The 111307-nt window shown below is 71.7% G+C and carries 115 protein-coding genes, 2 tRNA genes and 3 pseudogenes (1 of these 120 only partly in view); 71 read left to right on the top strand and 49 right to left on the bottom strand.

Going from position 1 to position 111307, the window contains the following annotated elements; all coding sequences use genetic code 11:
* Together O3438_RS19475 and O3438_RS19470 are read right to left on the bottom strand one after the other, a co-directional pair.
* Positions 1-445: the 5' portion of a ClpP family protease gene (locus O3438_RS19475; protein WP_269681281.1), read on the bottom strand. Its footprint begins 155 nt before the window's first position; only the first 445 of its 600 coding nucleotides appear in the window; it begins with the start codon at positions 443-445; its stop codon lies beyond the left edge, outside the window.
* 135 nt (positions 446-580) lie between these two features.
* Positions 581-1168 carry a helix-turn-helix domain-containing protein gene (locus O3438_RS19470; protein ID WP_269681280.1) on the bottom strand — a complete coding sequence of 196 codons (588 nt, stop codon included), beginning with the start codon at positions 1166-1168 and terminating at the stop codon, positions 581-583.
* 176 nt (positions 1169-1344) lie between these two features.
* Between O3438_RS19470 and O3438_RS19465 the strand changes: the two genes are divergently transcribed.
* Complete coding sequence (locus O3438_RS19465; RefSeq protein ID WP_145786147.1) at positions 1345-2358, top strand: potassium channel family protein; 1014 nt, start codon at positions 1345-1347, stop codon at positions 2356-2358.
* Positions 2359-2404: 46 nt separating this feature from the next.
* On the opposite strand, the gene O3438_RS19460 is transcribed toward O3438_RS19465, so the two are convergent.
* A complete protein-coding gene (locus O3438_RS19460; RefSeq protein WP_088986513.1) occupies positions 2405-2884 on the bottom strand; it encodes a MarR family winged helix-turn-helix transcriptional regulator in 480 nt (159 codons plus the stop codon).
* An 82-nt stretch (positions 2885-2966) separates the two neighbouring features.
* Here O3438_RS19460 and O3438_RS19455 point away from each other — a divergent pair, with 82 nt between their 5' ends.
* A complete protein-coding gene (locus O3438_RS19455; RefSeq protein ID WP_269681279.1) occupies positions 2967-3611 on the top strand; it encodes an FMN-dependent NADH-azoreductase in 645 nt (214 codons plus the stop codon).
* A 69-nt stretch (positions 3612-3680) separates the two neighbouring features.
* Here the strand turns inward: O3438_RS19455 and O3438_RS19450 are convergent, their stop codons facing one another.
* From O3438_RS19450 to O3438_RS19440, 3 genes are all read right to left on the bottom strand, one after another.
* A complete protein-coding gene (locus O3438_RS19450; RefSeq protein ID WP_269681278.1) occupies positions 3681-4715 on the bottom strand; it encodes a 2-oxoacid:ferredoxin oxidoreductase subunit beta in 1035 nt (344 codons plus the stop codon).
* The gene (locus tag O3438_RS19445; protein WP_269681277.1) at positions 4708-6555 is read right to left on the bottom strand and encodes a 2-oxoacid:acceptor oxidoreductase subunit alpha; all 1848 of its coding nucleotides are present in this window, start codon (positions 6553-6555) and stop codon (positions 4708-4710) included. The genes O3438_RS19450 and O3438_RS19445 overlap by 8 nt, the downstream gene beginning before the upstream one ends.
* A gap of 286 nt (positions 6556-6841) precedes the next feature.
* Positions 6842-8251 (bottom strand): hypothetical protein, encoded by a 1410-nt coding sequence (locus tag O3438_RS19440; protein ID WP_269681276.1) that lies wholly within the window; start codon positions 8249-8251, stop codon positions 6842-6844.
* Between the two features lie 130 nt (positions 8252-8381).
* On the opposite strand from O3438_RS19440, the gene ndhC reads away from it, so the two are divergent.
* A complete protein-coding gene (gene ndhC, locus O3438_RS19435; RefSeq protein WP_088986508.1) occupies positions 8382-8759 on the top strand; it encodes an NADH-quinone oxidoreductase subunit A in 378 nt (125 codons plus the stop codon).
* Between the two features lie 67 nt (positions 8760-8826).
* Here ndhC and folP read toward each other — a convergent pair whose 3' ends face one another.
* Positions 8827-9696: a dihydropteroate synthase gene (folP, locus tag O3438_RS19430; RefSeq protein WP_269681275.1), complete on the bottom strand. Its 870-nt coding sequence runs from the start codon at positions 9694-9696 to the stop codon at positions 8827-8829.
* A gap of 153 nt (positions 9697-9849) precedes the next feature.
* Between folP and O3438_RS19425 the strand changes: the two genes are divergently transcribed.
* Both O3438_RS19425 and O3438_RS19420 read left to right on the top strand, forming a co-directional pair.
* Entirely contained in the window at positions 9850-10455 is a 606-nt protein-coding gene (locus O3438_RS19425; protein WP_269681274.1) for a DivIVA domain-containing protein, read from the top strand.
* Positions 10452-10949, top strand: coding sequence for an SRPBCC family protein (locus O3438_RS19420; RefSeq protein WP_269681273.1), 498 nt, complete (start codon positions 10452-10454; stop codon positions 10947-10949). Before O3438_RS19425 ends, O3438_RS19420 begins: the two co-directional genes overlap by 4 nt.
* Here O3438_RS19420 and O3438_RS19415 read toward each other — a convergent pair.
* Positions 10894-11787 (bottom strand): sterol desaturase family protein, encoded by an 894-nt coding sequence (locus O3438_RS19415; RefSeq protein WP_269681272.1) that lies wholly within the window; start codon positions 11785-11787, stop codon positions 10894-10896. The two genes, O3438_RS19420 and O3438_RS19415, sit on opposite strands and share 56 nt — an antisense overlap.
* Positions 11788-11924: 137 nt before the next feature.
* Between O3438_RS19415 and O3438_RS19410 the strand changes: the two genes are divergently transcribed.
* Together O3438_RS19410 and O3438_RS19405 are read left to right on the top strand one after the other, a co-directional pair.
* On the top strand, positions 11925-12506 hold the full coding sequence (locus tag O3438_RS19410; RefSeq protein WP_269681271.1) for a DNA-3-methyladenine glycosylase I: 582 nt from the start codon (positions 11925-11927) through the stop codon (positions 12504-12506).
* A 13-nt stretch (positions 12507-12519) separates the two neighbouring features.
* A complete protein-coding gene (locus tag O3438_RS19405) occupies positions 12520-13143 on the top strand; it encodes a hypothetical protein (protein ID WP_269681270.1) in 624 nt (207 codons plus the stop codon).
* Here the strand turns inward: O3438_RS19405 and O3438_RS19400 are convergent.
* Genes O3438_RS19400 through O3438_RS19385 form a run of 4 tightly spaced genes read right to left on the bottom strand, consistent with a single transcriptional unit; the run spans position 13140 to position 17368 of the window.
* On the bottom strand, positions 13140-14381 hold the full coding sequence (locus tag O3438_RS19400; RefSeq protein WP_269681269.1) for a DUF1501 domain-containing protein: 1242 nt from the start codon (positions 14379-14381) through the stop codon (positions 13140-13142). The genes O3438_RS19405 and O3438_RS19400 overlap by 4 nt on opposite strands.
* Positions 14382-14395: 14 nt before the next feature.
* Positions 14396-15694 carry a DUF1800 domain-containing protein gene (locus tag O3438_RS19395; protein ID WP_269681268.1) on the bottom strand — a complete coding sequence of 433 codons (1299 nt, stop codon included), beginning with the start codon at positions 15692-15694 and terminating at the stop codon, positions 14396-14398.
* Between the two features lie 59 nt (positions 15695-15753).
* On the bottom strand, positions 15754-16545 hold the full coding sequence (locus O3438_RS19390; RefSeq protein ID WP_269681267.1) for an enoyl-CoA hydratase-related protein: 792 nt from the start codon (positions 16543-16545) through the stop codon (positions 15754-15756).
* A gap of 4 nt (positions 16546-16549) precedes the next feature.
* Positions 16550-17368 carry a PaaX family transcriptional regulator gene (locus O3438_RS19385; protein WP_269681266.1) on the bottom strand — a complete coding sequence of 273 codons (819 nt, stop codon included), beginning with the start codon at positions 17366-17368 and terminating at the stop codon, positions 16550-16552.
* A gap of 190 nt (positions 17369-17558) precedes the next feature.
* Here O3438_RS19385 and O3438_RS19380 point away from each other — a divergent pair, with 190 nt between their 5' ends.
* Together O3438_RS19380 and O3438_RS19375 are read left to right on the top strand one after the other, a co-directional pair.
* The gene (locus O3438_RS19380; RefSeq protein WP_007455245.1) at positions 17559-17726 is read left to right on the top strand and encodes a DUF3117 domain-containing protein; all 168 of its coding nucleotides are present in this window, start codon (positions 17559-17561) and stop codon (positions 17724-17726) included.
* 148 nt (positions 17727-17874) lie between these two features.
* On the top strand, positions 17875-19329 hold the full coding sequence (locus O3438_RS19375) for a leucyl aminopeptidase family protein (RefSeq protein WP_269681265.1): 1455 nt from the start codon (positions 17875-17877) through the stop codon (positions 19327-19329).
* 11 nt (positions 19330-19340) lie between these two features.
* Here the strand turns inward: O3438_RS19375 and O3438_RS19370 are convergent, their stop codons facing one another.
* Positions 19341-19910, bottom strand: a complete 570-nt coding sequence (locus O3438_RS19370; RefSeq protein ID WP_145786483.1) for an O-methyltransferase — start codon at positions 19908-19910, stop codon at positions 19341-19343.
* A 314-nt stretch (positions 19911-20224) separates the two neighbouring features.
* Here O3438_RS19370 and O3438_RS19365 point away from each other — a divergent pair, with 314 nt between their 5' ends.
* Both O3438_RS19365 and O3438_RS19360 read left to right on the top strand, forming a co-directional pair.
* On the top strand, positions 20225-21700 hold the full coding sequence (locus tag O3438_RS19365; protein WP_442929624.1) for a trypsin-like peptidase domain-containing protein: 1476 nt from the start codon (positions 20225-20227) through the stop codon (positions 21698-21700).
* A 76-nt stretch (positions 21701-21776) separates the two neighbouring features.
* On the top strand, positions 21777-22199 hold the full coding sequence (locus O3438_RS19360) for a preprotein translocase subunit TatB (protein WP_088986499.1): 423 nt from the start codon (positions 21777-21779) through the stop codon (positions 22197-22199).
* A gap of 173 nt (positions 22200-22372) precedes the next feature.
* Here the strand turns inward: O3438_RS19360 and O3438_RS19355 are convergent, their stop codons facing one another.
* The 3 genes from O3438_RS19355 to O3438_RS19345 all read right to left on the bottom strand — a co-directional run bounded on the left by O3438_RS19355 (position 22373) and on the right by O3438_RS19345 (position 25509).
* Positions 22373-23521: an Mrp/NBP35 family ATP-binding protein gene (locus O3438_RS19355; RefSeq protein ID WP_269681264.1), complete on the bottom strand. Its 1149-nt coding sequence runs from the start codon at positions 23519-23521 to the stop codon at positions 22373-22375.
* A gap of 76 nt (positions 23522-23597) precedes the next feature.
* Positions 23598-24230 (bottom strand): DUF1003 domain-containing protein, encoded by a 633-nt coding sequence (locus tag O3438_RS19350; RefSeq protein WP_269681263.1) that lies wholly within the window; start codon positions 24228-24230, stop codon positions 23598-23600.
* The gene (locus tag O3438_RS19345) at positions 24223-25509 is read right to left on the bottom strand and encodes a magnesium transporter MgtE N-terminal domain-containing protein (RefSeq protein WP_269681262.1); all 1287 of its coding nucleotides are present in this window, start codon (positions 25507-25509) and stop codon (positions 24223-24225) included. The genes O3438_RS19350 and O3438_RS19345 overlap by 8 nt, the downstream gene beginning before the upstream one ends.
* 33 nt (positions 25510-25542) lie before the next feature.
* On the opposite strand from O3438_RS19345, the gene O3438_RS19340 reads away from it, so the two are divergent.
* Positions 25543-26412, top strand: coding sequence for a PhzF family phenazine biosynthesis protein (locus O3438_RS19340; protein WP_269681261.1), 870 nt, complete (start codon positions 25543-25545; stop codon positions 26410-26412).
* A gap of 12 nt (positions 26413-26424) precedes the next feature.
* Complete coding sequence (locus O3438_RS19335; RefSeq protein ID WP_269681260.1) at positions 26425-26952, top strand: hypothetical protein; 528 nt, start codon at positions 26425-26427, stop codon at positions 26950-26952.
* A gap of 8 nt (positions 26953-26960) precedes the next feature.
* On the opposite strand, the gene O3438_RS19330 is transcribed toward O3438_RS19335, so the two are convergent.
* Complete coding sequence (locus O3438_RS19330; protein ID WP_269681259.1) at positions 26961-27680, bottom strand: HAD family hydrolase; 720 nt, start codon at positions 27678-27680, stop codon at positions 26961-26963.
* Positions 27681-27786: 106 nt separating this feature from the next.
* Between O3438_RS19330 and O3438_RS19325 the strand changes: the two genes are divergently transcribed.
* From O3438_RS19325 to O3438_RS19315, 3 genes are all read left to right on the top strand, one after another.
* Positions 27787-28731: a DMT family transporter gene (locus O3438_RS19325; protein ID WP_269681258.1), complete on the top strand. Its 945-nt coding sequence runs from the start codon at positions 27787-27789 to the stop codon at positions 28729-28731.
* A gap of 63 nt (positions 28732-28794) precedes the next feature.
* Complete coding sequence (locus tag O3438_RS19320; protein ID WP_269681257.1) at positions 28795-29322, top strand: SigE family RNA polymerase sigma factor; 528 nt, start codon at positions 28795-28797, stop codon at positions 29320-29322.
* Positions 29319-30701 (top strand): hypothetical protein, encoded by a 1383-nt coding sequence (locus tag O3438_RS19315; protein WP_269681256.1) that lies wholly within the window; start codon positions 29319-29321, stop codon positions 30699-30701. Before O3438_RS19320 ends, O3438_RS19315 begins: the two co-directional genes overlap by 4 nt.
* Here the strand turns inward: O3438_RS19315 and O3438_RS19310 are convergent.
* The gene (locus O3438_RS19310) at positions 30616-30969 is read right to left on the bottom strand and encodes a hypothetical protein (protein WP_269681255.1); all 354 of its coding nucleotides are present in this window, start codon (positions 30967-30969) and stop codon (positions 30616-30618) included. The genes O3438_RS19315 and O3438_RS19310 overlap by 86 nt on opposite strands.
* The gene (locus O3438_RS19305; RefSeq protein ID WP_269683690.1) at positions 30962-31786 is read right to left on the bottom strand and encodes an SDR family NAD(P)-dependent oxidoreductase; all 825 of its coding nucleotides are present in this window, start codon (positions 31784-31786) and stop codon (positions 30962-30964) included. Before O3438_RS19305 ends, O3438_RS19310 begins: the two co-directional genes overlap by 8 nt.
* Positions 31787-31914: 128 nt before the next feature.
* Here O3438_RS19305 and O3438_RS19300 point away from each other — a divergent pair, with 128 nt between their 5' ends.
* Positions 31915-32871 carry an HpcH/HpaI aldolase/citrate lyase family protein gene (locus tag O3438_RS19300; RefSeq protein ID WP_269681254.1) on the top strand — a complete coding sequence of 319 codons (957 nt, stop codon included), beginning with the start codon at positions 31915-31917 and terminating at the stop codon, positions 32869-32871.
* 73 nt (positions 32872-32944) lie between these two features.
* Here the strand turns inward: O3438_RS19300 and O3438_RS19295 are convergent, their stop codons facing one another.
* On the bottom strand, positions 32945-33496 hold the full coding sequence (locus tag O3438_RS19295; RefSeq protein ID WP_269681253.1) for a DUF4190 domain-containing protein: 552 nt from the start codon (positions 33494-33496) through the stop codon (positions 32945-32947).
* Between the two features lie 116 nt (positions 33497-33612).
* Here O3438_RS19295 and O3438_RS19290 point away from each other — a divergent pair, with 116 nt between their 5' ends.
* Positions 33613-34518 (top strand): SDR family NAD(P)-dependent oxidoreductase, encoded by a 906-nt coding sequence (locus O3438_RS19290; RefSeq protein WP_269681252.1) that lies wholly within the window; start codon positions 33613-33615, stop codon positions 34516-34518.
* A 27-nt stretch (positions 34519-34545) separates the two neighbouring features.
* On the opposite strand, the gene O3438_RS19285 is transcribed toward O3438_RS19290, so the two are convergent.
* A complete protein-coding gene (locus O3438_RS19285) occupies positions 34546-35073 on the bottom strand; it encodes a DUF4190 domain-containing protein (RefSeq protein ID WP_269681251.1) in 528 nt (175 codons plus the stop codon).
* Positions 35074-35250: 177 nt separating this feature from the next.
* Between O3438_RS19285 and O3438_RS19280 the strand changes: the two genes are divergently transcribed.
* The gene (locus tag O3438_RS19280; protein WP_269681250.1) at positions 35251-36447 is read left to right on the top strand and encodes an acyl-CoA dehydrogenase family protein; all 1197 of its coding nucleotides are present in this window, start codon (positions 35251-35253) and stop codon (positions 36445-36447) included.
* Between the two features lie 24 nt (positions 36448-36471).
* On the opposite strand, the gene O3438_RS19275 is transcribed toward O3438_RS19280, so the two are convergent.
* Together O3438_RS19275 and O3438_RS19270 are read right to left on the bottom strand one after the other, a co-directional pair.
* On the bottom strand, positions 36472-36879 hold the full coding sequence (locus tag O3438_RS19275; RefSeq protein WP_088986484.1) for a CoA-binding protein: 408 nt from the start codon (positions 36877-36879) through the stop codon (positions 36472-36474).
* A 270-nt stretch (positions 36880-37149) separates the two neighbouring features.
* A complete protein-coding gene (locus tag O3438_RS19270) occupies positions 37150-38196 on the bottom strand; it encodes an Rv2578c family radical SAM protein (protein ID WP_269681249.1) in 1047 nt (348 codons plus the stop codon).
* Between the two features lie 92 nt (positions 38197-38288).
* Between O3438_RS19270 and O3438_RS19265 the strand changes: the two genes are divergently transcribed.
* Positions 38289-38708: a thiol-disulfide oxidoreductase DCC family protein gene (locus tag O3438_RS19265; protein ID WP_269681248.1), complete on the top strand. Its 420-nt coding sequence runs from the start codon at positions 38289-38291 to the stop codon at positions 38706-38708.
* Here the strand turns inward: O3438_RS19265 and O3438_RS19260 are convergent.
* The 3 genes from O3438_RS19260 to trxA form a co-directional block, all read right to left on the bottom strand.
* Positions 38672-39628 carry an HTTM domain-containing protein gene (locus O3438_RS19260; protein WP_269681247.1) on the bottom strand — a complete coding sequence of 319 codons (957 nt, stop codon included), beginning with the start codon at positions 39626-39628 and terminating at the stop codon, positions 38672-38674. The genes O3438_RS19265 and O3438_RS19260 overlap by 37 nt on opposite strands.
* Positions 39625-40065, bottom strand: a complete 441-nt coding sequence (locus tag O3438_RS19255; protein WP_269681246.1) for a hypothetical protein — start codon at positions 40063-40065, stop codon at positions 39625-39627. The genes O3438_RS19260 and O3438_RS19255 overlap by 4 nt, the downstream gene beginning before the upstream one ends.
* 151 nt (positions 40066-40216) lie before the next feature.
* On the bottom strand, positions 40217-40579 hold the full coding sequence (gene trxA, locus O3438_RS19250; RefSeq protein ID WP_030329190.1) for a thioredoxin: 363 nt from the start codon (positions 40577-40579) through the stop codon (positions 40217-40219).
* 549 nt (positions 40580-41128) lie between these two features.
* On the opposite strand from trxA, the gene O3438_RS19245 reads away from it, so the two are divergent.
* The 11 genes from O3438_RS19245 to O3438_RS19195 all read left to right on the top strand — a co-directional run bounded on the left by O3438_RS19245 (position 41129) and on the right by O3438_RS19195 (position 49536).
* Complete coding sequence (locus O3438_RS19245) at positions 41129-41644, top strand: MaoC family dehydratase (RefSeq protein WP_145786186.1); 516 nt, start codon at positions 41129-41131, stop codon at positions 41642-41644.
* 111 nt (positions 41645-41755) lie between these two features.
* The gene (locus tag O3438_RS19240) at positions 41756-42271 is read left to right on the top strand and encodes a hypothetical protein (protein ID WP_145786187.1); all 516 of its coding nucleotides are present in this window, start codon (positions 41756-41758) and stop codon (positions 42269-42271) included.
* 52 nt (positions 42272-42323) lie between these two features.
* Positions 42324-42947, top strand: coding sequence for a TrmH family RNA methyltransferase (locus tag O3438_RS19235; RefSeq protein ID WP_088991227.1), 624 nt, complete (start codon positions 42324-42326; stop codon positions 42945-42947).
* Between the two features lie 38 nt (positions 42948-42985).
* A complete protein-coding gene (locus O3438_RS19230; RefSeq protein ID WP_332367465.1) occupies positions 42986-43705 on the top strand; it encodes a DUF6758 family protein in 720 nt (239 codons plus the stop codon).
* A gap of 116 nt (positions 43706-43821) precedes the next feature.
* Positions 43822-43980 (top strand): hypothetical protein, encoded by a 159-nt coding sequence (locus O3438_RS19225; protein WP_007455302.1) that lies wholly within the window; start codon positions 43822-43824, stop codon positions 43978-43980.
* A gap of 6 nt (positions 43981-43986) precedes the next feature.
* Positions 43987-44862 carry a PH domain-containing protein gene (locus tag O3438_RS19220; protein WP_269681244.1) on the top strand — a complete coding sequence of 292 codons (876 nt, stop codon included), beginning with the start codon at positions 43987-43989 and terminating at the stop codon, positions 44860-44862.
* 103 nt (positions 44863-44965) lie between these two features.
* Positions 44966-45706, top strand: a complete 741-nt coding sequence (locus O3438_RS19215; protein ID WP_269681243.1) for a SigE family RNA polymerase sigma factor — start codon at positions 44966-44968, stop codon at positions 45704-45706.
* A complete protein-coding gene (locus O3438_RS19210; RefSeq protein WP_269681242.1) occupies positions 45706-46968 on the top strand; it encodes a hypothetical protein in 1263 nt (420 codons plus the stop codon). The genes O3438_RS19215 and O3438_RS19210 overlap by 1 nt, the downstream gene beginning before the upstream one ends.
* Positions 46969-47047: 79 nt before the next feature.
* Positions 47048-47917, top strand: a complete 870-nt coding sequence (locus O3438_RS19205) for a PHP domain-containing protein (protein ID WP_269681241.1) — start codon at positions 47048-47050, stop codon at positions 47915-47917.
* Positions 47918-47957: 40 nt separating this feature from the next.
* The gene (locus tag O3438_RS19200; protein WP_088986470.1) at positions 47958-48572 is read left to right on the top strand and encodes a MarC family protein; all 615 of its coding nucleotides are present in this window, start codon (positions 47958-47960) and stop codon (positions 48570-48572) included.
* A gap of 136 nt (positions 48573-48708) precedes the next feature.
* On the top strand, positions 48709-49536 hold the full coding sequence (locus O3438_RS19195; protein ID WP_269683689.1) for a RecB family exonuclease: 828 nt from the start codon (positions 48709-48711) through the stop codon (positions 49534-49536).
* Positions 49537-49557: 21 nt separating this feature from the next.
* On the opposite strand, the gene O3438_RS19190 is transcribed toward O3438_RS19195, so the two are convergent.
* Together O3438_RS19190 and O3438_RS19185 are read right to left on the bottom strand one after the other, a co-directional pair.
* Positions 49558-50421 carry an oxygenase MpaB family protein gene (locus O3438_RS19190; protein WP_269681240.1) on the bottom strand — a complete coding sequence of 288 codons (864 nt, stop codon included), beginning with the start codon at positions 50419-50421 and terminating at the stop codon, positions 49558-49560.
* A 49-nt stretch (positions 50422-50470) separates the two neighbouring features.
* Positions 50471-50899 (bottom strand): Fur family transcriptional regulator, encoded by a 429-nt coding sequence (locus O3438_RS19185; protein ID WP_269681239.1) that lies wholly within the window; start codon positions 50897-50899, stop codon positions 50471-50473.
* A 205-nt stretch (positions 50900-51104) separates the two neighbouring features.
* Here O3438_RS19185 and O3438_RS19180 point away from each other — a divergent pair, with 205 nt between their 5' ends.
* Positions 51105-51587 carry a DUF2231 domain-containing protein gene (locus O3438_RS19180; protein ID WP_269681238.1) on the top strand — a complete coding sequence of 161 codons (483 nt, stop codon included), beginning with the start codon at positions 51105-51107 and terminating at the stop codon, positions 51585-51587.
* A gap of 17 nt (positions 51588-51604) precedes the next feature.
* Here the strand turns inward: O3438_RS19180 and O3438_RS19175 are convergent, their stop codons facing one another.
* On the bottom strand, positions 51605-51940 hold the full coding sequence (locus O3438_RS19175) for a hypothetical protein (RefSeq protein ID WP_269681237.1): 336 nt from the start codon (positions 51938-51940) through the stop codon (positions 51605-51607).
* Positions 51941-52114: 174 nt separating this feature from the next.
* On the opposite strand from O3438_RS19175, the gene O3438_RS19170 reads away from it, so the two are divergent.
* Positions 52115-52297 (top strand): hypothetical protein, encoded by a 183-nt coding sequence (locus tag O3438_RS19170; RefSeq protein WP_269681236.1) that lies wholly within the window; start codon positions 52115-52117, stop codon positions 52295-52297.
* Between the two features lie 25 nt (positions 52298-52322).
* Here O3438_RS19170 and O3438_RS19165 read toward each other — a convergent pair whose 3' ends face one another.
* Complete coding sequence (locus O3438_RS19165) at positions 52323-52916, bottom strand: flagellar biosynthesis protein FlgA (RefSeq protein ID WP_269681235.1); 594 nt, start codon at positions 52914-52916, stop codon at positions 52323-52325.
* Positions 52917-53225: 309 nt separating this feature from the next.
* Between O3438_RS19165 and O3438_RS19160 the strand changes: the two genes are divergently transcribed.
* Positions 53226-53480 carry a hypothetical protein gene (locus tag O3438_RS19160; RefSeq protein ID WP_269683855.1) on the top strand — a complete coding sequence of 85 codons (255 nt, stop codon included), beginning with the start codon at positions 53226-53228 and terminating at the stop codon, positions 53478-53480.
* Between the two features lie 14 nt (positions 53481-53494).
* On the opposite strand, the pseudogene O3438_RS19155 reads toward O3438_RS19160, so the two are convergent.
* Positions 53495-53701, bottom strand: a pseudogene (locus tag O3438_RS19155) (FmdB family zinc ribbon protein); the annotation flags it as partial.
* Positions 53698-54375 (bottom strand): 5-formyltetrahydrofolate cyclo-ligase, encoded by a 678-nt coding sequence (locus O3438_RS19150; protein WP_269681234.1) that lies wholly within the window; start codon positions 54373-54375, stop codon positions 53698-53700. The gene O3438_RS19150 and the pseudogene O3438_RS19155, both read right to left, overlap by 4 nt.
* Positions 54376-54460: 85 nt before the next feature.
* Between O3438_RS19150 and O3438_RS19145 the strand changes: the two genes are divergently transcribed.
* From O3438_RS19145 to O3438_RS19120, 6 genes are all read left to right on the top strand, one after another.
* Positions 54461-56911, top strand: coding sequence for a diguanylate cyclase (locus O3438_RS19145; RefSeq protein ID WP_269681233.1), 2451 nt, complete (start codon positions 54461-54463; stop codon positions 56909-56911).
* 9 nt (positions 56912-56920) lie between these two features.
* Positions 56921-57883 (top strand): UTP--glucose-1-phosphate uridylyltransferase, encoded by a 963-nt coding sequence (locus O3438_RS19140; RefSeq protein WP_269681232.1) that lies wholly within the window; start codon positions 56921-56923, stop codon positions 57881-57883.
* The gene (locus O3438_RS19135) at positions 57880-59193 is read left to right on the top strand and encodes a molybdopterin molybdotransferase MoeA (RefSeq protein ID WP_269681231.1); all 1314 of its coding nucleotides are present in this window, start codon (positions 57880-57882) and stop codon (positions 59191-59193) included. Before O3438_RS19140 ends, O3438_RS19135 begins: the two co-directional genes overlap by 4 nt.
* A 145-nt stretch (positions 59194-59338) precedes the next feature.
* Complete coding sequence (locus O3438_RS19130) at positions 59339-59989, top strand: GNAT family N-acetyltransferase (RefSeq protein WP_269681230.1); 651 nt, start codon at positions 59339-59341, stop codon at positions 59987-59989.
* Between the two features lie 226 nt (positions 59990-60215).
* Entirely contained in the window at positions 60216-60998 is a 783-nt protein-coding gene (gene sepX, locus O3438_RS19125) for a divisome protein SepX/GlpR (RefSeq protein ID WP_269681229.1), read from the top strand.
* Between the two features lie 457 nt (positions 60999-61455).
* Positions 61456-61529, top strand: a tRNA-Ala gene (locus O3438_RS19120).
* Between the two features lie 211 nt (positions 61530-61740).
* On the opposite strand, the gene O3438_RS19115 is transcribed toward O3438_RS19120, so the two are convergent.
* The 3 genes from O3438_RS19115 to O3438_RS19105 all read right to left on the bottom strand — a co-directional run bounded on the left by O3438_RS19115 (position 61741) and on the right by O3438_RS19105 (position 63825).
* Complete coding sequence (locus O3438_RS19115; protein WP_088986448.1) at positions 61741-62166, bottom strand: nucleoside deaminase; 426 nt, start codon at positions 62164-62166, stop codon at positions 61741-61743.
* Positions 62163-63014 (bottom strand): LLM class flavin-dependent oxidoreductase, encoded by an 852-nt coding sequence (locus tag O3438_RS19110; protein ID WP_269681228.1) that lies wholly within the window; start codon positions 63012-63014, stop codon positions 62163-62165. The genes O3438_RS19115 and O3438_RS19110 overlap by 4 nt, the downstream gene beginning before the upstream one ends.
* Before the next feature lie 64 nt (positions 63015-63078).
* Entirely contained in the window at positions 63079-63825 is a 747-nt protein-coding gene (locus tag O3438_RS19105; protein ID WP_269681227.1) for a hypothetical protein, read from the bottom strand.
* A gap of 70 nt (positions 63826-63895) precedes the next feature.
* Here O3438_RS19105 and O3438_RS19100 point away from each other — a divergent pair, with 70 nt between their 5' ends.
* Both O3438_RS19100 and O3438_RS19095 read left to right on the top strand, forming a co-directional pair.
* A complete protein-coding gene (locus tag O3438_RS19100) occupies positions 63896-64981 on the top strand; it encodes a Gfo/Idh/MocA family protein (protein ID WP_269681226.1) in 1086 nt (361 codons plus the stop codon).
* A 107-nt stretch (positions 64982-65088) separates the two neighbouring features.
* Positions 65089-66108, top strand: coding sequence for a hypothetical protein (locus O3438_RS19095; protein WP_269681225.1), 1020 nt, complete (start codon positions 65089-65091; stop codon positions 66106-66108).
* 66 nt (positions 66109-66174) lie between these two features.
* Here the strand turns inward: O3438_RS19095 and O3438_RS19090 are convergent, their stop codons facing one another.
* Complete coding sequence (locus O3438_RS19090; RefSeq protein ID WP_269681224.1) at positions 66175-67044, bottom strand: hypothetical protein; 870 nt, start codon at positions 67042-67044, stop codon at positions 66175-66177.
* Positions 67045-67216: 172 nt separating this feature from the next.
* Entirely contained in the window at positions 67217-67873 is a 657-nt protein-coding gene (locus O3438_RS19085; RefSeq protein ID WP_269681223.1) for a 4'-phosphopantetheinyl transferase family protein, read from the bottom strand.
* A gap of 201 nt (positions 67874-68074) precedes the next feature.
* Here O3438_RS19085 and O3438_RS19080 point away from each other — a divergent pair, with 201 nt between their 5' ends.
* Positions 68075-68344 carry a hypothetical protein gene (locus O3438_RS19080; RefSeq protein WP_269681222.1) on the top strand — a complete coding sequence of 90 codons (270 nt, stop codon included), beginning with the start codon at positions 68075-68077 and terminating at the stop codon, positions 68342-68344.
* Positions 68345-68393: 49 nt separating this feature from the next.
* Here the strand turns inward: O3438_RS19080 and O3438_RS19075 are convergent, their stop codons facing one another.
* From O3438_RS19075 to O3438_RS19065, 3 genes are all read right to left on the bottom strand, one after another.
* Positions 68394-69173: a peptidase gene (locus O3438_RS19075; RefSeq protein ID WP_269681221.1), complete on the bottom strand. Its 780-nt coding sequence runs from the start codon at positions 69171-69173 to the stop codon at positions 68394-68396.
* Positions 69173-70456: a VWA domain-containing protein gene (locus tag O3438_RS19070; protein ID WP_269681220.1), complete on the bottom strand. Its 1284-nt coding sequence runs from the start codon at positions 70454-70456 to the stop codon at positions 69173-69175. The genes O3438_RS19075 and O3438_RS19070 overlap by 1 nt, the downstream gene beginning before the upstream one ends.
* Before the next feature lie 363 nt (positions 70457-70819).
* A complete protein-coding gene (locus O3438_RS19065) occupies positions 70820-72487 on the bottom strand; it encodes a dolichyl-phosphate-mannose--protein mannosyltransferase (RefSeq protein ID WP_269683688.1) in 1668 nt (555 codons plus the stop codon).
* 141 nt (positions 72488-72628) lie between these two features.
* Between O3438_RS19065 and rsmI the strand changes: the two genes are divergently transcribed.
* The gene (gene rsmI, locus O3438_RS19060) at positions 72629-73468 is read left to right on the top strand and encodes a 16S rRNA (cytidine(1402)-2'-O)-methyltransferase (RefSeq protein WP_442929623.1); all 840 of its coding nucleotides are present in this window, start codon (positions 72629-72631) and stop codon (positions 73466-73468) included.
* 26 nt (positions 73469-73494) lie between these two features.
* On the opposite strand, the gene O3438_RS19055 is transcribed toward rsmI, so the two are convergent.
* The gene (locus tag O3438_RS19055) at positions 73495-74616 is read right to left on the bottom strand and encodes a hypothetical protein (protein ID WP_442929622.1); all 1122 of its coding nucleotides are present in this window, start codon (positions 74614-74616) and stop codon (positions 73495-73497) included.
* Between the two features lie 149 nt (positions 74617-74765).
* Between O3438_RS19055 and metG the strand changes: the two genes are divergently transcribed.
* A complete protein-coding gene (gene metG / locus O3438_RS19050; RefSeq protein ID WP_269681217.1) occupies positions 74766-76568 on the top strand; it encodes a methionine--tRNA ligase in 1803 nt (600 codons plus the stop codon).
* Between the two features lie 42 nt (positions 76569-76610).
* Here metG and O3438_RS19045 read toward each other — a convergent pair whose 3' ends face one another.
* Positions 76611-77858, bottom strand: a complete 1248-nt coding sequence (locus tag O3438_RS19045) for a hypothetical protein (protein ID WP_269681216.1) — start codon at positions 77856-77858, stop codon at positions 76611-76613.
* 131 nt (positions 77859-77989) lie between these two features.
* On the opposite strand from O3438_RS19045, the gene O3438_RS19040 reads away from it, so the two are divergent.
* The 6 genes from O3438_RS19040 to O3438_RS19015 all read left to right on the top strand — a co-directional run bounded on the left by O3438_RS19040 (position 77990) and on the right by O3438_RS19015 (position 84011).
* Positions 77990-78889 (top strand): TatD family hydrolase, encoded by a 900-nt coding sequence (locus O3438_RS19040; protein ID WP_269681215.1) that lies wholly within the window; start codon positions 77990-77992, stop codon positions 78887-78889.
* 46 nt (positions 78890-78935) lie between these two features.
* Positions 78936-79805: a 16S rRNA (adenine(1518)-N(6)/adenine(1519)-N(6))-dimethyltransferase RsmA gene (gene rsmA / locus O3438_RS19035; protein ID WP_269681214.1), complete on the top strand. Its 870-nt coding sequence runs from the start codon at positions 78936-78938 to the stop codon at positions 79803-79805.
* Positions 79806-79892: 87 nt separating this feature from the next.
* Complete coding sequence (locus tag O3438_RS19030) at positions 79893-80843, top strand: 4-(cytidine 5'-diphospho)-2-C-methyl-D-erythritol kinase (protein ID WP_269681213.1); 951 nt, start codon at positions 79893-79895, stop codon at positions 80841-80843.
* 120 nt (positions 80844-80963) lie between these two features.
* A complete protein-coding gene (locus tag O3438_RS19025; protein ID WP_269681212.1) occupies positions 80964-82769 on the top strand; it encodes an ABC-F family ATP-binding cassette domain-containing protein in 1806 nt (601 codons plus the stop codon).
* Between the two features lie 101 nt (positions 82770-82870).
* Positions 82871-83326, top strand: a complete 456-nt coding sequence (locus O3438_RS19020; protein ID WP_269681211.1) for a DUF4383 domain-containing protein — start codon at positions 82871-82873, stop codon at positions 83324-83326.
* Positions 83327-83534: 208 nt separating this feature from the next.
* On the top strand, positions 83535-84011 hold the full coding sequence (locus O3438_RS19015) for a DUF4383 domain-containing protein (RefSeq protein WP_269681210.1): 477 nt from the start codon (positions 83535-83537) through the stop codon (positions 84009-84011).
* A 33-nt stretch (positions 84012-84044) separates the two neighbouring features.
* Here O3438_RS19015 and O3438_RS19010 read toward each other — a convergent pair whose 3' ends face one another.
* Positions 84045-84746 carry a TetR/AcrR family transcriptional regulator gene (locus O3438_RS19010; protein ID WP_269683687.1) on the bottom strand — a complete coding sequence of 234 codons (702 nt, stop codon included), beginning with the start codon at positions 84744-84746 and terminating at the stop codon, positions 84045-84047.
* 222 nt (positions 84747-84968) lie between these two features.
* Complete coding sequence (locus O3438_RS19005) at positions 84969-85934, bottom strand: acyl-CoA desaturase (RefSeq protein WP_269681209.1); 966 nt, start codon at positions 85932-85934, stop codon at positions 84969-84971.
* A gap of 318 nt (positions 85935-86252) precedes the next feature.
* On the opposite strand from O3438_RS19005, the gene O3438_RS19000 reads away from it, so the two are divergent.
* The 8 genes from O3438_RS19000 to O3438_RS18965 all read left to right on the top strand — a co-directional run bounded on the left by O3438_RS19000 (position 86253) and on the right by O3438_RS18965 (position 94067).
* A tRNA-Gln gene (locus O3438_RS19000) sits at positions 86253-86324 on the top strand.
* 110 nt (positions 86325-86434) lie between these two features.
* Positions 86435-87994 carry a bifunctional UDP-N-acetylglucosamine diphosphorylase/glucosamine-1-phosphate N-acetyltransferase GlmU gene (gene glmU, locus O3438_RS18995; RefSeq protein WP_332367464.1) on the top strand — a complete coding sequence of 520 codons (1560 nt, stop codon included), beginning with the start codon at positions 86435-86437 and terminating at the stop codon, positions 87992-87994.
* Between the two features lie 58 nt (positions 87995-88052).
* On the top strand, positions 88053-89033 hold the full coding sequence (locus tag O3438_RS18990; protein WP_145786228.1) for a ribose-phosphate diphosphokinase: 981 nt from the start codon (positions 88053-88055) through the stop codon (positions 89031-89033).
* Between the two features lie 334 nt (positions 89034-89367).
* A complete protein-coding gene (locus O3438_RS18985) occupies positions 89368-90063 on the top strand; it encodes a 50S ribosomal protein L25/general stress protein Ctc (RefSeq protein ID WP_269681208.1) in 696 nt (231 codons plus the stop codon).
* A gap of 93 nt (positions 90064-90156) precedes the next feature.
* Positions 90157-90747, top strand: a complete 591-nt coding sequence (pth, locus tag O3438_RS18980) for an aminoacyl-tRNA hydrolase (protein ID WP_269681207.1) — start codon at positions 90157-90159, stop codon at positions 90745-90747.
* A gap of 180 nt (positions 90748-90927) precedes the next feature.
* Complete coding sequence (locus tag O3438_RS18975; RefSeq protein WP_088986426.1) at positions 90928-91758, top strand: inositol monophosphatase family protein; 831 nt, start codon at positions 90928-90930, stop codon at positions 91756-91758.
* A 75-nt stretch (positions 91759-91833) separates the two neighbouring features.
* Complete coding sequence (cysD, locus tag O3438_RS18970; protein ID WP_269681206.1) at positions 91834-92745, top strand: sulfate adenylyltransferase subunit CysD; 912 nt, start codon at positions 91834-91836, stop codon at positions 92743-92745.
* Positions 92745-94067 carry a sulfate adenylyltransferase subunit 1 gene (locus O3438_RS18965; protein ID WP_442929621.1) on the top strand — a complete coding sequence of 441 codons (1323 nt, stop codon included), beginning with the start codon at positions 92745-92747 and terminating at the stop codon, positions 94065-94067. The genes cysD and O3438_RS18965 overlap by 1 nt, the downstream gene beginning before the upstream one ends.
* Positions 94068-94335: 268 nt before the next feature.
* On the opposite strand, the gene galK is transcribed toward O3438_RS18965, so the two are convergent.
* Positions 94336-95505, bottom strand: coding sequence for a galactokinase (gene galK / locus O3438_RS18960; RefSeq protein WP_269681205.1), 1170 nt, complete (start codon positions 95503-95505; stop codon positions 94336-94338).
* Positions 95502-96485, bottom strand: a complete 984-nt coding sequence (gene galE / locus O3438_RS18955; protein ID WP_269681204.1) for a UDP-glucose 4-epimerase GalE — start codon at positions 96483-96485, stop codon at positions 95502-95504. The genes galK and galE overlap by 4 nt, the downstream gene beginning before the upstream one ends.
* 196 nt (positions 96486-96681) lie before the next feature.
* Between galE and O3438_RS18950 the strand changes: the two are divergent.
* From O3438_RS18950 to O3438_RS18925, 6 genes and pseudogenes are all read left to right on the top strand, one after another.
* A pseudogene (locus tag O3438_RS18950) lies at positions 96682-97701 on the top strand (hemolysin family protein); the annotation flags it as partial.
* A 171-nt stretch (positions 97702-97872) separates the two neighbouring features.
* Positions 97873-98898, top strand: coding sequence for a tryptophan--tRNA ligase (gene trpS / locus O3438_RS18945; RefSeq protein ID WP_088986421.1), 1026 nt, complete (start codon positions 97873-97875; stop codon positions 98896-98898).
* Positions 98899-98922: 24 nt separating this feature from the next.
* On the top strand, positions 98923-99492 hold the full coding sequence (locus O3438_RS18940; RefSeq protein ID WP_269681203.1) for a 2'-5' RNA ligase family protein: 570 nt from the start codon (positions 98923-98925) through the stop codon (positions 99490-99492).
* 81 nt (positions 99493-99573) lie between these two features.
* The gene (locus O3438_RS18935) at positions 99574-100500 is read left to right on the top strand and encodes a YihY/virulence factor BrkB family protein (RefSeq protein WP_269681202.1); all 927 of its coding nucleotides are present in this window, start codon (positions 99574-99576) and stop codon (positions 100498-100500) included.
* Positions 100500-100886 (top strand): GntR family transcriptional regulator, encoded by a 387-nt coding sequence (locus O3438_RS18930; protein ID WP_088986419.1) that lies wholly within the window; start codon positions 100500-100502, stop codon positions 100884-100886. Before O3438_RS18935 ends, O3438_RS18930 begins: the two co-directional genes overlap by 1 nt.
* An 81-nt stretch (positions 100887-100967) precedes the next feature.
* Complete coding sequence (locus O3438_RS18925; protein ID WP_269681201.1) at positions 100968-101405, top strand: hypothetical protein; 438 nt, start codon at positions 100968-100970, stop codon at positions 101403-101405.
* Positions 101406-101417: 12 nt separating this feature from the next.
* Here O3438_RS18925 and O3438_RS18920 read toward each other — a convergent pair whose 3' ends face one another.
* The 3 genes and pseudogenes from O3438_RS18920 to O3438_RS18910 form a co-directional block, all read right to left on the bottom strand.
* Entirely contained in the window at positions 101418-101789 is a 372-nt protein-coding gene (locus tag O3438_RS18920) for a VOC family protein (protein WP_269681200.1), read from the bottom strand.
* A gap of 327 nt (positions 101790-102116) precedes the next feature.
* Positions 102117-103121, bottom strand: a pseudogene (locus tag O3438_RS18915) (LacI family DNA-binding transcriptional regulator); the annotation flags it as partial.
* Positions 103122-103203: 82 nt separating this feature from the next.
* Positions 103204-103809, bottom strand: a complete 606-nt coding sequence (locus O3438_RS18910) for a TetR/AcrR family transcriptional regulator (protein WP_269681198.1) — start codon at positions 103807-103809, stop codon at positions 103204-103206.
* 96 nt (positions 103810-103905) lie between these two features.
* On the opposite strand from O3438_RS18910, the gene O3438_RS18905 reads away from it, so the two are divergent.
* The 6 genes from O3438_RS18905 to O3438_RS18880 all read left to right on the top strand — a co-directional run bounded on the left by O3438_RS18905 (position 103906) and on the right by O3438_RS18880 (position 111140).
* The gene (locus tag O3438_RS18905; RefSeq protein ID WP_269681197.1) at positions 103906-104913 is read left to right on the top strand and encodes a hypothetical protein; all 1008 of its coding nucleotides are present in this window, start codon (positions 103906-103908) and stop codon (positions 104911-104913) included.
* Positions 104914-105000: 87 nt separating this feature from the next.
* Positions 105001-105342 carry a hypothetical protein gene (locus tag O3438_RS18900; RefSeq protein WP_145786243.1) on the top strand — a complete coding sequence of 114 codons (342 nt, stop codon included), beginning with the start codon at positions 105001-105003 and terminating at the stop codon, positions 105340-105342.
* Between the two features lie 277 nt (positions 105343-105619).
* Entirely contained in the window at positions 105620-106687 is a 1068-nt protein-coding gene (locus O3438_RS18895; RefSeq protein ID WP_269683684.1) for a BMP family lipoprotein, read from the top strand.
* A gap of 188 nt (positions 106688-106875) precedes the next feature.
* On the top strand, positions 106876-108483 hold the full coding sequence (locus O3438_RS18890) for an ABC transporter ATP-binding protein (protein WP_269683683.1): 1608 nt from the start codon (positions 106876-106878) through the stop codon (positions 108481-108483).
* The gene (locus tag O3438_RS18885; RefSeq protein WP_269681196.1) at positions 108480-109856 is read left to right on the top strand and encodes an ABC transporter permease; all 1377 of its coding nucleotides are present in this window, start codon (positions 108480-108482) and stop codon (positions 109854-109856) included. Before O3438_RS18890 ends, O3438_RS18885 begins: the two co-directional genes overlap by 4 nt.
* Positions 109857-109859: 3 nt before the next feature.
* The gene (locus O3438_RS18880) at positions 109860-111140 is read left to right on the top strand and encodes an ABC transporter permease (protein WP_269681195.1); all 1281 of its coding nucleotides are present in this window, start codon (positions 109860-109862) and stop codon (positions 111138-111140) included.
* Positions 111141-111307 lie beyond the last annotated feature (167 nt).

The following is a 111307-nucleotide window of genomic DNA, read 5'->3' as shown; positions in this document are numbered from 1 at the left end:
TCCGCTTCACGTGCAGCATGTTCTCCGCCTGGATGGTGATGTCGGAGGCGGTGCCGCCCATCCCGCCGGAGGGCTGATGCATCATGATCCGTGAGCGTGGCAGCGCGTACCGCTTGCCCGCCGCGCCCGCGCAGAGCAGGAACTGCCCCATCGAGCCGGCGAACCCGAGCGCCAGCGTGGCCACGTCGTTGCGGACGTAGCGCATCGTGTCGTAGACCGCCATCCCCGCGCTCACCGAACCGCCCGGCGAGTTGATGTAGAGGAAGATGTCCGAGTCGGCGTCCTCGGCGGCGAGCAGCAGGATCTGCGCGCAGATCTGGTTGGCCGACTCCTCAGTCACCTCGGTGCCGAGGAACACGATCCGCTCCCGCAGCAACCGTTCGAACACCTGATCGCCGAAGGACGGCTGTCCGCCGTCCCGCATGGTCGTGTCGTACCAGATCATGTGCCGCCACCCTCCACCGTGCCGGCGGGCGGCGGGACCGCCCGGGAACCGGCTCCTCCAGCGTGCGCCCGGCGGTGGTCGCGGCCGAGGGATTCTGCCGGCGGCAGATCGGCCCAGGGCAGAACCCCGGCCTGCCTACGCCCGGGTCAGCCGCCGCCGGCCCGTCCGGGCCCGCCGGCAGGCCAGCATCTTGGAGGTACGCGGACCGGGGTGCCCGGCCGGTGCGGAGGCGATCAGTCGAACTCGCAGCCCCGCTCCTGAAATGGTCGACCCGATGGGGTCGGCTGGACGGCCGACGTGCAGGAGCGGCCCGCCCAGCCGCAGCACCGGGCCGGCCGGCTGCCGTGCGGGGGCACCAGCGGCGGCCACGGGTGGCGTCGCCTCACCGCGTTGAAAGCCGATTCGAAGTGCGGGGCCGGTCTCGTTGCGTGGGGCGGGCACCTGCTCCAGCCGGCCCAGAGCGGCCCGGGGCGCGGCGGGGATGCGACGCTCGACCCGGCGCAGGTCGTCGCGGGCCGCTTCGAGCAGGTCGGAGAGTTGGATGCCGAGCGCCCGGCAGATCGCCGCCAGCACCTCAGAGGAGGCTTCCTTTCGCCCCCGTTCCACCTCGGACAGGTAGGGCACCGACACCCCGGCGGCGGCGGCCACCTCACGCAACGTGCGGCCCTGGCTCTGGCGTAGTCGGCGCAACACTCCGCCGATGACTCGTCGCAGCAACGACATGCCGGCCTCACTTTCGCGGTCGTCGTCGGGAACACCCTCATCATGCCTGTCCCCGGCCGTCCGGGCCGACCCATGCGGGACCGCGCTGTTTCGTCCGACGCAACCCGGACGTGCGGCTGGCGTCGTACCCGCTATGTTGTGGTCGTGCAGGCGACGGCGGGGGAGCAGGTTCGACGGTGATCCATTTCCCCGCGCAACGTCGGGGCCCACTGAGCGCGCTGAGCCTACGGCTCGCCGCTGCCCTGGGCCTGGTCTTCGCCGTGGTCGCCGCGGTCTACCTCGGCCGGGACGGCTACCGCGACGTCAACGAGGACGGCCTCACCCTTCTCGACTGCTTCTACTACGCGGTCGTGTCGCTCTCGACCACCGGGTACGGGGACATCACGCCGGCGGCGCCGTCGGCTCGGCTGGTGAACGTCCTCTTCATCACCCCGGCCCGAGTGATCTTCCTGATCATCCTGGTCGGCACCACTCTGGAAGTCTTGACCGAGCAGTACCGGACCGGCCGTCGCCTGTCGCGGTGGAGGAGAGCCGTGAAGGACCACGTCATCATCTGCGGCTACGGCACCAAGGGGCGCAGCGCGGTCTCCGCCCTGATGGAGAACGGTCTGGACCGTTCTCGGATCGTGGTGGTGGAGCGCAGCGCCACCGCGCTGCGGCAGGCCACCTCAGCCGGGCTGGTGGCCATCGAGGGTTCGGCGACCCGCTCGTCGGTGTTGAACGAGGCGCACGTCAAGAACGCCAAGGCCGTGATCATCGCGACCGACAGCGACGACGCCTCGGTCCTGGTCGCGTTGACGGTCCGACAGCTCACGGCCGGGCAGGTGCGGATCATCGCGGCGGCGCGGGAGGCGGAGAACGCCCCGCTGCTCAAGCAGAGCGGCGCGCACCACGTGATCGTCTCCTCGGCGACCGCGGGGCGGCTGCTGGGGCTGTCCACCTCGGCTCCGCCGCTGATCGACGTGGTGGAGGACCTGCTCACTCCTGGGCAGGGCATGGCGTTGGCGATGCGCTCGGCGGAGCGCGACGAGGTGGGCCGCTCGCCGCGTGAGCTGGACTCACTGGTGATCGCCCTGGTGCGCCGGGGCAAGGTGGTCACCCTGGCCGATCGCGCGGGTGCGGTGATCGAGACCGGCGACATGCTGGTGCACGTACGCGACGACCGCCCCCAGTCGGCCACGACCGCCTGATCGTCATCCGCCGCTCTGGCGTGGCGGTGGCCTCGACGGCCTGCCGTCAGAGCGATTCGTCCCCGGCGCAGATCGTCTCGGTGCAGTTGACCGTCGTGCCGGCGGAGGCCCGGCTGAGCAACTCGTAGAGCGTCTCCCGTTCGTCGGGGCCCAGCGCCCCCAGCACCTCGTCCTCGGCGCCGGCGAGGGCGCATTCCGCCTCGCTGAGGCGTTTCGCACCGTCTTCGGTGAGTTCGACGACATGTCGGCGGCGGTCCTCGGGCGAGCGGCGCCGCTCGATCAGCTGCTTCGCCTCCAGGTCGTTGAGCAGCCCGACGATGTTGGTGCTGTCCATTTCCAGGATGGTGGCGAGCGCCTGTTGACCGGTGCCGCCGCCGGCGCGCAGCACGGTGAGCGCGACCAGGTGCCGGGGGCGTAGCCCCAGCGGCGCCAGCACCGACTCCGACCGCAGCCGCATGCGCCGGGCCAGGTGGTCCAGGAGTGCGCCCGAGCGGTGCTCCGAGGTGTCGAGCGGCTGCGCGGACATGTGACCCAGTCTACCGACTCGAAGGAACATCGGCCTGCTATAAATAGTTGGTGCTGCACAGACGATCCTTGGAGGAGGAATAATGCATCTGCTGCATATCGACTCAAGCATTCGGGGTGACTGGTCGGTCAGCCGGAAGCTCACCGCCCGGGCCGTCGCCAACTGGCGCGCGGCTCACCCAGGCGGCACGGTGGCCTACCGAGATCTGGGCAAGGACCCGCTGCCGCACCTGGACGCGGATGGTGGTCTGGCTCGGATGACGCCGCCGGACCAGCACAGCCCGGCGCAGCGCGAGTCCTGGGAGCTCAGCGAGCGGCTGGTCGACGAGGTCAAGCAGGCCGACGTGGTGCTGCTGGGGCTTCCGCTCTACAACTTCGGCGCGCCCAGCAGCGTCAAGTCCTGGGTCGACCACCTGATCGTGCCCGGGTTGGCCTACGACCCGACGACCCAGCAGGGTCTGCTCGGCGACCGCGAGTTCGTGGTGCTGGCCACCCGAGGTGGCGGCTACGGCGAGGGCACCCCACGGAACGGCTGGGACCACGCCGAGCCGTGGCTCCCGCACGGCCTGTCCATGACCGGCATGCAGCCACGGTTCATCAGCGCCGAGCTGACCCTGGCACCGTCGGTGCCGGCGATGGCCGAGCTGATCCCGCTGCACGAGGCGAGCCTTGCGGCGGCCGAGAAGGAGATCGACAACCTCTGGCTGCCGGCCTCCGCCCAGCGCTGAGCAGGCGTCGGTACGACGAGAGCGGCCGCCCCCGAACCGGGGACGGCCGCTCTCGTCATGAACGACCGGTCAGAGGATCGTCCAGGTGTCGCCGCTGCCCAGCAGGCCGGCGAGCTGCTGCTCGGGTGTCTCGGTGACAGTGGCCTTGGCCGCCGCGAGCTGACCCTGCACCACGCTGTCGTAAGACGGCCGGTCCACCGAGCGGAACACCCCGATCGGGGTGTTGCGCAGATCCAGGCCGGGCAGCCGGGACAACGCGAACGCGTACGCCGGGTCGGTCACCGTCGCGTCGTGCACGACGATCTCCTCCGGGCTGACCGAGCTGGTCTCCCGGACCTCCAAACCGAAACCGCCCGGCGGGTGCACCACGCAGAACCGCCCGTCGGCCCCGAAGGTGATCGGCTGCCCGTGCTCCAGCCGGATCAGGTAGTCGTCGCGGGTGGACGGGTCCTTGAGCTGGTCGAACGCCCCGTCGTTGAAGATGTTGCAGTTCTGGTAGATCTCCACGAACGCCGAACCCTCGTGCTCGGCGGCGGCCCGCAGCACCGACTGCAGGTGCTTACGGTCGGAGTCGATGGTCCGGCCAACGAAGCTGGCCTCCGCGCCGAGCGCGAGCGAGAGCGGGTTGAACGGCGCGTCCGCCGAGCCGGCCGGGGTCGACTTGGTGATCTTGCCGACCTCGGAGGTCGGAGAATACTGACCCTTGGTCAGACCGTAGATCCGGTTGTTGAACAGCAGGATCTTGAGGTTGACGTTGCGCCGCAGGGCGTGGATCAGGTGGTTGCCACCGATGGAGAGCGCGTCACCGTCACCGGTGACCACCCAGACCGACAGGTCCGGCCGGGACACCGACAGGCCGGTCGCGATCGCCGGGGCCCGACCGTGGATCGAGTGCATCCCGTACGTGTTCATGTAGTACGGGAAGCGAGACGAGCAACCGATCCCCGACACGAAGACGGTGCGCTCCCGGGGGATGTTCAGCTCCGGCATGAACTGCTGGATGGCCGCCAGGATCGCGTAGTCACCGCAGCCGGGGCACCAGCGCACCTCCTGGTCGGACTTGAAGTCCTTGGCGGTGAGCTTGAGGGCGACGGGCTCAGACATTCTTCAGGACCTCTTCCAGCGTCGTCTCCAGCTCGGCGGCCGTGAACGGAAGACCGCGGACCTGGTTGTAGCTGATCGCGTCGACCAGGTAGCGGGCCCGGATGACGTGGGCGAGCTGACCCAGGTTCATCTCCGGGATGACCACCTTGTCGTACGAGCGCAGCACCTCACCGAGATTGGCCGGCATCGGGGCCAGGTGCCGCAGGTGCGCCTGGGCGACGGACAGCCCGCGCTGGCGTACTCCGCGGCAGGCGGCGCCGATCGGCCCGTACGTGGAGCCCCATCCGAGGACCAGCACCCGGGCGTCGCCGTCCGGGTCCTCCACCTCGATGTCCGGCACCGGGATCGTCTCGATCCGGGCGGCCCGGGTGCGCACCATGAAGTCGTGGTTGGCCGGGTCGTAGGAGATGTCCCCGGTCTTGTCGGCCTTCTCCAGACCGCCGATCCGGTGCTCCAGGCCCGGAGTGCCGGGGATGGCCCAGGGGCGGGCCAGCGTCTCCGGATCGCGCAGGTAGGGCAGGAAGGTGCTGCCGTCCTCGCCGTTGGGCCTGGTGGCGAACTCGACCCGCAGGTCGGGCAGCGACTCCACGTCGGGCAGCAGCCACGGCTCGGAGCCGTTGGCGACGTAGTTGTCGGACAGCAGGATCACCGGCGTGCGGTAGGTCAGAGCGATCCGGGCCGCCTCGAGCGCAGCGAAGAAGCAGTCCGACGGTGAGCGGGGCGCGATGACCGCTACCGGCGCCTCACCGTGCCGACCGAACAGCGCCATGTTGAGGTCGGCCTGCTCGGTCTTGGTCGGCATGCCGGTCGACGGGCCGGCGCGCTGCACGTCGACGATCACCAGCGGCAGCTCCAGCGCCACCGCCAGCGAGATCGTCTCGCTCTTGAGGGCCACGCCGGGGCCGCTGGTGGTGGTCACGCCGAGCGAACCGCCGTACGACGCGCCCAGCGCCGCGCCGACCGCAGCGATCTCGTCCTCGGCCTGCACGGTCAGGACGCCGAAACGCTTGTGCTTGCTCAGCTCGTGCAGGATGTCCGACGCGGGCGTGATCGGGTACGCGCCGAGGAAGACCGGCAGCCCGGACCGGACGCCGGCGGCGACCAGCCCCAACGACAACGCCGCGTTGCCGGTGATGTTCCGGTATGTGCCCGGCTTCATCTTGGCCGGCTTGACCTCGTAGCGGACCGCGAAGTCCTCGGTGGTCTCGCCGAAGTTCCAACCGGCCTTGAAGGCGGCGACGTTCGCCGCGACCAGCTCCGGCCGGGACGCGAACTTGCGCTCCAGGAAGCGCAGCGTCGACTCGTAGGGCCGGGAGTACATCCAGGAGAGCAACCCGAGGGCGAACATGTTCTTCGACCGCTCGGCGTCCTTCTTGGACACCGCGAACTCGGCGAGCGCACCGACAGTCATCGAGGTCAGCGCCACCGGGTGCACGACGTAGCCGGCCAGCGACTCGTCGTCCAGGGGGCTGGTCTGGTAGCCGACCTTGGCGAGGTTGCGCTTGGTGAACTCGTCGGTGTTGACGATGATGTCCGCGCCGCGCGGAAGGTCGGCCAGGTTGGCCTTGAGGGCCGCCGGGTTCATCGCCACCAGCACGTTGGGCGCGTCGCCCGGGGTGAGGATGTCGTAGTCGGCGAAGTGCACCTGGAAGCTCGACACACCGGGCAGGGTGCCGGCGGGAGCTCGTATCTCGGCGGGGAAGTTTGGCAGTGTGGAGATGTCGTTGCCGAGCTGCGCCGTCTCCGAGGTGAACCGGTCGCCGGTCAACTGCATGCCGTCGCCGGAGTCACCGGCGAACCGGATGACCACCCGGTCGAGTTGACGGATCTGCTTGGTCACTGTGCCACCTTCGTTCGCGACTGCGGGGCTCTCGCCTTGCCCGGCCACGGAACCTCCTCGACGCAACGTCTCACCGCACCGCCCCAGGCTGGTCCGGCCGTTGTCGTACCTCACCTCAGAGCCTACTTCTAAGGGAGCCCTAACAATCCCCGGAGGTCCGCCGACTGGGACCAGACTCGATGGAGTATTGACCCAGTTTGCGGGCTTACGCCCCGGCCGCCGTAATTCAGATCACCACCGGATCGCCTCGGCGGCCCGTCCCGCTCGGCGGGGACACCCCCGTCGATCAGTCGACCGGCTCGGGCGCCGGCCCGGGCGCCGGGCCGTTGAGCCGACGGCGCAGCGAGGTGGTGGCCAGCGTGAGGGCGAGCACCACCAGCAGCGCCGAGACCACGATCAGGATGATCGCCGTGCGCTGCACCGAGGTCGTCCCACCACCGTCGCCGGCAGCACCCCCCGGGAGTACGCCCTGGGAGCCGGTCGGCGCGGGCGGTGAGACCACAGGTGTGGCCAGAGCGGCCGCCGCGGTGATCCGGAAGCTCATCTGCACCTGGCGGGTCGCTCCACTGCGCGGGTCGAGTTGACCGATCACCGCGCCGGACAACGGCGCTTCCCGCTGGGCCTCCGGCGTCGCCTCGACCGGCAACCGCAACTCGGCGGTCCGGCCCGCCGCCACCACGCCCGCGTCGCAGCGGGTCCGGGTCGGGTCGACCGCCGCGCAGCCGTCCGGTGGAGTCGGAACTGTCACCCCGGCCGGCAGGACGACCTCCACCCGTCCGGCGGCGTCCACCGACCCGGTGTTGCCCAACCGGAGCACGAGGGTGCTGGTGGCGCCGCTGATGTCGAACGTCACCTCGTCGGCCGCGAGGGCGATCCCAGGCACCGGCGGGCCGGGCGGGAAGAGCACGGCGAAGCCCTGGTCGTCGGACGCCTCGCCGGGAAGCCCCGGCGCGTCGGCGACGACCTGAACGGAACCGGCGAGCGGCATCTGCCTCCACGCGTCGCCGTCGACCCGCAGGCGGATCAGCGCGCTGAAGCGCGCGCCCGCCTCGGCTGTCCAGGCCCCGCAGCCGTACGTGCCATCACCGGCGGCGGCGCAGCCCTTCGTCCCGGCGTCGGAGAGCCCGGCCGGCAGGCGGTACGAGAGGCGGATCCGCTCCGCCGTCGTGCCGGTGTTGTGGATGGTGACCTGCAACGTGGTGGCAGTGCTGGCCGTGTTCCAGTACGCCTCGTGGAGGGTGACGTCCTGGGTGGTGACCTGGACGCCCAGTGGACTCGGCGGCGGCACCGGACCGGAGGCGGGCGGGTGGACCGGAGGCGCCGGCGGCACGGGAGGCGCCCCCGTGGTCGGTCCGCCCGGGCCGGGTGCGGCGGTCGTCGGCGCCGGCGGCAGGTCAGGGGCGGTGGTCACCGGTGCCGGTGGGGTCGTCTCGGGAGCGGGGGCGGTGGTCTCCGGCGCCGGTCCGGTCGGCATTGGATCGGTCGGCCCCTCGGTCGGGGGCGGCTCCTCGGACGTGGTGGCCTCGGGCTCGCTGACCGGATCGGTGGCCGCCACCGGGTCCGGCGTCGCCGCGTTGGCCCAGGCCGGTCCCACGGCGAGTGCCGTGAGCAGGCCGAGCGCGAGCGCGGTCGCCAGCCAGGGTGCGGTACGCCGCCCCTCGGCCCGGAGACCGGGCGATGCCTTCAGGCGGGCCATCTGTCCTCCGGTGCCATGGGTGGGGGTCCAGTATTCGGTAACAGTTGCCTCGGTGCACTAGTCCCACCTGGAAACAAATCCGTAACGTGTTTGGGACGACACTTCCGGCCGGGCGGTAGGCTCCCGAACTGTGACCGGATACCTGGGCTCGTACGCGACGCTCGGGCTCTTGCTGCTCGCCAGCGTCCTGTTCTTCGTTACGGCGTTCTCGGCCAACCGGGTGTTACGTCCGGCGCGTCCGGCCGATCCGCCCGGCAAGCGGGCCAGCTACGAGTGCGGGCTCGACCCGGTCGGTGCGGACTGGGCGCAGATGCAGATCCGCTACTACGTCTACGCGTACCTGTACGTGCTGTTCGCGGTCGAGGCGGTGTTCCTCTTCCCCTGGGCGGTGGTCTTCGACCGGCCGGGCTTCGGTCTGGTGACGGTGGTGGAGATGGCGGTGTTCGTGGCGGTGCTCGCGCTCGGCATCCTCTACGCCTGGCGCAGGAACATCCTCCGCTGGACCTGAGCGTCGCGGCCTCCGGCGATCGTGCCGGTCGGCCCGGCCGTTCGCTGTCGGTTACGGCGACGACCGGTCAGGCCAGGCCCCGGCGGGTCGTCGCCGGCGGGCGGTCACCCCGGATCGAGGCCACCATGTCCAGCACCCGACGGGTCGGGCCGACCTGGTGGGCCCGGAAGACCCGAGCGCCCAGCCAGGCCGACACCGCCGTCGCGGCGAGCGTCCCCTCCAGGCGTTCGGCCACCGGCAGGTCCAACGTCTCACCGACGAAGTCCTTGTTGGAGAGCGCCACCAGCACCGGCCAGCCGGTCGCTGTCAACTCGTCCAGCCGGCGGGTGATCTCCAGGGAGTGCCGGGTGTTCTTGCCGAAGTCGTGTGCCGGGTCGACGAGGATCCCGTCGGGGCGTACCCCCTCCGCGACAGCGCGCTCGGCGAGCCCGGTCACCGTCGCGACCACGTCGGCGACCACGTCGTCGAAGGCCGCCCGGTGCGGCCGGGTCCGCGGCACCAGGCCGCCGGCGTGCGAGCAGACCAGCCCCGCGCCGGTCTGCGCGGCCACCCGGGCCAGCGCCGGGTCGGCACCCGACCAGGTGTCGTTGAGCAGGTCGGCGCCGGCGGCCACGGCCTCCGTCGCCACCTCGGCGCGCCAGGTGTCGATGGAGATCACCACGTCCGGAAACGCGGCCCGGACGGTGGCGATGGTGTCCACGGTGCGTCGGATCTCCTCGGCGACGTCGACGTCATCGCCGGGGCCGGCCTTGACGCCGCCGATGTCGATGATGGCCGCGCCCTCGTCCACAGCCCGCTCGACCGCGCGCAGCGCGTTGTCGGCGGCGAAGGTGGCGCCCCGGTCGAAGAACGAGTCGGGTGTGCGGTTGACGATCGCCATCACGACCAGCTCGCCGGGGGCGAACGTGCGCCCACCCAGTCGAAGCGCCCCCGCCATGCCCGCCTCCTGAGAGTCCGCGCCGTCGCCGCGGCGGCCGAACCCGACGCTAGTCGGTCGTCGGAGGGGAACCGTGGGCGGGCGTCGGCACAGATCATGATCGGGACGGGTGGCGGGGTCGCTCCCGGCCGGTTGCCGTGCCACGATCAGTGCATGGGTCAGCTTCTGCTCCTCCTGGTCGTGGCATTGACTGTCGCGGCGGTCGTCTTCGGCGTGACGGTGCTGGTCAGCGGCCGCGATCCCGGCCTGGTTGCCGTCGAACCGGATTCGCAGGCCGTGGCGTTGCCCGGCACGCGACCGCTGCGCGAATCCGACGTGGGGGCGGTCCGTTTCGACACCGGGTTGCGCGGGTACCGGATGGCGCAGGTCGATCAGGCGATGCGCCGCGCCGCCTACGACATCGGCTACAAGTCGGAGCTGATCGGCGTGCTGGAGGCGGAGGTCACCGCGTTGCGTGAAGGTCGCACCGACGACGCCGACGCGCTGCGTCAGGCCCGCGAGCAGTCCGCCAGCAAGGTGACGGACGCGGACGCGGCGAAGCCGGACGGGGATGTGCCGCTGGACGGGGACGCCGGCTCCGGTTCGGCGCCCGTCGGCTCGGCCGGCGCGGCAGAGCTGCCCGCCGCGACCTCGTCGCCGGCGGACTCCGACGGCGTGGCGCCGGCAGTGGCGTCGGGCGACGGCGAGCCGGCAGATCGTGAGCAGACCGCCGACGGTGCCGGGCAGCGAGACGCGGTGGTCCGGTCGGAGACGGCGTGACCGACCCCGGAGGCGTTGACGACCTTCGGGAGGCGGCCCAACCCGGCGCCGGTGAGGTGACCGCCACGGTGATCGTCGCCGCCCCGGCGGAGCAGGTCTTCGCCGCGCTGCTCGCCTGGGAACGCCAGTCCGACTGGATCCCGTTCACCCGTGTGCGGGTGGTCGAGGGCGACGGGCGCGAGGGCAGTCGGATCGAGGCGGTGACCGCGCTTGGCCGGGCCACGCTGCGCGACGAGATGCGGGTCGTCCGCGTCGACGAACCGTACGAGATCGGCGTGGTGCACCACGGTCAGTTGCTGCGCGGCCCCGGTGTGCTGCGCTGCACCCAGCTGGGTCGGGCCCGCACCCAGGTGGTCTGGCACGAATGGTTCCACCTGCCCGGTGGTCGGGCCGGTCGGGTGGCCTGGCCGCTGCTCTGGCCCGGCTCCAAGATCGGTCTCACCCAGGCGCTGAAGAGGTTCGCCCGTCTGGTCGAGCAGGGTCGGCTGCCCTGACCACGCCCGGTGCCGGCTGCCAGCCCGGCGCTCGGAAGAGATACCCCGCCCGATGCCGCCACGTCACCGCGGCGCGAAGGTCCCGGGCGATCGAGGCGTACTCGTGGAAGGCCACCCGGACCGGGTTGTAGCTGCCCACGTTCTTGGTGAGGCCGTACACGCAGCGCTCCCGCTCCGGCGCGAACGAACCGAAGAGCCGGTCCCAGACGATCAGGATGCCGCCGAAGTTGCGGTCCAGGTAGCCGCCCTGCGAGGCGTGGTGCACCCGGTGGTGCGACGGGGTGTTGAACACCGCCTCGTACCAGCGCGGCATCCGGTCGATGCGCTCGGTGTGGATCCAGAACTGGTAGAGCAGGTTGACCGAGCCGCAGAAGGCGACCACCGCCGGGTGTACGCCGGCCAGGATCAGCGGGATGTAGAAGACCCAACTGGTCAGCCCGGTCCAGGGCTGGCGCAGTGCGGTGGAGAGGTTGAACCGCTCCGACGAGTGGTGCACCACGTGCGACGCCCAGAGGATCCGGATCACGTGGTGGCCGCGATGCGACCAGTAGTAGAAGAAGTCCTGCGCGAGCAGGATCAGCGGCCAGGTCCACCAGATCTCGGCCACCCGCAGCGGGGTGAACGCGTAGAGCAGCGCGTACGCGGCGGCGATCGGCACCTTCCACAGCAGGTCGGTGAAGATGCTGCCCAGACCCATCGCCAGGCTGGTCGCGGTGTCGGCGCCGCCGTAGCCGACCTCGTCGTCGTCGCGGTGCAGCAGGTAGGAGACCCGCTCCAGCACGATGAGCAGCACGAAGGCCGGGATCGACCAGGCGATGACGTCCGGGAACTCCTTCATCGCGCGGCCTCCGCTCGCCGTCGCCGGTCGGGGCGCACCGCTGGGCGACCCCGACTTACCGGTCGGTAACAAGCACCATAGGCAGCCGAACGACAGGTGGCAATGGGCTGTCGGTGCGATGCCCTAGCGTGTACGAGGTGACTGACCTGGTGATCGGCGCCGACGGGCTGGCGCGCTGCGCGTGGGGGGCGAGCACCCCCGACTACGCCGTCTACCACGACACCGAGTGGGGCCGGCCGCTGCACGGCGACGACGCGCTCTACGAGCGGATGACGCTGGAGGCGTTCCAGTCCGGGTTGTCCTGGTTGACCATCCTGCGCAAACGCCCGGCGTTCCGGCTGGCCTTCGACGAGTTCCACATCCCGACCGTGGCCGAGTACGACGACGCCGACGTGACCCGGCTGCTCGCCGACGCCGGCATCGTCCGCAACCGGGCCAAGATCGAGGCGGCGATCGCCAACGCCCGCGCCGCCCTGGAGCTGCCGGAGGGGTTGTCCGCCCTGCTCTGGTCCTTCGCGCCGGAGCGCCGGCCGGCCCGTCCCGCCTCGTTCGCCGAGCTCGCGCCCATCACCGCCGAATCGACGGCGATGGCCAAGGCCCTCAAGAAGCGCGGCTTCCGGTTCGTCGGCCCGACCACGGCGTACGCCCTGATGCAGGCGACCGGCATGGTCGACGATCACATCGTCGGCTGTCACGTCACCCTCCCACCGGCGACATGATGGGATGGCAGGCATGACGACCGAGACCGCCTACCGGGCCGACGGATCCGGCCGAGCCGACGGGGTGGGCACCTGGGCCGTGCTGCTGCCCGCCGAGCGGTACGAAGCCGAGCGGCTCGTGCACCACGACACGTTGGAGCTGACCGGCCTGGCCGACGTCTCCGGGCCGGGCCCGGGGGACCAGGTGGCCGTGCTGGTCGACGCCCCGCCCCGCCTGGTGGCCCTCGGCCGGGTCGCCGCTACGGCTCGCCGTCACCGGGAAGACCCGGACGACCCGCAGTCCGGCGTCGAGCCGGCGGAACTCGTCGTGTCGTACACCCGTCGGGCCTTCGACGAGCCGGTGCCGGCCGACCTGCTGACCCTCGACGGGCCGGTCAGCCCACTGGAACCGGCGGCCTTCCGGGCACTGGCCGACCAGCTCGGGCCGCCACCGGCACGCCGCACCTGGCTGGTCAGCCTCGATCTGCCGATCGAGGCCGGCTCGCCGGCCGAAGCGGTCCGCCTGTTCTGGTCCTACGTGCAGGAGCTGGGCCCGCGTGAGCTGCCGGCCTTCGTGTCACCGGCCGGCGACGAGCTGGCCATGCAGGCGTTCGTGCTGGGCGCCGAGGCCAACCAGGACCCGGAAGAGGACGACTAGAAGAGCTTGTCCAGCCGTCCCTTCCAGTCGGCGAGGACCGGGCCCGGGTCGGTGTCCAGCACGCGTTCGAGCAACGTGGCGTAGACGTCCCGGAAGTCGGTGGTGAACTTCAGGTCGCCGTCGTCGAGGTCGGTGAGACTCGGCGGTGCCCCGTGCCAGCCACCGCGTACGCCCGCGCCGAGCAGCAACACGTCGGAGGCGGTGCCGTGGTCGGTGCCGTCGGAGGCGTTGGCCCGGACGCGGCGGCCGAACTCGGAGTACACCGCCACCACCACCTTCCGCCCCGCCTCGGTGCGACTCATCCGGTCGGCGAAGCCGGTCAACGCCCGGTCCAGCTGACCGAGCAGGACGGCCTGCAACTGTTTCTCGTCGGCGTGGGTGTCGAAGCCGCCGAGCGACACCGAGAAGACCCGGGTCGACACTCCCGCCTCGACGCACTGCGCGACCAGGTCCAGTTGGGCGTCCAGCGGCGTCTTCGCCCCGCCGGTGGCGGTCGCCGGGGCCTGCTCGCCGTCCGGGTCCGCCAGGTCCGGGTCGTCGGAGTCGCGGACCTGACGGATCATCTCGTCCACCGATCGCAGGTCGGCGAAGCAGGCGGCGGCCCGGGCTCGCGCGGCGGACTCACCCGGCTCGGCGGCTTCGAACGCGGTGAGCGTCTGCGCCGGCAGCCCCTTGGCGGCCTTCCGGTCGGTCACCGGCACCGCGGCGCCGGCGCTCTGCGCACCGGCCAGCAGCGGTGGCAGCGCCGGTTCGAAGGAGACCGCCAGCCGGGGGTCGCCGCCGACCCGGTCCAGCCAACGCCCCAGCCACCCGGTGTTGCCCGGCCGGTCCGGCTGCGCGGTGTGCCAGATGTCCATCGACCGGAAGTGGCTGCGGTCCGGCTTCGGGTAGCCGACCCCGCGCACGATCGCCAGCCCACCCTTCGACCAGCGCTGGTGCAGACCCTCCAGCGCCGGGTTGAGACCGAAGTCGTCGTCCAGTCGCCGTACCTCCCCGTCCGGGTACGCCAGCTCGGGGCGGGCCGCCCGGTAGGCCGGGTCGCCGTACGGGATGACAGTGTTGAGCCCGTCGTTGCCGCCGTACAGGGTCACCAGCACCAGCGTGCGGGCCTGCGGATCGCGGTCCCCGCTGGTGTCCAACAGGTCCCGCATCGTGTACGCGCCGGCCCCGGCGGCCAGCGCGCCCGCGCCGACCACACCACTGGTCAGTAGGAACCTGCGTCGGGTCACCGTGTCCATGTCGACTCCTCCGCTCAGCTGACTGTGTATTCGGGGCTGACCAGGCCGGCGGCCAGCAGTTTGCGGGGCTCGTCGGCCAGGGGCGTGAGCGCGGCCCGGGTACGCGGGCCCCAGCCGTCGACCACCAGCAGTCGGGCCAACGCGTCCGGCCGGCCGGCGGTCGGTGCGGCGGTCAGCCGGGCCAGCACCGTCGACGCCGTGGCGGCGGCGAGCATCCCGGCCGTCCGCAGCCGGGCCTGCAACGACGAGGTGGTCAACCAGGCCGCGCCGGCCGGCCAGCCGCCCACGCTCGGCGGTCGCAGCGGCACCTGGTCCAGCGCGTTCAGACCACTCATCAGTTGCTTGCGCTGCTGCTCGGGCAGCTCCTTCGGGCGGATGCCGAGCTGCCGTAGCGCGCCCACCAGCCACTCCACCGGCTGCTTGACCAACGTGCCCCGGGTCTGCGCGAAGGCCGGCGAGGAGAAGATCGCGCGCATCGTCGCCACGGTGTCCGCGCCAGCCAGACCGTCCGGTGCCGGGATCTCGGCGCCGGCGTAGCGGAACCAGAGCCGCCCGGCCACGAACGTCGCCGACGCGGGTTGGGCGGCGAGCAGCCCGGCGTACGCCGGGGCGTCGAACCGGCCGCTCTGCCCGAGGATGGTCTTCTCGCCGGGGTCGTGTCGCTTGGCCTCGAAGCGGGCCACGCCGGTTCGCCGGTCGACAGTCCAACCGGTCAGGGCGCGTGCCCCGGCCTTCACGTCCGCCTCTGTGTAGTTGCCGATGCCGAGGGTGAACAACTCCATCAGCTCGCGGGCGAGGTTCTCGTTCGGTGCCTTGCGGGTGTTCTTCTGCCCGTCCAACCAGACGATCAGGGCGGGGTCGCGCACCATCGCGGCGACCAGTGGGCCCAGCGGTCCTCGCCCGTGGCGACGAAGGGTGTCCAACTGGCCCAGCATCGTCCGCGCGGACTTGACCTTCTGGGCGCTGGTCGCCCAGTGCCCGTGCCAGAAGAAGAGCAGCTTCTCGGTCAGCCCGTCCTCGGCGGCCACCATCCGGTCCAGCCACCATCCGGTGACCTGCTGGAGTTGCTCGCGGCGCTCGGCGTTGGCCTTCTGCCGCTGCTCCCGGGTGGACTCCTTGGTCAGCGCGGCGTACGGGTCCGGGGCCAGCGTCGGCGGCGGTGTGGCCGCCGCTCCCCGGTCGGGCCGTGCCGGGTCGAGCAGGCGGTCCACCGTCGCCGCCGGCCCGGCCCGCTCTGCCGCGTCCACCTCGTCGGCGGTCGGACCGAAGGTGGCCCGGCGCAGCAGGTGCGCCACCGCTTCACGATCGCTCATGACGGCCGACGCTAGGCGGCTCGTGTTCGAGGACGGTAAGGGCGGCGTCCGGATCGCGTTCAGCGTCCCTCGAAGACCGGTTTCTGCTTGCTCACGAAGGCGAGCGTGGACGCCCGGTGGTCGGCGGTGGCACCGCAGATCGACTGGGCCTGCGCCTCGGCCGCGAGGGCGTCGGCGAGGGTGCCGGCGTCGGCGATGGAGAGCTGCCGTTTGATCGCCCCGTACGCGACGGTGGGGCCGGCGGCGAGGCGGGCGGCCAACTCCTGAGCTGTCGGCAACACCTGCTCGTCGTCGTCCGTCAGCCGGTTGAGCAGCCCGAGCCGGCAGGCCTCCTCGGCGCGGACCGGCTCGGCCAGCATCAGCAGCTCCACCGCCTTGGCGTGGCCGACCAGTCGGGGGAGCGTCCAGGAGGCGCCGGTGTCGGCGGCGAGACCGACCTTGGCGAAGGCCATCAGGAAACTGGTGGTCGGGCCGCCGATGCGGATGTCGGCCAGGAACGCCAGCGACGCGCCGGCCCCGGCGGCCATCCCACGGACCGCGGCGATCACCGGTTTGGGCAGGTTGGCCAGCCGGGCGGCGATCGGGTTGTAGTGCGCCCGCACGGTGCCCAGAGGGTCGTTCGCGGAGCTCTCCAGGGTGTCCACGTGTTCGCGCAGGTCCTGACCGGCGCTGAACGACCCGCCCGCCCCGGCCAGCACCACCGCGCGGCAGGACCGGTCGGTCTCCAACTGCGCCAGGGTGTCGCGCAGCGCCTCCTTGAGCGGCACGTCGAGCGCGTTCATCGCGTTCGGCCGGTTCAGCGTGAGGGTCACGACGGCGTCGGTCCGGTCGACCAGCAGCGGCTCGGTCACGTGTCTAACGACCCTTCTGTCGTACGAGGCGGTTGCCGGCGTCGAGGCACTGTTCGACGTACCGGTCGGCGGCCGGACGCAGACGTGCCGCGTGCCGGTCGAAGAAGCTGGCCGCGGCGGTGCCGGGCCAGCGCTCGGGCAGCAGCGCCGGGGGCAGTTGCGGGTCCCGGAAGAGGAACGTACGCCACGCGTGCACGAGTCGGAACCGTGTCGCGTACGCCTCCTCGTCGCTGCTGCGCACTGTGACCGCCGCGAGCTGTGGGCGCTGGTCGGCGACGAACTGCTCGTAGGCGCGACCGATCTCGGCCAGGTTCCACGCCCGCCGGACCACACCCATCGCGCCGGGGGTGCCCGAGTGGTGCGCGGCGGTGAACCGCTCGAACCGGATACCGGCCTCGGCGAGGAGCAGGTCCACGTCGTCGGCGGGGCGGGTGGCGACCCAGGTCTGCTCGTCGAGCGTGCCGTAGCCGAGGAAGCTCAGATTGGAGGCGAGCCGCTGCCGGTCCCGTCGGGAGCCGGGGGCCTCCAACACCAGCAGATCGAACCGGCCGTCCCAGGTGACCCGGCCGGTCCGGTAGATCCGGGCGGCCGCCTCGTCGAGTCGTCGGGCTGCTTTCGGTGTGATCGAATATCCCGGTCCGGAGACCAACCGGAGAGGCTCGAGCCAGCCCTGGCGCACCATCCGCGACACGGCGGTGCGAACGGCGGGCGGCGCGATTCCCAGCGGTGCCAGTAGCTTGACCAGGGCAGCGACCGGTGCCCGGCCACCCCTCGGACGGAGGTGGTCGCCGTACAGGTCGAAGAGTGCCGACCGTGCCTGCATGACCGCACATTGTGACAGGCCTTCTCAAGATAAGCTAGATGCTGTTACATCAATGCTGCTCCGGTTTGGGTCCGGCGGTGTTCATCAGGGAAAATCGTTGGTCGACGCCCCCGTGACCGTTGCGGGTGGTCGTGACGAAGTGGCTGTGGGGCAACCCACCGACCCTGGTGTAGGTCTGAGGGGAGACAACATGGCGGCGATGAAGCCGCGGACGGGCGACGGTCCGCTGGAAGTCACCAAGGAGGGTCGGGGCATCGTCATGCGGGTCCCGCTGGAGGGCGGTGGCCGGCTCGTCGTCGAGATGACTCCCGACGAGGCCAACGCGCTTGGTGACGCGTTGAAGGCAGCGGCCGGCTGAGTGAGGAGTGGTCCGGGCGGCGCAGGCCGCCCGGAGCGTTCTTTCTGACCCTGGGCCACCGGTACCGCCGGTGGCTCAGGGTCTTCATCCGCGCGGGCAGGCGGGTTCGGCTCCGCTCCGCGAAACTCTCCTGGAGGTACGGTCCCGCGTGCTCGCCATCCGTCTGATCGCCGAGCCCGACCGGCTCGACGTCCTCGTCCTGCCCGTTCGTGCCGCCGAGTCGGCCGAGCTCGTGCCGACCGCGGTGACGCCTCCGGACGGCACTGCCGACGAGGCCGCCGCGCTGGTGCCGGCGGCCCGACTGACCGGCCGGGCCGGCGAGATCCACACGCAGGTTCGCCCCGGGCGTACCCCCGCCCGGATGCTCCTGCTCGGCGTCGGCGACGGTGATGAGGCGGCCTGGCGGACGGCCGGCGCCGCACTGGCTCGCGCCGCCACGGATGAGACGCATATCACCATCGCACTGCCGGTCGAGGTGACTCCGGCCGCAGTCCGCGGGTTCACCGAGGGGCTGCTGCTCGCCCCGTACCGGTTCCGTTTGACCGAGGCCGGCACCGCACCGACGCTCGACAGCGTCGACCTCCTGCTCGCCGACCCGACCGCGTTCGAGACCACCATCGCCACCGCCCGGACCACCGCGGCGATGACCCATCTCGCCCGTGACCTGACCAACACCCCCTCCTCGGTGAAGAATCCGCAGTGGTTCGCCGACCAGGTGGCCGCCGCCGCAGCCGATGTTCCGGACCTGCGGCTGCGGGTCCGTGGGCCGGCCGAACTCGCCGCCGAGGGCTTCGGTGGCATCCTCGCCGTCGGCGGAGGCTCGGCCAGCGGGCCCCGGCTCGTCGAGCTGGACTGGCACCCGGCTAACGCACGCACCCACGTGGTGCTGGTCGGCAAGGGCATCACCTTCGACACCGGCGGCATCTCCATCAAGCCGGTGCCGGCGATGAAGCTGATGCGCAAGGACATGGCGGGCGCGGCCGCAGTCGTCGCCGCCACCCTGGGAGCCGCCGAGATGCGGCTGCCGGTGCGGATCACCACGCTGGCCCCGCTCGCCGAGAACATGGTCAGCGGCGCGGCGTTCCGGCCCGGCGACGTCATCCGCCACTACGGCGGCACGACCAGCGAGACGACCAACTCCGACGCCGAGGGCCGCCTGGTCCTCGCCGACGCGTTGGCGTACGCGGTGCAGCAGCTCAAGCCGGACCTACTGCTCGACCTCGCCACGCTCACCGGCGCCAACGCCGTGGCCCTGGGCAAGCGCACCGGCGCCCTGTACAGCGAGAACGACCAACTGGCCGCCGACGTGCTGGCCGCAGCCGAGGCGGCCGGTGAGTCGGCGTGGCGGATGCCCCTGCACAACGACTACGTGGAATACCTGGGCAGCGAGATCGCCGACCTCTACAGCGCCCCGGCGCAGGGTGCCGGTTCGGTGCTGGCCGCGCTCTACCTGCGTGAGTTCACCGGCGAACTACGGGACCGATGGCTGCACCTGGACATGTCGGCCCCGTCCTGGGCCGACGGCGACCACGCCGAGGTCAGCCGAGGCGCGACCGGCTGGGGCGTCCGGTGGCTGCTGCGCTGGCTGGCCAGCGTCGACTGACAGGTCGGCGCTCAGCACTTCACAGCGGCGAGCAGCCCGTGCCCGACCGGGAGTAGCGCGGGAATCCAGTGCTCCGACTCCCGGACCGCCTTGATGGTCTCGCGGACCGTCACCGTCTCCGCGTCCCGAGCGGCCGGGTCACCGATCCGGCCGCTGGCGAGCACACCGTTGAGCGCGAGCACGCCACCCGGCCGCAGCAGCCGCAACGCCGCCTCCACACAGGCGTGGAAACCGGTCGCCTCCGCGTCGACGAACACCAGGTCGTACGCACCGTCGGCGAGCCGGGGCAGCACGTCGAGCGCGCGACCGGTGATGATGCGCGTGCGGCCCGCGGCGAAGCCCGCCTCGGCGAAGATCCGTCGGGCGATCCGCTGGTGCTCCACCTCCACGTCGATGGTGGTGAGCACCCCGTCCGCGCGCATGCCGCGCAGCAACCAGACCCCGCTCACCCCCGTGCCGGTGCCGATCTCGACCACGGCGCGCGCGTTGCCGGCGGCGGCCAGCAGCCGCAGTGCCGCACCCGCACCGGGGGTGACCGCGTCGAGACCCACCTCCCGGGCCAGGCTGCGGGCGGTGCGCATGACGAGATCCTCGGTGACGTACGACTCGGCGAACTGCTGAGCCTGGGCCGTCGAACTGCCGGAACCGGCGACCGTGGCGATGGGGCACCTCCGGGGGCGGTGCGTGGTGCGGGGGCGGGTTGGCACTGTGAGCGTAGAGGCGACCGTCGTGGAGCGCAGCCGCGCCTCCGCCTGTCGCGATCGCCGGGGCAACCGGTGACTCCACCGCGTACATCCGTGCAATCCTGGAGGCGGTATCCCGTCAGCCGCGACCGAACCGGCCCGTGGCCGGGCGACGCGGCGCGGGATCCGGGGACGGACTGGGAGGCACCGACGTGACCGACGGCTGGGAGTGGCGCCGGGGCGGTGAGACTCCGGCGCGACCGCCCGGGGCGGGGAACTCTCCGGCCGGGCCGCCGACCACGCCGGAGGCGGGCAACGCGTCCACCGTGCCGCCGGGCGGGCCGGCGCCGGGGCACCCGCCGGTGGCCGGTGCGCCCTCGCCGAGTTGGCCGGCACCGGGTTATCCGCCGGTGGCCGGTGGGCCCAACGCCGGGTCGGCGCCGGGTTGGCCGGCATCGACAGCGGGCGGGGTGCCCGGCCCGGCCGGGGCGTCGCCCTGGTGGTCGGACGCGCTCGCCGATCCGTGGCGGGACCCGGCCGCGCCGACCGCCGTGGTGGTGCCCGGGGCGGTGGTGGCCGGCATCGAACCCGAGGCGGTCACCGACCCGGACGCGCCAGGCCGACCGACGCTGCGTCACCTGCTGCTCATTCCCGTGATCACCGCCCTCCTGGCCGGCACCCTCGGTGGCGCGCTGGGCTACGCGTTCGCGGCTCGCGGCGGTGCGGGTGGTGCGGTCCTGGGCGGTGCCCCGGTAGAGCCGCCGGCGCTGGCCCAGCGCAAACCGGAGTCGCTGGCCGGTGTCGCCGAACGTGTCCTGCCCAGCGTGGTCACCGTCCGGGTCAGCAGTCTCGGCGGGACCAGCGAGGGCTCCGGCTTCATCGCCACCGCCGACGGCCATGTGATCACCAACGACCATGTGGTGGCCGGCGGCACCGGCAAGGCCTCGGTGGTCTTCAATGACGGCAGCAGCGCGCCGGCGACCATCGTCGGTCAGGACCCGGAATCCGACATCGCCGTGATCAAGGTGAGTCGTCCCGGGCTTCGTGCGGTGGAATTCGGGGACTCGGACGCGTTGGCCGTCGGTGACCCGGTGCTCGCCATGGGTTCCCCGTTGTCGCTGGCCAACACGGTCACCGCCGGCATCGTCAGCGCCCTGGACCGGACGATGCAGGCGGGCGAGCCGGGCGGGCCGGTGCGCTACTACGCGGCCATCCAGACCGACGCCGCTGTCAACCACGGCAACTCCGGCGGCCCGTTGGTCGACGGCGCCGGGCGGGTGGTGGGCGTGAACTCCACCATCAAGTCCCTGGTCGCCGAGGGGCAGGAGGCGGGCAACATCGGTCTCGCCTTCGCCATTCCGATCAACCAGGCCAAGCGGGTGACCCAGGACATCATCGGCACCGGCAAGGCCCGGCGTACGGTGATCGGCGCCCGGGTGGACGGCCCGAGCGGAGTTGTCGGGGGCGGCCTACGCCTGGCGGAGGTGGAACCCTCCGGCCCGGCGGACGGCGCCGGGTTGAAGGTCGGCGACGTGATCCTCAAGATCAATGGACGGCCGATGACCGAGCCGACCGACCTGACCGCCCTGGTGCGCAAGTACGCGCCGGGCTCGGTGGTGACCGTCGAGTTCCGGCGAGGCTCAGCCCGGCAGAACACCTCGGTGAGACTCGCCGCGGACGCGAAGTGAACAGCGGCTCACCCCTTGCCCGAAGGCTGCCCGGCGTGCGTAGTCTTGCTGCTGACGCCGAGAGGGGGCCAACGGGATGCTCGACAACCTGAACTGGTGGGAGATCGGAGCGCTGCTGCTCCTCGCGCTGCTGATCTTCGGCGACCGGCTGCCCGCGGTCATCACCGACGGCCTGCGGTTGGTGCGCAACCTGCGCAACATGGCCCGCAACGCCACCGGCGACCTGAGTCGCGAGCTGGGCACCGACATCCAGCTGGAGGATCTGCACCCGAAGGCGTTCATCCGCAAGCACCTCCTCAGCGAGGAGGACGAGGCGGCGATCCGCAAGCCGTTGCAGGGCGTCTACGACAACCTCCGCGCCGACGTCAGCACCGTGCACGACGACCTGAAGGACGTGGCCAACGCCGCGGACCTGCGCTCGGGCGGTTCCCGGTCCAGCACGGCCACCAGCAGCCCGTCGGCGCCGGCCCCCCGCGCCAGCTACGACGACGCCACCTGATCGACCCGCCGTACCGCCCCGGCCCTCTGCTGAGTGCTGATCGACTCGGATTTCCGGAAGTCGGCCTGTCGACCAGCGCCGGATGCCCCGACATCCGGAAAGTCGAGTCGATCACGAGACGACTCAGCCCGCCGGCCGGCAGGCGGCCGACGGGCTGACGGTGTTCGTGACGGTCAGCGGCCGGCGGGCTTCAGGCCGAGCGGCTTGCCGAGCAGCGACTCACGGCGTACCGCGAGCCGGTCGGCGATCGTGCCGAGCGCCGTCGCGGCCGGGGACTCCGGCTCGGCCAGCACGATCGGGTTGCCCGCGTCGCCGGCCTCGCGGACCCGGGTGTCCAGCGGGATCTGCCCGAGCAGCGGCACCTGCGCGCCGATGGTCCGGCTCAGCGACTCCGCGACGGCCGTGCCACCGCCGGCGCCGAAGATCTCCATCCGGGAGCCGTCCGGAAGTTCCAGCCAGGACATGTTCTCGATGACCCCGACCACGCGCTGGTGGGTCTGCAGGGCGATCGCCCCGGCCCGTTCCGCCACCTCGGCGGCGGCGGTCTGCGGGGTGGTGACGATCAGGATCTCCGAGTTGGGCAGCAACTGGGCCAGCGAGATGGCCACGTCACCCGTGCCCGGGGGCAGGTCGAGCAGGAGCACGTCCAGGTCGCCCCAGTAGACGTCGGCGAGGAACTGCTGCAACGCCCGGTGCAGCATCGGGCCACGCCACACCACTGCGGCGTTGCCGGACGTGAACATGCCGATGGAGATGACCTTCACGCCGTGCGCCTGCGGCGGCATGATCATGTCTTCGACCCGGGTGGGTTTGCCGTCCGCACCGAGCATGCGGGGCACCGAGTGGCCGTAGATGTCCGCGTCGACCACTCCGACGGAGAGCCCACGTGCGGCGAGCGCCGCCGCCAGGTTGACCGTCACGCTGGACTTGCCGACGCCACCCTTGCCGCTGGCCACCGCGTACACGCGGGTGCGCGAGCCGGGCTGGGCGAACGGGATGACCGGCTCCTCGGTGGCACCGCCGCCGCGCAGCTGCGACTGCAACGACTGGCGCTGCTCCGGGGTCATCACCCCGAAATCGATCTCCACACCGGTGACGCCGGGCACCGCGGCGACGGCGGCGGTGATGTCCGTACGCAGCTTGTCCTTGAGCGGGCATCCGGCGACGGTGAGCAGCAGCTCGACGCGTACGACGCCGCTGGCAGCGATCGTGGCGGAGCGGACCATGCCCAGCTCGGTGATGGGCCGGCGGATCTCCGGGTCGTTGACGGTGGCCAGGGCGGCCTGGATCGCGTCCTCGACGGTGCTCACGGGTGCTGACATGCCCGCAATGCTACGTCGCGGGGCATCCCCTGCCTCCGCTGCCCGGTGCGGTGTGAGCCAATCGATGGCCCGCCGGTCAGCCCTCCGACCGGCGCGGCCCGGTGCCGTCCGGGCGGGCGTCGCGGGCGAAGTCACCGTCCAGGTCGTCGCGGGGTTCGTCCAGGCTGACCCCGTCGGTCGGCCGCTGCCCGCGCCGCTCCTGTTGACGCCGCTCCAGCCGCTGCCGGCGCTGCCCCACCTCGTCCAGCTCCTCGGCCAGCCGGGCCAGCTCGGAGCGGAGGAAGTCGCGGGTCGCCACCTCGCCCAACGCGATCCGCAGCGCGGCGATCTCCCGAGCCAGGTACTCGGTGTCCGCCTTCTGCGCGGTGGCTCGCCGCCGGTCCTCCTCCGCCGCCAACCGGTCGCGGTCGGCCTGTCGGTTCTGCGCCAGCAGGATCAGTGGCGCGGCGTAGCTGGCCTGCAACGACAGCACCAGGGTCAGGAACGTGAACGTGTACGGGTCGAAGCGCAGGTTTGCCGGGGCCAACGTGTTCCAGAGGAACCAGATCGTGATCACCACCGTCATGACGACGATGAAGTTCGCGGTCCCCATGCCCCGGGCGATGCCCTCCGACCACCTGCCGAACGCCTCGGCGTCGAAGCGGGGCAGTTTGATGCCCCGAGGCTCGCGGGGCTGGTCCAGCCGTTCGGTCCGCCGCTGCTCAGCCATCCGCGCCATCCAACACGGCGTCGGTGGCGCCCGGGGCGGGCAGGGCGTCCCGGTCCCGCCAGTCCCGGGGTAGCGAGTGGTCCAGCACGTCGTCCACCGTCACGGCGCCGACCAGCCGGTTGTTCCGGTCGATCACCGGCATGGCGACCAGGTCGTAGGTGGCCATCCGGCGGGTGATCTCCGGCAGCGGTGTGGTGGGGCGCAGCGGATCGATGTCGTTGACCACCACCTTGCCCAGCAGGTCGGCCGGGGGTTCGCGCAGCAGCGCCTGGAAGTGCACCATGCCCAGGTAGCGGCCGGTCGGCGTGTTCTGCGGTGCCCGGGTCACGAAGACCTGCGCGGCGACGGCGGGGGAGAGCTGTGGCTCCCGGATCCGGGCCAGCGCCTCGGCGACGGTGGCGTCCGGAGGCAGGATGACCGGCTCCGAGGTCATCACGCTGCCGGCCGTGCCCGGGGTGTACTTCAGCAGCTGACGCACCGGGTCGGCCTCGTCCGGTTCCATCAGGTCCAGCAGCACGTCCTGCTCGGGCGGGGGCAGCTCGTTGAGCAGGTCCGCGGCGTCGTCCGGGTCCATCTCCTCCAAGACATCGGCGGCCCGCTCCCGGTCGAGGGCGGCGAGGATCTCCACCTGGTCGTGCTCCGGCAGCTCGCTGAGCACGTCGGCCAGCCGCTCGTCGTCCAGCGCCGCCGCCACCTCGTTGCGCCGCGCGTCCGGCAGATCCTGCAACGCGTTGGCCAGGTCGGCGGGGCGCATGTCCTCCAGCACGGCGAGCAGGTTGGCAGTGCCCCGGTTGTCGGCGATGCCGCTGAGCCCGCGCACCCGGTCCCACTCGACCTGGTGCAGGTGACCGCGGCGGCTGAGCCGACCGGTCTGCTCGCGTACGGCGACCCGGGTCAGCGACCACTCGCCGCCCCGGGAGCACTCCATGGCGACGTCCACCACCGCGCCGGGCTGGCCGCCCGGGTCGAGTTGCACCCGCCGGTCCAGCAGTTCCTGGAGCACCAGCAGCTCGTTCGGGCGCTTCTCGAACCGGCGCAGGTTGAGGGTGCCGGAGCCGAGCACGACGGCGTCCGCGTCGATGGAGGTGATCCGGTTGATGGACAGGAAGATCCGACGACGCATCGGCATCTCGGCGACCAGGCCCACCACCTCCGGCGGACGTTTCGTCGCCCGGAGCCGCGCCACGGCGTCACGCACCCGGCCCACCTGGTCACCGTTCGGATCGAAGACGGCGACTCCGGCGAGACGGGCGATGTAGATCCGGGTCGGCGTGCTCACGGGCACCAGCCTAAGCGCCTAGTGTTTATCAACATGTCGACCTTGGCCTACGAGATCGTGGACGTCTTCACCGACCGCCCCTTCGCCGGCAACCCGCTGGCCGTGGTGTTCGGCGCGGAAGGGCTGGCCACCGAGCAGATGCAGGCACTCGCGTTGGAGTTCAACCTCTCCGAGACGGTGTTCGTGCTGCCTCCGACCCAGGTCGGCGTCACCTACCGGGCACGGATCTTCACTCCGGTGGAGGAGTTGCCGTTCGCCGGGCACCCGAGTGTCGGCGCGGCGGTCACCGCGAGTCGGCGGGGCATGTTCGGTGTGGGGTCTGTCACCCAGGAGTGCCACGCCGGGGTGCTGCCGATCGAGGTGACCCCCTCCGGGGCGACGCTGACCGGTGGCACACCGACCCTCGGGCCGGAGCTGGATCCGGAGCCGCTGCTGGAGATCGCCGGGCTGACCGCTGACGACCACGTCGGCCCGGCGCCACGCGTCGCCGGCTGTGGCTTGGAGTTCCCGTACCTGCCGGTGCGTCCGGAGTCGGTGGCCCGCGCCACTGTGAACGCGGCCGCGGCGCAGCGGTACGGGGTCTCGCACGTCAGCGTCTTCTCCTGGGACGGGACGACGCAAACCGCGCACGCCCGGGTCTTCGTGCCCGGCATCGGCATTCCGGAGGACCCGGCGACCGGCTCGGCGGCGCTCGGCCTGGGTGTCTGGCTGGTGGCGACGGGCCTGCTGCCGGGCGAGGGGCTGTCCCGTTACGCGGTCCGTCAGGGTGTCGAGATGAACCGCCCGTCGGCCCTGGCCTGCACGGTCACCGCGGCGAACGGCGTGGCGGTCGGCGCGACGGTCGCCGGTCAGGTCATGCCGGTGGCCCGGGGTGAGATCGCCGTCCCGCCGTTCGTCGGTTGAGTCCGGACGCCGATGCGGGAGGATGCGAGGGTGACTGACGACACACAGGGCTCGACGCCGCTGGTCGACGAGGCGATGAAGAAGGCCGCGGTGGCCTGGGTGAGCGTGTCGGGCGGGCCGGCGCTCGCGCTCTGGTGCGCCCCTCTCGAGGGCGCGCTCCTGGTGGTCAGCGGGCCGGGCGAGCAGGCGGCGCCGGGCCTGGCCGACGCGACCGAGGCGCAGGTCTCCCTGCGTGGCGACCACGGTGGTCGGATCGTCACCTGGCCGGCGAGTGTGAGCCGGGTGCGGCCGGGCACCGAGGAGTGGGACACCATCGCGCCGCTGGTGGCGGCGAAGCGCCTCAACGCGGCCGGGCCGACCGCCGACCTGGTGGCCCGCTGGGCTGCCGAGGGGTGCGCGGTGAACCGGCTCGCCCCGACGGGGACACCGCTGGCCGGCACGGAGCTGCCGGCCGACGCGCAGGCCGAGCCACCCCGGGCCACCCCGGCGGTCCGGGCCACGCGCAAGCCGTTCCGCCTGCACCGGGTTCGTCGTCGCTGATCGGCTCGTCATGCCGCCCGGCCGCCGACCCCCACCACCTCGGCGTCGCTGTCGACGAGGGCCAGCACCTCGCCCAGGGTGGCGAGCGTCGGCCCGCGCCAGTCCAGGTCGGCGTTGAACACCATGTGCGTGGCCAGGTCCGGGGCGGCGAGCCGGACGGCCGTCATCCCGGTCCGCTCGGCGCCGGTCAACTCCTGGCTGCCGCCGTCACCGACGTACAGGCAGTCGCCGGGCGTCAGCCCGAGTCGCTGGCAGGCGGTCAGGTAGAGCGCCGGATCCGGTTTGCACCGTCCGACCTGCACCGAGAAGACCCGCACGTCGAGCAGGGGGGCGATGGCGAGCTGGGGCAGGAAGGCCGGCAGTTCGTGCGTACAGTCGCTGATCACACCGGTGCGCAGGCCACGCTGGCGTAGGGCCGCGAGGACCGGCACGGCGTCGGCCCGTAGCCAGGTGTCCGCGCGGACCGCCCGGTGTCGGGACGCCACGGCCGCCCGCACCGCATGGTCACTGGGGTGTACGCCGGCCTGGGCGCACACCCAGCGAAGGGTCGCCTCGGCGTTGCCGAGCAGACCGGTGGCCCGTTCGTAGTAGGTACGGTCCAGCACCTCGGTCAACGTGTCGGTGTGACAGCCGAGCAGCTCGGCTGTGCTGGCGTGCGCGACACCGCGCTGCACCGAGCGGGTCAGGGTGCCGAAGAAGTCGAACAGCACCGCCTGGTAGGTGGGCATGGGGGAGCGCCTCCGGGCGGTCGAGGGTCGCCGGCGCGGACGCGCGTGATCGTAACGGAGTGATGACCCTCCGTGCTGTCCGTCATACGTGTGAGGATTACGTCCCGTGCCCCCACCTTCACACCGGCCGTCACTGGATCCGCTGACCACCGGCGCGGTCGGCCTGGCCGTGGTCGCGGTGTCGTCGTCCGCGCCGCTGATCGCGTACGCCGCCGCGCCCGCGCTGGCCATCGCGTTCTGGCGCAACCTGCTCGCGGTCGCCGTGCTGGGCCCGTTCTCGCTGGCCCGACGCCGTGCCGAGTTCCGCCGGCTCGCCAGCGGCGTGGGTCGGCGGGAGGGGTTGTTCTGTGTCCTGTCCGGTGTCGCGCTGGCCGGTCACTTCGCCACCTGGGTGCCGAGCGCCCAACTCACCACCGTCGCCACGTCCACCGCGCTGGTGGCCACCCAGCCGGTCTGGCAGGGGCTGATCGCCCGCGTGCAGGGGCGTCGGCTGCCGCGGATCGTGTGGATCGGCATCGCCGTGGCGGTCGGCGGGGCGGCGGTCGCCACCGGCGTGGACGTGGGGGTCTCCGGTCGGGCCGTCCTCGGCGACGTGCTGGCGCTGGCCGGCGCCATGTTCGCCGCCGTCTACACCGCCTTCGGCGAACGGGCCCGGACCAGCATCAGCACCACCACGTACACCACCATCTGCTACGGGATCTGCGCGCTGATCCTGCTGGCCATGTGCCTGGTCGGCGGCGTACGGCTGACCGGGTTCGACGGGCGCACCTGGCTGGCCATCCTGGCCCTGGTGGTCGGCGCTCAACTGCTCGGGCACTCGATGTTCAACTACGCCCTGCAGAAGATCCCGGCGACCACGGTGAGCGTGCTGATCCTGCTGGAGGCGCCCGGTGCGGCGCTGCTCGGGTGGGCCTGGCTGGGGCAGGTTCCCCGCCCGTACGCGCTGCTGGGGATGGCGTTGCTGCTGGCCGGTGTGGCGGTGGTGGTGGTCGGCGGCCGTCGGACCGCACCGGCCGCCTTGCCGACCGACCCGACCCCGCTCGACGACTGATCACCCGCCGGTTCCCTCCGGGACCGGCCCGCCGCGCGTCTATCCGGTGAGGAGGGCGATCCGTTGACGACTGAGGACCGCACCCGGGACGGCTTCGCCGACTTCGTCCGGGCCGAGACCGCCGGGCTGACCCGGCTCGCGTACCTGTTGACCGGTGACCGGCACCATGCCGAGGATCTGGTCCAGGTGGCGCTGGCGCGGGTCGCGGTGCGGTGGGAGCGGATCGCTGACCCGCGCGCCTACCTGCGTCGGGTGCTGTGCACGCAGGCGGCCAGTTGGTGGCGCTGGCGGCGGGCCCGCCCGCCCGAGCGGTTGGACGGGGCGCTGCCGGAACGCGCTGGACCCGGCGACGACACCGATCTGCGGCTGGTGCTGTCGGCGGCGTTGGCCCGGCTGACCGCGCGGCAGCGCGCGGTCCTCGTGTTGCGCTACTACGAGGACCGCACCGAGACGGAGACGGCAGCGCTGCTCGGTTGCCGGGTGGGCACCGTGAAGAGCCAGACCCGGCACGCCCTTCGCCGGCTGCGGGTGCTCGCCCCCGAGTTGGCCGAACTCGTCGGCCAGAGCCCGCAGGAGGTGACCTCCCGATGACCGCCCGACTCTCCGAGACGCTGCGGCGCCTCGCCGCCGACGTGCCACCCGCGCGCGTACCGGACGGGCTCTTCGACACGGCGCGGACCCGGCACCGTCGTCGCCGGGCCGCCGTCGCCGGCGCGCTCGCCGTCCTGGTCCTTTTCCTCGGCACCGGGTACGCGCTGCACCCGGTTTCCCTGCCCCTGCCCGCCGCCCCGAGTCACGACACCCCCGGCCTACCGACCAAGCTGGTCGACCCGCCGCTGCGGACCGCCTCCGTGGGTCACTCGGCACCTGGCGTGGCGGCGATGCTCTTCGGTGGTCCCGCCGTACGCACCAACTGGTTCGAAACCCGGATGGGTGTGGTGGCGGCGGACGACGACCGCTACCGGGTGCTGGACGGCGATCCGGCCGTCGCGGGTTTCGAGGCGTTGCTCTCCCCGGACGGCCGGTACGCCTGGGTGGGCGATTCCCTCATCGACCTGAAGTCCGGGAAGAGCACCCCGGATCGCCCGGACGGCTACCCGCTCGCCTTCGCGCCGAACGGGAAACGCCTGGTCTACGCCGACCCCGACACCACGTTCACGTCCCCGAACACATACTCCACGCCGTACGTCGGGGTCTACGACCGGGATCGCGGGACGGACGTGCTGCGGGTGCCTGTCGACACCGCCTGGATCCCGCCGGGGCGCACTGCCGCGCTGTCGCCGGACGGCGGTGACCTGGCCCTCCAGGTTCGCGACGAGGTCTGGCTGACCCGGGTGGACGACGCGGGGGCGGATCGGGTCGCCACGCCGTACCGGAAGCTGCCGCTGGCCGGCGGGCGGCTCGCCGGTGCCGGCTCCTGGTTGCCGGACGGGCGGTCGGTGGCGGTCCTGGGCCGGTCCACCTGTACCGACTGCCCGGTGCCGTCCTACCGGCGCACCTGGACACTGGCAGTGCGGTCCACAACCGACGGCACCCCGTTGGCCGGCGTGGCGTTCCCGCCGATGCGCTCCCGCTCGTTCGTGCAACTGCTCGGCTGGCGCTCGGCGGACGAGGCTGTCGCGTTGGTCGGTGTGCCCGGGCCGGAGGCGGAGGACCTCCCGGAGGAGCACGACGTCGCGTGGGGGCCGTATCACGAGGTCGGCACGGAGGCGGTGGAACTGGTGGTGCTCCGTCGGGGCGCGACAGCGCCGGACGTGCTCTTCCGAACCCCGGAGGGCATCACCGACCTGTCGGTCGCCGCCGACCTCGCGATCAGTGGGGCGGTACGCGAGTCCGGCCGCCCCCACTACGGGCCGCCGCCGTTCTGGGCGCTCGCCGTGGGTTTCATCCTGGTGGTCCTGGTCGCTGTGCCGGTGCTGTCGGGGCTGCGACGCTGGCGTGACCGACGACGGGCTCGTGTACCTCGATGACCCGGGTGGTCGGGGCGGCCGCACCGAGCGCGCTCCGCAGGGCCGCCCGGTCCGGGTCGGCGAGGAACGACTCGTAGCCGGCCCGGGAGTCGAACCGGATCACGTGCACCTCGGTCCGGCCGTCGGTGCCGTGCAACCGCCGGTCGAGGTGGCCGCCGTGTCGTTCGAGCAGGGACAGCACGACGTCTTCGTAACGCTGTCCGGCCGTCTCGGCACCGGCGGCGAACTCGACGACCGCGACGAGTGTCAGCCCGGCGGCGCTAGTCATCGATGCCCACCGCCTTGGCGCTGGCCTCCCAGAGCCGGGCCGCGAGGTGCGGGTTCGTGGCCTTCCGGTACGGCCGACGCAGCCGACGGTCGACGTAGTAGCCCCCGTCGACCAGCCGGGACCGGTCCTGGTTGGCCAACCACACCAGGGTCTCGGCGCCCTTCTCCGGGCTGCGGAAGGGCATGAACCGCATACCGATGGCCACCAGCCTGCTGTCGTTGCCGAACCGGGTACGCACCACCCCCGGGTGGAAGCTGTACGCGGACATCCTCGGCCAGCGGCGGGCCGCCTCGGCGGTGAAGAGGATGTTCGCCTGTTTGCTGGTGCCGTACGCGCTCGTCGACCGGTAGCCGCGCAGTGGCGCGTTCAGGTCGTCCGGGTCCAACGCGCCGAAGCGGTGCGCTCCGGAGGCGGTCACCACGACCCGGCCCACCCGGTCGGCGAGCAGATTGGTCAGCAGGAACGGGGCCAGATGGTTGGCCTGGATGGACATCTCGAAACCGTCGACGGTGGTGAGCGGTTGCAACGCGATAGCCCCGGCGTTGTTGGCGAGCACGTCGATCCGGTCGTACGTCGCCCGTAGCTGCTCGGCGAGCCGGCGTACGTCGTCGAGGATCGCGAAGTCGGCCCGGAACAACTCCGGACGCTCACCGGAGTTCTCGCGTACCCGTTCCGCTGCGGCCTGGAGTCGCGCCGGGTCCCGTCCGACCAGCACCACCTGGTCACCTCGGCAGGCCAGCCCCACGGCGGCCGCCAGCCCGATGCCGGAGCTGGCCCCGGTCACCACCACCAGCCGACGCCCAGTGAGATCTTCCACAGGTCCATTCACCCCGGTCATGGCGCGAGGTTACCGTGGCGTCACAACGCCCTTTGGGATCGTTAAGGTCTCGGATCTGTCGTCAGGTGGCGTCGGCATGCCCGCCGGACGCTGGAAGGAGCGCATCCATGGCCGTAGTCGGTCGCCCCCGCAGGTCCTGCCTCGCCGTCCCGGGTTCCAGCGTGAAGATGCTGGGCAAGGCCCAGGGTCTCCCGGCCGACCAGGTCTTCCTCGACCTGGAGGACGCCGTCGCCCCGCTGGCCAAGGCGGACGCGCGCAAGAACATCGTGGCCGCCCTCAACGAGGGTGACTGGGCCGGCAAGACCCGGGTGGTCCGGGTCAACGACCTGACCACCCCGTGGACCTACCGGGACGTGATCGAGGTCGTCGAGGGGGCCGGCGCGAACCTGGACTGCGTCATGCTGCCCAAGGTGCAGACCGCCGCCCAGGTGCAGTGGCTGGACCTGACGCTCACCCAGATCGAGAAGACGATCGGCCTGGAGGTCGGCCGGATCGGCATCGAGGCGCAGATCGAGAACGCCGCCGGACTGGTCAACGTGGACGGGATCGCCGCTGCCTCGCCGCGCGTGGAGACGATCATCTTCGGCCCGGCCGACTTCATGGCGTCGATCAACATGAAGTCGCTGGTGGTCGGCGGCCTGATCCCGGACTACCCGGGCGACCCGTACCACTACATCCTGATGCGGATCCTGATGGCCGCGCGGATGCACGACAAGCAGGCCATCGACGGCCCGTTCCTGCAGATCCGCGACGTCGACGCGTTCCGCGAGGTGGCCAAGCGTTCCGCGGCGCTGGGCTTCGACGGCAAGTGGGTGCTGCACCCGGGCCAGATCGACGCCGCCAACGAGGTGTACCAGCCGGCGCAGGCCGACTACGACCACGCCGAGCTGATTCTCGACGCGTACGAGCACTACACCTCCGAGGCCGGTGGCCGGCTGGGCGCGGTGATGCTCGGCGACGAGATGATCGACGAGGCGTCCCGCAAGATGGCCCTCGTCATCTCCGCGAAGGGTCGGGCCGCCGGCATGAGCCGTACCTCGTCGTTCACCCCACCGGCGGAGTGACGCGCGCCGGGCCGGACCGACAGCCACCGGCCGTCGACCCGGCCCGGGTGGTACGCCGACCCGGCCGCCGCTCTCAGTAGCTGCTGCTGCCGCTGTCGCCGGTCGTGATCGCGAAGATGATCGCGGCGACGTAGAAGGCGATGCCCAGCACCATCAGCGCGGTGATGATCCAGCCGACGATGATGCCGGCCTTCGCCATCCCCTCACCGCCCTCGCCGCTGACCCGGATCTGCTTCTGCGCCACGTGGCCGAGGATCGCCCCGATCGGCGCGGTGACGCCGCAGGTGGTGACACCGACCAGGGCCAGCACCAGCGAGGCGATGGCCAGCCCGTTGGTCTTCGGCTGCGGCGGGTAGCCGTATCCGGGGTGCTGCGGCGGGTAGCCGGGCGGTGGCCCGTACGCCGCCACCGGCTGCCCCGGCGGCATCTTCGCACCCGCGTACGGGTCGCCCGCCGTGTACGGATCCACGGGCGCGTACGGGTCACCTGGCGCGTACGGGTTGGCGGGGCCGGGCTGGGTGGGTACCGGCTGACCGGCCACCACTGTCGGGTCCGTTGCGGGGCTCGACGGCTGGGCCGACCACGTGGGGTCGCTCCAGCCGCCGGGCGGCGGGGGATTTGTCATACGAACTCTCCGTCAGGTCGGGTGCGGCATCAGGGTAGCCAGCACCGCCCAAACCCGACGCCCCCGCTACCGGGTGCCGCGTTGCTCGGGCAGGTCCCAGCGGGCAGGATCCTGGCATGGCATTCGACGCGCGCGCCGCGGACCGTTCCGGCAGCCGACCCCGACGGGACGTGAGCCGCCCAGGCGTCGCCCGGCGTGCCCGTACGGCAGGGCCGACGGGCAGTTCCGGTTCCGACGAGCCGGTCGCACTCGGGGATCCGGTGACCATGCGGCTCGACGGCAGGGTCGCCCTGGTGACCGGGGCGGGCAGCCCGGACGGCATCGGGTACGCCACCGCCCGCCGTCTGGCTGACCTGGGCGCCCGCGTGGCCATCGTCTCCACCACCCGGCGCATCCACGAGCGGGCCGGTGAGCTGGGGGTGACCGGTTTCGTCGCGGACCTGACCGACGAGTCCGAGGTCGGTGCGCTCGCCGACGCGGTCGCCGAGCAGTTGGGCGACGTCGAGGTGCTGGTCAACAACGCAGGCCTGGCCAGCCGTGCCAGCCAGGGGGTGCTGCGGCCGGTCGCCCAGCTGACCTACGACGAGTGGCGCGGCGAGATCGACCGCAACCTGTCCACGGCGTTCCTGTGCAGCCGTGCGTTCATCGGAGGCATGGCCGAGCGGGGCTGGGGTCGGATCGTCAACCTCGCGGCCACGGCCGGCCCGGTCAACGCCCTGCCCACCGAGGCCGCGTACGCGGCGGCGAAGGCAGGGGTCGTCGGGCTGACCCGGGCGTTGGCCATGGAAATGATCGCCGACGGGGTGACGGTGAACGCGGTCGCGCCGGGCACGATCTACACCGCCGCGTCCACGATGGCCGAGATCAAGCAGGGATTGGGCACTCCGGTGGGTCGACCGGGCACTCCGGACGAGGTCGCCGCGGCGATCAGCTTCCTCTGCTCGCCGGCCGCCTCGTACATCACGGGTCAGATGCTGGTGGTGGACGGCGGCAACAGCGTCCGCGAGGCGCGGTTCCGCTGACCTCGGCGGCCCACGACGGCCCGGCGGTCAGTAGCCTCCGCCGTCACCGTTGTTGCCCAGCGCGACGAGCGCCAGCCAGCCGCAGCAGGCCAGCACCGTGAGCCCGGTGAAGACGTAACCGAGGATCAGACCCCAGGTGGCGAGTTGGTCGCCGTCCTCACCGCTGGTGCGGATCTGCCGCTTGGCCACGTGGCCGAGGACGGCGCCGGCCGGCGGGAACACGAACGCGAACACCAGTGACAGGATCGCGAGGATGTTGGTGCCCCGGCCTGGCCCGCCGGGTGGGGGGCCGTACTGACCGTAGGGGCCCTGCGGAGGGTACGGCGGCTGCTGGCTCCAGTGCGGCGACTGCTGCGGGCCCTGGTGCGCGTACGGCGACGGGTCGTCCGCCGGTGGCCCGTACGGTGAGCGTTCCGCCGGTAGCTCGAACGTCGGCTGGTCCGATGGTGGCTGGCCGGGTGGCGGTGGCGCGTATGGCGACTGGTCCCGTGGTGGCTCGTAGGGCGACGGTGGCGGCTCGTCCCCTGGTGGTCCCGACGGCGGCGGGTAGCTCACTGCTGCACTCCTCCTGCCGGTGCCGGAAAAGTCCCTCTTGCCGGACGCTACCCGCAGCGGTGAACCTTTTCACAGCGGTTGTGTGGACTGGTCACCTTGGCCTCGCCGACCCCCGAGGTCGATACTTACCCAGCGTTCAGTTACCCATGAGTAGTGCGCGGATCCCCGGAGGCTGAGATGGCTCGACTCGCCCAGACGCCCGGCCTGACCGATGTGCAACAGTCGATCCTGGAGACCGTTCGGGGCTTCGCCGACAAGGAGATCATCCCGCACGCGCAGCGGCTGGAGCACGCCGACGAGTACCCCACCGACATCCTCGACGGCATGCGCGAGATGGGGCTGTTCGGTCTCACCATCGACGAGGAGTACGGCGGTCTGGGCGAATCGCTGCTCACCTACGCGCTGGTGGTGGAGCAGCTGTCCCGAGGCTGGATGTCGATCTCCGGCATCGTCAACACCCACTTCATCGTGGCGTACCTGATCTCCCAGCACGGCTCCGCCGAGCAGAAGACCCGCCTGCTGCCGAAGATGGCCACCGGCGAGGTCCGCGGCGCGTTCTCGATGTCCGAACCGGAGACCGGCTCCGACGTCTCCGCCATCAAGTCCCGGGCCGTCCGCGACGGCGAGCACTACGTGCTCAACGGACAGAAGATGTGGCTGACCAACGGCGCGTACTCCTCGGTGGTGGCCACCCTGGTCAAGACCGACACCGGCGCCGACTCGGTGTACGGCAACATGAGCACCTTCCTGCTGGAGAAGGAGCCGGGCTTCGGTGAGACCGCCCCGGGCCTCACCATCCCCGGAAAGATCGAAAAGATGGGTTACAAGGGTGTCGAGACCACCGAGATGGTCCTCGACGGGGTGACGGTGCCCGACTCCGCGATCCTCGGCGGTGCCGACCAGGTGGGGCGCGGCTTCTACCAGATGATGGACGGCATCGAGGTGGGCCGGGTCAACGTGGCCGCCCGCGCCTGTGGGATCTCCATCCGCGCGTTCGAACTGGCGGTCGGGTACGCCCAGCAGCGCAAGACCTTCGGCCAGCCCCTCGCCAAGCACCAGGCCATCGCCTTCAAGCTCGCCGAGATGGGCACGAAGATCGAGGCAGCGCACGCCCTCATGGTCAACGCCGCCCGCCTCAAGGACGCCGGCCAGCGCAACGACGTCGAGGCCGGGATGGCCAAGCTGCTCGCCTCGGAATACTGCGCCGAGGTCGTCCAGGAGGCGTTCCGCATCCACGGCGGCTACGGCTACTCCAAGGAGTACGAGATCGAGCGGCTGATGCGGGAGGCCCCGTTCCTGCTCATCGGCGAGGGCACCTCGGAGATCCAGAAGACCATCATCTCCCGCGGTCTCCTGAAGGAATACAAGCTCTAACCTCGGGGTGGGGCAGGGGCTTGGTCAGGCGAAGCGGGTCAGGTCGCCGGCGGCGCGTTCGACGATGAGGCAGCGGTCCTCGACGTACTCCATGCCCGCCTCCTCGGCGATCCGCCGCGCCTCGGCCGAGACGATGCCCAGTTGCAGCCAGACCGCCGGGGCGCCGATCGCCGCCGCGTCCCGGACCACCTGCACGGCGTCGGCCGCCGGCCGGAACACGTCCACCAGGTCGACCGGGTGCGGGATGTCGGCAAGCGTCGGGTACGCCCGCTCCCCGAACAGTTCGTCGACGGTGGGGTTGACCGGGATGATGCGCCAGCCGTAACGCTGCATCTGCAACGGCACGGAGTGCGCGGCCTTCAACGGGTCGCGGGACGCACCCACGACGGCGATCACGGCGGAGTCGGCGAGGATCTGCTGAGCGGTACGCACCCGCCGACTGTAGCTCCGAGCCCGAGTGGACCGTGTGTCAAAGCTCTTGGCCGCCCGGCCCCGCCTCAGGTCTACCTCGCTCGTCGACGTCGGCCCGTCGGTGACCATCGGTCACTCCGCCGGGTGTCGGATGCGGAAGCGAGCGATATACCTCAGAGTCATATTCATACCTCTGAGGTATATCGCTCAACAGCACATCGACATCGCCGGCCAGTTGAAGCTGGTGGCCAGCAGCACCCGCAGCCCCGGCTTGATCAAAGATCAGCTCGACTAGAGCAGGGTCAGTTGCTCGGCTGTCGAGGGTGGCGGTGGTTCGGGCAGGTTGCGGTTGTCGCCTCGCTCGCCGCGGTGCATCCCGTGCCGGCGGGCGGCGATCCGGACCCGTGCGGTCACCTCCCGCTGGTACGCCTGCGGGGCGTACGCACCGGCCCGGTACAGCTCGCGGTAGCGGGGCACCAGGTGTGGGTGCTCCCGGGCGAGCCAGGGCGCGTACCACTCCCGCGCGCCGGGGCGCAGGTGCAGAGGCAGCGCGGTCACGCTGGTCGCCCCGGCCGCCGCGATCGCCGAGACGGTGGCGTCGATCGACGCATCGTCGTCGCTGAGGCCGGGCAGGATCGGGGCCATCAGCACCCCGACGGAGAAGCCGGCGTCGGTGAGTGCCCGAACCGCGTCCAACCGGCGGCGTGGGTGTGGTGTGCCCGGCTCGACGGAACGCCAGAGCTGTTCGTCGACGAACCCCACCGAGAACGAGATGCCGACGCTGGTGACCTCGGCGGCCTGGCGCAGCAGGGGCAGGTCGCGCAGGATCAGCGTGCCCTTGGTCAGGATCGAGAACGGGTTGGCGAAGTCCCGCAGGGCCGCGATGATCTGCGGCATCAACCGGTAGCGGCCCTCGGCCCGCTGGTAGCAGTCGACGTTGGTGCCCATCGCCACGTGCGCGCCCCGCCACTTCGGCGCGGCAAGCTCCCGCCGCACCAGCTCACCGGCATTGACCTTGACGATCACCTTCCGGTCGAAGTCCGCACCGGCGTCGAGGTCGAGATAGGTGTGCGTGTTTCTCGCGAAACAATATCGACATGCGTGAGTGCACCCACGGTACGGGTTGATGGTCCACTCGAAGGGCACGCGGGACTGGCCGGGCACGCGGTTGAGGATGGACTTGGCCTGCACCTCGTAGAAGGTCATCCCGGCGAACTCGGGAGTGTCGAAGGTGCGGGCGACGGCGCCGGGCAGCGCCAGCGGCAGGGGTGGCGTCGCTGGCGCTGCCCGCTCGGGGTCTCCCTCAGCCGGGGGAGCGGTGAGGTTGTCCCAGCGCATGGGCACTATTCGAACACGTGTACGAGTCAGGCGCAAGTGACCCGCCGTACACCGCTGGGTGTCCGGGTGGTTGGTGAGGGGAGGATGGACCCATGGAGACGTCGACCTTCGTCTACGACGGGGACTGCGCGTTCTGCACGCAGTGCGCTGATTTCATTGCCCGCCGCATTCCGACCGGCGCACGGGTGGTGCCCTGGCAGTTCGCCGACCTGGACGCGCTCGGCCTCACGGTGGCCGAGTGCGAGGAGGCCGTGCAGTGGGTCGGTGCCGACGGCGTACGCGCCGCCGGCCCGGATGCCATCGCGAAGCTGCTGGCCGGCAGTGGCCCGGTCTGGCGGATGGCCGGTGCGGGTCTGAGGTTCCCGCCGGTACGCGTCGCGGCCTGGCCGGTGTACCGCTGGGTGGCACGCAACCGTCACCGCCTGCCCGGCGGCACGGCGGCCTGCTCTCTGCCGCAGGAGGCCCGCGAACGGCTCTACGGCCCGGCTGGACGCCCGACCACCGAGGCCTGATCCCCGAGCGGCTCCGGCGTCGAACCGGCGTCCGGGGAGGCCGGCTCCACGGCCGGCCCGTCGCCGGACGGGCCGGAAGCATCGCGGTGGAGGGCGTCGCGGCCGACGAGTCGGCGGGCCCAGACCAGCGGGCGGACCCGTTCCAGCGGCAGGAAGCTGGTCATCGCTGCCAGGTGCGGCGCGAACGAGATCGTGATGGTCGCGATGGTGACGGCGTGGAACGAGTAGAAGAAGCCGACCATGGCGAGTCGCCAACGGGGTGGCAGGAAGAAGACCACCGGGCTGAGCAGCTCGAACGCCACGATGCCGAACTGGGCGACGATCAGCAGGTAGGGCACCTGGGCGATGAGGTCGGCCAGGTCGGTGCCGCGTCGGATGATCGCGCGGGCCAGCACCGAGCCGGTGAGCCAGTCCAGGCCGCCGAAGCGCAGCTTGGCGAAGGCGGCCAGGAAGTACGTGCAGATCACCGCGATCTGGGTGACTCGCAGAGCCCAGCCGCCGGCCTCGGTGCGGGTGCTGTCGCCGTGCCGGGCCCGCCCGGCGGTGGGGAGCACGGCCAGAGCGACGAGCAGCCCGAACCGGTCGTGGTCGACCTTCCCGTAGCTCATCGCGATGATCATCCACTCCAGGTAGAGCGCGCAGACCGCCCAGCCGAGCAGGCGGGGGGCTCGTCCGGTCGCGGCGAGGAGGGCCAGCGCCAGCAACGCCCAGAAGATCACCGTCACCAGCGTCTCGGTCGGCGTCGGCAGGGGGAGCGCGCGGCCGATCAGCAATGGCTGGTAGAGGTCGCCGGGCACGCTGACCCGGGTGCGCACCCAGGGAGTGAAGACCACCAGGTCGGCGGCGACGAAGAGGTAGATCAGGGTCCGGAACGCGGCCACCCGGCCCCGGGGGACGGCCTCGGTCAGCCAGCGGCTCATCGGGACGCCTGCCAGCTGACGACGGTCTGGTCGGTGTGCTGCCCGGTCGGCCGGCCGGCGCGGATGCCGTGCCAACGGATGACGATGCGGACCTCGACCAGCGCGGGGGCGTCGGGGTGGCGTTCGGCGTACGCGTCGGCGACCTCGGTGAGCAGCGTCGGGTCGGCGGCGTACCGGGCCTGCTGACCCTCGATCTCGGCGCGACGGATGCCGGTCGCGTCCTGGTCGAGGTCGATCACCGTCCCGGCGCTGTTCACTCCCTCGACGCGGGTGTCGGGGGCGGGCGCGTTCGGCGGGTTGGAGGTGGAGTACATCCGGAACGGGCCGAACGGGAAGTCGTCGTCGCTGCCCCAGAAGGTGCCGACCAGTAGCAGGGCGAGGCCGAGTGCGGTCGCGCCGAGCCGGGTCACGCGCCCGCGGGTGGTCAGGGTCTCCATCGGGTCGTGACGATACGGGATGTACCGGCCGTGCCGGGTCCCACCGACGGTCAGTTCGGCCTGCCCGGGTAGGTGATCATGCAAGTGCTTGCCTGGGTACGACGAAGGCCGGGCCCGCACCGGGCCCGGCCTTTCGTGTCGTTCGGACGACTCAGTGGTTGTGCTCGGCCAGCTGCTTGCGGACGTCGTCCATGTCCAGGGCCTCGACCTGCTCGATCAGGTTCTCCAGCGCCGACTCGGGGAGGGCACCCGGCTGGGCGAAGACGATGACGCCGTCGCGGATGGCCATGATCGTGGGGATCGACCGGATGTCGAACTTGGCGCCCAGCTCCTGCTGGGCCTCGGTGTCGACCTTGCCGAACACGATGTTCTGGTGCTTCTCCGAGGAGCGCTCGTAGACCGGGGCGAACCGCTTGCACGGACCACACCAGTCGGCCCAGAAGTCGACCAGGACGATGCCGTCGTTGCCGGTCACCTCGTCGAAGTTCGCCGAGGTCAGCTCAACGGTTGCCATTGCACTCTCCGATCACCGCGGTTTGTCTACGACCCGTAGAACCCGGGCTGACCGTATCGAATTCCCGGGGGGTGGGTCACGAAACGTGCCAGGTCCAGCCAGGGGGCTGCGGACCATCGACCCACGTCTGTATCTCGTCGTCCTGCGGAACGCAAATGCACGACGCACTTGCGTGACCTGCGGTAATGGGAGCGTTTCCAGGGAGATCCACCCGATTGAGCTGTACGAATCGGTAACTTGGGCCGTGACAAGGAGGTATCCGGCCTGCGGAGATCGCTGATCAACCTCCGGATCGTCACCGAGAGTAGTGTTACAAAAAGATAAATGTGACGCCGATCTCTGTCGAACCTACGCTGTCGTAGGGCAGACTTCTCGGCATCAGAGCGTGGGCGGCGGGTGCCGGGGAGGGCCCCGCCGCTCATTGCGTCTCCCCCCGGGTTTGAGTGGCCGGTGTGACTTTTCCACCGCCGACGCGCCCCGCCAGTCGCCTTAACCTTCGGTAAGGCATGCTGTGCCGAACTCCATCGCCCGCCGTCGAAGGGGACCAGGATGCAGTTCGGCCGCTACTACGAGGAGTTCGAGGTCGGCGCGGTCTACCGGCACTGGCCGGGCAAGACCGTCACCGAGTACGACGACCACCTCTTCTGCCTGCTCACCATGAACCACCACCCGCTGCACATGGACGCGCACTACGCCGAGACGGCCAGCCAGTTCAAGCGCAACGTGGTGGTCGGCAACTACATCTACTCGCTGCTGCTCGGCATGTCGGTGCCCGACGTGAGTGGGAAGGCCATCGCCAACCTGGAGGTCGAGTCGCTGCGGCACGTCGCGCCGACCTTCCACGGCGACACCATCTACGGCGAGACCACGGTGCTCGACAAGCGTGAGTCCGGCTCCAAGCCCGACCGGGGCGTGGTGTCGGTGGAGACCCGCGGCTACAACCAGGACGGCACCATGGTCTGCGTCTTCCGCCGCAAGGTCATGGTTCCCAAGCGGGAGTACGCGGCGAGCGCCGTGCCCGACGGGGTGGATCCGGAACGGCCCAGCTTCCCCGAGCCGCGGTGAGCGGTACGACGGGCTGACCGCCGACGGACTCCGGGGCCCTCCCGCAGCGCGTTTGCCGCGGAAGAGGCCCCGCTCCCGTGCGCGGGGCATATGCTGACGCCGGAGGTTCCGATGAGCCACTCCGTCGCCGGAGAGCCGCCCTCTGCCGGCCGTCGAGCCGCACCGTCGACCACGGCTGCCTACTCCGCCGCCGAGTGGGACCTGCTCACCGGTCTACCCGGCCGGGTTCTCGTGGCTGCCGCCGCCTCCGGCCCGGGCCGCGCCGAGCGGGGGGTCATGGCCGGTCTCGCCGGTCTGGACGCCGTGGCGGCGGGTCGAGCCTTCGACAGCGATCTCGTCCGTGCGGTGGTCGCCGCGATCTACGCCCGGCACGACGGCACTCCACACCCCACCGAGCAGCTCACCGATCTGGTGGACCTGTTGGCCGCCTGCCGGGCGGCGAACCGGGTTCTGCGTCGGCGCGCCGACCCCGCCGACTCGGCCGCGTACCGCCAGTGGGTGCAGTCGGTCGCGGCCCGGGTGTGCCGCGCGGTGCCCAGTCCCGGCGAACGTCGGGTGGACCACCTGGCCACCCCGGCGGACCGGCGCTTCCTGGACCGGCTCGGCGCCGCGCTCGGGCTGCGGTGACCCGGCAGGCCGCCGCAGCGGGTGCCGCCGTGGCCCGTACCCTCTGATGACCGTGACCGAAGACCAGCTCGAGGTGGGTGTGGGTCCCTGGCCGGGGGACCTGCCGGACGACCCGCGTTACGACAGGCAGTTGCTGGCCGAGGGGGACCGGCGCAACGTCGTCGACCGCTACCGCTACTGGCGGCACGAGGCGATCGTCGCGGACCTGGACCGGCACCGGCACGGTTTCCACGTCGCCATCGAGAACTGGCAGCACGACTTCAACATCGGCACCGTGGTCCGCAACGCCAACGCGTTCAACGCCGCCGAGGTGCACATCGTCGGACGGCGACGGTGGAACCGGCGCGGCGCGATGGTCACCGATCGGTACCAGCACGTGCGACACCACGAGACGATCGAGGAGTTCGTGGCCTGGGCGGACGAGCGCCGGCTGCCGGTGTTCGGCATCGACAACCTGCCCGGGTCGCGTCCGCTGGAGACCGGCACCCTGCCCCGGGACTGCGTCCTGCTGTTCGGTCAGGAGGGCCCCGGGCTCTCCGCGCCGGCGCGGGCGGCGTGCGCCCAGCTCTACTCCATCGCCCAGTACGGCTCGACGAGGTCGATCAACGCGGGGGTGGCCAGCGGTATCGCGATGCACGCCTGGATTCGCGCCCACGCCGGGCCGCCGCCGGACTGATCCGCGTCCGGACGCCGAATTGGACGTTCCCGCTTGACGTGCCGACGGTACGGGGTGACGGTGGGGATGTGAGTGTCGCGGTGAGTTGTCCGAGATGCGGGGGCCCGGTACGGGCGCCGGATCTGATGCACACCGACTCGAGATGCGTGCGTTGCGGCCCGGTGCCGCCGCTGCACGTGCCCGAGCACATCGGAGCGGACATCGTGGCGAGCGTGGTGGAACGGATCACCACGACCGCGGATCCGCCGGTGACGCCGCTCTGGTGCCCGTGGCCGCTGCCGACCGGCTGGACGCTCACCGGCGTGGCGTACGCCGGGGACGACCGGACGGGAGTACGCGCGACAGCCGTGGCCTGCGCGGGCCCGGCCCCCCTCGGCGGTGGTCCGGCGGACCTGGTCTTCGTGGCCGAGGAACCGGGCGTCGGCCTGGGCACCCGGCTCGCCGGACTCGCCGGGCCGGACCCGGGTCCGGAGCTGGTCGACGCGTTGACCGACCCGGGGCCCGGTCATCCCGACCACGTCGGGCAGGCCAGGATCAGGGTCGCCGGGCACCCGACTCCACTGTGGTTGGTGAATTCTCCGACGGATCGAAGCGCGTACGCGGGCGAAGCTCGGGGAATGTGGCTCCATGCGATAGCCTGGCCGGCGAGTGCGGGTCACCTGCTCGCGGAAGACGTCGTGCTACACGACCTGACCGAGTGGACTCCGCCCGAGCTCGTGTACGGCGCACCGTCCCCGTACTTACCCGGGAGACCTTGACAAGTCTCCCGGTTTGACGGAGAACGGACGCAGATATTCACTGTACGACACCACACTGATACTCTGGGTGCCGCTGCGGTAATGGGACCCGGCGCCGCGCGAGAGGATGGCCCGCCATGGTCAAGAAGGTCCTCACCTGGGCCGGAATCGCATTCTTGATCTTCTTCGTCGCCTACCGGCCAAACTCAGCGGCTGACGTGTTCAAGTCGCTCGGCGGCGGGATCATGGATATTGCGCAGGGGTTCGGCGACTTCTTCACCAGTCTCGTCGCCTAGCCGCCGATGGGTAGCCCCTCCGGTCCACCCTTCGACCCGGACGACCCCGACCGGGAGCGCCGCGAGCGCGACACCGAGCCGATCCCGCGGATCGGGCCCGATGACGGCCCGGGCTACGGCGCCGGGCCCGGCCTGTCCGACGGTCCGTCCCTTTCGGACGACGTCGGCTACGGCGACGGGCCCGGCTATGCCGGCCAGGGGCGTTCCGGTCGTGGATGGATCCGTGATCCGGAGGCCGGCTACCAGCCGCCCCAGATCTCCGAGGACGAGCTGGCCGGGTTGCGTGCCGACGCGACCGGCTCGACACCTCGTCGGGTGCTGCCTCTGGAGGACGAGCCCAGCTCGCTGGTGGCTCGCTACCTCTTCCCCACCGAGCGCTACCGGGGTGAGTGGAAGCGGCACTGGATCCACCTCACCAACCCGCTGTTGATCGGCATCGCGGCGACCTTCGTGCTCGGCTACCTCTCCGGCTTCCTCGCCGGGCAGGATGTCGGCGCGTTGACCACCATCGCCGTGCTGCTCTGGTTCGCCGTGATGGGCTGGGTGGCGTGGAAGGTCGCGGACTGGTGGTATGACCGTTTCATCCTGACCAACAAGCGGGTCATGGTGGTCAACGGCATCGTCACCCGCAAGGTGGCCATGATGCCGCTGGTCCGGGTCACCGACATGAAGTACGAACAGACCCCGACCGGGCGAGCGCTCAACTACGGCACCTTCGTGCTGGAGTCCGCCGGCCAGGAGCAGGCCCTCCGCGAGATCAAGAATCTGCCCAATCCGAACGAGCTCTACCTGCGCGTCGTCGAGGAGATGTACGAGCCGCAGGCGGTCGAGGCGCGGCTCGGCAAGGAGGCCGACGAAGCCAAGGCCGACGACGGGGCGTGAAGCTTTTCGACCGAACATCGGAGTAAGTGCGCACCTTTCGTCATGGACCGGAACGCCTCTGACGTGGCACTCTGCCAGGACGACCGGGGTGTGGAGGTGGGCGGTGACGAGCAGGGACTCGTTGGAGGAGCAGTTCCGCGAGTTCGTCGCGGCACGCTCCGCCGCGCTCCTGCGCACCGCTTATCTGCTCACCGGCGACTGGGCCACGGCCGAGGATCTGCTCCAGACAGCGCTGACGAAGACCTACCTCGCGTGGAAGCGGCTGGGCGGGATCGAGGCCGTCGAACCGTACGCCCGGCGTGTGATGGTCAACACATCAACGAGCTGGTGGCGGCGGCGCTGGCACGGTGAACGCCCGACCGAGGTGCTGCCGGAACGAGCCGGAGTCGACGAGATCGAGCAGCAGCTCGACCGTGACCTGCTCTGGCGGCATCTGAGGCAGTTGCCCAACCGGCAACGGGCGGTGCTGGTGCTGCGCTACTACGAGGACATGTCGGAGGCGCAGACCGCCGCGATGCTGGACATCTCACCGGGGACGGTGAAGAGCCAGACGTCCCGAGCCCTCGCCACGCTGCGCCGGCGGATGGGAGCCGACGCGGCGGAGCTTCCCGCCGCAGCCGGTGTCGCCGGCCGGCCGGCCGCACCCGGTGTCGTCCGCCCGACCGCCTCGGGCGCCCCGAACGGGCAACTCCCGGCCACCGGCGCCGCCGCGCCGCCGCGACCCCGACAGACAGGCGGCCGGGCCGCGCCCCGCCCGGCCACACCGCGTCCGGTCGTCCCGCAGGTCGTGTTGCCCACCGCCCCGGCGGCCGTGCCCGTCGGCACGGGCTCCGGGGAGCAGTAGTGAGCGGATTGCCGGGCCGGCCCGACAACCTGACGGCCGGGTCGAAGCGTTCCTACGAGGTGCGGCCTGACGAGCTGGAAGGTGCGGTGCGGGAGAGTCTCTCGCACCAGGTGACCCTTGCCCGCCCGCTGCGCGCCGACCCCGCCGGCCAGGCGATTCGACGTGCGACCCGCATCCGGCGACGGCGCACCGGGGTCGGGCTCGCGCTCGCGGCGGCCGTCACCGTGCTGCTGGGCGCCGGCATGGTCCAACTCGGCGCGGGGACCGGGCGGGACGCTACGCCCATCGTGGTGATCGGTGATCCGGACCGGTCCAACCGGCCGGTCCCCACGGCCAGCGTTCCCGGTGCCGAATCCTCGTCCGGGACGTCCGCCTCCCTGCTCGTGAGCGAGACGCTGGTCAACCCCGACGGGCAGCGGCTGGTGCTGCGCGACATCGGGCCGGCCGAAAATGCCCAACTCCTGCCCGGCGGGGGCGGCTGGTTGGTGGTCAGCACGCCGACCACCGCAGGCCGCACCCTCTGGGTCGTGCAGGACGACGGCCTGGTGCAGGTGCTGCTCGCCGGTGCGGGCTCGATCGTCCTGGCACCGGACAGCCGTCAGGTCGCCTGGCGCGACGGCGGTGACCTGTTCGTGGCGGGGGTGGTCGGCACCCAGCTCATCGGCGCGGCGCGCACCCCGGTGCCGGCGGCCGCGCAACCCATCCGGTTCGTCGGTGACAACGTGCTGGTCCGGCTCGACCCCGTGGGTGCCGGTCACACCCTCTGGCGGCCGGGTGCCGGGCAGTTGCCCGCAGCGGTCGACCGGGAGACCCTCAACGTCTACGGAGAGCTGCCCGACGGGCAGCTGGTCGGCCAGACCGTCGCGACGGACCCGGGCCGTACCTGCCTGGCCGTCCTCGACCCGAAGCGCCACCTGCAGCCCGTCGAATCCGGCTGTGGTGCGGACCTGACCCAGGACGGCGTGGGCGGGGTCTCCACCGACGGGCGGTGGCTGCTGGTGAACGGACGGGTGGGCAAGGCCAGCCAGGCGCTCCTGGTCGACCTGCGACGACTCGGGCCCGCGCCGACCGCCGTTCCGGCCGGGCCGCCGATGTCCGGCGCGATCGTCTGGAGCAACGACACCCAGGCCGTGTACCTCGACGGCGGTGGTGACCTGGTCCGGGTCGACGTCGGCCGGGTACGGGCCGGGAAACCGGCGGCCCCCGAGCCGGTGCCCGACGTGCCAGCCGGGGACCGGCCCGTCCTGGTCCGCAGCTTCTGATCCACAGGGTCAATCTGATCCACCAGGTCGGAACGACCTCCGCGAGTCAGGCTCGGTGCCTCCTCGGTAGCGTCATGAGGTGACCTCGCGTACCGGTGCCCCGCGGATCGATCTGCACACCCACTCGACGGCCAGCGACGGCACGTTCACCCCGGTCGAGCTGGTCCGGGCCGCAGGCACGGCAAGGCTGGACGTGTTGGCGATCACCGACCACGACACCACCGCCGGCTGGGCGGCGGCCGTCGACGCGTTGCCGCCCGGGCTGCGCCTGATCCGAGGTGCGGAACTCTCCTGTCGCTGGTCCGGCACCGAACCCGCGGTGCCGCTGCACCTGCTGGCGTACCTGTTCGACCCGGACCACCCCGAACTGGTGGCCGAGCTGGCCCGGGTGCGGGCCGCCCGGGAAGATCGCGGCGAACGGATCGTCGCGCTGTTGCGTGCCGACGGCATCGACGTGAGCTGGCCGGAGATCCTCGCCGGTGCGGACGGAGGGACCGTGGGCCGGCCGCACATCGCACAGGCGCTGATCCGGGCCGGCCTGGTCGGCAGCACCCGGGAGGCGTTCGGCTCGGACTGGCTGGGCGAACGGTACCGGCTACCCAAGGACGACATCGACGTGTTCCAGGCGGTCCGGCTGGTGCGATCGGCCGGCGGTGTGCCGGTCTTCGCCCATCCCCGGGCCACCCGCCGTGGCCGCGTGGTGCCCGACGAGTTGATCACCGAGCTGGCGGCCGCCGGACTGGCCGGGCTCGAGGCCGACCACGAGGACCACAGCCCCGCCGAGCGGGCCCACGTCCGAGGGCTCGCCGCCGACCTGGGCCTGCTCGTCACCGGATCCTCGGATTTCCACGGCACGCACAAGACCGTGCAGCTCGGTGCGTTCACCACAGGCGTCGAGGCGTACGAGCGGATCGTCGCCGAAGGGGTGACCGAGGTCGCTTCCGGCTGATCCGCGTTTCGGCGGAATTCGGCGCGGCTAGGTTGATCACGTGGACCTGAAGCTGTTCGGCGAGGTTTTCGTGACCCTGCTGGTGATCACTGACCCTCCGGGCATGATGCCGATCTTCCTGGCGTTGACCGGTCCGCTACCCGCCCGCGACCGCAACCGGGCGGCCTGGCAGGCCGTCGCGTTGGCGTTGGGCGTGATCGTGATCTTCGCGGTGGCGGGTCAGACCCTGCTGGACTACCTGCACGTGGACCTGCCGGCGTTACAGGCGGCCGGTGGACTGCTGCTCGTACTCGTCGCCCTGGAGTTGCTCACCGGCAAGACCGACGGTCCCAGCGCGGACGCCACCTCGAACATCGCCCTGGTGCCGCTGGGCACCCCGCTGCTGGCCGGTCCGGGGGCCATCGTGGCCACGATGCTCTTCGTCCAGCAGGCCGACGGCCTGGGCGACTACACCGCCATCGCCGTGGCGATCCTCGCCGTGATGGTCGCCGTCTGGATCGTCCTGCGCTTCTCCGGCGGCATCGTGAAGATCCTGCGGCCCGGCGGCATCGAGGTGCTGACCAGGATCGCCGGTCTGCTGCTGGCCGCGATCGCCGTGCAGCTCATCGCCGACGCCGTGTTCGCCTTCGTCACTCACTACGTGAACATGACCTGACCGGCACACCCACGCTGTCGGAGGTGGATGGCAGGATCGCAGGGTGCGACGATCCTCATCAGCGGGACGGCCGGAGGCCGGCGGCCGGGCCCCCCGACAACGCGACGGCGGTGCCGAGCAACTTGGCTTCGAGGGCATGCCGGAGCGGCTGTTCGTCTGCACACCGAGCAAACTTGGCACGTTCGCCGACTGCCCGCGCCGCTACCGCTACTCGTACGTCGACCGGCCGGCACCGCCCAAGGGTCCGCCGTGGGCGCACAACTCGCTCGGCGCCAGCGTGCACACCGCCCTGAAGAACTGGTACGCGCTGCCCGCCGACCGGCGTCGCCCCGAGGCGTTGGCCACCCTCCTCAAGGGCACCTGGGTTCGCGAGGGCTACCGCGACGACGAGCAGGAGCGATCCGCCTACCGGCGGGCGTTGGGCTGGCTCGAGGCGTACGTCGAGACGCTGGAGGCCGACTCCGACCCGCTCGGCGTGGAACGGGTGGTGGCGGTCAAGACCGCCGTGCTGGCGTTCAACGGCCGGGCCGACCGGATCGACTCGCGGCCCGGTCCGGAGGGGCCGGAGCTGGTCATCGTCGACTACAAGACCGGTCGCAGCGGTTTGGACGCTGACGACGCCCGAGGTTCGCAGGCGTTGGCGCTCTACGCGTACGCGGCCGAGCGGGTGTTCCGCCGACCGTGCCGCCGAGTGGAGCTGCACCACCTGCCCACCGGCACGGTCGCCGCCCACGATCACACCGTCGAGTCGCTGGCCCGGCAGTTGACCCGTGCGGAGGAGACAGCCCGCGACATCATGGCCGCCGAACGTGCGGTCGCCGACGGGGCCGACGCGGACGAGGCCTTCCCGGTGGCACCCAGTCCGCGCTGTGGCTGGTGCGACTTCCGCCGGCACTGCCCGACGGGGGCGCAGGTGCCGGGTAAGGAACCGTGGGCGGCTGTGGACCGGCACGCCGACGGCTGACCGGCCACCCGGGCGGTCGGGTCAGCCGGCCAGCGAGGTGGCGGCGTGGCGAGCGGCCCGCTCCTTGGCGGCCTGTATCAACGGCCCCTCCAGGTAACGACGGGGCACGGCGGCGAACCCGAGGCGCAGGGCCCGCACCGTCAGATCCGCCGACAGTGACGTGGTGGGCAGACCGAGCCCGCCGTACATCCGGCGCGCCCACGCCGGCAGCAGTCCGAACGCGGTGCCGGCGATCCCCAGGTACGCCCAGCGCGGCGGGCCGAGGGTGAGGCCCAGCCGGGCCGGCAGGCTGAGCTTCCACGGCACCGGCGGAGCGGTGAGGAAGACCGCCGTCTCGGCAGCCTCACGGGTCATCCGCAGCTCCGGCCGTACGGCGCGGTAGTACTCCGCGACCTCGTTCGCGGTGCCGGGCACGGTGGCCGGGTCCAGGCCGACCAGAGCGGCGGACCGGCGCTGCTCCGTGTAGTAGCCGTCCACCTCGTCGTCGGTCAGCGGCAGCCCGGCCCGACGGGCCGTGCTGAGGAACGACTCGACCTCGGTGACGTGCACCCAGCGCAGCAGGTCCGGTTCGTCGATCCGGAACGACTCCCCGGTCACCGGGTCGGTGGCCCGCAGCCGGTCGTGCAGTCGGCGCAGCCGCGCGCCGGCCGCCTCCGCCTCGGCCGTGGTCCCGTAGACGGTGGTCGCCACGTAGGTGGCGGTGCGGACCAGACGGCCCCAGGCGTCGGTGCGGTAGTTGCTGTTCTGCGCGACCCCGGCCATCGCCCGGGGATGCAACGCCTGGAGGTAGAGCGAGCGCAGGCCGGCGACGATCAGGATCGGCTCCTCGTGCACCTTCCACGTGACCGAACCCGGACCGAAGAGGCCGAGGTCATCGGAGTCCACCGCCCAAGAGTGCCACGGTCTGCCGGACACGTCCGTCGCTGCCGTCGGATCAGACGTCGGCGGAGCGGCGAGCCCGACAGCCCGGGCAGAGACCCCAGAAGGTCACCTCCGCCTCGTCCACCTCGAAGCCGTGCGTCACGTTCGGCTCCAGACACGGCGCACTGCCCACCGCGCAGTCGATGTCGGCGATCTCGCCGCAGCCGCGACAGACCACGTGGTGGTGGTTGTCGCCGACCCGTGCCTCGTAACGGGCGGGACCACCGGCCGGTTCGATCCGGCGGGACAGTCCGGCCCGGGACAGCGCGCCCAGCACGTCGTAGACCGCCTGCGTGGAGACCGAGTCGAGGCGTTCACGGACCTGCCGGGCGATCTCGTCGACCTCCAGGTGGCCGCCACCGCCGAGCACGTCGAGCACCGCGAGGCGGGGCCGCGTGACACGCAGACCCTTCGATCGCAGCAGCTCCTCGGCACCGGACATTGGCCAATGACAGCACGCGCGACCAGCATCGACAACCGTCGCCGGGTGCGGGTGGCCACCGACACAGCCCCGGGAAGATCGGGATCTCGCCCGGGACGGTGAACCCGATCGTCGAGTTACGCGTGTGTCCGGTCGGAAGCGTGGGGACGACCGGCGGACCGTACGCTGACCACCCCCTGACCGTGTGATCCACCTGGAGGGTTCGATGTTCGAGGAGATCCTGGGCCTACCGGTACACGTCCTGGTGGTCCACGCGGTCGTCGTGTTCGTGCCGCTGCTGGCGGTGCTGGCCATCGCGTACGTGGGTCTGCCCCGGTGGCGACACCGGCTGGACTGGGCCGTGGCTCTCCTCGCCGTGGTCGCCCCCGTGACCGCCTTCGTGGCCGTCAAGTCGGGTGAGGTGTTCACCGACGCGCTGGTCGCCCGGGGGTTCCAGGGACAGATCCTCGACCAGATCTTCGAGCACTCCCGCTACGGCGACATCCTGTTCCGCATCGTGGTGCCGCTCGGGATCGTGGCCATCCTGCTGCTGGTGGCGACCAGCGGGCACCCCCGGGTGCCGCAACTGCCGGGGCTGGTGACCCCGGTGCTGGCGGTGGCGACGGTGGCGCTGTCCATCGCCGCGCTCGTCTACGTCTACCTGACCGGCCACACGGGCGCCGAGGCGGTCTGGGGCACCACCCTCTGACCCGCTCCGCCCGAACGTCAGAAGATGACCCGTGAGCAGAGCAGACAGACCAGGAACACCAGCACCACTCCCGCCGCCGCGCCGAAACCGTAGGTGACCCGCTGCGAGCGCTGCTCGGCCACATCCAGGCCGGCCATGTCCTGCGGCGGCAACCGGCGAGGTGGCGCCGGTTGCAGGTGTACGGGTGGACGCCAGCCGGTCGGCGGAGGCACGCTCGGCGGTGGGCCCGCGTACCCGCTCGCGGGTGTGGCCGTGGGCGCGGTGGGAGGCTCGTTCGCCGCCGCCGCCGCCGCGTCGGCGCCGGGCCGTCGCCAGTAGTCGTCCGGAGTGCTGCCACCGCTGGGGGTCGTCACGCCGTCCGACGCTACCAACGCGGGCGACGGCTCGGTCGCCTCTTGCCGGCGCGGCACTGTCGGCGGAGGCCCCGCGACAGTGGCGACGCGTTTCCCGCGACAGTGCCGACGCGACCTCGGGACCCACCCGCGTCGGCGCGGTGGAGGTGCCTGGTTGCGCTAGTCTTGCCGGTCGTGAGCACCGAGGACCCCGGCGAGCAGGGCGTACGCGGCGATGATGACCGGACCGTCGACCTGAGCGAAGATTTCGTGGTGCTGCCCGAGCAGACCTCCGACGACACCGACCGTGGTTGGGGTGAGCGGCCCGGCGGCAACGACGACTGGCTGCTCGCCGAACGCCCCCCACACTGGGACTGACCCCCGACCGCGGGGCGGCGGCTGATCAGCTGCGGACGACGACGGCGAACCGGGTGCCTTCGGGGAGCCCGACGGCGCGTTGCGCCTGGTCGGGGCGAAGGGCCAGGTAGAGCGCGGTGGACCCGTCGGCCGCGTCACCAGCCAGGACGTCCAGGACCAGAGCTGCCGGTGCGAGCAGCGCAGCTTCGGCCCCTGCCCGGTCGGGTGTCGCGGCGAGCAGGTCGACCCGGGTGCCGGGATGGGCCACCGCCAGCGCGGCCGGCTCGGCCAGCCGGATCGGCACCCCGACAGCACCGCTGGGCAGCGGCAGCGGTCTGACCGAGTTGTCGTCGGCGGCGGTGCTGCCTCCTCCGGTAGGGCCAGCCGACGGTGGCCCGCCGGTCTCGCGTGCGTCGGAACCGGGTGAGCCGCCTCCGTCGACCGGGCCGGCGGCGCCGTCCGACCCTGCCGAACCAGGGGAGGACGAGGCGCCGGGCGGGCAAGTGGGCGGGGCGTGCAGGACGGCGGCGGCGAGGCCGAGCAGCGCGGCGACCAGCACGGCCCGGAGCAGGGTGCGCCCGCCGGGCATCGTGAGCCGGCGCAGAGGACGCAGCGCCCGCTCGGAGTCTGGGTCACCCATCGCCTCTGCCGCCTCCCGTCCGAGGATGTCGCAGCGACACCCTCGGCGGCAGGCTAGGCCGTTCCAGCCGTGCTTCGCCGACCCTCGACAGGCACCTGTGGATAACCCGCAGACCTGTGGACAACGCCCGCCGGTAGGCCGGGGCGTGCTACGACCGCAGCCGTGATTGACTCGCAGTCACGGACGTCGGGCTGTCAGGGTGGACAGGAAAGGCCCGATTCCGCGAACCCGAGTCGATCAAGCCGGGTCGGCCAGGAACACGTCGGGATCAGGCCGGGGACCGACGCCCGCCGGGAATCGACCCCTGGGGTGCCCCGCGGACGTCAGGAGGCGGAGCTGGCCGCCGGGGCCTTGCCACCGCTGGACCCACCCGAGGACGACCCTCCGGAGGACGATCCGCCCGCCGACGACCCGGAGGACGAGGACGACCCGGACGAGGAACCGGACGACGAGGACGAGGAAGACCCGGACTTGTCGCCGGAAGACGACTCGGACTTCGCCGGCTTGCTGGCCGTGCCGCCGGCCGTCGTCTCGGAGCCGGACGCCCGCGAGTCGGTGCGGTAGAAGCCCGACCCCTTGAAGACGATTCCGACCGAGTTGAAGACCTTGCGCAGCCGCCCCTGACACGCCGGGCACTCGGTCAGCGGCTCGTCAGAGAAGGACTGCACCGCCTCGAGCTGGTGACCGCACGTGGTGCAGGCGTACTGGTACGTGGGCACGTTCTCCTCCGGATCTGGGCTCGGCCAGTTGGCACTCGACGTATTCGAGTGCCAATGGTGCGTCATTCGCCCCGGGTTCGTCCAGCGGACGTGTGGGGCGCGACACCGTGCGCCGCACCCGGGCCGCCGTCAAGCGTACGCACCCCGTCGGCGGGGGTGACGACCGCGCGGACAAGCCGGTCGTGCGGCTCCGCCGGAAGCGTGTCGACCAGCTCGCCGTCGTGCAGGGGCACCACTGTCAGCGTCGCCTGGGGCACCCGGGCGAGGGCCCGGTCGTAGGAGCCGCCGCCCCGCCCGAGCCGCCGACCGTGGTGGTCGACCGCGAGGGCCGGTACGACCACCAGCTCCGCGTCCGCGACGGCGTCCACCCCGAGGCGGACGCCCGTCGGCTCACGGATACCCCGACCGGCGGCGATCACGTCCGCCGGCCCGGTAAACGCCGCCCAGTCCAGATCGAGGTCGGCGAGGAGCACCGGCAGCAGCAACTCGGCGTCGGCCGGCAACGCCGCCCGCAGCACCTCCGGCAGGTCGGCGCCGCCCGGTTCGGAGCCGATCGGCACGTACGCCGTCATCCTGCGCGGGCGCAGTCGGCGTACCAGTGTGACCAGCTCAGCCTGCACGCGCCCGGCGGCGGCGGCCCGGGTGGGTTCGGGCAGCGACCGGCGGCGGGCGAGTAGTTCCACGCGGGCGGTCCGCTTCGCCACACGCGTCACTTCCGCTTCATCAGAAAATTCCGGCACGCAACACTCCTGACGCAACGCCTCTCCCACGGTTGCTCTGTGTCAGCATCGCAAGCAACGGAGGCGGAACTTCCGGGGGGACCGAGTGACGCTACGCGGGCGGTTGACGGCAGCCTTCCTCGTGGTGGTGCTCGGGCCGGTCCTGCTCGGCACGCTCTTCGTCGCCTCGACGGTCGCGGCCGTGGACCGTAGCCGCTCCACCGAGCGGCTGGCGGTGGCGGCGTCCGCCGTGCGTACCTCCATCGACGCGCTCTGCCAGCAGTTGCGGGCCACCGCCGACGCGGTGGCCCTCACCGCCGATCCGGCCGTCGCGGCGGCCCAACTGGTCGGCCGTGGCCTCGCCGCCGCAGTGTTGATCACCGACGTGACCGGCAAGGTCAGTTACGTGTCGCCCGGCGCTCCGGCGGCCCCCTGGCGCGACTGCTCCGGCCCGACCAACGGCGACATCGAAGGCCCAGCCGGCAGCGAAACCACGGGCCCGGCCAACGGCGAGACCACGGGCCCGGCCAACGGCGAGACCACGGGCCCGGCCAACGGCGAAACAAACGGTCCGACCAACGGCGCGACCAACGGCTCGGCCAGCCCGGTCCGTGCGCTCGCCGCCCAGGTCGACCTCCGCGACCGCTCCGGAACCCTGCTGGGCACGGTGACCGCCGCGCACCTGGTCGACCCGGCCTTCGTGGCCCGGCTGGCGGCGGTGACCGGAGTGGCGGTCACCCTGCTCGACAGCGGCGCGAGCGCCGCGCGGGTCACCCACACGACCGAGTCCCGCGAGGTACGCGACGCGGTGCTGGCCGCCGCCAGCACCGTCGACGGCGAGCGGGTCACCGAAACCACCGACGGCCGGTACGTGCGGAGGATCGGGCCGTCCGACGCCCAGCCACTGCCCCTGGTGCTCTCCGTTCCCAGCGAGCAGCCGCCCGGGCTGCACGCCACGCTTGCGGGTGTGGTCGTCCTGGCCGCGCTCCTCGCCGTACTGAGCGCCTGGCGGTTGGCCCGGGTCACCACCCGACCGCTCGTCGAGCTGGCCGGCGCGGTCGACCGGGTGGCCCAGGGCGACCTGACCGCCCGGGTGCCCGTCCGCAGTCGCGACGAGCTGGGCCGGCTGGCCGCCGCCTTCAACCGGATGACCAGGGAGACCGGCTCCTACGTCGCGGCGTTGACCAGCAACCGGGACCAGCTCCGCGGGCACCTCGGGGTGCTCGGTGACACCCTGGCCAGCACGCACGACCTGCAACGCATCCTGCGGGTGATCCTGCACAGCGCCATCGGGGCCACCGGCGCGCGCGCCGGCGCCGTGTTGCTGGTGGAGGCGGGCGGGGTGCTCGTCGCACAGTGCACCGAGGGGTTGGACGGGCGGTGGCCGGAGGAGGACCCGGACGGGCCGTCGACGCTTCGGGTGCCGGTGGGCGTCGGCGTGGTCGGGGCTGTCGCCGCGACCGGCGAACCACAGCGGGGGAGGGTGGAGCCGGCTGACGCTCCGCCGGGTGAGCCGCGCTGTCGTACCTATGTCGCAGTCCCGTTCGCCGCCCCGGGCGGCGGCGCCGCGGCTCCCTCCGCGTCCTCGACGCCGACCGACGACACCAACGCGGCGGCGGCGGCACTCGGGGTCCTGGCGCTCTACGACCGGCTGGGCGCCGACGAGTTCGACGACGACGACCTGGTCACCCTGCGCACCTTCGCCGGTCACGCGGCGGTGGCCGTGGACAACGTCCGGGTGCACGAGGAGGCGCAGCGGCTCTCGCTCACCGACCCGCTCACCGGGTTGTGGAACTACCGCTACCTGCGTGAGTCGATCCGTCGGGAGGTGGAACGGGCCAGCCGGTTCGGGCGGATGCTGAGCATCCTCGCGCTCGACCTCGACCGGTTCAAGGACGTCAACGACACGTACGGGCACGCGGCGGGGGACACCGTGCTGGCCGAGTTCGCCAGGCGGGTACGCGGCGAGATCCGCGAGGTCGACCTGGCCTTCCGACAGGGCGGCGAGGAGTTCGTCCTGCTGCTGCCGGAGACCGACGCGCGGGGCGCGGCGATCGTGGCCGAGCGACTCGGCGCCGTGGTGCGCGAGACCCCGATCGCCGTCGAGGCGGACACCGGCCCGGTCCTCGTGACCGTGTCGGTGGGCATCGCCGTCTATCCGGACAACGGCAGCACCGGACGCGAGGTGCTGGAGGCCGCCGACGACGCGCTCTACGCCGCGAAGGCGGCCGGCCGCGACACGTACCGGGTGGCCGAGGTACGCCCGGACGTGGCGACCCGGGAGCTACCGGTGCTCGCCGGGGCGGTGACCCCGTCCGACGGGCTGCCGCGCGCCGGCCAGCACGTGCAGGTCAGCCGGGAGCCGGGCGGCTCCGCCCGGTCGGAGTCGGCGGTGTGCGTACCCGAATCGTCGCCGGCCGGCCCGACGCACGCCCGGCCGGACGCGGACGACGACCCACCGGACAGCGCGGGAGCCGGCCCGGACGCCGCGCGTCCGGCGTCGGGTGGCGGCGCGTCTTCTGGGCCACACCCGCCGCGGCAGAGCCGTGGCCGATAGTCTCGCGGCATGTCGGAGCACTCAGCGAACCCCTCATCGACGGCCGCCGCGACCGGCCGTCCCCTGGCGGTCAAGGCCGTCATCCCGGCCGCCGGACTGGCCACCCGGTTCCTGCCGGCCACGAAGGCGGTGCCCAAGGAGCTGCTGCCGGTGGTGGATCGGCCGGTTCTGCAGTACATCGTCGAGGAGGCCACCCAGGCCGGCATCGGCGACGTGTTGCTGATCACCGGTCGGGGTAAGACGTCGATGGTGGACCACTTCGACCGTCGCCCCGACCTGGAGGCCAGGCTGGAGGAGAAGGGCGACGCCGAGCGGCTGGCCGCCGTGCGGGGGCCCAGCGAGCTGGCCGAGATCTACACAGTGCGGCAGCCCGAGCAGCTCGGGCTCGGCCACGCCGTCGGGTACGCCGAGTCGCACGTCGGTGACCAGCCCTTCGCGGTGCTGCTGGGCGACGAGTTCGTCAAGCCGTCGGAGCCCCTGCTGCCGGCGATGCTGGAGCTGCAGGCCCGCACCGGCGGTGTGGTGCTCGCCTTCTTCGAGGTCGACCCGGCCGAGACCAAGCGGTACGGGATCGCCTCCGTCGAACCCGCCGAGTCCGAGCTGACCGACATCGGCGAGGTCGTCAAGGTGACGGGGATGGTGGAGAAGCCGCAGCCGGAGGACGCGCCGAGCAACCTCGCGGTGCTCGGCCGCTACGTGCTGCCCGGCAAGATCTTCGACGCGATCCGGCGGACCAAGCCGGGCAGCGGCGGCGAGATCCAGCTGACCGACGCGATGGAGCTGCTGCGCACCGAGGGCACCCCGGTGCACGCGATCGTCTACCGCGGCACCCGCTACGACACCGGCATGCCGCTCGGCTACCTCCAGACGGTGGTGCAGATCGCCGCCGAGCGCGACGACCTGGGTGGCGAGTTCCGATCCTGGCTGGCCGACTTCGTCAAGGCCGACGCGGCAGGCGGATCTGGTACATGACCGCGACGGCCGACGCCGAGGCGGCCGCGAACGAGTTGACGCCGCTCGCCGACTACCTGGGCAGTGTGCTGCGCAGGTTACGCGCGCTGCCGCCACTCGACCTCGACCTCACCCAGGCGCACGGCAACGTCCTCGCCGAGGACGTTGTCGCGCCGCACGCCTTCCCGGCCTTCGACCAGGCGGCCGTGGACGGTTACGCGGCCCGCTGGGAGGACATCTCCGGAGGGGGTCGGGGCCCGAGCTACGTCCCGGCCCCCTCCGGCAAGCCCGGTGGACGGACGATCCGGCTCAACGTGGTGGGCGACCTGGGCGCCGCGAGCTGGCGGCCGGTCCGGCTCACCCCGGGTTCGTGCTTCTCGGTGGCCGCCGGGGCGCCGCTGCCGGTCGCCGCGGACGTGGTCGTCCCCGTGGAGTGGACCGACCAGGGCATGGCCGCCGTGGAGATCTTCCGCACCCCCAAGCGGGGGTACGGGGTCCGCCGCGCCGGTGAGGAACTGCCCGCCGGCACCCTGCTCGCCCGCGCCGGCACGTACGTCTCCCCGGCGCTGGTAGCGGTCTTCGCCGCCACCGGCATCGGGCACGTGGTCGTCCGGCCCAGCCCTCGGGTGGTCATCGTGGCCACCGGTGACGAACTCGTCGACGTGGGTCGGGGGAGTCAGCCGGGGCAGGTGGTGGACGCGAACTCGCACGCGTTGACGGCCGCCGCGGCAGAGGTGGGCGCCCTGGCGTACCGGGTGGGGATCTGCGACGACGACCCGGAGGGGCTGCGCGGGCTGCTGGAGGACCAGACCCTGCGCGCCGACCTGATCATCACCACCGGTGGCACCGGCACCGGCCCCGGCGACATGGTGCGCCGGATCCTGTCCCGTCGCGAGGGCGGCCGGGCCGGGCCGGTCACGTTCACCGACGTGGCGCTCTATCCCGGCACCGCGCTCGGGTTCGGCACTGTCGGCGCCGAGGAGGTGCCGGTGGTCTGCCTGCCCGGCGACCCCGGCGCCGCGTTGATCGGCTTCGAGGTGCTGGCCCGCCCCGCCATCCAACTGCTCGCCGGCGCCGAGCCGGTGTTCCGACCCAGTGTGCGGGCACACCTGCTGGAGACCGTGTCGTCGCCGGCGGGGCTGCGTGAGTTCCGGCCGGCGCACGTCGCCGAGCGCCGGGGCGGCGGATACACGGTCCAGCCGCTGCGCGGTGGGCCGTTCACCCTCTCCGGGCTGGCCGAGGCGAACGGGCTGCTGGTGCTCGGTGAGCGGGTCACCACGGCCGCCGCCGGATCCACAGTGGACGTCCTGCTGCTGGACCGTCGCCGGTGACGGTCTCCCGGTCGAGCCGCAGGGGTTCCACTCGGGAGTCGCGCGGCCGTCGGGACGTCGCGGTGGGGCGGGTCGTCGCAGTGGGGCGGGACGTCGCGGTGGGTCCACTTGCGCGCGACACGGTCCCGCGCGGGAGACTGTGCGGGTGAGTCTCTTCGGACCCCCGCGGGCACCGGGCTGGCCGGTGGAGCTGGCGGACGGCCCGGTGTTGCTGCGGCCGTACCGGCGCACCGACGCCGCGGTGTGGTCGGAGATCCGGCGGGCCAACCGGGCCTGGCTGGCACCCTGGGAGTCGTCGTTGCCCGGTGCCTGGGACGACATGAACTCGCCGGCCGCGTTCCGCTGGGTGCACCGGGACCAGCGGCGTTCGGCCCGCGAGGGCGAGGGCATGCCGTTCGCTGTCTGTCTGCGCGAGGCCGACCGGGACCGGTTGGTCGGTCACATCAACGTGGGCAGCATCGTGCGGCGGGCCCTCTGCTCCGGCTACGTGGGGTACTGGGTGGACGCTCGGGTCGCCGGGCGAGGAGTGATCCCCACGGCGCTCGCGCTCGCCGTGGACCACGCGTTCGGCCCGGGCGGGCTGCACCGCGTGGAGGTCAACATCCGGCCGGAGAACCGGCCGTCGCGGCGGGTGGTGGAAAAACTGGGTTTCCGTGAGGAGTCGTACCACGTGCGCTACATGCACATCGACGGCGCTTGGCGGGACCACATCGGATACGCGATGACGAGCGAGGAGATCGCCGCCGAGGGTGGCCTGCTGGCCCGCTGGCACCGGGTACGCGCCGACGCGCGCTAGAGCCTCGCCGGGATCCTGGAGCTGAGCCGGAATTTCCGACCTCCGGCCCAGCGTCCCACGGACGGGATCGGCGCGGCGCGGTGGCAACCCGGTCGACGCGCCGTAACCTCAAGTAACTGCAAGCTGCGGCAAGCGCTCCCCGGCCGGACGATCCACGCACACAGGCGGGATCTGTGGAAGATCCTGCGGTCGGAGAGCGGTTGCTTCGAATTCGGTGACGGGAGGGGTGAGGGTGCCGACCTCGGTGCTCCTCGCCGTCCTCGCCGCCGCCGGCCTGCTCGCCCTGGCTCCGGCGCTGGTTCGCCGGTACGACGCCACCGAGCGGCTGGTGGCGGAGCGGGCGCAGTCGACGGCGCGGGTGCTCCAGCGCCGCCGGCGGCGCCGCACTGTGCCGGGACGGCGACCCGTGCACCCGCCGCGCTCGCTGGTGATCACCCTCAGTGAAGACGCGACTACGGGAGTGCTGGCCGCACCGGTCTCCGCGCCGCCCGTCGCCCGCCGCTCCGGCCGGCTACGCGCCGTGCCACCCGCGCCGAAGAAGTCGCGCCGCCGCCCGCCGCCCCAACGGCAGCACACCCCCGCCGTGTACCGGCGGCGTCGGGTGCTCGCCGCCCTGCTGCTCCTCAACGTCGTCGAGCTGATCGGCGTGGTGTTCGTCAGCCCCGGCTTCTGGGTCAGCTTCGGGGTCACCTTCCTGCTGCTGGCCGTGTACGTCGTCCACCTCCGCCGCCGGGCCCTGGCCGGCCGCCGCCGTCGCCGCGCCCGGGCCCGGGAAGCCGCCTGGCTCGCCGACCGGCAGGCCGAGGTGCGCCGGGAACAGGCCCGTCGGGCAGCGGCCCGCCGTGAGGCGCAGCGCCGCCTCGCCGCCCAACGCGAGGGGGTACGCCGCGCCGCGATGGGCCTCGACCGGCCCGGCGACCTGCCGGCGGCGGTCAACGGCGGGTCGGTCTCGTACCGGCGTTCGGGTGGGCTCCGCGGCCGTCCCTACGAGGCCGGCCGAGGCGCCTGACGCGTTGCACCCCCGGCGGCGCTGCCGGAGCGTCGGCGGCGCTGCCAGCCGTCGGCGGCGCTCGCGCTGCGGGGGTTGGCGGCGCTCGCGCTGCGGGGGTCGGCGGCGCTCGCGCTGCGGGGGTCGGCGGCGCTTGCGCTGCGGCCCGTCGGCGGGATTGATCGTCTCGGGTTCCTGGAAGTCGGGGTGTCGGAACGTCCTGGATGCCGCGATTCGCAGCAACCCGAGTGGATCTTCGGGCGGAGCGCGACCAAACGGGTGCTGATCCACTCCAGCTCGGCGATGTGGCGGTATCAAACCGGCCGGACACCCCCGGGTCGGCGATCCGGAGTGGATCTCTGGGCGGGGTGCGACGCCGCACCGGGGGCGGATTCGCGGTGGGGGCACGGGACCTGTTAGCCTTGCTGCCGGCCCGCCCGGTGTAAGCCGGGTGGGACCGAAGCCGGTTCGCCGGTGGGGGGCTGTGGCGCAGACTGGTAGCGCACCTCGTTCGCATCGAGGGGGTCAGGGGTTCAAATCCCCTCAGCTCCACCCAAGGTCAAAGGCCGTTTCCGTTAGTCGGAGACGGCCTTTGTGATCTTCTGCAGCAGGGCAGCCCAGCAGCTGGCGACCGCGGGCCGATGGGCTGACCGCGAGCTGGCCCGGCAGTGGTGTTGATCGAGGCCCCGCGACGGTACAGCAGGTTCGACGAGCCGGGTCAGAGCTGTCTCGGGGACGCCACTCCCTGCCCCGGCTCGGTCGATCAGTAGTGGTCGTCGATCGGGCGGCGTGCCTCGTCGAACAGCGCCGGCCCTTCGTAGCGCACCGGCGGCAGTGGCGGGGTGGCCGGCTTGACCTCCTCGAACTGCTCGGAGGACAGGGCGTACACCACCCGGCCCAGGCCGGAGCGGTCGATCGCGGTCGCGCACATGGGGCAGGGCTGGCAGCTGGTGTACATGGTCGTGCCGGCGGCCACGTCCGGGGCGAGTTCCCGGGCGGCCCACCGGGCCAGCTTCAGTTCCGGGTGGGCGGTGATGTCCGAGTCGGAGACCACCGTGTTGTGGTCCTCGATCAGGACGGTGCCGTCTGCGGCGGCGAGCAACGAGCCGAACGGCCGTTCGCCGGATGCGCCGGCCTCGGCAGCGATCTGCACGGCACGGCGGAGAAGTCGTTCGTCGTCGGGCGTCATCGGTCCTCCTGGGTCTTGGCGTACGCGGCCACGGCCGCGAGGGTCCGCCAGGCGCGTTCGGGCTGGCGGATCTCGGTCAGGTCGTCGTTGAACGGGTCGAGCACCACAGTCTCCGCGCCGAGCAGGCGGATCCGGTCGAGGTCGGCGGTGATCTGCTCGATGGTGCCGACCCCGGCGAGCCGGCCCGGGTCGGTGACCGGTTCGCGGGTTTCCTGAAGGGCGATGCGCGGCATCAACGCGGGTTTGGGAAGCCCCAGGTCGGCGGCGATGACGTCGAGGCGTCCGGCCGCGTCCGTGAGCTTGTCGGGCGTGAGCCGTAGCGGGTGCCAGGCGTCGCCGAGTCGTACGGCGCGACGCATGCCGGCGTCGCTGTTGCCGCCCACCCAGAGGGGGATGGGTTCGGTGTCGTAGTCGTCGGTGTTGCGCCAGGCGTCGCGCATGGCGTGCAGGTACTCGTCGGTGAGGGCGCCGCGCCGCTGGTACGGAACCCCGAGCGCCTCGAACTCCTGCCGGGCCCAGCCGACGCCGACGCCGAGGACGAGCCGGCCCCCGCTGAGCCGGTTGAGGTTCGCCGCCATCCGGGCGGTGAGCAGCGGATGCCGGTAGGGCACGATGAGCACTGTGGTGCCGAGCCGGACCCGCTGGGTCACCCCGGCCAACCAGGCCAGCGTGGTGAACGGCTCGTAGAACGGCGCTGGATACTGCTCGGCCACGTCCGGGGTCACCGCTATGTGGTCGGAGACCATCAGCAGGTCGAAGCCGAGACCCTCGACTGTCTGGGCCCACTGCCGCAGCATCCGCGGATCGGTGCCGGGGGCGAAGTTGGGTACGTTCACGCCAATCTGCACGGGATCGAGGCTAGTCAGTGTCGATCATCTTGGGAACGGGTACGGCTGCCGGCGATCACCGTGCTCAGGCGAACCTTTCGGTCGTGACGGGTATCAGGCCGCGCTGCCGTACGGCGTTCGTCAGCTCGTACAGGGTCGGTCCGACCTCCCCAGAGGCGTCCGTCGTCAACAGGGCCGTCACGTCGAGGCACCAGGCGAGCCCGTTGCCGACCCGACGCAGGTCCCAGGTGAAGTGATCACCGCCCCGCTCCAGGTGACCGGCCGCGACCGAACCCGGAGCACGCGGACCGGTCTCGAGGTCGGCCGTCCACCAGGTCGTCCGGAGGTCTTCCACCTGGTCCTCTCGGAGGTCCTTGGCGAACAGGACACGGTAGACGCGTCGCTCGGAGAACCCGGCGGGTGCCTGTGCGGGTCCGAGCCGCAGCGGCGCGGCGGTTGCGAACGGTTGGTGCACGCTGAAGGACGCGCGCAGAGCTGCCTCGTCGGGCAACCGGCCGCCGCCGAGCCTCCGGTAGACGTCCTCCGCCTCGCTCCGCTCGACGGGAACCACGGTGGCCAGCACCTCCGGGTCGGTACGCAGGGCACGGCTCAGCGACGCGGAACTCCACCAGCCGCCCTCGGGCGTCCATCCCACGCTGTCCAGTCCGGAGGTCGAGAAGTCGCGGTGGCGGGTGAACTCCTCGACGACGATCCCATCCGCGACGCCTGTCGACGCGGAGCGGCCCTGCCGGGCCAGGACCAGGTAGTAGTCCAGAGGCGGACGCCGTGCGGCCACCTCGACGGGCACTGCGCGGAGCGGATCGGCGGTCACGACCGCAACCGTAGCGAGGGGCGTCGCCCCCGGAGCGGCTAGCATCCGGGTCTCGACGTGAGGAGCGCACATGGATTCCACCGCGCAGACCCGGTTCGGCCTCGTCGGCAGTGGCTGGCGGGGTGAGTTCTTCCTCCGTCTGGCACGACTCCTGCCGCAGCGGCTGCGGGCGACCGGGGTGGTGACGCGTACCGAATCACGTGGTGCCGCTGTCGGTGCCGCCTGGGACGTGCCGACCTTCCGCACGACGGCCGAACTGCTCGCCCACGAGCGACCGGACTTCGTCATCGTGTCGGTGCCCTGGCCGGTGACCCCCGACGTGACCCGGGAGTTGGTCGCGGCCGGCGTACCAGTGCTCGCCGAGACACCGCCCGCGCCGGACCTGGCGGGGTTGCGCGCGCTCTGGGCAGACGTCGGCGGCAGTGGTCTGGTGCAGGTCGCCGAGCAGTATCTGCTGATGCCCGGGCACGCGGCCCGTCTGGCGCTGGTCCGCGCCGGGGTGCTCGGCGAGGCGACCTCGGTGCAGATCTCCTCGACGCACCTCTACCACGCGGTCTCGCTGATCCGTGGCCTGCTCGGGGTCGGGTTCGACGCCGCCGAGGTGAGTGCGCGTGCCTTCGCCGCGCCGCTGGCCGACCCGTTGTCACCGGCCGGCTGGAGTGGTGACGACACTCCCCGGCAGCTCTCCACCACGCTGGCGACCGTCGACTTCGGTGGGCGGATGGGTCTGTACGACTTCACCGACAACCAGTGGTGGAATCCGCTGCGCGGACGCCGGTTGGTGGTGCGGGGGTCGCGCGGTGAGCTGGTGGACGACCGGGTCGTCCGGCTGGTAGACCCGACCACGCCCGTCGAGTCGTCGCTGGTGCGTCGGCAGACCGGCCTCGACCTCAACCTGGAAGGGCTCGACCTGAAGCACATCAGCTTCGACGGCGACGTGGTCTATCGCAACCCGTTCGTCGGCAGTGGAATGTCCGACGACGACATCGCGGTCGCCGACCTCCTCGTGCGGGCCGGTACCTGGGCTCGGGAGGAGGGCCCGGCACCGTATCCGCTCGCCGAGGCCTGCCAGGACCACCTGATCAGCATCGCCATCGGAGAGTCCGTACGCACCGGCCGGCCGGTCACCACCACCGCCGAGGCCTGGGCGAGGTAGCCCCGCTTCTGTCCCTTCCCCGACATACCGCAACCGCGAGGTCGACTCGCGGGTGATTCCCGTATCGACGAACGCCCGGAGCACCCGGGCCGACACGGGGAGCAAGGATGAATCGAAGCACTCGACGCAGGATGATCGCCGGCGCCGCCGCCACCGCCCTGCTGGTCACCTCTCTCGGGGTGGCTGTCTCCGGGCCGGCGAGCGCCGCGCCCGGCGGTGCGGCGGCGCGTACCTGCACGATCAGTACGCTGCCGTACCCGACCGGCACCTACCGCGCCGACGCGAACGTCATCGACCCGACGGGTCGTTACGTCGCCGGTACGGCTCTGCGGGTCGGCGAGGTCGACAACCAGTACCTGCTGTTGTTCTGGGACGGGCAGCAGGTCACCGAGGTCGAGGTGCCCGGAATGGCCGACCCGGTCGACGTCAACGCCGACGGCGTGGTGATCGGCAACGGTTCGGCGCCGGGCACCGGCATCGGGCAGCCGTGGGTCTACCGCGACGGCAGGATCGAGCAGTTGCCGGTGCTGCCGTCGACCGGCATCTTCGTCAGCGCCATCAACGAGGCGGGCGACATCGTCGGCTACGGTTCGGACATCGTGCCCGGGGAGTCCGTCGCCCTGCGGTGGCCGGCCGCCCGTCCGGGCACCGTGGAGGTGCTCAAGGCCCCGGCCAACGCCCAGGCGAGCGGGATCACCGACAACGGAACCATCGTCGGCAGCGCCGGGCCCTTCGGGGACTGGAACAGCTGGGTCCGCCGGCCGAACGGCCGGATCGAGGCGCTCACGTTCCCGGGCGCCGACTGGAGCACGGCCAGCGCGGCGGCGGGCCGCTGGGCGATCGGCCTGGTCTGGCTCGACGGCAACAGCGCGAAGGTTCGGTGGGACCTCCGCAACGGCTCGCGCACTGTGCTCGATGAGGAGATTCCCGCACTGACCGACGTCAACGCCAAGGGAGTCGTGGTCGGTGGTGACCGCGTCGGCAGGGGGTCCACCTCCCGGGTCCTGCCCGGCGGCGGCGAGGGGGTGGCCGTCGGTGCCCGGTCCATCTCCGACACGGGGACCATCGTCGGGTTCCGCAACGTTCTTGCCGACCGGGTGAGCCCGGTTCGCTGGACGGGCTGCTGACACTCCGACAGGCGCAACGGTGTGGGGCCGGCCCCGTCGGGGTCGGCCCCACATCGCGTCAACGGATCACGGCTTCCAGGAGCCCGCTGTCTCGAACATCGGCTGGTACTCCAGCACTCCCGAGGTGTCGTGGACGTCGAATACGACGCTGCCGGTGCGCCTGGTGCCGGCGGTCAACTCCTCCGCGGACGGCATCGGCTTGCCGCAGCCGGAGAACGCCCCGGCGACCGCGTTGGCCTGGCTGCCGTCGGCGGCGACCCAGTTGAAGAAGAGAGGGTTCGCCGAGGCGGTGCCCTTCGTCACGGTGAGCGTCACGTCGGCGATCACGTACATGCCCTCGTCGGGCTTGAGGCCGTAGGCCTTGCAGGGCTTGGTGGCGGTGCTGAACTTCGTGACGGTGATCTCGATGGTGCCCTCGTCGCTGTCGACGACCAGTGTGTCGCCGGGCGACATGTTGCGGGTGCCGTCGGCCGGAGGCACCGACGAGGGCGTCTTCGCCGGTGGCTGGGCCACCCCTCGGCTGACCCCGGGCGTGGGGCCCGCCTCGGTCACGCTGGTCGCGACCCGGTTGGCGCCGATGACGACGGCCACGATGCCGCCGGCGCAGGCGAGCAGGGTGAGTACCGCAGCGCTGACCGCGACGACCACGACCGTCTTCTTCGACCCCTGCGCCGGCATCGGCGGTGGCACGGCGAGGGGAAAGCCGGAGCCACCGACCACCGGGTGACCTCCGCCGGTCGCCGGGTACGCGGGACCCGAGAACGGCGGCTGCGACGCGCTCCCCGCTGCCGACCACGGGCTGGGCGGCGGCGGTGTCTGCGGGACCGCCGGGTCCCCGGCCGGCTGCGACGGTGTCATCGAGGACGGCTGCGTCGGCGATTCCTGGTTCGGCTGGTGGAGGTCCTGCGGCCCGGCGGAGGGCTGGGGGTGGGTCACCGTGCTCCTTGACGCCTCGGTACGTGTGGTTCGGGGAACCCGCCGACGCTACCGTGCGTGGTGAACCGCCCGGTCGTCGCGCCGAACCCGTCCCGGGGCCCGTGATCCGTCGGTCCGGACAACCTGGACGGTCGTCAGCCGATCGTTATCGGCCACGGTGGACGCGGGGAGATCAGCGCAGCGGCAGCACCGCCGAGGTGCGGACCAGCCCGTCGGCGACGGCGAACCGGCCGGCGAGGGTGGCCGGTGGATCCTCGACCGTCGCCTGGTTCAGCCGCGCCGGTGCGATCCGGGCGGTGAACGTACCGGCGTCCGGGTCGATGTCGAGTTGGGCGTCGAGGAAGCCCAACCACGTTCCGACGACCGGATACCAGACCTTGTAGACGGTCTCCTTCGCGCTGAACAGGACGACCGGCCAGGACGTGCCGCCGGGCAGCCCCGCGCAGAGGGCCTCCTCCTCGGGCAGCAGCACCATTCTGCGTACCCCCGGGTTGATCTCCTGGTGTTGTTCGGCGTCCATTCCGACGGACCGGACGTCGGTGGTGAGCGCGGTCGCCGCGGCGCAGTAGCCGGTGGTGTGGGTGATGGTGCCGACCACCCCGGCGGGCCAGATGGGCGAGCGGTCGGCGGCGGCCGGCACGGCGGTCGGTGGCAGGCCGAGATCGGTCATGGCCCGGCGGGCGCAGGACCGGCCGGCGGCAAAGTCCCGCCGACGGGTCTCCACGGCCCGTTCACCGAGGCATGCCTGCTCGGCGGGGAGGAGTTCGCCGAGCCAGTCGTCCGGCCCGGCGACGGCGACGGCGACGGTTGAGGGAAAAATGTCACGCACGGTGTCGGCCTACTGATTGGTAGTAGTGGAGCATGCGGTCAAGCGTCAAATTTCCGACTCCCACGACCGGAGAAGGTACCGCAAAGATGTAACACCGGAGGGACGTGCAGCGCCCTCTCTGATGGCTCCGGGGGGACCACCATCAACAACGTGCCGGGCACGGTAGTCGCCCAGCCCCGTGGACATCTGGAAGGACGTGCGATGACCGATGGTGCCGAACGGTCGGGGGTGCGGGTCGACGATCATGCCCCGAAGACCCCCTGCTGGAGCTGCGGCTCCTGCGGTGACGAGTGGCCGTGCGCGACGAAGCGCAGCCGGCTACTGGCGGAGTACGGGGGTGACCGGGCGATGCTCAGCGTCTACCTGGGTTCCTGTCTCGCCGCGGCCACGGAGGACCTGCGAACCGCGCCGGTGATGTCGCTCCAGGACCGGTTCATCGGCTGGTTGCCACGCGGTTCCCGACGCGCCTGAACCGCCGGTGGCCCCGCTGCGGGCGGGGCCACCAGCGGGGCCGGCCGGTTCAGCGACGCCGAGGCCGCCGGGTCACCGCGAAGCCGAACACGCCGGCCACCGCGGCGAGCACGCCGCCGACGCCGGTCCAGACCCAGCGCGACCCGAGGTCCGGCAACCAGCCCGTGAGCGAGTCGGCGTCGTCGGCCTCCGGCTCCGCCACGGGTACGGCGTTGAGCACGGTGCCCGCCTTGGTGTTCGGCACCAGGGGTGCGGCCAACTCGCCGTCGTCGGCCGACGCGCCCCGATCGGCGACTTCAGCGACCAGCAGGTCCACGTCGACAGGTGCTCCGAGATCCGGTTCCGGGAGGTCGGTCACGGAGAGCCGGATGACGTACGAGCCGGGCAGCGGGTCGGCCGACCAGGGCTCCGCCCACGATCGCACCTCGCGCAACGTGCAGCCCAGCGTCACGCTGGACGCCTTGGCGTCCACGGTCGGGGTCTGCGCCCCGGCGGTGCACGCCTGACGGCGGCGCAGCCCGTCGAAGACGTCGACGGTCCAGGTGGACGCGCCGCTGCGTCCCTTCGGGAAGGTGACGGTGGCGGTGATCTCGTGCACCTGGCCGGCCGTCGCCGAGAACGCCCAGTAGAGGTGGTCGCCGATCGAGGCGTCCACCCGCACCGGCTGCCCGGCGGAGATCGGGGTCGCGGTGAGGAACGACGTGCCGGCCCGGTTCACCGGCGTGGCTCCCGGTGAGGGGGTCGGAGCGGCGACGGCGGCGGCGGGGGCCAGGGCGGCCCCGCCGACGGCGACCAGCGCCGCCAGTGACCGGAACAGTGCGGTACGCATCAGTTCTCCCTCCAGGTGGCGACCCACCAGCGGGTGAGCAGTCCGACGACCAGGCCGGTGATCAGCCCGGCGACGGTGAGCAGGGCGAGCAGCACCCAGCCCCGACCGAGGTCCGGTCCGTCCGGAGCGGGCGCGGCGGCGACCACGTCGATGGTCAACTCCACCGGCATGCCCGGGGTGGCCGCGGTGCCGGGGCGGGGGGCGAACGAGTTGCTCACCACCAGGCAGACGGTGGTGGGTTCGACGACCGGCGCGGAACTCTCCGCGCTCTCCGCGGCGTCCTCGTCGTCAGCGGTGGCCGACCAGCGCAGCCCGGCGGAGAGCACGTCGGCGCGTCCGCTGCCGGCGTCCGCGCCCCGAACCAGTTCCCGACCGTCCGCCGCGGTGGCCCGCAGCAGCACCCCGTAGTCCCGGTTCACGGGTCGGTCCAGCGCGATGCTCACCGACGCCCGCAGCTCCTGCCCGGGGCGTACCGGCACCCGGTAGTAGCGGTGCTCGGAGAACGCCTCCCGGTCGGCGTAGACGCCGGGGGCGAGCAGTGGGGCCGAGTCGCAGGCGTTCGCGCCGCCGACCACCGTCGGGGCGCGGGTGTGCGTGTCGCCGGCCCGCTCGACGAGCTGTTTGATCCGGCCGGTCAGTTCCTCGGCGCTCTGCGCGGCGGTGTAGGTGCCGCCGGTCGCGCTGGCGATGCAGAGCAACTGCCGACGGACCTTCTCGTCGGGGGCCAGGCCGAGGGTGTCGACGACCAGGCTGGTGCCCTGGGCGGCCAACTCCCGGGCCACCTCGCACGGGTCCGGTGGGGCGCAGGTGTCCTCGCCGTCGGTGATCAGCACGATCCGACGGGTGGTGGCCCCGCTGCCCAGGTCCTGTGCGGCGGAGCGCAGTGCGAGGCCGACGGGTGTGAACCCGGTCGGCCGTAGTGTCGCCACCGCAGCCTTGGCCGCGGTGCGGTCCACCGGGCCGACCGGGACGATCTGCTGGGTGTCCTGGCAGCCGACTTTCTTGTCCTTGCCGCGGTAGGTCGCGCCGAGCACGCGGATGCCGAGCTGGGTCTCCTCCGGCAGCGCGTCCACCACGTCGTTGAAGGCCTGTTGCGCGACGGAGATCCGGCTGCGTCCGTCGATGTCGGCGGCGCGCATCGAGCCGCTGACGTCCAGCACCAGCTCGACCCGGGGTGGTTCGGGCGCCGGCTCCTCGTCGGCCCACGCCGGGGCGGGCCCGGCCAACGCGGTGGTCGCCAGCAGTCCGAGAAGGACAGCCGTCGATCGTCTGAAGTTGATCACGGCCCGCAGTGTAGTGAGATCCACTTTGGATGATCGTCTGGGTGGCGAAGATCGAGTTCCGGCGCCGCCGGCCGGGTCGGCGACCGCCCCTGACCGGCCGCTTCCGCGCTCTGGGTCCACGTCAGGTCACCCTCGGTCAACTGACGAAGGGTAGGTGTCGGTCCGGTCATCGTCGGTCGGAAATCTGACCCAAGTCGACCCGTTGTGCCGGTGGTGCGCGGTGGTTAAGCTCTTCATGCGCGCCCCAATCGCCCGCTTCCCCCGTGGCAGGCGATCGGGGCGCGCGTCTTTGTCAGAAGGGCCCGCACGCTTCGGCGTGCGGGCCCTTCTCGTCGCGCTGCGCGGCGCGTCGCCTGTCGGTGCTTATATCCACCGACCGTCGAGCCACATCCGGGACAGCCAGTCCGAGTACGGAATCACCGTGCCGACGAAGATCGGATAGAAGTACGCGAAGCAGAGCCCGACCAGCAACACGTACGCCCCGGCCGCGATGCTGCCCACCAGTCGACGTTCGTAGCTCGGGTCGCCGGGCACCAGTGGCACCACCTCGCCCACGTCGCCTCCGGCGGGAGCGATCAGCGCGCCCATCACGTACACCACGGCGAGCACCAGGAACGGCACCACCGGCGCGGCGTAGAACGAGAACATCGTCCGGCCGTCGAGGGCGAGCCAGAACCAGGGCAGCAGCCCGGCCGCCACGGTCAGCAGGATCGCGCCGGCCCGCCAGTCCCGACGGGCCAGGCCCAGCCAGGCCAGTGCCACCAGGGCGGGCAGGAACGACCACCAGAGCAGCGGGGTGCCGAGCAGCAGGATCTCGGAGGCGCAGGTCGGCGCGCCGCAGGTGCCGTTGCTGGCGTAGTGGAACGCCACCGGACGACCGAGCAGCAGCCACTGCCACGGCCAGGACTGGTATTTGTGCGCGTCGTCGAGTTGGGCGTGGAACCCGTAGGCCGCGCGGTGGTACTCGTAGAGGTTGATCAGCGGGCCGATCACCGGGCGGTCACTCAGCTTGTCGGTCGCGTACTGCGTCGACGTCGCCAGCCGGTAGTAGCCGTCGTCGGTGACCAGCCAGCCCGTCCAGGTGACGAGGTAGGTGCCCACCATGAGCACACCGGCGAGCACCACCCAGGGCAGCTCGTCGAGCACTGTGTCCCGCCAGGGCCGGCGGACCCCCGCCGAACGGCGGACGCCGACCTCCCAGAGGAGCACCAGCAGCGCGAAGGCCGGAACGAAATACAGAGCGCTCCACTTCACCGCGCAAGCGCAGCCGAGCAACACCCCGGCGGCCAGCCGCCACCACGGCCAGGTGCGCCAACCGGTCGCCGGTCGGCCGGCGCGGCCCGGCTGGGTCGGGTCGAGCCCGTCGTCCAGGGCCCGCGCCCACCGGCGACGGCGGGCGTCCCGGTCGAGCACCAACGCGCCGAACGCCGCCAGCACGAAGAAGAGCAGGAAGATGTCGAGCAGCGCCGCGCGGGACAGCACCAGGTGGAAGCCGTCCAGGGCGAGCAGCAGGCCGGCCGCGCAGCCGAGCACCGTCGAGTGGAACATCCGTCGACCGATGCGGACCAGCAGCAGCACCGACAGCGTGCCGATCACGGCCGCCGAGAACCGCCAGCCGAACTCCGGCGCGGTGGTGATCAGGTGGCCGGGCACGGAGACCTTCGACTCGGCGTCCTGGTAGCCGAAGGCCCACTCGCCGAGACCGATCAACCACTTGCCCAGCGGTGGGTGCACCACGTACGACGGGACGTTGTCCTTGTAGTTCCACTCGACGGCGCGGGTGATCAACCCGAAGCCGTCCTTGGCGTAGTACGTTTCGTCGAAGATCTTGCCCTTCGGGCTGGACAGCCCGACGAACCGCAGGATCGCCGCGATGGCCACCACCACCGCCGTGGCCAGCCAGGAGAACCGGTCCACTTTGGTGTCGACGGTGGCGAACCTCCGCCTGACCACGGCGGACACGCCGCCACCATCGGCACTCGGTGCCGTCGGCTCCTGGCTGGGGCTGGGCTCGCCCGTCACCTCGACCATCTTGTCAGGCTCGGCGCTCGGGCTCTGCGCTGTCGACGCACTCGTCACCCGGCGATCGTAGGCTGCCAAGGTGTCCGGTGGCGCCCGTCGTCCCTGATACCGGTACTCACTGTCGATGAAGGAGACGAACCTGTGGGTGAAATGTCCGAGACTGGGCGCCTGGTCCTGCTCGGTGCCCCGCTCGGCAACCCCGCCGACGCCTCGACCCGCTTCCGGGAGGTGCTGAGCAGCGCCGACGTGGTCGCGGCCGAGGACACCCGCCGGCTCACCCGGCTGGCCCGCGACCTCGACATCACCGTCGGCGGTCGCATCGTCTCGTACTTCGAGGGCAACGAGGAGCGACGCACCCCCGAGCTGGTCGAGGTCATCCTCGGCGGGTACGTGGTGGCGCTGGTCACCGACGGGGGAATGCCGAGCGTCTCCGACCCCGGCTATCGGCTGGTCCGCGCCGCGTTGGACGTCGGGGCGCCGGTCACCGTCGCCCCCGGGCCGAGCGCGGTCACCACCGCCTTGGCCGTCTCCGGGTTGCCCTGCGACCGGTTCTGCTTCGAGGGCTTCCTGCCCCGCGCCTCCGGCGCCCGCCGGTCCCGGCTGCGCGCGCTCGCCGCCGAGGAACGCACCCTCGTCTTCTTCGAGGCCCCGCACCGGATCGGCGCGGCTCTCACCGACCTCGCCGACACGTTCGGCGCGGACCGGCCCGCCGCGCTCTGTCGCGAGCTGACCAAGACCTACGAGGAGGTGCTCCGCCGTCCGCTCGGCGAGCTGGCCCGGTGGGCCGCCGAGGCGAACCCGCGCGGAGAGATCACTCTGGTGGTGGCCGGAGCGCCGGCGACCGCCCCGGAACGCCCGGACGACGACACCCTGCGCGCGGCGGTCGCCGAGCGGGAGGCCGCCGGCCGCTCACGCCGGGACGCCATCACCGATGTCGCCACCGAGTACGCGCTGCGCCGCCGGGACGTCTACACGATCGTGCACAGCTGAGCCGCACGCGGATCCTGACGGCCCGCCTACCAGGCGGCGACCAGGAAGCCGACGGTGATCAGCACAGGGCCGGCGGCGGCGGCGGTCACTGCCCAACGGCGGCTCCGACGGCCCGGCAACCGGGCCGACCCGGTCCACCGGACGATGCCGGCGGTGCAGGCCAGCACCACCAGCAGACCCGGCAGCCAGCGCAGGTGCCGGCCCACGCCGGTGTCCGCGTACGCGGTGGTGGCGTCCGGGCCGGTCATCCGCGCCGACAGCCGTGTGCCGCCCGCGTTCGCGACGGCGGGCACGCCGGTCACCCGTACACCGTGCGCGATGAACCGTCCGTCCTGTGCCGTGAACGTCCCCCGGCACCGTTGGGTGAGCCCGTCGCCGGTGCAGCCGTCGAGCACCACGGTGCCCACCCGGGCGTGCCCGACCGCGAGCCAGAACGGGCCGGCGCTGACCCACGCGAAGAAGGCCGCGACCAGGCTCAGCGCCACCAGCGCGGCGAGGCCGGGCAGCGGATCGGGCGGCGGGGCCGTCCGGCTCGGCGGCCGGCGCCGCATCGGGCGGAAGTCCAGGTCCCGGTCCGGCGCCGGATCCTCGCGGACCGGGGTGCCGTCCCAGTGCACCTCCTCGATCGGTGCCCAGAAGGCGTCGTCACCGTCCGGGGCGTCACCGTCGGCCCGCCGGCCCCGGTGCCGGCGGCCCTGCTGCCGGACGGGCACCCGACGCGGTACCGCGTCCACCGGCGCGCCGGTGGTCGGCTCCACCTCGACGGTCTCCGCGGCGGCGACCGTCGCGCCGGCGGTCGGGCCCGGAGGGCTCGGCCGGGCCGGACTCGGCGCGGGCGCGGCGGGGGTCGGCCGGGCCGGGGTGGGTGTCGGGGCGGCCGGCGTGGGTCGGGCCGGCGTGGCGGCAAGCTCCGCGGGCCTGGTCTGCTGCGCCTCCGGCGGGTCGGCCCCCGCTGGCGTGGTCGGACTCGGTCGCGGGCTGGGACCCTGTCGCGCCCCGGCGCCGGTGCCGGGTACCAGCCGGGGCTGGGGGGCGACGCCGGCACTCCGGGGCGGAGCCGGATCGGGACCGGGGTCGTCGTCGACCGCCGGTCCGGTGGGCCGGTCCTCGTGGTCCCGTGCCGCTCGTCTGCCAGTCACGACGTTCATTGCACACCGCTGCGGGGGGCGGAACGCGCAGCTCGACCGCGTGTCGGCGACAAATCGGACCAATGGTGGAGGTGGTCGGCCCGGTCCGCTGGCGCGGCACCCCCCATTGGTTCGCGGGCGCCCCGGACGGGTCACTAGGCTTGCTGCTCATGAGTCACGTTCTCGCGGCAGTGGCCTGGCCGTACGCCAACGGCCCCCGCCACATCGGCCACGTCTCCGGTTTCGGCGTTCCCTCCGACGTCTTCGCCCGGTACATGCGGATGGCCGGCCACGACGTGCTCATGGTCTCCGGCACCGACGAGCACGGCACCCCGATCCAGGTGCAGGCCGACGCCGACGGGGTCACCCCGCGCGAACTGGCCGACAGGTACAACAGGGTGATCGTCGAGGACCTGCACGGTCTCGGCCTCTCCTACGACCTGTTCACCCGCACCACCACCCGCAACCACTACGCCGTGGTGCAGGAGTTGTTCGAGGGGATGTACCGCAACGGCTACATCGTGCCGAAGACCACGATGGGCGCCATCTCCCCGTCCACCGGGCGCACCCTGCCCGACCGTTACATCGAGGGCACCTGCCCGATCTGCGGGTACGACAGCGCCCGGGGCGACCAGTGCGACAACTGCGGCAACCAGCTCGACCCGATCGACCTGATCAACCCGAAGTCGCGGATCAACGGGGAAGCCCCGAAGTTCGTCGAGACCGAGCACTTCTTCCTCGACCTGCCCGCCCTGGCCGAGGTGCTGCGGCAGTGGCTGGACACCCGCGAGGGGTGGCGGCCCAACGTGCTGCGGTTCTCCCGCAACCTGCTCGACGACCTCCAGCCCCGGGCGATCACCCGCGACCTGGAATGGGGTGTGCCGATCCCGCTGGACGGCTGGCGGGACCGGTCGGACAAGCGGATCTACGTCTGGTTCGACGCGGTGATCGGTTACCTGTCCGCCTCGATCGAGTGGGCCCGCCGCTCCGGCGACCCCGAGGCGTGGCGGAAGTACTGGTCCGCCGACGGTGATGGTAAGGACGCCCAGTCCTACTACTTCATGGGCAAGGACAACATCGTCTTCCACTCGGTGATCTGGCCGGCGCTGCTCTCCGGCTACTCCGGCGAGGGCTCCCGCGACGGGGAGCCGGGCGAGCTGGGTCGGCTCAACCTGCCCACCGAGGTCGTCTCCAGCGAATACCTGACCATGGAGGGGCGCAAGTTCTCCTCGTCCCGCAAGGTCGTCATCTACGTCCGGGACTTCCTGGAGCGCTACGACGCCGACGCCCTGCGGTACTTCATCGCCGCCGCCGGCCCGGAGAGCAACGACACCGACTTCACCTGGGCCGAGTTCCTCCGCCGCAACAACGACGAGCTGGTCGCCGGCTGGGGCAACCTGGTCAACCGGTCGGTCTCCATGGCGGCGAAGAACTTCGGCGCGATCCCACCGGTCGACCCGGCCGGGCTCACCGAGGCCGACGAGACGCTGCTCGCGGTGGCCCGGGCCGGGTTCGCCACGGTCGGCGACCTGATCGGCCGGCACCGGCAGAAGCAGGCCATCGGCGAGGCCATGAAGGTGGTCGCCGAGGCCAACAAGTACCTCTCCGAGCAGGCCCCGTGGAAGCTCAAGGACGAGGCGGACAAGCCCCGGATGGGCACCATCCTGCACGTCGCCCTCCAGGTGATCAGCGACGCCAACACGCTGCTCACCCCGTTCCTGCCGCACTCCGCTCAGCAGGTGCACGAACTGCTCGGCGGCACCGGCGTGCACGCGCCGATGCCCGTCATCGAGCAGGTCGACGACCTGGACGGCGGCCCGGCCTACCCCGTGCTCACCGGTGACTACACCGTCGGCGCGCGCTGGGAGTCGGTGGCGATCGAGGCGGGTCGGCCGCTGGCGGCGCCGAAGCCGGTGTTCCGCAAGCTCGACCCGTCGATCGTCGACGAGGAACTGGCCCGACTGGCCGGCTGACAGTGTGACGCGCGGCGGCAGGTGTTCTGCCGCCGCGCGCCGTCACATCGCGTACCGGGTGTCCATCACCTGGTCGTCGGTCACCTCGGTGCCCAACGCCCACGCCTCGTAGACGCCTCGTTCGTGGCACTGGGCGCCGGTCGCCATCACCGCCTCCGGGTTCGGGAAGCGCAGACGCACCCGCAACCAACCGGCTTCCTCGCGCAGCACCAGGCAGGGCACACCCCGCCACTGGGCGAACCGGAGCCGGCGGGCCACCGCCTCCACCGGGTAACGGGCCGCCCGGGTCATCGCCAGCACCCGGAACCCGCCGGGCAGGTCGGCCACCGCCTCGTACTCGGTGTCGCCGTGGAGACCGACCAGCTGGGTCGAGCGCGGCGCGTCCCCGTTCGGCACGTACTCCTGGTCCGGGGACAGGCCCGGCACCCCCGCCAGCAGGTGTCGCCACTGCGGGCCCACCATCCGTAACCACCCGCGCTGCTCGGCCTGGTAGGTGTAGAGCACCACCTCCACCCCCTCCGGCGGGTACGCGATCAGGGCGGCGTTCGCCGGCATCGGCAGGTCGGCGAAGTCCCGGGTGATGAACTCCGGGATGAGCTGACCGTTGCTCGGCACGAAGCCCGTGCCCAGCACCGGGGCGCCGAGCCGATCCCGGGACGCCAGCGCGGTCAGGCCGCGGTGCGCCTCGCCCACCGGAACGTCGTAGTCGCCCGGGTCGGACGCCCGCCACCGCAGCGCGTACGTCACATCCGACCCCTCCCGGCCGACGTCACCGTCGCTGCGCAGCACCGTCGTCGTCGCCGGCGTACGCAGGTGTGCCACGTCGTACTCGCGGTAGCAGAAGCCGTGCGGCAACCAGCCCCGCACGTAGCCGGCGAGCTGCTGGGCGGAGAGCACCTTCACCATCCGGGTGCCCCGCCGGACCACCGCCGACGCGCGCGCCGCCGCCAGCACCGGGTCACCCGCCGCGGACGGCTGCTGGCTGAGCTGGTGCAGGTACGCCCAACCCCGCTCGCGGTGCGCGGGCATCATCAGCGGCATCTCCGGCTCGTCGGCCGGCTCGGTGCCCCCGTGCACCGCGGTCACCTCGCTGACGTGCACGAACCGGCGCCACGGCAGTGCGCTGCCCGGCCGGGGCGCCCACTCGAAGCCGGTCACCTCGTCGGCGCTGAACAGCTCGTACGCGGCGCCTCGGGCGATCTCCTCGGCCGGGTACACGCCGCCGCCGAACGCCACCTGCAACCCGGTACGTTCGCCGGCGGTCCCGCCGGTCTGGGGGATGACGCTCATGCCGCCGTCTCCCTCTCCCTCGACGAGATGCCCTGTCGACCCGGTTCGCTCGCTCGCTGGCGACGGTAGAGTCGCGCGGCGTAGTCGAGGTGAACGTCGGGTGGCGGGCAGATGGACAGGCCCGGTGTGTGATGCTGTCGCTGATGAGCGAGCCCACTGAATCGCGCCGAGAGCGCGCCGCCCGGCGGGCCGGAGAGTTTCCGCCCGCCCCCGAGCCGTTGCCCCGCGCGGTACTGGACAGCCACACCCACCTGGACATCACGGTCAGCGAGGCCGGTGTGCCCGGCGGCGGGCCGTCCGACGACCCGGTCGGGGTGGCCATCGAGTTGGCCACCAAGGTCGGTGTGGACCGGCTGGTCCAGGTGGGCGTGGACGTCGCCTCGTCCCGGTGGGGCGCGGACACCGCCGAGCGGTATCCCGCGGTGCTGGCCACCGTGGCACTGCACCCCAACGAGGCACCCCGGCTGACCGACCTCGACGAGGCGCTGCGGCAGATCGAGTCGCTGGCCGCCCGCGAGCGGGTCCGGGGGATCGGCGAGACTGGAATGGACTTCTTCCGGACCGGCGACGAGGGACGCGCCGCGCAGGAGGAGAGCTTCCGCGCGCACATCGCGATCGCCAAGCGGTACGGCAAGGCGCTTGTCATCCACGACCGGGACGCCCACGCGGACGTGCTGCGGATCCTCGACGACGAGGGCGCGCCGGACCGAGTGGTGCTGCACTGCTTCTCCGGTGACGCCGACTTCGCCAGCGAGTGTGTCCGCCGCGGTTACCTGCTCAGCTTCGCCGGCACCGTCACGTTCGGCAGCGCCACAGCGCTGCGGGAGGCCGCCGCGCTCACCCCCGTCGACCAGATCCTGGTGGAGACCGACGCGCCGTACCTCACCCCGACGCCGCACCGTGGCCGGCCGAACGCCTCGTACCTGATCCCGCTCACCGTCCGGGCGCTCGCCCAGACCACCGGCACCGACCTGGACGAGCTGTGCGCGGCCATCTCCGCCACCGGCGACCGGGTGTTCGGCCCGTGGTGAGCCCGGCCCGACGGTCGACCCCGACCCCGTCGCTACGCTTCCCGGCATGACCGGTCTCCTCGGCCCGGCGGAGATCCGGGAGCTCGCCGCCCGGCTGGGTGTCGCGCCCACCAAGAAGCTGGGCCAGAACTTCGTGCACGACCCGAACACCGTGCGCCGGATCGTCACCGCCGCCGGCCTGACCCCGGACGACGTGGCTCTGGAGGTCGGCCCGGGGCTCGGTTCGCTGACAGTGGGGCTGCTGCCGATCGCCGGGCACGTGCACGCCGTGGAGATCGATCCCGTGCTGGCCGGGGCGCTGCCGGAGACCGCCGCGCGGTACGCCCCGGCGGACGCCGACCGGCTCACCGTGCACCGCGCGGACGCCCTGCGCGTCGCCGCCGCCGAGTTGGCCGACCCGCCGCCGACCGCGCTGGTGGCGAACCTGCCCTACAACGTGGCGGTGCCGGTGGTGCTGCACCTGCTCGCCGTGCTGCCCACCCTGCGGCGCGGCCTGGTCATGGTGCAGAAGGAGGTCGCCGACCGGCTGGTCGCCGGTCCCGGCTCCAAGGTGTACGGGATCCCGTCGGTCAAACTCGCCTGGTACGCCCATGCCAAGGGCGCCGGACGGGTGCCCCCGAACGTGTTCTGGCCGGTGCCGAACGTCGACTCCGGCCTGGTCGCCTTCACCTGCCACGAACCGCCCCGCTCCGACGTACCCCGGGAAAGGGTGTTCGCCGTTGTCGACGCGGCGTTCGCGCAGCGGCGCAAGACGCTGCGCGCCGCGTTGGCCGGCTGGGCCGGTGGCGCGGACCGGGCCGCCGCAGCGCTCACCGCGGCCGGCGTCGACCCCGGTGCCCGTGGAGAGTCCCTGACCGTCGAGCAGTTCGCCGCCATCGCCGCGTCGGCTCCGGCCGGTACGCCGGCCGCGAAGTAGGCTGACGCCCGTGCCCGCCGAGGACGCCGAGGAGCTAATCGTGGCCAAGCCGTTCGACATCCGCCTGCGCTTGCGGGATGTCACCCCGTGACCGAGGCCTGGCGTCCGGACGACGAGGACGAGCGACGCGGGGCCATCGGGCCGGTGAAGGTCCGGGTGCCCGCCAAGGTCAATCTGCACCTCGGGGTGGGCCCGCTGCGCCGGGACGGCTACCACGAGCTGAACACGGTCTACCACGCCATCTCGATCTACGACGAGCTGACGGCCCGTCGGGGCGACACTCTCGCCCTGACGATGGAGGGCGAGGGCACCGGCGAGCTGGCCCTGGACGACTCCAACCTGGTGATCCGCGCGGCGCACGCCCTCGCCGGGTACGCGGGCGTGCTGCCGCATGCCCGGCTGCACCTGCGTAAGCAGATCCCGCTGGCCGGCGGGCTGGCCGGTGGCAGCGCCGACGCGGCGGCCGCGCTGGTGGCCTGCGACGCGCTGTGGGGCACCGGGCTGTCCCGCGACGAGTTGGCGGGGATCGCCGCCGACCTCGGCTCCGACGTGCCGTTCCTGATCTACGGGGGCACCGCGTTGGGCACCGGCCGGGGTGAGGCGATCAGCCCGGTGCTGGCGCGTCCGACCACCTGGCACTGGGTGGTGGCGATCGCCGACGTGGGCCTCTCCACTCCCGCCGCCTACCGCGAGCTGGACCGGCTGCGCGACTCCGGTGCCGCCGGTGCCCCGTTGGGCCCCACCGACGCCCTACTGGGTGCGCTGCGTCAACGCGACCCCCGGGTGCTCGCCCGTACGCTCGGCAACGACCTCCAGGATGCCGCGCTGGCCATGCTCCCGGCGCTGGCCGACACCCTCAAGGCCGGCGAGGAGGCCGGCGCGCTCACCGGCATCGTCTCCGGCTCCGGCCCGACCTGCGTGTTCCTCGCCGCCGACGCCGCCGACGCGGAGCGGATCGCCGCCGAGCTGAACGCCGCGGACGTGTGCCGGGAGGCGCGGGTCGCCCACGGCCCGGTCGCCGGCGCCCGCGTCGGCTGACGGTACGTCCCACCGGTCCCACGGGCGCGCGGCGCGGTCGCCCCTGGCGTCCGCGTACCCTTGAGGCAGGCGTCCAGGTGCCCGCCGGCACCGGGACGCCTTGATCATGAAGGGTGGATCGTGGCGAACATCGTCAATCTGGACCGGGTGTCCAAGGGGTACGGCGCGGCAGGGCGGCTGCTCACGGACGTCTCGCTCGGCCTGGACGACGCCGACCGGATCGGCGTGGTCGGCCTCAACGGTGCCGGCAAGTCCACCCTGCTACGCCTGCTCACCAAGCAGGAGGGCCCCGACGACGGCCGGGTGACCCACCGTCGCGACCTGCGGGTGCTGTGGCTGCCGCAGCAGCTCACGCTGGCCCCCGACGCCACCGTCCGGGACGTGGTGCTCGGCACCGCCTGGCTCGACGAGGGCATGGGCGCCGAGCACGAGTGGGCCGGCGACGCCGGTGTCCGTGCCATCCTCGACGGTCTCGGCATGCCGCACCTGGGCCTCGACCAGCCGGTCGGCCCGATGTCCGGTGGCGAACGACGCCGGGTGGCGCTCGCCGCGCTGCTCGTCCGCGACTCCGACCTGCTCATCCTCGACGAGCCCACCAACCACCTCGACGTCGGCGGTGTCGACTGGCTGGCCCGGCACCTGGTCGGCCGCAGGGGCGCGCTCGTGGTGGTCACCCACGACCGGTGGTTCCTCGACGCCGTATGCACCACCACCTGGGAGGTCGCGGACCAGACCGTTCGCGCCTACGAGGGCGGCTTCGCCGCCTGGACCCTGGCCCGCGCCGAGCGCGAGCGCGTCGCCGCCGCCACCGAGGCCCGCCGGCAGAACCTGCTCCGCAAGGAGATCGCCTGGCTGCGCCGTGGTCCGCCGGCCCGTACCTCCAAGCCCCAGTTCCGCATCGACGCCGCGAACGCGTTGATCGCCGACGTGCCGCCGGCGCGGGACACCATGTCCCTGCAACGCATGGCCGTCTCCCGGCTCGGCAAGCAGGTGTACGAGCTGGAGAACGTCGAGCTGCACGCCGGCCCCAAGGAGATCCTGCGCGACACCACCTGGCTGGTCGGCCCCGGCGACCGGATCGCCATCCTCGGGGCCAACGGCGCCGGCAAGACCACGTTGCTGCGGATGCTCGCCGGCATCACCCGCCCCGACGGTGGCCGTCTCGGCACCGGTTCCACGGTCCGGCCCGCGTTCCTGTCCCAGGAGCTCACCGAGCTGCCCGGGCACCTGCGTGTGCTCGAAGCCGTCGAGGAGGTCGCCCGCCGGGTCCAGCTCGGCGACCGGGAGGTCTCCGCGTCCCAGCTCGCCGAGGTGTTCGGCTTCGACGACCGCCGCCTCTGGACGCCGGTCAGCGACCTCTCCGGTGGGGAACGCCGCCGGTTGCAGATGCTGCGGCTGCTGGCCGGCGAGCCCAACGTCCTGCTCTTCGACGAGCCCACCAACGACCTGGACACCGACACCCTCGCCGCGTTGGAGGACCTGCTCGACTCGTGGCCCGGCACGATCATCGTGGCCAGCCACGACCGTTACCTGATCGAGCGGGTCACCGACACGGCGTACGGCATGTTCGGCGACGGTCGGCTGGTGCACCTGCCGGGCGGTGTGGACGAGTACCTCGCGCGGACCGCCGAGCGGGCCGGCTCGCCTCGGGCGGGCGTCTCCTCGGCCTCCGCGCCCGCTGCCCCCTCGGGTGCCGGGATGTCCGCCGCCGAGGTCCGCCAGGCCCGCAAGGAGCTGACCCGGCTGGAACGGCAGCTCGGCAAGCTCGACCAGCGCGAGACCACGCTGCTCGATCAGCTGGCGGCGGACGCCACCGACTACGCCCGGGTCGCCGAGCTGGACGCCCAGCTCAAGGATCTGCGCGCCGAACGGGAGCGGATCGAGGAGAGCTGGATGACCCTCGCCGAGGACCTGCCGGAGAGCTGAACGTTCCGGGCGAGGCGGCCCGGGCCCCGTGTGCGGCGTCACACCACCACATGCGAGACAATCGTCAGCGACACCTACCCCACGGCGTTGGAGACACAGACATGGCACACACCCCCGTCAACCACCCCGCGCGGCCGATCTACCGGGCGATCGGCGGGCTGACCGGTCTGTACCTGGTCGTCTTCGGTGTGCTCGGCATCATCGCCAGCACCGGCAACGAGATCCTCGCCCAGGACGACACCCGGGTCCTCGGTCAGGGCACGAACCTCGGCTTCTCGCTGCTCAGCGTGCTGCTCGGGATCGTCGTGCTGGTCGGCACCGCGCTCGGCCACAACATCGACGTGGCGATCAACCAGTGGCTGGCGTACGCCCTGATGGTGATCGGCCTGGGTGGTCTCGCCTTCATCCGCACCGACGCCAACATCTTCAACTTCAGCATCACCACAGTGGTCGTGGTGCTGACGGCGTCCCTGGTGCTGCTCATGGTCGGCATGTACGGCAAGGTCGGCACGGACGAGGAGGCGGAGGCGTTCCAGAAGGCTCGCCTCGTGCTCTGAGCTTCTTTCTTTGGTCGCTGTTGTGGTTTTCGCCGGAGCCCGAGCTGCTCCGGGCGGTCAGGCTTGATCCCTGCGCAGCTCGGGCTCCGGCGAAAACCTGACCTGGTCCAGCCGGTCGGCGGACCGCGCGACCATCAGTGTTTTGCCTGACATGCCCGTTTTCGTGGGCGAGAATTCCCCTGAAACGGTCAATCAGGGGGTCTCGGGTATGCCGCATTTTCCGGTCAACCATCCGGCACGGCCGCTGTACCGGGTCCTCTCCGGTCTGGTCGGCGTCTACATCCTGGTCTTCGGCGTCTGGGGCGTCGCCGAGACGATCGGTGACCCGCTCTTCGCCCGGAGCAGCACCTGGGCCCTCGGACTGCGGACCAACCTGGCCTTCTCGCTCGCCTCGGTGGTCTTCGGAATCGTCCTGATCATCGGGGCGTCGCGGCGCAGCAACCTCGGTCACTACATGAATCTGACCGCGGGTGTGGTGTTCCTGGTGACCAGCATCCTGATGATGTCCGTGCTGCAGACCGACGCGAACTTCCTCAACTTCTCGATGTCCACGGTCGTGGTGTCGATGCTGTTCGGCCTGATCCTGTTCGGCACCGGCCTGTACGACAAGGTCGGCCCGGCCGAGCACGCGGAGGCGGAGCTGGAGCGCCGTAAACACCCGGTCGCCGACGCGCACCGCCGCTGAGCGGGCTCAGCGGGCGGTGCGCGGTCAGCTGGCTCAGTGGCGGCGCGCGGTGATCAGTGTCGGCTTCGCCTCCAGGTGCGACAGCCCGTTCCATGCCAGGTTGACGAGGTGCGCCGCCACCGTCTCCTTGCGCGGCTTGCGGACCTCCAGCCACCAGCGCCCGGTGAGGGCCACCATGCCGACCAGCGCCTGTGAGTAGAGCTCGGCGAGCTTGGGATCGTACCCGCGGCTCTTGAACTCGGCGCCCAGGATGTGCTCGACCTGGTGCGCCACGTCGTTCATCACGCTGCTGAAGTTGGCCGTGCCGGACATCAGCGGCGACTCGCGGACCAGGACCCGGAAGCCGCTGGTCTCCTCCTCGATGTAGCCCAGCAGGGCCAGCGCGGCCTGTTCCAGTAGCTCCCGGGGATGCCCGGCGGTCAACGCGGTGGTGATCCGGTCCAGGAGGGCGCGGACCTCCCGGTCCACCACCACCGCGTACAGCCCTTCCTTGCCGCCGAAGTGCTCGTACACCACCGGCTTGGAGACCTTGGCGCGAGCGGCGACCTCCTCGATCGAGGTGGCGTCGAAGCCACGCTCGGCGAACAGCTGCCGGCCGGTCGCGATCAACTGCTCCCGTCGCTGGGCCGCCGACATGCGGACCCGGGAGGTGGGTTTGGCCTTGGGTGGGGCCAGCGGGGCCGGCGGGACCGCCCGCCGGTTGCCGACACCGTCACCGTCACTGACCTCGGGCATGTCGCCGCCTCGCTGGCGCTCGGTGACGCCCTGCCGTGGGATGGTGCCTCCGCTGTGCCCGTTCACGTCGTCGCCTCACTGTCGGGCGGTCCGACCCCGCCGCGCCGTCCGACCGTATCCGGATCGAGCCCGGCTCCCCGTCGGCCGAGCCGTCCGGTCCCCCCGCGTGGCTCGGTCATCTGGGCCATCCTGCCAGGCGGCCTCCTGGCGCACCGCCCGGTTTTACCGGGGTGCGACCGGCTTCACCAGCTTCGCGGCGAGGCGTTCCGGCTTCGGCCAGCGCACCTGCGTCGCCGCGCCGACCTTCTCGAAGAGCCAGATCACCCGGGCGGAGATGTCCACCTGGCCGCGCAGGACGCCGTGGCGGGCGCTGGTCGGGTCGGCGTGGTGCAGGTTGTGCCAGCTCTCGCCGAACGACAGGATCGCCAGTGGCCAGAAGTTCGACGCGCGGTCGCCCTGGCGCATCGCGAAGGGTCGCTCACCGTAGACGTGGCAGACCGAGTTGATCGCCCAGGTGACGTGGTGCAGCAGGCCGATCCGGACCAGCCCGGCCCAGAAGAACGCGGTCAGGGCACCCTGCCAGGACCAGGTCACCAGGCCGCCGATCAGCGCCGGGCCGAGTAGGGAGACGGCCACCAGCGCGGGGAAGAGTCGGTCGACCCGGCTGATGTCGCGGTCGGCGATGAGGTCTGGTGCGAAACGCTCACGGTTGGACAGTTCGCGGCGGAACAGCCAGCCCACGTGCGCGTGGAACAGGCCGCGGGTCAACGCCCAGAAGCTGGTGCCGAAGCGCCACGGCGAGTGCGGGTCGCCCTCCAGATCGGAGAACGCGTGGTGCCGGCGGTGGTCGGCGACCCACTGGATGATTTCGCCCTGCACCGCCAGCGAACCCGCGACCGCCAGCGTCACCCGTAGCCAACGCTTGGCCTTGAACGACCCGTGCGTGAAGTAGCGGTGGAAGCCGACGGTGATGCCGAGCCCCGAGACGACGTACCAGACCAGGCCGATGAGCACGTCGGTCCAGCCGAGCCAGCCGCCCCAGGCGACGGGCACAGCGACCAGCAGGGCGACGAAGGGGATCACCACGAAGGCCCACAGGGCGGCCAGGATGCCGGGGGACTGGCTGCCGTCGGTGAGGGGTTTGGGGCCGGGCGCGGCGGTGTTGGGATCGAGCAGAGCAGTGGACATGGGACCTCGCAGGGGGATGGTGACGATCACGAAGTTACGCCTACGTCACCGTAACTTACGGCACCGTAGATCGCACGGGGAAGTTTCGAACAAACCTCGGATACTCACACGTAGCAGCAGGTCAAGGCCGTGTGAGCGGGGGCGGCCCGCGGTGTCGCCGCAGGCGTCGGGAGTGCGGAACAGGGGGTGCCGGCGGTCGGCCGGGAAGCGGGTTCGGCAGAGCGGGGTGGAATGAGCGATGGCGTCCGACGCTCGGGACGCTAAGGTGTAGCCGGCGGGGTGCTCGTCCCCCCGGATGCGATGTGCTCGCATCGTTGATCGGCCGTGGTGTAACTGGCAACACCCGGGTCTTTGGTACCCGTATTTCAGGTTCGAACCCTGGCGGCCGAGCTGTCCATCTGCGCCCGTTTTAGGGTCCGGTGGGGGTAAGAGAGAGACGCGACAGACCCCGCAGCTAGCATGGCCGCGAGAGTGTCCGCCGTCCCGACGGGAGCCACGTCGTGCCCCAGCCCCACCTTCGTACCGTCGTCGTGCTCGCCGCCGGTGAGGGCAAGCGGATGAAGTCGACACTGCCCAAGGTGCTGCACCCCCTGCTCGGTCGGACGCTGCTCGGTCACGTGCTGAGCGCCGCCGCGCCGCTCGCCGCGGACCGCACCGTCGTCGTCGTCGGACACGGCGCCGACCAGGTCCGGGGGCACCTGTCCGATGTCGCACCGGACGCCACGCCAGTGCTCCAGGCCGAGCAGCTCGGCACCGGCCACGCCGTACGGATCGCGCTGGACGCCGTCCCGGACGGGGCAGGCACCGTCGTGGTGATCAACGGGGACGTGCCACTGCTGCGACCCGAGACGGTGGGCGCGCTGGTGACGGCGCACGAGGAGGCCGCGGCGGCGGCCACCGTGCTCGCCGCCGAGGTGCCCGACCCGACCGGCCTCGGCCGGATCGTCCGGGACGTCGACGGCCGCCTGGAGCAGATCGTCGAGGAGCGTGACGCCGACGCGACGCAGCGGGCGATCCGGGAGATCAACGCCGGCATCTACGCGTTCGACGCGGTGCGACTGCGCGATGCGCTGGGCAAGCTCTCCACCGACAACGACCAGGGCGAGGAGTACCTCACCGACGTCTTCGGCCTGCTCCGCGCGGCCGGCGAGCCGGTCGCTGTGCACGTGGCCGTCGACCACGTCGAGACGTTGGGCTGCAACGACCGGGTGGAGCTGGCGACGCTACGCCGGCTGCTGCGCGACCGGGTCAACGAGGCGTGGATGCGCACCGGGGTGAGCCTGCTCGACCCGGCGACCACCTGGATCGACGTGACGGTTGCCCTCGACCGCGACGCCGTGGTCGACCAGAACACCCAGCTGCGCGGGGCCACGGTGGTCGGCGCGGGCGCGCTGGTCGGGCCGGACGTCACGCTCGTCGACACTGTCGTCGGCCCCGCCGCGTCGGTGGTCAGAAGCCACGCCGTCGGCGCCGAGGTGGGCGCTGGCGCCACCGTGGGGCCCTACGCGTACCTGCGGCCGGCCGCACGGCTCGCCGAGAAGGCGAAGGTCGGCACGTTCGTCGAGGTGAAGAACACGCAGATCGGCGCGGGCTCCAAGGTGCCGCACCTGACGTACGTGGGTGACGCGACGATCGGTGAGCACACCAACATCGGCGCGGCGTCGGTCTTCGTGAACTACGACGGGGTGAACAAGCACCACACCGTCATCGGCAGTCACGCCCGCACCGGGGCGGACAACATGTTCGTGGCACCGGTCGAGGTGGGCGACGGCGCGTACACCGCGGCCGGCTCGGTCATCGTCGACGACGTGCCCGCGGGTGCGATGGGCGTCGCCCGGGCCCGCCAGCGCAACATCGAGGGCTGGGTCGTGAAGCGTCGCGCCGGCACGGCAGCGGCCGAGGCGGCGCAGCGGGCCGTTGACGCGAAGGATGCGCAGCGAGTGGGCGATGCGAAGGGTGCGTCGGTAGCACCCGGCACCGCAAGCGACAGTGAGGCAATCCACGGCGTGACCGAGACGGTGGGCGGCGCGTCCGGCCCGGGAGATACTGCAACCGAATAGTCCCCGACCCACCACCACCGGGCCGGGTACCGCCGACAAAACGGGAGCAGACGGGCCCATGGGCAGCATCGTCGCCGAAAACCGCAAAAGCCTGATGCTCTTTTCCGGACGTGGCTTTCCGGAGTTGGCCAAGGAGATCGGCGAGGTGCTCGGCGTCGCGCCGACCCCGGCCGACGCGTACGAGTTCGCCAACGGCGAGATCTTCGTACGGTTCAAGGACTCGGTGCGTGGTTCGGACGCCTTCGTGGTGCAGTCCGTCACGCACGGAGTGAACACCTGGGTCATGGAGACCCTGATCATGGTGGACGCGCTGAAGCGGGGGTCGGCGAAGCGGATCACCGTGGTGCTGCCGTTCTACCCGTACGCGCGTCAGGACAAGAAGCACCGGGGCCGGGAGCCGATCTCGGCCCGCCTGGTGGCGGACCTGTTGAAGACCGCTGGCGCGAACCGCATCCTCACCGTCGACCTGCACACCGCGCAGATCCAGGGCTTCTTCGACGGCCCGGTGGACCACCTCTTCGCCATGGACATCCTGGCCGAGTACGTGGAGCGCAAGTACGCCGGCCGGCCGATGACAGTGGTGGCGCCGGACTCGGGTCGGGTGCGGGTGGCCGAGCGGTGGACCGACCGGCTGGGCGGTTGCCCGCTGGCGTTCATCCACAAGACCCGGGACCCGATGAAGCCGAACCAGGTCGTGGCCAACCGCGTGGTCGGCGAGGTGGAGGGCCGGGTCTGCCTGATCGTCGACGACATGATCGACACCGGTGGCACGATCGCCAAGGCCGCCGACATCCTCAAGGAGCAGGGCGCGGCGGAGATCGTGGTCGCGTCCACCCACGCCCTGCTGTCGGACCCGGCCACCGAGCGGCTGAAGAACAGCTCGATCAGCGAGATCGTGGTGACCAACACGTTGCCGCTCCCGCCGGAGAAGCAGTTGGACAAGCTGACGGTGCTGTCGATCGCGCCGCTGCTCGCGCGGGCGATCCGGGAGGTCTTCGACGACGGTTCGGTGACCACCCTCTTCGGTGGCCTGAGCTGACCGTCCAGCCCCGTTTCCGCCACTTGGCAGGCCGGTGGGGGCGGGGCTGTCAAACTGGTGGAAACGGGGCCGGCGCGCTGGTGGGAGCACCACCGACGCGCCGGTCTGGAGCCGTGAACGGGGACTGCCGCAAACCCTGGAAACAGCTCGGGTAGACTGGTGCGGTTGCCACGGCGAGGGTGCCCGGCGGGCCGCTGAAAAGCGCCGCACGGAGGCACCGTCATCGACGCGGTGCTCCGGGCAGTCGTTCAAGACGCATGAGCCCCAGCGAGCCCCTCGCCCCAGCACCGCCAGACGACAAGCCGCCGCAGCGAAAAGCATCAGGAGTTTCCCCGTGTCCGAGGTAAAGATCAGCGCCGAGCCCCGCACCGAGTTCGGCAAGGGTGGTGCCCGTCGTACCCGCCGGGCCGGCAAGGTGCCCGCCGTGCTGTACGGCCACGGCGAGAAGCCCAAGCACATCGCGCTGCCGTCGCGGGAGTTCGCCGCCGCGATCCGCAAGGGTGGTGCCAACCAGCTCTTCGCTATCGACATCACCGACGGCACCCAGGTGCTGGCGCTGCCGAAGGCGATCCAGCGTGACCCGATCCGGGACACCTTCGAGCACGTCGACCTGCTCCTGGTGCGTCGGGGCGAGAAGGTCACCGTCGAGGTTCCGGTCCAGCTGACCGGCGAGGCCGCGCGGGACACCCTGATCGTGCACGACCACGACACCCTCTCGGTGACCGCCGACGCCACCAAGGTGCCGGACCACCTCGAGGCGTCGATCGAGGGCCTGGAGGCGGGCACCCAGGTGACCGCCGGTGACGTCGAGCTGCCGACCGGCGTCGAGCTGGCCGCCGACTCGGACCTGACCGTCGCGTCGGTGACCGCCGCCCCCACCGCCGAGCAGCTCGAGGCGACGCTGCCCGAGGTCGAGGTTGCCACCGACGAGGCCGAGGCCGAGGTCGGCGAGACCACCGAGGGCTCCGAGGACGCGGACGCCCCGGCCGCCGAGGGCGACGAGAACGCCGAGGCGCGCACCGAGGCCTGATCGGTTCGTACTCTGCGACAGGCGTCCCCGGATGGTCGGGGGCGCCTGTCGGCGTATCGGGAGTCGGTGGATGGGCGTCGGGAGGGACAGGTCGTGACGGACGAGGTGGGGCCGTGGCTGGTGGTCGGTCTGGGCAACCCCGGTCGGGAGTACGCCGGGAACCGGCACAACGTCGGCTTCATGGTGGCCGACCTGCTGGCCGGCCGGGTCGGTGCCCGGTTCGGGCGGCACAAGCGGGCGGTGGCCGAGGTGGCCGAGGCGCGGCTGGGGTTCGGTGGGCCGAAGCTGGTGCTGGTGAAGCCACTGACGTACATGAACCTGTCCGGTGGGCCGGTGGCGGCCCTGGCGCAGTTCTACAAGGTGCCGGCGGCGCAGGTGATCGCGGTGCACGACGAGCTGGACATCTCGTACGGCCAGGTGCGGGTGAAGTTCGGCGGTGGCGAGGGTGGGCACAACGGCCTGCGGTCGATGTCGAAGTCGTTGGGCACGAAGGACTACGCGCGGGTGCGGTTCGGCGTCGGCCGACCGCCGGGGCGGCAGGATCCGGCGGATTACGTGCTGTCGGATTTCGGCGCGGCGGAGCGTAAGGAGCTGGATTTCCTGGTGGACCGGGCCGCCGACGTGGTGGAGTCGGTGATCGTCAAGGGCGTGGAGCCCACGCAGAACCTGTACCACGGCAGTTGAGGCCGGGTCGAAAGGCCCCGACTCGGGGCCTCTTGACCGGGTCTGGCCGGGCGAGGCGTACCGGATCGGAAACTGTGGGCCGGTAGTCTGCGCCTTTCGGCGTGCCGCGACCGGCGACGCGGGTCGCGGCGAATCGGCCTGTGCGGGCACGGGTCGCGGCGAGGCGACGGGAGCGGGCAGATGAGCAGTCCTCCGATGATCGATGGCGCGTTCGCCCGATGGCTGGCGTCCCGGGCCGGGCAGGCGTTGCTCGACCTGCGCACGGAGATGGGTTTCGCGGACTCCGGTGCGCTGAAGTCGGCCGGGGACAAGGTGTCGCACGACCTGATTCGCACGGAGTTGGCGAAGTGGCGACCGGGCGACGCGGTGCTCTCGGAGGAGGACGAGGGCTCGCGGTTGGCCTGGGCGGCCGAGGTGAACACCGGGGCGGTGTCGCGGTTGACCGCCGACCGGGTGTGGATCATCGACCCGTTGGACGGCACCCGGGAGTTCTCCGAGGAGGGCCGCTCGGACTGGGCGGTGCACGTGGCGCTCTGGGCGCGTAACGCGCCGAGCCCGCACGGGCTGGTCGCCGGGGCGGTCGGCCTGCCGGCGCAGCACCGGGTGCTGGGCACCGACTACCCGCCGGCGTACCCGCCGATGACAGTGGAGGCGGCGACGGCCGGCGAGCGGAAGATCCGCCTGGCGGCGAGCCGGAGCCGGCCGCCCGTCTTCCTCACCGACCTGGCCGAGGACGTCGGGGCGCACCTGGTGCCGATGGGTTCGGCCGGAGCGAAGATCGCCGCCGTGGTCACCGGCGAGGTCGACGCGTACATCCACGCCGGTGGGCAGTACGAGTGGGACTCCGCCGCCCCGGTCGCTGTGGCGACGGCCACCGGACTACACGCTTCCCGGATCGACGGATCTGCGCTGAGATACAACGAGGCGGATCCGCGCCTGCCGGACCTCCTGGTCTGCCGCAAGGATCTCGCCACCCGGTTGCTTGCAGCGCTGCAGAGACATTCCGGGTAGCCTGAGCGCACTTTCTTGACATGTCCGACCGGAAAGGTCTGGAAATCGGATGAGCGAGCGAATCGAGTCGGTGTCATGACCACCCCGGCGGCGTACCGGGTCTCCCACCTGGACGCCCTGGAGGCGGAGAGCATCTTCGTGATGCGCGAGGTGGTCGCCGAGATGGAACGCCCGGTGCTGCTCTTCTCCGGCGGCAAGGACTCGATCGTCATGCTGCGGCTGGCGCAGAAGGCGTTCGCCCCGGCCAACATCCCCTTCCCCGTCATGCACGTCGACACCGGGCACAACTTCCCCGAGGTTCTGGAATACCGCGACCAGCGAGTCGCCGAGCTGGGGTTGCAGCTCGTGATCGCGAGCGTGCCGGAAGCCCTCGCTAGCGGGATGGTCCGGGAGTCCGGCGACGGCATGCGCAACCGGATCCAGACGCCGGTGCTGTTGGACGCCGTGGAGAAGCACCGCTTCGACGCGCTCTTCGGTGGGGCTCGGCGGGACGAGGAGAAGGCCCGCGCGAAGGAGCGGGTCTTCAGCTTCCGTGACGAGTTCGGCCAGTGGGACCCGAAGAACCAGCGGCCGGAGCTGTGGTCGCTGTACAACGGCCGGCACCACCCCGGCGAGTCGATCCGGGTCTTCCCGCTGTCCAACTGGACCGAGCTGGACGTCTGGCACTACATCGCCAGGGAACGCATCCCGCTGCCCTCGATCTACTACGCGCACGAGCGTGAGGTGATCGAGCGGGACGGCATGCTGTACGCGGTCAACGAGTTCTTCCGTCCCCGGGCGGGCGAGGAGCGGTTCAAGGAGCAGGTGCGCTACCGCACCGTCGGCGACGCCTCCTGCACCGCCGCCGTCCGTTCCGACGCGGACACCGTGGAGAAGGTCATCGAGGAGGTGGCGGCCACCCGGATCACCGAGCGCGGCGCCACCCGTGGTGACGACCGGGTCAGCGAGGCCGCCATGGAGGACCGCAAGCGGGAGGGCTACTTCTGATGACCACCGAGACCATGGCGAATGCGGAGGACCGGGCTGTCACCGGGGCCGGGCCGGAGGCCCGGGCGATGGACCTGCTGCGGTTCGCCACCGCCGGCAGCGTGGACGACGGCAAGTCGACACTGATCGGGCGGCTGCTCTACGACACCAAGTCGCTCTTCACCGACCAGTTGGCGGCGGTGGAGGCGGTCAGCGCCGCCCGCGGTGACGAATACACCAACCTGGCGCTACTCACCGACGGCCTGCGTGCCGAGCGGGAGCAGGGCATCACCATCGACGTGGCATACCGCTACTTCGCCACCCCACGGCGCAAGTTCATCATCGCCGACACCCCCGGGCACATCCAGTACACCCGCAACATGGTCACTGGGGCGTCCACCGCCGACCTGGCGCTGATCCTGGTGGACGCGCGCAAGGGCCTGGTCGAGCAGTCCCGCCGGCACGCGTTCCTGTGCTCCCTGCTGCGGGTGCCGCACCTGGTCCTCTGTGTCAACAAGATGGACCTGGTGGACTGGTCGCAGGAGGTCTACGAGCAGATCGCCGACGAGTTCACAGCGTTCGCCGCGAAACTCGACGTACCCGACCTGACCGTGGTGCCGATCTCCGCGCTGCGCGGTGACAACATCGTCGCCCGGTCGGAGAACATGCCGTGGTACGAGGGCCCGTCGCTGCTGCACCACCTGGAGCGGGTGCACATCGCCAGCGACCGCAACCTGGTCGACGTCCGGTTCCCGGTGCAGTACGTGATCCGTCCGCAGTCGACAACCGTGACCGACTACCGCGGCTACGCCGGCCAGGTCGCCTCCGGCGTGCTCAAGCCGGGTGACGAGGTGATGGTGCTGCCGTCCGGCTTCACCAGCCGGATCGCCGCCGTGGAGACCGCCGACGGTCCGGTCGCGGAGGCGTTCCCGCCGATGTCCGTGACGGTACGACTGGCCGACGAGATCGACATCTCCCGGGGTGACCTGATCTGCCGGCCGAACAACGCGCCGGCGGTCGCCCAGGACATCGAGGCGATGGTTTGCTGGATGGACGAGACGGCCCCGCTGCGGGTCGGCGGTCGGTACGCGATCAAGCACACCACCCGCTCGGCGCGGGCGATCGTGCGTGGGCTGCACTACCGGTTGGACATCAACTCGCTGCACCGCGACGAGTCGGCCGACGAGCTGCGGCTCAACGAGATCGGTCGGGTGCGGCTGCGGACGACGGTGCCGCTGCTGGCCGACGAGTACCGGCGCAACCGCACCACCGGAGGTTTCGTCATCATCGACGAGACCACCAACCGCACGGTGGGCGCCGCCATGATCGTCGAAGCCGGCTAACCAACCCCCCCGCCACGCTAAGGCTCCCGCCCCGGCAAGATCGCGCTCGATCCAGGAAGTAGTGGCCTCCCCAACACGTGAGGCCACTACTTCCATGAACGAGCACGATCTCCGGCCCGGCCGTCGCGCCCTGCCCCGGCCCCCGTTCCGGCCCCGTGATCAAGAGGTTTGCGTCAGGATTCGGGCTCGAATTGACGCAAACCTCTTGATCAACCACGGCAGGGCAGGGCAGGGCAGGGCAGGGGGCAGGGGCAGGGTCGGGGCGGGGTCAGGGGAGGCGGGTGGCGCCGGGGGAGGGTAGGACAGTCACGGTGCCGGGGGTGGTGAAGCCTCGTTCGGCGTACGCGGCCCTGACGGCGGCGGCGACCTCGTCGGCGCGGTCCACCTCGACCAGGGCGAGGACACAGCCTCCGAAACCGCCGCCGGTCATCCGGGCACCCAACGCGCCAGCCGCCAACGCCGCCTCGACAGCGGTGTCGATCTCCGGCACGGTGATCTCGAAGTCGTCGCGCATCGAGACGTGCGAGGCCGTGAGCAGCGGGCCGATGTCACGGACCCGGGCGGCGCGGAGCAGCGCCACAGTGTCCAGCACACGCTGGTCCTCGGTCACCACGTGCCGGACCCGTCGCCTGGTCTCGTCGTCGTCGAGCTGTGCCAGCGCGGCGTCGAGTTGGTCGACGCCGACGTCCCGCAGCGCGGCGACGCCGAGGGCGCTCGCCCCGGCCTCGCAGGAGCGGCGGCGGGCAGCGTACTCGCCGTCCGCGTGCCGGTGCGGCGCTCGGCTGTCGACGACCAGAACCGCCAGCCCGGCGGCGTCCAGGTCGAACGGGATGTGCTCGACCGACTCGTCGCGGCAGTCCAGGAAGAGGGCGTGCCCGGCGCGGCAGCGGATCACCGCCGACTGGTCCATGATGCCGGTCGGCGCACCGACGTAGACGTTCTCCGCCCGCTGTGCCAGCCGGGGCTGCCGCTCCGGGGCCAGCTCCAGCCCACCGAGGTCGAGCAGCGCGGCCAGCACTGCCGACTCCAGTGCGGCCGACGAGGAGAGCCCGGAGCCCAGTGGAACGTCGGAGGCGATCGCCAGCCGGGCGCCCGGCACCTGGTGACCCGCCTCGCGGAGCGCCCAGACCACCCCGGCGACGTACGCGCCCCAGCCGGTCACCCGTCCTGGCTCGGCGACGTCGTCCGCGCCGAAGGTGATGGTCTCGTCGGAGAGCTCGGACCAGACCGTCCACTGTTCGCCGTCCTGCCGGTCGGCGGCGACCACCGTCCGCAGCGGCAGGGCGAAGGGCAGCACGAACCCCTCGTTGTAGTCGGTGTGCTCACCGATCAGGTTCACCCGGCCGGGAGCCGCCCAGCGGCCGGCCGCCTCGCCGCCGTACTGGTTGGTGAAACCCTCGGCGGCCCGTGCGACGACGTCGCCGTTCGGGTTGGTCATGACTGCCCCAGGACGTGCTTGCCGTAGAAGGCCCAGGCGTCGCCGACCATGTCGTGCAGGGTCGGCTTCTGGGGCGTCCAGCCCAGCTCGTCGTGGGCCAGCGCGGAGGAGGCGACCAACTCGGCGGGGTCGCCCTCGCGGCGTGGCGCCACCTCGACCGGCACAGGTCGCCCGGTGACTTCGCGGACCACGTCGACGACCTGGCGGTTGCTGAAGCCGTTGCCGTTGCCGAGGTTGTAGATGCGGTGCTGGCCAGCGGTCGCGGCGTCCAACGCCAGCAGGTGCGCCCGGGCGAGGTCGGCGACGTGGATGTAGTCGCGGACGCAGGTGCCGTCGACGGTCGGGTAGTCGTCGCCGAAGAGCTGGAGCTTCTCCCGCCGACCGGCGGCGACCTCCAGCGCGATCGGGATCAGGTGCGTCTCCGGGTCGTGGCGTTCACCCAGCGAGACCTCACCGTCGAGGTGCGCGCCGGCGACGTTGAAGTAGCGCAGCGAGACGGCGGCGAGCCCGTGCGCGACGGCCTCGGAGGTGAGCGCCATGTCGGCGGCGAGTTTGGTGGCGCCGTACGTGTTGGTGGGTGCCTTGACCGCCGTCTCGGGGATGGGCAGCTCGGTGGGGTTGCCGTAGACGGCGGCGGTGGAGGAGAAGACCATCCGCGGCACCCTGGCGGCGCGGACCGCGTCGATCAGGGCGAGCGTGCCGACCGTGTTGTTCTGCCAGTACAGCTCCGGCCTGACCATCGACTCGCCGGCGGCGATCAGGGCGGCGAAGTGCAGCACCCCGTCGAAGCCGGCGTCCGCGGTGACGATGCGGGCGGCCTCGTGGATGGGCGCCTCGACGTGGGTCGCGTCCGGGGCGAGCGCCTCCCGGTGCCCGGTGCGGAGGTCGTCCAGGACGACCACCTGGTGGCCCGCGTCGAGCAGCATCCGGGTCACCACGCTGCCGATGAAGCCGGCGCCCCCGGTGACGAGCAGTTTCACGTCGTTGCCTCCCTGCCTGGCCCGCCCGGGACGTGGCCCTTCGGTGATCACCCTAAGGCGGTGGTCGACATCGTCGCCGACACCGCCATCATCCCCATCTCACCATAATCTCTCACGATTAAACAGAGCCGAACATTCGTGGCCCTGTCCGTGCGATCCCCGGTGCGATGAGCGAACGGTGTCTACCATCTCTGTCATGCGGGAAGCGGCCCGTACCGGGCTTCGGCGACGCGTGCGGGTGCAGCCCCGCCGCGATCCCGGTCCGCTCGCCCGAGCCGTCGCCCGCATGCTGGTCCGCGCCGCCGATGGTGCCACCCGCCTCGTCACCGATCTGCTCGGGGCGGGCCCGGCGGCAGGCCGCGAGCGCATCTCCGAGGCCGACCTGCGGGACCTGGTCGCGGCGAACACGGTGCTCGACCCGGACGAACGGCGAATCATCGACGAGGTCCTCGTGGCCGGCGCCAGCCTGATCCGCGAGGTGATGATGCCGCGCACCGAGGTGGTCTTCCTCCCGGCACGGTTGACCATCGCCGAGGCCGCCCGGCTGGTCCGCGCCGAGACGCACACCCGTTACCCGGTCACCGACGGCACCCACGACGACGTGGTCGGCTTCGTGCACCTCCGTGACGTGCTGCTGCGGCCGGACGCCGACAACTGCGTCACCGTCGGTGAGTTGACCCGCGAGGTGAAGCGGCTCCCCGGCAGCAAGCGGGTGCTACCCGCGCTGACCGAGATGCGCCGGGAGGGCCAGCACCTCGCCGTGGTGGTCGACGAGTACGGAGGCACCGCCGGGATCGTCACGCTCGAGGACCTCATCGAGGAGTTGATCGGCGAGATCCACGACGAGTACGACGCCGCTCCGGACCCCGTACGCCCCGGCCTGCCCGCCGTGGTGGACGGCCGCCTCAACCTCGCCGACTTCGCCGAACGGACCGGAGTGGCGCTGCCCGCCGGCCCGTACGAGACGGTCGGGGGGTTCGTGATGGCCGTGCTGGGTCGGTTGCCGGTGGTCGGCGACGAGGTGCCGGTGCCCACCGAACCGGACGAGGTCGCCGAGCCCGACCCGGCCGGACCGCCGGGCGGCTGGCTGCTCCGGGTGCTCGCACTGGACGGCCGCCGGGTTGCCCGGCTCGCGGTGTCCGCCGTCCGACCGTCGGAGCAGCGCCGCGAGGACAACGCCGAGCAGCGCCGCGAGTCGGTTCAGGGAATCGGGCCCGGACAGGTGCGGGAGAGGATGGCGGGGCAGCAGCGCCGGTCTGTGGTCGGACCGACGCGGTGGGTCGACGCGGGCGAAGCACCCGAGGTCAGCAGCCCGACACCGGCGGGGCGCAGCCGACCCGCCGGCCCGTCATGACGGACCCGGTCGCTTGCTGACAGAATTGTCGCCATGTCCGACGTTCCCGCCCGCCCCCGCGTCTTCTCCGGCATCCAGCCGACGGCCGACTCGTTCCACCTCGGCAACTATCTGGGCGCGGTCCGGCACTGGGTGGCTCTCCAGGAGACCCACGACGCCTTCTACTGCGTCGTGGACCTGCACGCCATCACCGCGGGGCACGACCCGGCGCTGCTGCGTCAACGCAGCCGGGTGGCCGCCGCCCAGCTCTTCGCGGTCGGGCTCGACCCGGAACGCAGCACCCTGTTCGTGCAGTCGCAGGTGCCCGAGCACCCGCAGCTGGCCTGGGTGCTCGGCTGCATCACCGGCTTCGGCGAGGCCAGTCGGATGACCCAGTTCAAGGACAAGTCGCAGAAGCACGGCAACGAGCGGTCGAGTGTCGGGCTGTTCACCTACCCGATCCTGCAGGCCGCCGATATCCTGCTCTACCAGGCCAACGCGGTGCCGGTCGGCGAGGACCAGCGCCAGCACCTGGAACTCTCCCGTGACCTGGCCCAGCGGTTCAACGCGACGTTCGGCCCGACGTTCACGGTGCCCGCGCCGCACATCGTCAAGGACACTGCGAAGATCACCGATCTTCAGGACCCGACGGCGAAGATGTCCAAGTCGTCGTCCTCACCCGCCGGCATCATCGACCTCCTGGACGACCCGGCCCGCTCCGCGAAGAAGATCCGGTCGGCGGTCACCGACACCGGTCGGGAGATCGTCTTCGACACCGAGACCAAGCCCGGTGTGTCCAACCTGCTCACCATCCACTCAGCGCTCAGCGGGCGCGGCATCGACGAGCTGGTGGCCGCGTTCGCCGGCCGCGGCTACGGCGACCTGAAGAAGGAGCTGGCCGAGGTCGTCACGGACTTCGTCCGGCCGATCCAGGAGCGCACCCGCACCTACCTCGACGACCCGGCGCAGTTGGACAAGCTGCTCGCCGGCGGTGCGGAGAAGGCTCGCGCGGTGGCCGCGACGACCCTGCGGTCGGCGTACGAGCGGGTCGGATTCTTCGCGCCCGTCCGCGGCGAGTAGCTCCACGGACAGGTGGGCGGGTTGGTGGCCGGAGGGGCGGCGCGAAGCGTGGATCGCAGTGGCGGGGTTTCGCCGACCGGTGACACCACCCAGATCGGCATCGCGGTGGACATTCCCGAGCCGTGGGGTGGCCGGCTGACCCGTCGGCGGGTCGAGGCCGGCGACCCGCTCGCCGTTCCCGCGCACGTGACGCTGCTGGGGCCCACCGAGATCCAGACGGCCAACCTGCCCGCCGTCGAGCAGCACCTGGCCACCGTCGCCGCCGCGCACCTGCCGTTCACACTGCACCTGCGGGGCACCGGGACGTTCCGCCCGGTGACCCAGGTGGTGTTCGTCGCGGTGGCCGCCGGTATCAGCGAGTGCGAGTTGCTGGCCGCCGCCATCGCCGCGGCGCCGGGCCTGCACCGCCAGGCGCGCTTCCCGTACCATCCGCACGTCACCGTGGCACAGGACGTGGCGCCGGAGGCTCTGGACAAGGTGTACGAGGATCTGGCCGACTTCTCCGCGATGTTCGAGGTCGACGCGTTCACGTTGTTCTCGCACAGCGGGCAGGCCCGGTGGCAGCCGCGTCGGGATTTCCGCCTCGGCGACTGACCCCCGTCGGCGACGCGCCGGCCGGCGAGCACCAGGAGCCGGTTGCCACCACAGCAGTGGGAGATCGGCGAGGATGATCGCGTGAACGTGATCGGCCGGATCGAGGCGGGCATCGACCGCTGGGTGAGCGCCGCGCGCCACCGGTCGGGGCTCTTCGACCACGTGTGGCGGGCCGGCGCGCTGTACGCCGAGGTGCTGGCCGGGAGGCTGGCCGCGGCGATCGCCTACTACGGCTTTTTCGCGGTGTTCGCTCTCGCCCTGGTCGCGTACTCCGTCTTCGGCGCGATCCTGGAGGACAACGACGAGGTCAGCGCGGCGGCCGCCGACTTCCTCAAGGACAACCTGCCGTTCCTGGACGCCCAGCAGATCGCCAACTCCAGCAACACCGTCGGCGTGGTCGGTCTGGTCATCCTGGTCTTCACCGGCATCGGCTGGGTGGAGGCGATCCGGTCCTCGCAGCGGTTGATGTACCAGCTCAACCAGCAGCCGGGCAACCTGGTGATCCGACGGCTGGTCGACCTGGGCGTGATGATCGGCGTCTTCGTGCTGCTCGGCGTATCGGTCGCGGCGGTGGACGCGTTGGAGTCGCTGCTGCGATTTCTGCTGCGCAGCACGGGGTCGGTCGGCCTGACCACGATCAGCGCGGTACTCAGCGTGCTGGTCAACGCGGTGCTCGCCACCGCGTTGCTCGTCGCGGTGCCCCGGCTGCGGATGAGCAGGTCCCGGTTGCGCCCGGTGGTGTTGCTGGTGGCGGTCGGCATCACGCTGCTGAACACGGTCGGGCGGTACTACGTGGTGCGTACCGAACGCAATCCGGCGTACACCGTGGTGGCCGGCGCCGTCGGTCTGTTGCTCTACCTCTACCTGCTCAACCAGTTGGTGCTGTTCGGCGCGGCACTCCTCGCGACCTCATCGAATGGGCGGGTGGTGGACCTGGCGGAGGCCGCCGCCCCGCCGAGAGACGTGGACGAGGACACCGATCCGGGTACTCCGGGCGGTGCGGGCTGATGACGGAGGGTGCAGAGGTGCTGATCTCGGTCGACCCGGACTCGTCGGTGCCCCCGTACGAGCAGGTACGCGGGCAGCTCGCCGAGCTGATCGGTGACGGCCGGTTGCCGGTGGGCAGTCGACTGCCCACCGTCCGGCAACTCGCCGCCGACCTGCGACTGGCCGCGAACACGGTGGCCCGGGCGTACCGGGAGTTGGAGGCCGCGGGGCTGCTGGAGACCCGTGGGCGCAACGGCACCTTCGTCGCGCCCGGCCGGGACGACGCCGTCGACAGGTTGCAGCGGGCTGCGGCCGGGTACGCGGCCGAGGCGGCTCGGCTCGGCGTGGCGCCGGCCACCGCGCTCGCTCTGGTCCGTGCGGCCCTGGACGCCGCCCGCCCTGGCTGACCGATCACGGATAGGCCGCCGGACGGGCGGTAACTGCGCCGAAAGGCGTCGTGAATCGTGTTCGCGGACCATGATGAGCCGGTGGGCGCACTCATGACACTGGACCTGCCGGGGGACTCACCGCTCCTCGGCCTGCCGTGGATCATCACCTTCGGTCCACTCGGTGACCTCGACGAGTGGGAGCCGGTGGTCTGCGGGCCGTACGAGCGGCCGCACGCGTTGGCGTTGGCCGAGGCGGTGGTGGCCGAGGAGCAGTTGATGGCGGTGGTGGAGCCGTTGCTGCCGGCGCTGTCGGCCGACGAGATCCGCAGTGAAATCGCCGCCGCGCAGGTCGCCGCTGAGGACGAGGCCCGTCAGGTGGAGGGGGCTGACCTCTACGGTGACTTCGAGGACGTGATCGACGAGGAGTTGGACGCCGCCGCTGACGAGGCGGGGCACGGCGAGCCCGCCGAACCGCCGAACGAGGCCGAGGTGCGCGCCGGATTCACCCGGATCGCCGCGTTGCTCACCGCGAAGTGACCCCGAGGGCGTTCAGCGGCTCGGAGCGGCGTCCAGCACGCAGAACTCGTTGCCCTCTGGGTCGGCGAGCACAGTGAACCCCTCGGCACCGGTCTGCCCGACGTCGATCCGCCGCGCGCCGAGGTCCATCAACCGTCGTACCTCGGCCTGCGGGTCGGTGTCGGCGACCAGGTCGAGGTGCAGACGGTTCTTGCCCCGTTTGGCCGTCCCGGAGCCCTGCAACCAGATGGTGGGAGCGGCCTCGGACGCCTGGCCCGCCGGCCACAACTTGGCGCTGCCGTCGTCGCCCTGCTCGACCTGGTAGCCGAGCGCCGTTGACCAGAACGCGACCATCAGGTCCAGGTCCTCCACGTCGATCGTGCACTGCGCAACCCGTACCACCACGGGGCACCTCCGTCGCGTCGATGCCTCGTGCCGTACCCCGGGTGGCGACGGCGCACACATCGGCGTAGACGGACACCGGCGCCGCGCGGAGTCGAATCCGCGTGGCGCCGGTACCACCTCGCCCCCCACCACAAGGGGCCGGTAGCCCAGTCGCCCGTCGGCGCGGGGCACGACGGACGACCAGGTCGAGAACGAGGTACCCGCTGAACGCCGTTCCAACCAGGTGTCCGCGTGTCGGCGACGAGCGGCTGGCCGGATGGGACGCCGAAGGCGCGGGTCGGCAGGCTAGGCGGACCCCGCGTAGGAGAGTCGCGCGGAGTTCGGGACGACAGCTGTGGAGCCGCGCACCACCAGCTCCGGGCGGAACAGGTACTCCGAGTGCGGAGCGCCGTGTCCGTTGATCTCGTCCACCAGGGCTCGGACGGCGGCCACCGCCATCGCGGTGACGGGCTGCCGCATGGTGGTCAGCGGCGGATCGGTGAAGGCCATCAGTGGTGAGTCGTCGTAGCCGACCACGGAAAGATCATCGGGCACGCCAAGGCCGCGTTGGCGGGCCGCCCGGATCGCGCCGAGCGCCATCAGGTCGGAGCCACAGACGATGCCGGTGACGCCCCGGTCCAGCAGTCGGCCGGCCGCCGCCTCGCCACCCTCCACACCGAACAGTGACAGCTCGGCCAGTGGGCCCAGGTCAGCTCCGGGGACGCCGGTCAGGCGGGTCATCGCGGCGCGCCAGCCGGCCACCTTGCGTTGCACGGGGACGAAGCGGTCGGGGCCGGTGACCAGGCCGATCCGCCGGTGCCCGAGCGCCACGAGGTGGGCGACGGCCAGTTCGGCCGCCTCGCGGTCGTCGCAGGAGACGAAGGGTGCGCCGATGCCGGGCACGTACCCGTTGATCATCACGACCGGCATCGGCCGGGCGAGAAGCGCCCGGTAGCGGTCGTGGTTGGCGGCGGCGTCGGCGTGCAGACCGGAGACGAAGGCGATCCCGGAGACCTGCCGGTCCAGCAGCATCTCGACGTACTCGTCCTCGGTGACGCCGCCGGCGGTCTGGGTGCAGAGCACCGGTGTGAAGCCGCTCTGCGCCAGGGTCGACTCGATGACCTGGGCGAAAGCGGGGAAGATCGGGTTGTCCAGCTCTGGCACCACAAGGCCGACCAGGCCGGCGCTGCGCTTGCGCAGCCGGGCCGGGCGCTCGTAGCCGAGCACGTCGAGCGCGGTGAGGACGGCCTTACGGGTCTCCGAGGCCACGCCCGGGCGGTCGTTGAGCACCCGCGACACCGTCGCCTCGCTGACGTCGGCCTGCTGGGCGATGTCGGACAGTCGAGCGCGCATGGCGGCACTGTATCTGCAAGCTCTCCCGATGCCATCCCGGCGACGAACGCCTACCGCCCGCTGATCTCCGTCGCCATCGCGTTCAGGACGGTCGCGGAGTCGCGCCGAGCAGGGCCCCCACGCCGGTCAGGTAGGTCGCGCGGTCCGGGACGCCGGTCAGCAGGCGCTGGATGAACCAGCCCGGAACGAGGCCGAACAACGCCGCCCCGGCGGCCTCGGGGTCGGCGTCGGCCGGGAGTTCGCCGGACCGTTGGGCCCGCCGGACCAGGGCCGTGAAGTGCTCCCGGAAGCCGGTGTACGTCTCGGAGACGAAGGCGGCGAGTGCCGGGTCGCGCTGCGACTCGCCCCAGACCTGGATCGCGATGCGCAGCGCCCCGTCCTCGCCGAGCTGGGTCTCGATGTACGCCAGCACCCGGTCGAGCACGGCCAGCAGCGGCAGCGGCGGGTCCTGCCGGGTCAGCTCGGTGAGCACCTGACCGGCGCCGCCGATCGCCTGCTCGGCGATCGCGTTGATCAGGTCGGTCTTGCTCGGGAAGTAGCGGTAGACAGCACCCACCGACAGCTGGGCCTCGGCGATCACGTCCTGCATGGAGGTGCGGTGGAAGCCCTCCCGCAGGAAGCAGCGGCGGGCAGCCTCGACGATCTGCTGACGGCGGGCGGTGCGGTGTTCTTCGGAGACCCGTGGCACGTCGCACAGTGTAAAGCGAACATTCGTTCTTGACACATCCGCGGCGGGCGGTGCACTCTCAAATCCGAGAACGAGCGTTCGTTTTAGGAGGCCGTCATGCCCGCGTCACCCACCCGCGGTCGCCCGCCGTTGCAGCTCGCCCTCCTGATCGCCGCCCTGGCGGTGGCGATGCAGGCGCTGCTCGTACCCCTCTTCGCGGCTCCGGCGGCCAACCTCACCCCTCGCGACCTGCCGATCGCCGTCGCCGGGCCGGCTCCTGTCGCCGGCGACCTGGCCGGCCGGCTCACCGCGGCCCGTCCGGGCGCGTTCGCCGTCACCAACCTGGCGGACGCCGAGGCGGCCGACCGGGCGCTGCGCGACCGCGAGGTGTACGCCGCCTTCGTCGTCGGCCCGGACGGCATCGCCCTGCACACCGCGCCGGCCGCCAGCCCGACGGTCGCCGCCCTGCTCGCGGAGGCGGCCGGGCAGCTCTCCGCCGGCCGGCCGGTGCCGGTGGTACCGGTGGTCCCCGCCGATCCGGACGACCCCCGGGGTGCCGGCTTCGCCGCCGGTTTCCTGCCGTTCGCGATGACCAGCCTGCTGGCCGGCGCGCTGCTGACAGTGCTCGTACGTCGGCGGGCCGCCCGACTGGCCGGGCTGGCGGCCTACGCCGTGCTGGCCGGGGTGGCCGGCGTCGTCGTGCTGCACGACTGGCTCGGCGTGATCGGCGGGAGCCGACTCGCCGAGGGGTCCGTGATCGGGCTCTTCGCGCTCGCCGCCGCGGCCACCGTCGCCGGGCCGGGTGCGGTGCTCGGCCGGCCGGGGATCGGGCTCGGCGCGCTGCTGGTGTTCCTGGTCGGCAACCCGCTCTCGGCCGTCTCCGCCGCTCCCGAACTGCTGCCGCAGCCCTGGGGTGAGGTGGGGCAGTGGCTTCCGGTCGGCGCGGGTGGCACCGCACTGCGGTCGGCGGCCTTCTTCGAAGGTGCCGGCGCCGGGCGGGCAGTGGCGATCCTCGCCGGGTACGCGGTGGTCGGCCTGCTCCTGGTGCTGTTCGGCCGGCGGGCCGGGGCGACGCCGGCGGTCAACAACCCGGCGGCGGCCGAACGCTCCGAGGTGGTCGCGTAGCCCGGGTGGCCTGCTCGGTGGGCCGGGACACGCCACGCCACCCGACCCCCTACTACAAACCGTCGTTGATAGGAGAGGATGAGCGACGTGGAAGCACTTCGACTAATCCTTCTCTATGTCCATCTGATCGGCTTCGCTCTGCTGCTCGGCGGCTCGATCGCCCAGTACGTCAGCGGTCCGATCCGGATCAACCAGGCCATGCTCTGGGGGGCGGCGATCCAGCTGCTGACCGGGCTCGGACTCTCCGCCCCGCTCCGCGACGGAGACGAACCGGCACCGGCCAAACTTGTGACGAAGCTGGTCATCGCTTTGCTGATCTTCGTCATGGTCTTCTTCTCCCGGAAGCGGGACGCGGTGAACCGCGGCCACTTCCTGGCAATCGTGGGCCTGACCCTGGTCAACGCGGCGGTCGCGGTCTTTTGGCGGTAACGTCCGGGGAGGGGGTCGCCCCCGAAAAACGGACGTTGCGGACGCCTTGGCGCTCGCTTACCAGCACGAAGAGTGACGTGCCCCACGCAAGGGTTACACCCGGGTAACAGGCGCTCAACAGTCGTGCACGATTGTCGGCCGGTGGGTGGGCGCGGGCGTACGCTCCCGTCCGTAACGTGGGACAGCCGGCGGCACACCCGCAGGCCGGCTGATGGGCTGCCACCGCACAAGGCGCGGTGAGCAATGGGAAGGAGACGTCTTGCGCTCGGTGCGTGGGATGCGGATCGCCTCGATTATCGCGGTGGGTGGGCTCGCGCTCACCGCCGCCGCTTGTGGCGAGGCCCCCGAGGATGACAACAACGCCGGCAGTGGCGCCAAGAAGTTCAGCGCCTGCATGGTGACCGACGTCGGCGGCATCGACGACAAGTCGTTCAACACCTCGGCCTGGAAGGGCCTGCAGGAGGCCAAGGCCGCCAACGACAACATCGACATCAAGTTCGTCGCGTCGAAGGCCGAGGCCGACTACGAGCCGAACCTGACGCAGTACGTCAACCAGAAGTGCGACTTCATCCTGGCGGTCGGCGGCCTGATGGCCAACGCCACCTCGAAGATCGCCAAGGCGAACCCGAACCAGGAGTTCGGCATCGTCGACGCGAACCCGGGTGACGCCAACGTCTACCCGATGCAGTTCGACACCGCCCAGGCCGCGTTCCAGGCCGGTTACCTGGCCGCCGGGATGAGCAAGTCCGGCAAGGTGGGCACCTACGGTGGTCTGCCGATCCCGCCGGTGACCATCTTCATGGACGGCTTCGTCGACGGTGTGACGCACTACAACAAGACCAAGGGCAAGAACGTCCAGGCGCTGGGCTGGAACAAGGAGACCCAGAAGGGCTCCTTCACCAACGACTTCGCCAAGCAGGACGAGGGCAAGAAGGTCTCCGACGCGCTGGTCGCCCAGGGCGCGGACATCATCATGCCGGTCGCCGGCGGCTCCGGCCTCGGCACCACGGCCGCGGCCAAGGCCTCGGGTGGCAAGTACAGCACCATCTGGGTGGACGTCGACGGCTGCGAGAGCACCCCGGACTGCTCCGCGATCATCACCACCGTGGTCAAGAACATCCCGGAGGCCGTCAAGGAGGCCGTGCTCAAGGCCGCCGCCGGCGACAAGCTGCCGGCCAAGCCGGGCTTCGTCGGCACCCTGGCCAACAACGGTGTCTCGATCGCCCCGTACCACGACTTCGACAGCAAGGTTCCGGCCGAGCTGAAGGCCGAGGTCGACAAGATCAAGGCGGACATCGCCGCCGGCACCATCACCGTCACCTCGAAGGCCCAGCCGACCAAGTGACAACCGGCCGGCCCCTCCGGTGAGATCATCGGTGGGTCGGCGGGGGACAGGTACGACCGATCGGCCGCTTCGGCCCTGCGGGTGACCGTGGGGTCGGAGCGGCCGATCGCGCACCACGTCGGCCGGGCCGTTCCGGCCGGGTTGACGGCAGCTACGCTGCACCATCGCTCGCACTCCAGGAGGTTGCGCTGAGACTCGAACTGCGCGGCATCACCAAGCGGTTCGGTGATCTGGTCGCCAACGACCACATCGACCTGACGGTGGAGCCTGGAGAGATTCACGCCCTCCTCGGCGAGAACGGCGCGGGCAAGTCGACCCTGATGAACGTGCTCTACGGGCTCTACCAGCCCGACGAGGGCGAGATCCTGGTCGACGGCAAGCCGCTGAAGCTGAAGGGCCCGTCCGACGCGATCGGCGCCGGGATCGGCATGGTGCACCAGCACTTCATGCTGGTGCCGGTCTTCACCGTCGCCGAGAACATCATGCTCGGCGCCGAGCAGACCCGGGGCGGCATCGCCGGTTTCCTGGACCGGCGGCGCGCCCGGCGCGAGGTCGCCGAGGTGTCCGAGCGCTACAACCTGCGGGTCGACCCGGATGCGGTGATCGAGGACCTGCCGGTCGGCATCCAGCAGCGGGTCGAGATCGTCAAGGCGCTCACCCGCGACGTCGACCTGCTCATCCTGGACGAGCCGACCGCGGTGCTGACCCCCCAGGAGACCGAGGAACTGCTGACGGTCATGCGGTCGCTCAAGGCGGCCGGCAAGTCGATCGTCTTCATCACCCACAAGCTCGGCGAGGTCAAGGCCATCGCCGACCGGATCACGGTGATCCGACGCGGCAAGACCGTCGGCACCGCCTCACCGGAGGCCAGCCGCGACGAGTTGGCCGCGCTGATGGTCGGGCGCAACGTCCGGCTCACCGTCGACAAGGCCCCGGCCACCCCGGGCGAGTCGGTGTTGGAGGTCGCCGGCCTGGTCGTCGACGACGACCGGCAGATCCGCGCGGTCGACGGGGTGGACCTGACCGTGCGCGCGGGTGAGGTGCTCGGCGTCGCCGGCGTACAGGGCAACGGCCAGACCGAGCTGATCGAGGCGATCATGGGTCTGCGGCCGGTGCTCGCCGGCACGGTCAGCCTGGCCGGCGACCGGATCGACGGCTGGAAGCCCAAGAAGGTGCTCCGGGCGGGCGTCGGTTACGTGCCCGAGGACCGCAGCGTGGACGGCCTGGTCAAGGAGTTCAGCGTCGCGGAGAATCTGGTGCTGGACATCTACGACCGTCCGCCGTTCGGTGCCGGGCTCGCGCTCAAGCCGGACGCCATCGCCGCCTCCGCGAAGGAGCGGATCGAGCAGTTCGACGTCCGTACCTCATCGGCCGACGCGGCGGTGGGCACCCTCTCCGGCGGCAACCAGCAGAAGGTGATCGTGGCCCGGGAACTGTCCCGGCCACTGAAGCTCTTCATCGCCGCCCAGCCGACCCGTGGCGTCGACGTCGGGTCGATCGAGTTCATCCACAGCCAGATCATCCACGAGCGGGACATCGGCACCGCCGTCATGGTGGTCTCCAGCGAACTCGACGAGGTCATCGGTCTGGCCGACCGGATCGCTGTGATGTACCGCGGTCGGATCATCGGCATCGTGGGTCCGGACACTCCGCGCGAGGAGATCGGCCTGTTGATGGCCGGCATCAGCCCGGACACCGCACACGAGGCCGTCGCGGCACCCGCCGACAGCGAGCCCGACGCGGCAGACGGGCACCCGGCGAGCGACGCAGGCTCCGCGAGCGAGGACAAGGCATGACCAACCCTTCCAACCCGCAGTCGGGCTCCCCGGACAAGGAGCCGGCGAGCGAGGCGCAGGCCGCGCAGAACGCGCTCGGCAACACCGAACGGGCCGAGGTGGCGACGCAACCGGACCGCTCCGCCGCGAAGCCGGAGCAGGACCCGGAGCCGAAGCCCAGCCTGGGCCGGTTGTTCATGGACAACCTCTGGGCGGCCAACACCTTCACTGTGACGTTGCTGTCGCTGGTGCTGGCGATCGTGGTCGGTGCGGTGCTGATGATCATTTCTGATCCGGCGGTGCTGTCCACGTACTCGTACATCACCTCGCGCCCGTCGGACGCGATCACCTCCAGCTGGACGTTGGTCAGCGAGGCGTACGCGAACCTGTTCAAGGGTTCGGTCTTCGACCCCGAGGCTTTCACCGGCTGGTTGAACGGCACCAACGGGTGGCAGCCGGTGCTCGCGCCGATCTCGGAGACGCTCACCTACACCGCGCCGTTGGTCTTCACCGGTCTGTCGGTGGCGCTGGCCTTCCGGGGCGGCCTGTTCAACATCGGCGCACAGGGTCAGGCCACGATCGGCGTGATCATGGCGGCGCTGGCCGGTTTCCTCCTGCCGCTGCCCCCCGGCCTGCACCTGCTGGTGGCGGTGCTGGCCGGCGCGTTGGGCGGAGCGATCTGGGGGTTCATCCCCGGCATCCTCAAGGCCCGCGCCGGCGCGCACGAGGTGATCAACACGATCATGCTCAACTACGTCGCCACGTACTTCCTCACCTGGCTGATCGTGCAGAACGGCGTGCAGGACCCGACCCGTACCGACGCGATCAGCAAGGCGGTCGACACCTCCGCCCAGCTGCCCCGACTGCTCGGCGACAACCTGCGGGTGCACGCCGGCATCCTGCTCGCCGTGCTGGCCACCTGGGCGGTCGCCTGGCTGCTGAACCGCTCGACGCTCGGCTTCGAGCTGCGGGCGGTCGGCGCCAACCCCGACGCCGCACGCACCGCCGGCATCAGCGTCACGCGGACGTACATTCTGATCATGGTCTTCGCCGGCATCCTGGCCGGTCTCGGCGGCTCGAACATGGTGCTCGGCTCCACCGCCAGCGCGTTGACCCCGCTGGTGGTCGCGCAGATCGGCTTCGACGGCATCCTGGTGGCGCTACTCGGACGGGTGAAGCCCTGGGGGGTTCTGCTGGCCGCGCTGCTGTTCGGGGCGTTGCAGGCCGGTGGCAACCGGATGCAGTCGTACTCCGGGATCTCACTGGAGCTGGTGACGGTGCTCCAGGCGCTGATCGTCATCTTCATCGCCGCGCCGGCCCTGGTGAAGGCGATCTTCCAGCTCCGGGCCGCACGCGCCGCCCGGTTGCAGACGAGCCTGGCGAAGGGCTGGTAACTCATGTCCACCATGGCTGTCCCCGACATCGCCGTCGCTCCGGTCGACGAGGGCTTCTGGACCCGTAGCCGCAAGGTCGGCATCACGCTGCTGGGTCTCGGTCTGCTGGCGGCGGTGCTCTTCGGTGCGCTCGCCACCGACCAGCAGGCCCGGTTCACGCTCAGCGACGACGCGGCCGGTGCCGCACTGGAGATCAACGGCACGATCGGGGCGATCCTGTTCGGGATCATCACGATCGCCGCCGGTGCGGCGCTGCTCGCCGGTGTGCCGAAGCGGTGGTTCCTCCCGGTGCTCGGCGTCGGGCTCGTCGCCTTCGTGCTCTCGTTCCTCTGCTGGCAGGTGTCCGCAGCGCCGACCGGGCAGAACTTCATGCCGCTGGTCAACATCATCCGGGGCACGTTCATCCTGGCCCTTCCGTTGATCTTCGGCGCGCTCGCCGGGGTGCTCTGCGAACGCTCCGGCGTGGTCAACGTGGCCATCGAGGGTCAACTGCTGATGGGCGCCTTCAGCGGTGCGTTGTTCGGCAGCATCTCCGGCAGCGTCTGGGTGGGCCTGGTCGCCGCTGCCATCGGCGGCGCGTTCATCTCGCTGCTGCTGGCTGTCTTCGCCATCCGCTACCTGGTCGACCAGGTCGTCATGGGCATCGTGCTGAACCTGCTGGCGGTCGGCGTCACCGGCTTCCTCTACGAGCGGCTGATGCAGACCGACGCGGCGAAATACAACAGCGCGCCCCGCTTCAGCAACTGGGAGATCCCGCTGCTGAAGGACATTCCGGTGCTCGGGCCGGCGCTGTTCCGCGGCAACATCTTCCTCTACCTCGGGCTGCTGCTCGTGCTGGTGATCCACATCGGGCTCTTCCGCACCCGGTGGGGTCTGCGGACCCGCTCGGTCGGCGAGCACCCGATCGCCGCCGACACGCTCGGCGTCAAGGTGCTGCGGGTGCGCTACCGCAACGTGCTGCTGGCCGGAGTGGTCGCCGGTATCGGCGGCGCGTCCTACACGCTGGCGCTCTACTCCTTCACCAAGAACATGATCGGCGGTAAGGGCTTCATCGCGCTCGCCGCGTTGATCTTCGGCCGGTGGAACCCGACCGGGGCGCTGCTCGCCGCGCTCTTCTTCGGCTTCGCCGACCAACTCGCCACCTACCTGGGTGCGATCAGCAGCTCGATCCCCAGCCAGTTCCTGGCCATGCTGCCCTACCTGGCGACCATCCTGGCCGTCGCCGGGCTGGTCGGCCGGGTCCGCGCACCGGCCGCCGACGGCAAGCCGTACATCAAGGGCTGACGCCCGAGCCGTGCCCGGCGGGCTTCCGCCGGGCACGCTCGGTACGCCGTCCAGCCCTTCCCACACGTTCCATGGTCAGGTGATGAGAACTAGGTTTCAGGGCCGTCCCTCACCTACTTCTCATCACCTGATCACGAAGGCGGGAGTGGAGGCGGGTGTCGGGGCGG

Origin of the sequence: Micromonospora sp. WMMC250 (genome assembly GCF_027460215.1) — a bacterium.
GTDB lineage: Bacteria > Actinomycetota > Actinomycetes > Mycobacteriales > Micromonosporaceae > Micromonospora > Micromonospora taraxaci.
This window is presented reverse-complemented; position numbering and strand designations above follow the sequence as displayed.

What these genes read in the sequence shown, in the direction of transcription:
- O3438_RS19010 (WP_269683687.1), bottom strand. Translation starts at nt 84,746, where the DNA reads ATGCCCGAGGTCAGTGACGGTGACGGTGTCGGCAACCGGCGGGCGGTC.
- O3438_RS19065 (WP_269683688.1), bottom strand. Translation starts at nt 72,487, where the DNA reads ATGGTCGAGGTGACGGGCGAGCCCAGCCCCAGCCAGGAGCCGACGGCA.
- O3438_RS19290 (WP_269681252.1), top strand. Translation starts at nt 33,613, where the DNA reads ATGGCATTCGACGCGCGCGCCGCGGACCGTTCCGGCAGCCGACCCCGA.
- trpS (WP_088986421.1), top strand. Translation starts at nt 97,873, where the DNA reads ATGTCCGACGTTCCCGCCCGCCCCCGCGTCTTCTCCGGCATCCAGCCG.
- O3438_RS19115 (WP_088986448.1), bottom strand. Translation starts at nt 62,166, where the DNA reads ATGACGCCCGACGACGAACGACTTCTCCGCCGTGCCGTGCAGATCGCT.
- O3438_RS19135 (WP_269681231.1), top strand. Translation starts at nt 57,880, where the DNA reads ATGACCGCGACGGCCGACGCCGAGGCGGCCGCGAACGAGTTGACGCCG.
- O3438_RS19350 (WP_269681263.1), bottom strand. Translation starts at nt 24,230, where the DNA reads ATGGCTGAGCAGCGGCGGACCGAACGGCTGGACCAGCCCCGCGAGCCT.
- O3438_RS18990 (WP_145786228.1), top strand. Translation starts at nt 88,053, where the DNA reads ATGGGCAGCATCGTCGCCGAAAACCGCAAAAGCCTGATGCTCTTTTCC.
- O3438_RS19360 (WP_088986499.1), top strand. Translation starts at nt 21,777, where the DNA reads ATGCTCGACAACCTGAACTGGTGGGAGATCGGAGCGCTGCTGCTCCTC.
- O3438_RS19220 (WP_269681244.1), top strand. Translation starts at nt 43,987, where the DNA reads ATGGGTAGCCCCTCCGGTCCACCCTTCGACCCGGACGACCCCGACCGG.
- O3438_RS19450 (WP_269681278.1), bottom strand. Translation starts at nt 4,715, where the DNA reads ATGTCTGAGCCCGTCGCCCTCAAGCTCACCGCCAAGGACTTCAAGTCC.
- O3438_RS19295 (WP_269681253.1), bottom strand. Translation starts at nt 33,496, where the DNA reads ATGACAAATCCCCCGCCGCCCGGCGGCTGGAGCGACCCCACGTGGTCG.
- O3438_RS19225 (WP_007455302.1), top strand. Translation starts at nt 43,822, where the DNA reads ATGGTCAAGAAGGTCCTCACCTGGGCCGGAATCGCATTCTTGATCTTC.
- O3438_RS19075 (WP_269681221.1), bottom strand. Translation starts at nt 69,173, where the DNA reads ATGCGTACCGCACTGTTCCGGTCACTGGCGGCGCTGGTCGCCGTCGGC.
- O3438_RS19095 (WP_269681225.1), top strand. Translation starts at nt 65,089, where the DNA reads ATGAATCGAAGCACTCGACGCAGGATGATCGCCGGCGCCGCCGCCACC.
- O3438_RS19425 (WP_269681274.1), top strand. Translation starts at nt 9,850, where the DNA reads ATGGGTCAGCTTCTGCTCCTCCTGGTCGTGGCATTGACTGTCGCGGCG.
- O3438_RS18885 (WP_269681196.1), top strand. Translation starts at nt 108,480, where the DNA reads ATGACCAACCCTTCCAACCCGCAGTCGGGCTCCCCGGACAAGGAGCCG.
- rsmI (WP_442929623.1), top strand. Translation starts at nt 72,629, where the DNA reads ATGTCCGAGACTGGGCGCCTGGTCCTGCTCGGTGCCCCGCTCGGCAAC.
- O3438_RS18965 (WP_442929621.1), top strand. Translation starts at nt 92,745, where the DNA reads ATGACCACCGAGACCATGGCGAATGCGGAGGACCGGGCTGTCACCGGG.
- O3438_RS19340 (WP_269681261.1), top strand. Translation starts at nt 25,543, where the DNA reads ATGTCGACCTTGGCCTACGAGATCGTGGACGTCTTCACCGACCGCCCC.
- O3438_RS19335 (WP_269681260.1), top strand. Translation starts at nt 26,425, where the DNA reads ATGCGGGAGGATGCGAGGGTGACTGACGACACACAGGGCTCGACGCCG.
- O3438_RS18905 (WP_269681197.1), top strand. Translation starts at nt 103,906, where the DNA reads ATGCCCGCGTCACCCACCCGCGGTCGCCCGCCGTTGCAGCTCGCCCTC.
- O3438_RS19270 (WP_269681249.1), bottom strand. Translation starts at nt 38,196, where the DNA reads ATGCGCTGGGACAACCTCACCGCTCCCCCGGCTGAGGGAGACCCCGAG.
- folP (WP_269681275.1), bottom strand. Translation starts at nt 9,696, where the DNA reads ATGGCGGGGGCGCTTCGACTGGGTGGGCGCACGTTCGCCCCCGGCGAG.
- galK (WP_269681205.1), bottom strand. Translation starts at nt 95,505, where the DNA reads ATGACCAACCCGAACGGCGACGTCGTCGCACGGGCCGCCGAGGGTTTC.
- O3438_RS19100 (WP_269681226.1), top strand. Translation starts at nt 63,896, where the DNA reads ATGGATTCCACCGCGCAGACCCGGTTCGGCCTCGTCGGCAGTGGCTGG.
- O3438_RS19385 (WP_269681266.1), bottom strand. Translation starts at nt 17,368, where the DNA reads ATGCAGGCACGGTCGGCACTCTTCGACCTGTACGGCGACCACCTCCGT.
- O3438_RS19020 (WP_269681211.1), top strand. Translation starts at nt 82,871, where the DNA reads ATGGCACACACCCCCGTCAACCACCCCGCGCGGCCGATCTACCGGGCG.
- O3438_RS19395 (WP_269681268.1), bottom strand. Translation starts at nt 15,694, where the DNA reads ATGAGCGATCGTGAAGCGGTGGCGCACCTGCTGCGCCGGGCCACCTTC.
- O3438_RS19300 (WP_269681254.1), top strand. Translation starts at nt 31,915, where the DNA reads ATGGCCGTAGTCGGTCGCCCCCGCAGGTCCTGCCTCGCCGTCCCGGGT.
- O3438_RS18975 (WP_088986426.1), top strand. Translation starts at nt 90,928, where the DNA reads ATGAGCAGTCCTCCGATGATCGATGGCGCGTTCGCCCGATGGCTGGCG.
- O3438_RS19240 (WP_145786187.1), top strand. Translation starts at nt 41,756, where the DNA reads ATGAGCCACTCCGTCGCCGGAGAGCCGCCCTCTGCCGGCCGTCGAGCC.
- O3438_RS19315 (WP_269681256.1), top strand. Translation starts at nt 29,319, where the DNA reads ATGACCGCCCGACTCTCCGAGACGCTGCGGCGCCTCGCCGCCGACGTG.
- O3438_RS19165 (WP_269681235.1), bottom strand. Translation starts at nt 52,916, where the DNA reads ATGGGTGACCCAGACTCCGAGCGGGCGCTGCGTCCTCTGCGCCGGCTC.
- O3438_RS19330 (WP_269681259.1), bottom strand. Translation starts at nt 27,680, where the DNA reads ATGCCCACCTACCAGGCGGTGCTGTTCGACTTCTTCGGCACCCTGACC.
- O3438_RS19080 (WP_269681222.1), top strand. Translation starts at nt 68,075, where the DNA reads ATGACCGATGGTGCCGAACGGTCGGGGGTGCGGGTCGACGATCATGCC.
- O3438_RS19405 (WP_269681270.1), top strand. Translation starts at nt 12,520, where the DNA reads ATGACGACCGAGACCGCCTACCGGGCCGACGGATCCGGCCGAGCCGAC.
- O3438_RS19440 (WP_269681276.1), bottom strand. Translation starts at nt 8,251, where the DNA reads ATGGCCCGCCTGAAGGCATCGCCCGGTCTCCGGGCCGAGGGGCGGCGT.
- O3438_RS19265 (WP_269681248.1), top strand. Translation starts at nt 38,289, where the DNA reads ATGGAGACGTCGACCTTCGTCTACGACGGGGACTGCGCGTTCTGCACG.
- O3438_RS19460 (WP_088986513.1), bottom strand. Translation starts at nt 2,884, where the DNA reads ATGTCCGCGCAGCCGCTCGACACCTCGGAGCACCGCTCGGGCGCACTC.
- O3438_RS19370 (WP_145786483.1), bottom strand. Translation starts at nt 19,910, where the DNA reads ATGCGCACCGCCCGCAGCCTGGCCCGGGAGGTGGGTCTCGACGCGGTC.
- metG (WP_269681217.1), top strand. Translation starts at nt 74,766, where the DNA reads ATGAGTCACGTTCTCGCGGCAGTGGCCTGGCCGTACGCCAACGGCCCC.
- O3438_RS18880 (WP_269681195.1), top strand. Translation starts at nt 109,860, where the DNA reads ATGTCCACCATGGCTGTCCCCGACATCGCCGTCGCTCCGGTCGACGAG.
- O3438_RS19245 (WP_145786186.1), top strand. Translation starts at nt 41,129, where the DNA reads ATGCAGTTCGGCCGCTACTACGAGGAGTTCGAGGTCGGCGCGGTCTAC.
- O3438_RS19455 (WP_269681279.1), top strand. Translation starts at nt 2,967, where the DNA reads ATGCATCTGCTGCATATCGACTCAAGCATTCGGGGTGACTGGTCGGTC.
- O3438_RS19185 (WP_269681239.1), bottom strand. Translation starts at nt 50,899, where the DNA reads ATGTCCGGTGCCGAGGAGCTGCTGCGATCGAAGGGTCTGCGTGTCACG.
- O3438_RS19415 (WP_269681272.1), bottom strand. Translation starts at nt 11,787, where the DNA reads ATGAAGGAGTTCCCGGACGTCATCGCCTGGTCGATCCCGGCCTTCGTG.
- O3438_RS19355 (WP_269681264.1), bottom strand. Translation starts at nt 23,521, where the DNA reads ATGTCAGCACCCGTGAGCACCGTCGAGGACGCGATCCAGGCCGCCCTG.
- O3438_RS19195 (WP_269683689.1), top strand. Translation starts at nt 48,709, where the DNA reads ATGCCGGAGCGGCTGTTCGTCTGCACACCGAGCAAACTTGGCACGTTC.
- trxA (WP_030329190.1), bottom strand. Translation starts at nt 40,579, where the DNA reads ATGGCAACCGTTGAGCTGACCTCGGCGAACTTCGACGAGGTGACCGGC.
- O3438_RS19310 (WP_269681255.1), bottom strand. Translation starts at nt 30,969, where the DNA reads ATGACTAGCGCCGCCGGGCTGACACTCGTCGCGGTCGTCGAGTTCGCC.
- O3438_RS18930 (WP_088986419.1), top strand. Translation starts at nt 100,500, where the DNA reads ATGACGGAGGGTGCAGAGGTGCTGATCTCGGTCGACCCGGACTCGTCG.
- O3438_RS19280 (WP_269681250.1), top strand. Translation starts at nt 35,251, where the DNA reads ATGGCTCGACTCGCCCAGACGCCCGGCCTGACCGATGTGCAACAGTCG.
- O3438_RS19180 (WP_269681238.1), top strand. Translation starts at nt 51,105, where the DNA reads ATGTTCGAGGAGATCCTGGGCCTACCGGTACACGTCCTGGTGGTCCAC.
- O3438_RS19380 (WP_007455245.1), top strand. Translation starts at nt 17,559, where the DNA reads ATGGCGGCGATGAAGCCGCGGACGGGCGACGGTCCGCTGGAAGTCACC.
- O3438_RS19140 (WP_269681232.1), top strand. Translation starts at nt 56,921, where the DNA reads ATGTCGGAGCACTCAGCGAACCCCTCATCGACGGCCGCCGCGACCGGC.
- O3438_RS19045 (WP_269681216.1), bottom strand. Translation starts at nt 77,858, where the DNA reads ATGAGCGTCATCCCCCAGACCGGCGGGACCGCCGGCGAACGTACCGGG.
- cysD (WP_269681206.1), top strand. Translation starts at nt 91,834, where the DNA reads ATGACCACCCCGGCGGCGTACCGGGTCTCCCACCTGGACGCCCTGGAG.
- O3438_RS19470 (WP_269681280.1), bottom strand. Translation starts at nt 1,168, where the DNA reads ATGTCGTTGCTGCGACGAGTCATCGGCGGAGTGTTGCGCCGACTACGC.
- O3438_RS19255 (WP_269681246.1), bottom strand. Translation starts at nt 40,065, where the DNA reads ATGGAGACCCTGACCACCCGCGGGCGCGTGACCCGGCTCGGCGCGACC.
- rsmA (WP_269681214.1), top strand. Translation starts at nt 78,936, where the DNA reads ATGACCGGTCTCCTCGGCCCGGCGGAGATCCGGGAGCTCGCCGCCCGG.
- O3438_RS19015 (WP_269681210.1), top strand. Translation starts at nt 83,535, where the DNA reads ATGCCGCATTTTCCGGTCAACCATCCGGCACGGCCGCTGTACCGGGTC.
- O3438_RS19040 (WP_269681215.1), top strand. Translation starts at nt 77,990, where the DNA reads ATGCTGTCGCTGATGAGCGAGCCCACTGAATCGCGCCGAGAGCGCGCC.
- O3438_RS19055 (WP_442929622.1), bottom strand. Translation starts at nt 74,616, where the DNA reads ATGAACGTCGTGACTGGCAGACGAGCGGCACGGGACCACGAGGACCGG.
- O3438_RS19005 (WP_269681209.1), bottom strand. Translation starts at nt 85,934, where the DNA reads ATGTCCACTGCTCTGCTCGATCCCAACACCGCCGCGCCCGGCCCCAAA.
- O3438_RS19260 (WP_269681247.1), bottom strand. Translation starts at nt 39,628, where the DNA reads ATGAGCCGCTGGCTGACCGAGGCCGTCCCCCGGGGCCGGGTGGCCGCG.
- O3438_RS18895 (WP_269683684.1), top strand. Translation starts at nt 105,620, where the DNA reads ATGCGGATCGCCTCGATTATCGCGGTGGGTGGGCTCGCGCTCACCGCC.
- O3438_RS19400 (WP_269681269.1), bottom strand. Translation starts at nt 14,381, where the DNA reads ATGGACACGGTGACCCGACGCAGGTTCCTACTGACCAGTGGTGTGGTC.